Annotated in this window: 105 protein-coding genes, 1 tRNA gene and 1 pseudogene (2 of these 107 cut by a window edge); 72 read left to right on the top strand and 35 right to left on the bottom strand. The window is 40.5% G+C overall.

The features are described from left to right. Window positions 1-1,339, bottom strand: the 5' end (the start) of a protein-coding gene (locus tag DSM08_RS12640; protein WP_149526501.1) for a DUF3320 domain-containing protein. 3,353 nt of this gene lie to the left of the window's left edge; the window shows 1,339 of its 4,692 coding nt (coding positions 1-1,339); its start codon is at window positions 1,337-1,339; the stop codon falls past the left edge of the window. An 81-nt stretch (window positions 1,340-1,420) separates the two neighbouring features. Continuing rightward, on the bottom strand, window positions 1,421-2,305 hold the full coding sequence (locus tag DSM08_RS12635; protein ID WP_149526500.1) for a hypothetical protein: 885 nt from the start codon (window positions 2,303-2,305) through the stop codon (window positions 1,421-1,423). A 437-nt stretch (window positions 2,306-2,742) separates the two neighbouring features. On the opposite strand from DSM08_RS12635, the gene DSM08_RS12630 reads away from it, so the two are divergent. The 4 genes from DSM08_RS12630 (at window position 2,743) to DSM08_RS12615 (ending at window position 7,258) form a co-directional block, all read left to right on the top strand. Then, window positions 2,743-4,194, top strand: a complete 1,452-nt coding sequence (locus DSM08_RS12630) for a recombinase family protein (protein WP_149526499.1) — start codon at window positions 2,743-2,745, stop codon at window positions 4,192-4,194. Between the two features lie 20 nt (window positions 4,195-4,214). Then, window positions 4,215-4,379: a PTS sugar transporter subunit IIBC gene (locus DSM08_RS12625; RefSeq protein ID WP_149526498.1), complete on the top strand. Its 165-nt coding sequence runs from the start codon at window positions 4,215-4,217 to the stop codon at window positions 4,377-4,379. 490 nt (window positions 4,380-4,869) lie between these two features. Continuing rightward, window positions 4,870-6,507, top strand: a complete 1,638-nt coding sequence (locus DSM08_RS12620) for a sensor histidine kinase (protein WP_149526497.1) — start codon at window positions 4,870-4,872, stop codon at window positions 6,505-6,507. Window positions 6,508-6,511: 4 nt separating this feature from the next. Continuing rightward, window positions 6,512-7,258 (top strand): LytR/AlgR family response regulator transcription factor, encoded by a 747-nt coding sequence (locus DSM08_RS12615; protein ID WP_149526496.1) that lies wholly within the window; start codon window positions 6,512-6,514, stop codon window positions 7,256-7,258. Window positions 7,259-7,320: 62 nt separating this feature from the next. On the opposite strand, the gene DSM08_RS12610 is transcribed toward DSM08_RS12615, so the two are convergent. Both DSM08_RS12610 and prmC read right to left on the bottom strand, forming a co-directional pair. After that, window positions 7,321-7,393, bottom strand: a tRNA-Lys gene (locus tag DSM08_RS12610). 245 nt (window positions 7,394-7,638) lie between these two features. Continuing rightward, entirely contained in the window at window positions 7,639-8,493 is an 855-nt protein-coding gene (prmC, locus tag DSM08_RS12605) for a peptide chain release factor N(5)-glutamine methyltransferase (protein WP_149526495.1), read from the bottom strand. 65 nt (window positions 8,494-8,558) lie between these two features. Here prmC and ribD point away from each other — a divergent pair, with 65 nt between their 5' ends. Both ribD and DSM08_RS12595 read left to right on the top strand, forming a co-directional pair. Continuing rightward, complete coding sequence (gene ribD / locus DSM08_RS12600; protein WP_317131775.1) at window positions 8,559-9,611, top strand: bifunctional diaminohydroxyphosphoribosylaminopyrimidine deaminase/5-amino-6-(5-phosphoribosylamino)uracil reductase RibD; 1,053 nt, start codon at window positions 8,559-8,561, stop codon at window positions 9,609-9,611. A 95-nt stretch (window positions 9,612-9,706) separates the two neighbouring features. Beyond that, window positions 9,707-10,942, top strand: a pseudogene (locus DSM08_RS12595) (DUF2851 family protein); the annotation flags it as partial. Here the strand turns inward: DSM08_RS12595 and DSM08_RS12590 are convergent. Then, window positions 10,939-11,589, bottom strand: a complete 651-nt coding sequence (locus DSM08_RS12590; protein WP_149526493.1) for an ankyrin repeat domain-containing protein — start codon at window positions 11,587-11,589, stop codon at window positions 10,939-10,941. The pseudogene DSM08_RS12595 and the gene DSM08_RS12590 overlap by 4 nt on opposite strands. Window positions 11,590-12,270: 681 nt before the next feature. Between DSM08_RS12590 and DSM08_RS12585 the strand changes: the two genes are divergently transcribed. From DSM08_RS12585 to DSM08_RS12535, 11 genes are all read left to right on the top strand, one after another. Beyond that, window positions 12,271-13,338: a substrate-binding domain-containing protein gene (locus DSM08_RS12585; RefSeq protein WP_149526492.1), complete on the top strand. Its 1,068-nt coding sequence runs from the start codon at window positions 12,271-12,273 to the stop codon at window positions 13,336-13,338. A 159-nt stretch (window positions 13,339-13,497) separates the two neighbouring features. Then, window positions 13,498-14,064, top strand: a complete 567-nt coding sequence (locus DSM08_RS12580) for a UbiX family flavin prenyltransferase (RefSeq protein WP_149526491.1) — start codon at window positions 13,498-13,500, stop codon at window positions 14,062-14,064. Window positions 14,065-14,336: 272 nt separating this feature from the next. Further along, entirely contained in the window at window positions 14,337-15,605 is a 1,269-nt protein-coding gene (locus DSM08_RS12575) for a dihydroorotase (RefSeq protein WP_149526490.1), read from the top strand. A 1-nt stretch (window position 15,606) separates the two neighbouring features. Continuing rightward, window positions 15,607-16,275 (top strand): hypothetical protein, encoded by a 669-nt coding sequence (locus DSM08_RS12570; protein WP_149526489.1) that lies wholly within the window; start codon window positions 15,607-15,609, stop codon window positions 16,273-16,275. Next, window positions 16,275-16,895: a DUF4199 domain-containing protein gene (locus DSM08_RS12565; RefSeq protein ID WP_149526488.1), complete on the top strand. Its 621-nt coding sequence runs from the start codon at window positions 16,275-16,277 to the stop codon at window positions 16,893-16,895. The genes DSM08_RS12570 and DSM08_RS12565 overlap by 1 nt, the downstream gene beginning before the upstream one ends. Before the next feature lie 64 nt (window positions 16,896-16,959). Then, window positions 16,960-17,910, top strand: coding sequence for a glycosyltransferase family 2 protein (locus DSM08_RS12560; protein ID WP_149526487.1), 951 nt, complete (start codon window positions 16,960-16,962; stop codon window positions 17,908-17,910). A gap of 1 nt (window position 17,911) precedes the next feature. Beyond that, window positions 17,912-18,928: a glycosyltransferase gene (locus DSM08_RS12555; RefSeq protein WP_149526486.1), complete on the top strand. Its 1,017-nt coding sequence runs from the start codon at window positions 17,912-17,914 to the stop codon at window positions 18,926-18,928. A gap of 31 nt (window positions 18,929-18,959) precedes the next feature. Then, window positions 18,960-19,232 carry a hypothetical protein gene (locus DSM08_RS12550; protein WP_149526485.1) on the top strand — a complete coding sequence of 91 codons (273 nt, stop codon included), beginning with the start codon at window positions 18,960-18,962 and terminating at the stop codon, window positions 19,230-19,232. After that, window positions 19,229-19,999 (top strand): MBL fold metallo-hydrolase, encoded by a 771-nt coding sequence (locus DSM08_RS12545; protein WP_149526484.1) that lies wholly within the window; start codon window positions 19,229-19,231, stop codon window positions 19,997-19,999. The genes DSM08_RS12550 and DSM08_RS12545 overlap by 4 nt, the downstream gene beginning before the upstream one ends. 470 nt (window positions 20,000-20,469) lie before the next feature. Beyond that, on the top strand, window positions 20,470-21,702 hold the full coding sequence (locus DSM08_RS12540) for an IS256 family transposase (protein WP_149526483.1): 1,233 nt from the start codon (window positions 20,470-20,472) through the stop codon (window positions 21,700-21,702). A gap of 382 nt (window positions 21,703-22,084) precedes the next feature. Next, entirely contained in the window at window positions 22,085-22,237 is a 153-nt protein-coding gene (locus DSM08_RS12535; protein ID WP_149526482.1) for a lmo0937 family membrane protein, read from the top strand. A 6-nt stretch (window positions 22,238-22,243) separates the two neighbouring features. On the opposite strand, the gene DSM08_RS12530 is transcribed toward DSM08_RS12535, so the two are convergent. Then, on the bottom strand, window positions 22,244-22,939 hold the full coding sequence (locus DSM08_RS12530) for a 2-C-methyl-D-erythritol 4-phosphate cytidylyltransferase (RefSeq protein ID WP_149526481.1): 696 nt from the start codon (window positions 22,937-22,939) through the stop codon (window positions 22,244-22,246). A 69-nt stretch (window positions 22,940-23,008) separates the two neighbouring features. Beyond that, entirely contained in the window at window positions 23,009-24,058 is a 1,050-nt protein-coding gene (queA, locus tag DSM08_RS12525; protein WP_149526480.1) for a tRNA preQ1(34) S-adenosylmethionine ribosyltransferase-isomerase QueA, read from the bottom strand. Between the two features lie 268 nt (window positions 24,059-24,326). On the opposite strand from queA, the gene DSM08_RS12520 reads away from it, so the two are divergent. Genes DSM08_RS12520 through DSM08_RS12505 form a run of 4 tightly spaced genes read left to right on the top strand, consistent with a single transcriptional unit; the run spans window position 24,327 to window position 31,422 of the window. Then, window positions 24,327-26,786, top strand: coding sequence for a glycoside hydrolase family 31 protein (locus DSM08_RS12520; protein WP_149526479.1), 2,460 nt, complete (start codon window positions 24,327-24,329; stop codon window positions 26,784-26,786). A gap of 30 nt (window positions 26,787-26,816) precedes the next feature. After that, window positions 26,817-28,730, top strand: a complete 1,914-nt coding sequence (gene glgB / locus DSM08_RS12515; RefSeq protein WP_149526478.1) for a 1,4-alpha-glucan branching protein GlgB — start codon at window positions 26,817-26,819, stop codon at window positions 28,728-28,730. 3 nt (window positions 28,731-28,733) lie between these two features. Beyond that, the gene (locus DSM08_RS12510; RefSeq protein WP_187773857.1) at window positions 28,734-30,149 is read left to right on the top strand and encodes a glycogen synthase; all 1,416 of its coding nucleotides are present in this window, start codon (window positions 28,734-28,736) and stop codon (window positions 30,147-30,149) included. Window position 30,150: 1 nt separating this feature from the next. Next, window positions 30,151-31,422 (top strand): glucose-1-phosphate adenylyltransferase, encoded by a 1,272-nt coding sequence (locus DSM08_RS12505; RefSeq protein ID WP_149526476.1) that lies wholly within the window; start codon window positions 30,151-30,153, stop codon window positions 31,420-31,422. 35 nt (window positions 31,423-31,457) lie between these two features. Here the strand turns inward: DSM08_RS12505 and DSM08_RS12500 are convergent, their stop codons facing one another. Then, the gene (locus DSM08_RS12500) at window positions 31,458-32,612 is read right to left on the bottom strand and encodes an EamA family transporter (RefSeq protein ID WP_149526475.1); all 1,155 of its coding nucleotides are present in this window, start codon (window positions 32,610-32,612) and stop codon (window positions 31,458-31,460) included. Between the two features lie 7 nt (window positions 32,613-32,619). Beyond that, the gene (locus DSM08_RS12495) at window positions 32,620-33,099 is read right to left on the bottom strand and encodes an Lrp/AsnC family transcriptional regulator (RefSeq protein ID WP_149526474.1); all 480 of its coding nucleotides are present in this window, start codon (window positions 33,097-33,099) and stop codon (window positions 32,620-32,622) included. Window positions 33,100-33,426: 327 nt separating this feature from the next. On the opposite strand from DSM08_RS12495, the gene DSM08_RS12490 reads away from it, so the two are divergent. From DSM08_RS12490 to DSM08_RS12465, 6 genes are all read left to right on the top strand, one after another. After that, window positions 33,427-36,351 carry an FAD-binding and (Fe-S)-binding domain-containing protein gene (locus DSM08_RS12490; protein WP_246172242.1) on the top strand — a complete coding sequence of 975 codons (2,925 nt, stop codon included), beginning with the start codon at window positions 33,427-33,429 and terminating at the stop codon, window positions 36,349-36,351. Window positions 36,352-36,395: 44 nt separating this feature from the next. Continuing rightward, window positions 36,396-37,049, top strand: coding sequence for a hypothetical protein (locus DSM08_RS12485; RefSeq protein ID WP_149526473.1), 654 nt, complete (start codon window positions 36,396-36,398; stop codon window positions 37,047-37,049). Between the two features lie 371 nt (window positions 37,050-37,420). Then, window positions 37,421-38,302: a hypothetical protein gene (locus tag DSM08_RS12480; RefSeq protein WP_149526472.1), complete on the top strand. Its 882-nt coding sequence runs from the start codon at window positions 37,421-37,423 to the stop codon at window positions 38,300-38,302. Continuing rightward, window positions 38,299-39,123 carry an alpha/beta hydrolase gene (locus tag DSM08_RS12475; protein WP_149526471.1) on the top strand — a complete coding sequence of 275 codons (825 nt, stop codon included), beginning with the start codon at window positions 38,299-38,301 and terminating at the stop codon, window positions 39,121-39,123. The genes DSM08_RS12480 and DSM08_RS12475 overlap by 4 nt, the downstream gene beginning before the upstream one ends. A 130-nt stretch (window positions 39,124-39,253) precedes the next feature. Further along, complete coding sequence (locus DSM08_RS12470) at window positions 39,254-41,584, top strand: TonB-dependent receptor (RefSeq protein ID WP_149526470.1); 2,331 nt, start codon at window positions 39,254-39,256, stop codon at window positions 41,582-41,584. 3 nt (window positions 41,585-41,587) lie between these two features. Beyond that, window positions 41,588-42,406 carry a DUF4249 domain-containing protein gene (locus tag DSM08_RS12465; RefSeq protein WP_149526469.1) on the top strand — a complete coding sequence of 273 codons (819 nt, stop codon included), beginning with the start codon at window positions 41,588-41,590 and terminating at the stop codon, window positions 42,404-42,406. Here DSM08_RS12465 and DSM08_RS12460 read toward each other — a convergent pair. Further along, the gene (locus DSM08_RS12460) at window positions 42,403-43,011 is read right to left on the bottom strand and encodes a polysaccharide deacetylase family protein (RefSeq protein ID WP_149527717.1); all 609 of its coding nucleotides are present in this window, start codon (window positions 43,009-43,011) and stop codon (window positions 42,403-42,405) included. The genes DSM08_RS12465 and DSM08_RS12460 overlap by 4 nt on opposite strands. A 70-nt stretch (window positions 43,012-43,081) precedes the next feature. Between DSM08_RS12460 and DSM08_RS12455 the strand changes: the two genes are divergently transcribed. From DSM08_RS12455 to DSM08_RS12445, 3 genes are read left to right on the top strand one after another with little or no spacing between them, the layout of a single operon-like run. Continuing rightward, window positions 43,082-43,990, top strand: coding sequence for a ComEA family DNA-binding protein (locus tag DSM08_RS12455; protein ID WP_149526468.1), 909 nt, complete (start codon window positions 43,082-43,084; stop codon window positions 43,988-43,990). Continuing rightward, a complete protein-coding gene (locus tag DSM08_RS12450; RefSeq protein WP_149526467.1) occupies window positions 43,987-44,517 on the top strand; it encodes an adenine phosphoribosyltransferase in 531 nt (176 codons plus the stop codon). Before DSM08_RS12455 ends, DSM08_RS12450 begins: the two co-directional genes overlap by 4 nt. A 30-nt stretch (window positions 44,518-44,547) precedes the next feature. After that, the gene (locus DSM08_RS12445) at window positions 44,548-45,321 is read left to right on the top strand and encodes a TerC family protein (protein WP_149526466.1); all 774 of its coding nucleotides are present in this window, start codon (window positions 44,548-44,550) and stop codon (window positions 45,319-45,321) included. Window positions 45,322-45,431: 110 nt separating this feature from the next. On the opposite strand, the gene DSM08_RS12440 is transcribed toward DSM08_RS12445, so the two are convergent. Both DSM08_RS12440 and gpmI read right to left on the bottom strand, forming a co-directional pair. Further along, window positions 45,432-46,010, bottom strand: a complete 579-nt coding sequence (locus DSM08_RS12440) for a hypothetical protein (RefSeq protein ID WP_149526465.1) — start codon at window positions 46,008-46,010, stop codon at window positions 45,432-45,434. Next, complete coding sequence (gene gpmI / locus DSM08_RS12435) at window positions 45,994-47,529, bottom strand: 2,3-bisphosphoglycerate-independent phosphoglycerate mutase (RefSeq protein WP_149526464.1); 1,536 nt, start codon at window positions 47,527-47,529, stop codon at window positions 45,994-45,996. Before gpmI ends, DSM08_RS12440 begins: the two co-directional genes overlap by 17 nt. A 282-nt stretch (window positions 47,530-47,811) precedes the next feature. On the opposite strand from gpmI, the gene DSM08_RS12430 reads away from it, so the two are divergent. The 9 genes from DSM08_RS12430 to DSM08_RS12390 all read left to right on the top strand — a co-directional run bounded on the left by DSM08_RS12430 (window position 47,812) and on the right by DSM08_RS12390 (window position 57,519). Continuing rightward, window positions 47,812-48,111, top strand: coding sequence for a DUF4783 domain-containing protein (locus tag DSM08_RS12430; protein WP_187773856.1), 300 nt, complete (start codon window positions 47,812-47,814; stop codon window positions 48,109-48,111). A gap of 72 nt (window positions 48,112-48,183) precedes the next feature. Then, window positions 48,184-49,041, top strand: a complete 858-nt coding sequence (gene nadC / locus DSM08_RS12425; protein ID WP_149526462.1) for a carboxylating nicotinate-nucleotide diphosphorylase — start codon at window positions 48,184-48,186, stop codon at window positions 49,039-49,041. A gap of 13 nt (window positions 49,042-49,054) precedes the next feature. Further along, window positions 49,055-49,705 (top strand): glycerol-3-phosphate 1-O-acyltransferase PlsY, encoded by a 651-nt coding sequence (gene plsY / locus DSM08_RS12420; protein WP_149526461.1) that lies wholly within the window; start codon window positions 49,055-49,057, stop codon window positions 49,703-49,705. 73 nt (window positions 49,706-49,778) lie between these two features. Next, window positions 49,779-50,579 (top strand): M48 family metallopeptidase, encoded by an 801-nt coding sequence (locus DSM08_RS12415; RefSeq protein WP_149526460.1) that lies wholly within the window; start codon window positions 49,779-49,781, stop codon window positions 50,577-50,579. Window positions 50,580-51,202: 623 nt separating this feature from the next. Then, window positions 51,203-52,087: an ABC transporter ATP-binding protein gene (locus DSM08_RS12410; RefSeq protein WP_149526459.1), complete on the top strand. Its 885-nt coding sequence runs from the start codon at window positions 51,203-51,205 to the stop codon at window positions 52,085-52,087. After that, on the top strand, window positions 52,080-55,736 hold the full coding sequence (locus DSM08_RS12405) for an ABC transporter permease/M1 family aminopeptidase (RefSeq protein WP_149526458.1): 3,657 nt from the start codon (window positions 52,080-52,082) through the stop codon (window positions 55,734-55,736). The genes DSM08_RS12410 and DSM08_RS12405 overlap by 8 nt, the downstream gene beginning before the upstream one ends. Before the next feature lie 50 nt (window positions 55,737-55,786). Further along, complete coding sequence (locus DSM08_RS12400) at window positions 55,787-56,326, top strand: GNAT family N-acetyltransferase (RefSeq protein ID WP_149526457.1); 540 nt, start codon at window positions 55,787-55,789, stop codon at window positions 56,324-56,326. After that, entirely contained in the window at window positions 56,305-56,748 is a 444-nt protein-coding gene (locus DSM08_RS12395; protein ID WP_246172240.1) for a GNAT family N-acetyltransferase, read from the top strand. The genes DSM08_RS12400 and DSM08_RS12395 overlap by 22 nt, the downstream gene beginning before the upstream one ends. A 48-nt stretch (window positions 56,749-56,796) precedes the next feature. Next, window positions 56,797-57,519: an AAA family ATPase gene (locus tag DSM08_RS12390; RefSeq protein WP_149526456.1), complete on the top strand. Its 723-nt coding sequence runs from the start codon at window positions 56,797-56,799 to the stop codon at window positions 57,517-57,519. A gap of 477 nt (window positions 57,520-57,996) precedes the next feature. Here the strand turns inward: DSM08_RS12390 and DSM08_RS12385 are convergent, their stop codons facing one another. Then, window positions 57,997-59,622: an ABC-F family ATP-binding cassette domain-containing protein gene (locus DSM08_RS12385; RefSeq protein WP_149526455.1), complete on the bottom strand. Its 1,626-nt coding sequence runs from the start codon at window positions 59,620-59,622 to the stop codon at window positions 57,997-57,999. Between the two features lie 191 nt (window positions 59,623-59,813). Between DSM08_RS12385 and DSM08_RS12380 the strand changes: the two genes are divergently transcribed. The 8 genes from DSM08_RS12380 to DSM08_RS12345 all read left to right on the top strand — a co-directional run bounded on the left by DSM08_RS12380 (window position 59,814) and on the right by DSM08_RS12345 (window position 68,673). Next, window positions 59,814-60,068: a hypothetical protein gene (locus tag DSM08_RS12380; RefSeq protein WP_149526454.1), complete on the top strand. Its 255-nt coding sequence runs from the start codon at window positions 59,814-59,816 to the stop codon at window positions 60,066-60,068. A 205-nt stretch (window positions 60,069-60,273) separates the two neighbouring features. Next, entirely contained in the window at window positions 60,274-62,844 is a 2,571-nt protein-coding gene (locus DSM08_RS12375; protein ID WP_149526453.1) for a SusC/RagA family TonB-linked outer membrane protein, read from the top strand. Window positions 62,845-62,855: 11 nt separating this feature from the next. After that, the gene (locus DSM08_RS12370; RefSeq protein ID WP_149526452.1) at window positions 62,856-63,641 is read left to right on the top strand and encodes a SusC/RagA family TonB-linked outer membrane protein; all 786 of its coding nucleotides are present in this window, start codon (window positions 62,856-62,858) and stop codon (window positions 63,639-63,641) included. 12 nt (window positions 63,642-63,653) lie between these two features. Next, window positions 63,654-65,132 carry a RagB/SusD family nutrient uptake outer membrane protein gene (locus DSM08_RS12365; protein ID WP_149526451.1) on the top strand — a complete coding sequence of 493 codons (1,479 nt, stop codon included), beginning with the start codon at window positions 63,654-63,656 and terminating at the stop codon, window positions 65,130-65,132. A gap of 2 nt (window positions 65,133-65,134) precedes the next feature. Further along, a complete protein-coding gene (locus DSM08_RS12360; RefSeq protein WP_149526450.1) occupies window positions 65,135-66,001 on the top strand; it encodes a zinc-binding metallopeptidase in 867 nt (288 codons plus the stop codon). Window positions 66,002-66,031: 30 nt separating this feature from the next. Continuing rightward, window positions 66,032-66,232 carry a hypothetical protein gene (locus DSM08_RS12355; protein WP_149526449.1) on the top strand — a complete coding sequence of 67 codons (201 nt, stop codon included), beginning with the start codon at window positions 66,032-66,034 and terminating at the stop codon, window positions 66,230-66,232. A 26-nt stretch (window positions 66,233-66,258) separates the two neighbouring features. Next, window positions 66,259-67,338 (top strand): DUF4302 domain-containing protein, encoded by a 1,080-nt coding sequence (locus DSM08_RS12350; RefSeq protein ID WP_149526448.1) that lies wholly within the window; start codon window positions 66,259-66,261, stop codon window positions 67,336-67,338. A 6-nt stretch (window positions 67,339-67,344) separates the two neighbouring features. Next, complete coding sequence (locus DSM08_RS12345) at window positions 67,345-68,673, top strand: DUF4302 domain-containing protein (RefSeq protein WP_149526447.1); 1,329 nt, start codon at window positions 67,345-67,347, stop codon at window positions 68,671-68,673. A 62-nt stretch (window positions 68,674-68,735) separates the two neighbouring features. Here the strand turns inward: DSM08_RS12345 and DSM08_RS12340 are convergent, their stop codons facing one another. Continuing rightward, the gene (locus DSM08_RS12340) at window positions 68,736-69,308 is read right to left on the bottom strand and encodes an RNA polymerase sigma factor (RefSeq protein WP_149526446.1); all 573 of its coding nucleotides are present in this window, start codon (window positions 69,306-69,308) and stop codon (window positions 68,736-68,738) included. Window positions 69,309-69,649: 341 nt separating this feature from the next. Here DSM08_RS12340 and DSM08_RS12335 point away from each other — a divergent pair, with 341 nt between their 5' ends. After that, window positions 69,650-70,048 carry a PEGA domain-containing protein gene (locus tag DSM08_RS12335; protein WP_149526445.1) on the top strand — a complete coding sequence of 133 codons (399 nt, stop codon included), beginning with the start codon at window positions 69,650-69,652 and terminating at the stop codon, window positions 70,046-70,048. A 2-nt stretch (window positions 70,049-70,050) separates the two neighbouring features. Here the strand turns inward: DSM08_RS12335 and DSM08_RS12330 are convergent, their stop codons facing one another. After that, entirely contained in the window at window positions 70,051-71,004 is a 954-nt protein-coding gene (locus DSM08_RS12330) for a hypothetical protein (protein ID WP_149526444.1), read from the bottom strand. Window positions 71,005-71,197: 193 nt separating this feature from the next. On the opposite strand from DSM08_RS12330, the gene DSM08_RS12325 reads away from it, so the two are divergent. Beyond that, window positions 71,198-72,646, top strand: coding sequence for an alanine/glycine:cation symporter family protein (locus tag DSM08_RS12325; RefSeq protein ID WP_149526443.1), 1,449 nt, complete (start codon window positions 71,198-71,200; stop codon window positions 72,644-72,646). A 166-nt stretch (window positions 72,647-72,812) separates the two neighbouring features. Here the strand turns inward: DSM08_RS12325 and DSM08_RS12320 are convergent, their stop codons facing one another. Continuing rightward, window positions 72,813-74,090 (bottom strand): hypothetical protein, encoded by a 1,278-nt coding sequence (locus tag DSM08_RS12320; RefSeq protein ID WP_149526442.1) that lies wholly within the window; start codon window positions 74,088-74,090, stop codon window positions 72,813-72,815. 513 nt (window positions 74,091-74,603) lie between these two features. On the opposite strand from DSM08_RS12320, the gene DSM08_RS12315 reads away from it, so the two are divergent. Then, a complete protein-coding gene (locus tag DSM08_RS12315) occupies window positions 74,604-75,935 on the top strand; it encodes a Na+/H+ antiporter NhaC family protein (RefSeq protein WP_149526441.1) in 1,332 nt (443 codons plus the stop codon). A gap of 403 nt (window positions 75,936-76,338) precedes the next feature. Here the strand turns inward: DSM08_RS12315 and DSM08_RS12310 are convergent, their stop codons facing one another. Next, complete coding sequence (locus DSM08_RS12310) at window positions 76,339-76,944, bottom strand: NUDIX hydrolase (protein WP_149526440.1); 606 nt, start codon at window positions 76,942-76,944, stop codon at window positions 76,339-76,341. Here DSM08_RS12310 and pyrE point away from each other — a divergent pair. Together pyrE and DSM08_RS12300 are read left to right on the top strand one after the other, a co-directional pair. Further along, window positions 76,943-77,590, top strand: coding sequence for an orotate phosphoribosyltransferase (gene pyrE / locus DSM08_RS12305; protein ID WP_149526439.1), 648 nt, complete (start codon window positions 76,943-76,945; stop codon window positions 77,588-77,590). The genes DSM08_RS12310 and pyrE overlap by 2 nt on opposite strands. Before the next feature lie 4 nt (window positions 77,591-77,594). Continuing rightward, the gene (locus DSM08_RS12300) at window positions 77,595-77,993 is read left to right on the top strand and encodes an SRPBCC family protein (protein WP_149526438.1); all 399 of its coding nucleotides are present in this window, start codon (window positions 77,595-77,597) and stop codon (window positions 77,991-77,993) included. A gap of 76 nt (window positions 77,994-78,069) precedes the next feature. Here DSM08_RS12300 and DSM08_RS12295 read toward each other — a convergent pair whose 3' ends face one another. The 4 genes from DSM08_RS12295 to DSM08_RS12280 form a co-directional block, all read right to left on the bottom strand. Continuing rightward, window positions 78,070-78,999: a transporter family protein gene (locus tag DSM08_RS12295; protein ID WP_149526437.1), complete on the bottom strand. Its 930-nt coding sequence runs from the start codon at window positions 78,997-78,999 to the stop codon at window positions 78,070-78,072. A gap of 1 nt (window position 79,000) precedes the next feature. Next, window positions 79,001-80,026 (bottom strand): cytochrome-c peroxidase, encoded by a 1,026-nt coding sequence (locus DSM08_RS12290; protein WP_149526436.1) that lies wholly within the window; start codon window positions 80,024-80,026, stop codon window positions 79,001-79,003. Beyond that, window positions 80,019-80,828 carry an MbnP family protein gene (locus DSM08_RS12285; protein WP_149526435.1) on the bottom strand — a complete coding sequence of 270 codons (810 nt, stop codon included), beginning with the start codon at window positions 80,826-80,828 and terminating at the stop codon, window positions 80,019-80,021. The genes DSM08_RS12290 and DSM08_RS12285 overlap by 8 nt, the downstream gene beginning before the upstream one ends. 87 nt (window positions 80,829-80,915) lie before the next feature. Next, a complete protein-coding gene (locus tag DSM08_RS12280; RefSeq protein ID WP_149526434.1) occupies window positions 80,916-81,284 on the bottom strand; it encodes a hypothetical protein in 369 nt (122 codons plus the stop codon). Between the two features lie 143 nt (window positions 81,285-81,427). Here DSM08_RS12280 and DSM08_RS12275 point away from each other — a divergent pair, with 143 nt between their 5' ends. Further along, a complete protein-coding gene (locus DSM08_RS12275; protein WP_149526433.1) occupies window positions 81,428-82,357 on the top strand; it encodes a 3'-5' exonuclease in 930 nt (309 codons plus the stop codon). Window positions 82,358-82,375: 18 nt separating this feature from the next. Next, window positions 82,376-83,344, top strand: a complete 969-nt coding sequence (trxB, locus tag DSM08_RS12270; RefSeq protein WP_149526432.1) for a thioredoxin-disulfide reductase — start codon at window positions 82,376-82,378, stop codon at window positions 83,342-83,344. Window positions 83,345-83,523: 179 nt separating this feature from the next. On the opposite strand, the gene DSM08_RS12265 is transcribed toward trxB, so the two are convergent. Then, window positions 83,524-84,312, bottom strand: coding sequence for a Cof-type HAD-IIB family hydrolase (locus tag DSM08_RS12265; RefSeq protein WP_149526431.1), 789 nt, complete (start codon window positions 84,310-84,312; stop codon window positions 83,524-83,526). A 56-nt stretch (window positions 84,313-84,368) separates the two neighbouring features. Between DSM08_RS12265 and DSM08_RS12260 the strand changes: the two genes are divergently transcribed. From DSM08_RS12260 to DSM08_RS12225, 8 genes are all read left to right on the top strand, one after another. Further along, window positions 84,369-85,574 (top strand): class I SAM-dependent methyltransferase, encoded by a 1,206-nt coding sequence (locus tag DSM08_RS12260; protein ID WP_149526430.1) that lies wholly within the window; start codon window positions 84,369-84,371, stop codon window positions 85,572-85,574. A 125-nt stretch (window positions 85,575-85,699) separates the two neighbouring features. Continuing rightward, window positions 85,700-88,093, top strand: a complete 2,394-nt coding sequence (gene pheT, locus DSM08_RS12255; RefSeq protein ID WP_149526429.1) for a phenylalanine--tRNA ligase subunit beta — start codon at window positions 85,700-85,702, stop codon at window positions 88,091-88,093. Window positions 88,094-88,117: 24 nt separating this feature from the next. Beyond that, entirely contained in the window at window positions 88,118-88,426 is a 309-nt protein-coding gene (locus DSM08_RS12250) for a hypothetical protein (RefSeq protein ID WP_149526428.1), read from the top strand. A gap of 48 nt (window positions 88,427-88,474) precedes the next feature. Next, window positions 88,475-88,765 (top strand): cell division protein ZapA, encoded by a 291-nt coding sequence (locus tag DSM08_RS12245; RefSeq protein WP_149526427.1) that lies wholly within the window; start codon window positions 88,475-88,477, stop codon window positions 88,763-88,765. Window positions 88,766-89,025: 260 nt separating this feature from the next. After that, window positions 89,026-90,585: a ribonuclease Y gene (gene rny / locus DSM08_RS12240; protein WP_149526426.1), complete on the top strand. Its 1,560-nt coding sequence runs from the start codon at window positions 89,026-89,028 to the stop codon at window positions 90,583-90,585. Window positions 90,586-90,721: 136 nt separating this feature from the next. Then, complete coding sequence (locus DSM08_RS12235) at window positions 90,722-91,252, top strand: hypothetical protein (protein ID WP_149526425.1); 531 nt, start codon at window positions 90,722-90,724, stop codon at window positions 91,250-91,252. 32 nt (window positions 91,253-91,284) lie between these two features. Then, the gene (locus tag DSM08_RS12230; protein WP_149526424.1) at window positions 91,285-91,878 is read left to right on the top strand and encodes an LURP-one-related/scramblase family protein; all 594 of its coding nucleotides are present in this window, start codon (window positions 91,285-91,287) and stop codon (window positions 91,876-91,878) included. Between the two features lie 130 nt (window positions 91,879-92,008). After that, complete coding sequence (locus DSM08_RS12225) at window positions 92,009-93,457, top strand: IS1182 family transposase (protein ID WP_149527715.1); 1,449 nt, start codon at window positions 92,009-92,011, stop codon at window positions 93,455-93,457. A gap of 232 nt (window positions 93,458-93,689) precedes the next feature. On the opposite strand, the gene DSM08_RS12220 is transcribed toward DSM08_RS12225, so the two are convergent. Genes DSM08_RS12220 through DSM08_RS12210 form a run of 3 tightly spaced genes read right to left on the bottom strand, consistent with a single transcriptional unit; the run spans window position 93,690 to window position 96,248 of the window. Then, on the bottom strand, window positions 93,690-94,199 hold the full coding sequence (locus DSM08_RS12220) for a GNAT family N-acetyltransferase (RefSeq protein ID WP_149526423.1): 510 nt from the start codon (window positions 94,197-94,199) through the stop codon (window positions 93,690-93,692). Between the two features lie 2 nt (window positions 94,200-94,201). Then, window positions 94,202-95,041 carry a prephenate dehydrogenase gene (locus tag DSM08_RS12215; protein ID WP_149526422.1) on the bottom strand — a complete coding sequence of 280 codons (840 nt, stop codon included), beginning with the start codon at window positions 95,039-95,041 and terminating at the stop codon, window positions 94,202-94,204. 40 nt (window positions 95,042-95,081) lie between these two features. Beyond that, a complete protein-coding gene (locus DSM08_RS12210) occupies window positions 95,082-96,248 on the bottom strand; it encodes a pyridoxal phosphate-dependent aminotransferase (protein WP_149526421.1) in 1,167 nt (388 codons plus the stop codon). Between the two features lie 334 nt (window positions 96,249-96,582). On the opposite strand from DSM08_RS12210, the gene DSM08_RS12205 reads away from it, so the two are divergent. From DSM08_RS12205 to DSM08_RS12180, 6 genes are all read left to right on the top strand, one after another. Beyond that, window positions 96,583-97,122 carry a LacI family DNA-binding transcriptional regulator gene (locus DSM08_RS12205; protein WP_149526420.1) on the top strand — a complete coding sequence of 180 codons (540 nt, stop codon included), beginning with the start codon at window positions 96,583-96,585 and terminating at the stop codon, window positions 97,120-97,122. Next, window positions 97,103-97,636: a substrate-binding domain-containing protein gene (locus DSM08_RS12200; RefSeq protein ID WP_149526419.1), complete on the top strand. Its 534-nt coding sequence runs from the start codon at window positions 97,103-97,105 to the stop codon at window positions 97,634-97,636. Before DSM08_RS12205 ends, DSM08_RS12200 begins: the two co-directional genes overlap by 20 nt. Window positions 97,637-97,832: 196 nt before the next feature. Then, window positions 97,833-99,659, top strand: a complete 1,827-nt coding sequence (locus tag DSM08_RS12195; protein ID WP_149526418.1) for an ABC transporter ATP-binding protein — start codon at window positions 97,833-97,835, stop codon at window positions 99,657-99,659. A 62-nt stretch (window positions 99,660-99,721) separates the two neighbouring features. Further along, window positions 99,722-100,918 (top strand): aminofutalosine synthase MqnE, encoded by a 1,197-nt coding sequence (gene mqnE / locus DSM08_RS12190; protein ID WP_149526417.1) that lies wholly within the window; start codon window positions 99,722-99,724, stop codon window positions 100,916-100,918. A gap of 91 nt (window positions 100,919-101,009) precedes the next feature. Then, window positions 101,010-101,642, top strand: a complete 633-nt coding sequence (locus DSM08_RS12185; protein ID WP_149526416.1) for a histidine phosphatase family protein — start codon at window positions 101,010-101,012, stop codon at window positions 101,640-101,642. Next, on the top strand, window positions 101,629-102,351 hold the full coding sequence (locus DSM08_RS12180) for a menaquinone biosynthetic enzyme MqnA/MqnD family protein (RefSeq protein WP_149526415.1): 723 nt from the start codon (window positions 101,629-101,631) through the stop codon (window positions 102,349-102,351). Before DSM08_RS12185 ends, DSM08_RS12180 begins: the two co-directional genes overlap by 14 nt. A gap of 366 nt (window positions 102,352-102,717) precedes the next feature. Here the strand turns inward: DSM08_RS12180 and DSM08_RS12175 are convergent, their stop codons facing one another. The 4 genes from DSM08_RS12175 to DSM08_RS12160 form a co-directional block, all read right to left on the bottom strand. After that, window positions 102,718-104,166, bottom strand: coding sequence for an IS1182 family transposase (locus DSM08_RS12175; protein ID WP_149526414.1), 1,449 nt, complete (start codon window positions 104,164-104,166; stop codon window positions 102,718-102,720). A 218-nt stretch (window positions 104,167-104,384) separates the two neighbouring features. Beyond that, the gene (locus DSM08_RS12170; protein WP_149526413.1) at window positions 104,385-104,759 is read right to left on the bottom strand and encodes a DUF423 domain-containing protein; all 375 of its coding nucleotides are present in this window, start codon (window positions 104,757-104,759) and stop codon (window positions 104,385-104,387) included. Next, a complete protein-coding gene (locus tag DSM08_RS12165; RefSeq protein WP_149526412.1) occupies window positions 104,759-105,460 on the bottom strand; it encodes a thioredoxin domain-containing protein in 702 nt (233 codons plus the stop codon). The genes DSM08_RS12170 and DSM08_RS12165 overlap by 1 nt, the downstream gene beginning before the upstream one ends. A gap of 24 nt (window positions 105,461-105,484) precedes the next feature. Continuing rightward, a complete protein-coding gene (locus tag DSM08_RS12160; RefSeq protein ID WP_246172237.1) occupies window positions 105,485-106,015 on the bottom strand; it encodes a PhnA domain-containing protein in 531 nt (176 codons plus the stop codon). 185 nt (window positions 106,016-106,200) lie between these two features. On the opposite strand from DSM08_RS12160, the gene ypfJ reads away from it, so the two are divergent. Next, window positions 106,201-107,064: a KPN_02809 family neutral zinc metallopeptidase gene (gene ypfJ, locus DSM08_RS12155; RefSeq protein ID WP_149526410.1), complete on the top strand. Its 864-nt coding sequence runs from the start codon at window positions 106,201-106,203 to the stop codon at window positions 107,062-107,064. 1 nt (window position 107,065) lies between these two features. Here ypfJ and DSM08_RS12150 read toward each other — a convergent pair whose 3' ends face one another. The 3 genes from DSM08_RS12150 to fabG all read right to left on the bottom strand — a co-directional run bounded on the left by DSM08_RS12150 (window position 107,066) and on the right by fabG (window position 110,208). After that, a complete protein-coding gene (locus DSM08_RS12150; protein ID WP_149526409.1) occupies window positions 107,066-108,046 on the bottom strand; it encodes a LuxE/PaaK family acyltransferase in 981 nt (326 codons plus the stop codon). Window positions 108,047-108,067: 21 nt separating this feature from the next. Further along, complete coding sequence (locus DSM08_RS12145) at window positions 108,068-108,745, bottom strand: hypothetical protein (RefSeq protein WP_149526408.1); 678 nt, start codon at window positions 108,743-108,745, stop codon at window positions 108,068-108,070. 719 nt (window positions 108,746-109,464) lie between these two features. Then, entirely contained in the window at window positions 109,465-110,208 is a 744-nt protein-coding gene (fabG, locus tag DSM08_RS12140; protein WP_149526407.1) for a 3-oxoacyl-[acyl-carrier-protein] reductase, read from the bottom strand. 238 nt (window positions 110,209-110,446) lie between these two features. Between fabG and DSM08_RS12135 the strand changes: the two genes are divergently transcribed. From DSM08_RS12135 to DSM08_RS12125, 3 genes are all read left to right on the top strand, one after another. Then, window positions 110,447-111,943: a malate:quinone oxidoreductase gene (locus DSM08_RS12135; protein ID WP_149526406.1), complete on the top strand. Its 1,497-nt coding sequence runs from the start codon at window positions 110,447-110,449 to the stop codon at window positions 111,941-111,943. Window positions 111,944-112,105: 162 nt separating this feature from the next. Continuing rightward, a complete protein-coding gene (gene pnuC / locus DSM08_RS12130; RefSeq protein ID WP_223110809.1) occupies window positions 112,106-112,723 on the top strand; it encodes a nicotinamide riboside transporter PnuC in 618 nt (205 codons plus the stop codon). Further along, the gene (locus DSM08_RS12125) at window positions 112,716-113,792 is read left to right on the top strand and encodes an acyl-CoA dehydrogenase family protein (RefSeq protein ID WP_149526405.1); all 1,077 of its coding nucleotides are present in this window, start codon (window positions 112,716-112,718) and stop codon (window positions 113,790-113,792) included. Before pnuC ends, DSM08_RS12125 begins: the two co-directional genes overlap by 8 nt. Before the next feature lie 3 nt (window positions 113,793-113,795). On the opposite strand, the gene DSM08_RS12120 is transcribed toward DSM08_RS12125, so the two are convergent. The 3 genes in view from DSM08_RS12120 to DSM08_RS12110 are tightly spaced (at most 19 nt apart) and all read right to left on the bottom strand, a layout consistent with a single transcriptional unit that may run on beyond the window. Beyond that, window positions 113,796-114,584 carry a hypothetical protein gene (locus DSM08_RS12120; protein ID WP_149526404.1) on the bottom strand — a complete coding sequence of 263 codons (789 nt, stop codon included), beginning with the start codon at window positions 114,582-114,584 and terminating at the stop codon, window positions 113,796-113,798. A gap of 19 nt (window positions 114,585-114,603) precedes the next feature. Beyond that, the gene (locus DSM08_RS12115; RefSeq protein ID WP_149526403.1) at window positions 114,604-115,179 is read right to left on the bottom strand and encodes a hypothetical protein; all 576 of its coding nucleotides are present in this window, start codon (window positions 115,177-115,179) and stop codon (window positions 114,604-114,606) included. Next, window positions 115,154-115,343, bottom strand: the 3' end of a protein-coding gene (locus DSM08_RS12110; RefSeq protein WP_149526402.1) for a formylglycine-generating enzyme family protein. Its footprint extends 539 nt past the window's final position; 190 of the gene's 729 nt are visible here — the last part of the coding sequence; its start codon lies beyond the right edge, outside the window; its stop codon occupies window positions 115,154-115,156. The genes DSM08_RS12115 and DSM08_RS12110 overlap by 26 nt, the downstream gene beginning before the upstream one ends.

The following is a 115,343-nucleotide window of genomic DNA, read 5'->3' as shown; positions in this document are numbered from 1 at the left end:
GAAATTTATAATTGTTACTCTCTTTATTTATCTTTAAAAGGTGCCCCATCACTTCCTGTGCAGAATGCCCACTCTGAGCGATGACCTTATTTACTTCATTACAGTACGCATTTAATTCGTCTATTACCGGCTTAAGGAATTGTATCTCTTCTTCCAAGCGGGTGGTGGTGGGCTTACCTAGCTCCAAAATCCTCTTTAACTCCGTATGGAGTTCCCGTTTGTTTGCCTTATGGCTATGTAATTCGAGACAAGCTTCGCCGAGATTAACGCTATCTAATCTCCGTTTCACAACTTCGAGAGCAGCCATTTTTTCAGCAACAAAAAGTACCTTTTTCCCATTACCGATAGCGTCAGCAATAAGATTTGTAATGGTTTGGGACTTTCCGGTGCCTGGTGGTCCCTGAATTACCATATTCCGTCCTTCATTTACAGCCAGCATCGCAAGTAGCTGTGAACTGTCTGCGTCGACAACCTGTAGCAACTGATCAGCATTTGTTTCCTGATCGAGATGATGTTCTTCGCCGATTGAAGGTTGTTGTTCATTAAAGCCGCCGCCGAAAAGCGATTGTAGAATAGGATGGTCAAACGGTTTTTTGTCATCTGGCCACTTCGAACTGTCCAAGTCATGATAAATCATGAACTTCCCGAATGAGAAAAAGCCAAGCTCTATGGCGTTTGTATCAACTTTCCAATTATCGATATGGTTAATCCTATCCTGTATATCGGTAAAATAAGATTGAAGATTAAACTCTTCCTCTTCTGACAGATCGGGGATGGTGATGTTAAAATCAACCATCATTTTTGCCTGAAGCGATAGGTTAGCACCAATTTCGGCTCCGGTGTACCTCAGACGAAAACGCTCATTAGCACTGGAACGCTCTAACGAAACAGGAATTAATAGGAGCGGGGCTTTACGAAGATCTTCGGTATTTCCTTTCTCATACCAATTTAGCATGCCCAGTGCCAAATAGAGCATGTTGACACCCTGTTCTTCTATACTAGTCCTGGCAAAATAATAAGTGTTTAGAATTTTCGTCTGGAGTTTCTGCTCTGTATCATCAGTTTGCAAGCGCGTATCGTTGTAAGCATCCTGTAATTCACTTTCAGTTATTTCAGGAAACAAAAATAATTCATCGTCATCTTCTTTACCCGGTCGCGCCAAAAAAGTCATGGCCTTGTTTTGGGATACCAAGATATCATATACTGATAGAGATTGTTCCTGAACGATTGTTAAACCACGTGCTTTCGGCTTTTTGTAATTCAGCAACGTATTTCGCATACCGAGATCAAGGAGTTCCTTTCTAGATGCCTCTATTTTGGGAAGTATGTTTTCTGACATGATTGAAACTGTGAGATACTAAAATAGCTAAAAAATATTTAGAAATGAGCTGTAAATCAATCTATTTCTGTGAGTAGCTATCTATTTTGAAGTAGCTTTGAGTTTTTGGGCATTGCTAATCTGAAAAACTGCAGCTTTCAAAACCTGCCAACTAATACCTGCAGTATGTTTGTCAGGATTGAAACCAGAATTCATTTGTTCATAGGGATGTATGTAGTTCCTAAAGTCTCGCAACGAGTGACTGAATTTTTTCACGTCCTGTTTCAAGAAGCCGGTCTCACAGGCTACATCTATCAAATTGTTTAATGACCATGCAGGAAATGGTTTTGGTTTGTTCGACTCATGGTCTTTGGGTGTTGTCACAGCTGTATTAAAAGTTCTGGGATGTTGTATTGCTAGACCGAGCAGGATGCCCTCGAGTGTGCTGCCACACATGAATATTACCGATAACGGACTATTTGCCAGCATACACTTTTTAATTTCTGCTATTCGAAGTTCTAAAACAACAGTAACCGATGCATCCAGTCCGATTGCGGCTATAGAGACCTCATTAAAATCCTTGTTTAAAAAGTCGTCCTCAGAATCTAGGTTTGTTGATTTTGTACTTGTAAAAGTGATTTTATCTGCTGGAGCAAAATTTATTTCTGTACCCTGCCTTACAACTTTCCATTTATCGAAAGCAAGGTATTCATTGAATGCGGAAATGTGTATGTCTAATTCATCGAACCGACCAATAAAGTTGATAGGCGCAAAAAGTTTTTTAATGCACTTATCAATTTCCGGAGTGCCATTTATTTTCGATAACCGGTCATCTGTATATGCCCATCTAGAAGGAAAACCGTCACCATAGGAATCATTAAACCCCAGTTCGTTGAAAAATGAAACCAGTTTTGGACCTTTACGATATTCCGTTTCCTCATTTATAAGCAGTCTGAGTTTCTCTAAAGTTTTTGATTGCAGTATCATTTAAATATTTCATTTGTTTTTGGTTTGACGGTAAAGTTATTTTTTAGGCAAAAAAAATAAGTTCATATTCATAGCGATATTAAGAATATTTAAATTTAAATATTGGTTTTTTTCACTAATTAGTGTTATTATTCATGCAAATATACTAAAAGTTTAAGCCTCTTAGATTACGGAAAACCGTATTTGAAATGTGATTTTCATGGTTATCAATGCATATAATCAACTTCCGGATAATATGCATGTGCCATTTTGAAATAGTAATGTCAACAGCGATCCTCTACATTCATGTAAACACGACGAACAAACTCGAAAAAGCTACCTATGAATAATTTTAAACTTGAGGACTGATTAAATTATTTCATTATTAATTGATTTCCAAATCTTTGAAAGTCTCAAAGAAATAATAATCTTGTGGCTAAATCATAGACATTATCCAAATGAAAACTGCTTACCTATATATCCGTGTCAGTACGGACGAGCAAAAAAGAAAAGGATATTCTTTGCCGGAACAGGAAGATCGACTACTAAAATATTGCCGGTATAACAATATAGAAGTCAAGGGGGTTTATCGTGAAGACTTCTCCGCCAAGAATTTCAACCGACCTGAATGGAAAAAACTATTTTTAACTGTCAAAAGTAAACCAAAAGAGGACCAAAACATATTATTCATCAAATGGGACAGGTTTAGCCGAAATGTTGAATATGCCTATGAGATGATAGGTATGCTTCGAAAATACAGAACGACAGCTATGGCGATTGACCAACCCATAGACTTTTCCGTACCGGAAAGTACGGTCATGCTTGCCGTTTATCTATCTGTACTGGAAGCGGAAAACAGTAGACGGGCAATGAATACGGCAAACGGCATCCGTCGGGCAAAACAGATGGGTAGATATCCGAGCAAAGCTCCTTTGGGCTTTATTAATCTGACAACAGTAGATGGCAAGAAAATCATTACACCAAATCAACCCGAGGCAGGTATCATAAGGTGGGTCTTTCTCCAACTTGCCAAGAATATCCATAGGATTGAGGAAGTTCGAAAGATGGCTGCCGGTAGAGGGTTGAAATGTTCCCGTTCGTACTTTTTCCGCCTTATACGCAATCCTGCATACTGTGGTCTTATCCCAATTAAATCTGAATCAGAGGGAGGGTACATGGTAAAGGGAATCCATGAACCATTGATTTCCGAAGCACTGTTTTATGAGGTTCAGAAGATAATCAACACAAAGAGAAGGATTACTTCCCAAAAGGACGATTTGAAGGCAACGTTTTATCTAAGGGGAATTTTAGAGTGCCCGATCTGTCATAAAAAGCTCAGTGGAAGCTTTTCCCGAGGTTCAACCAAAAGATATCCATATTACCATTGTCAAAAAAGATGCAAGACAAGAATCAATGCACTCTTTCTGAACGAGTGCTATGAACGTAAACTTGGGCAACTGGCACTTTCATCCGGAGCGATGGATTTATTCAAGAGCATCTTGGAAGATTGGAACACAGGTACGATAAAGGCAATGTATTCACAGCATCGAAATATAGTTGTTAGAAAACTGATTGAACAGGAATCGACACTTTCCCAAGCCCGAAAGCTATTTGTAGCTGATGTGCTAAAATCCGATGATTACAATGCGGTAAAAAGAGAATGCCATGTCAATTCCAAATGTCTGAAAAGGGAACTGAACGATATCAATATTAAATTAGAGGGTATCGGTAAACAAAGCCTGTTGGATAACCGTTCCTTTGTCCGTATTCTTAAACGATTTCCGAGCTTAGACACAGCGGACAAAAAGCACCTTGTCAGCCTTATTGCTCCGCTTCATATTAATTTCCAGACAGGAGATATGTCTTTAGAATTGCATGGCGGATTATCAAAAATATTATCGATAAAATGACAATCAAAAAAACAATGAATATGAATTTTACAGATAAAAAGGTTTCAATTAGACGGGCAATTGCGATATTAGCAAAAAATGGTATTCAAGTTGACGATGATGAGGCTACGGTTATAGTAGACTTCCTTTATCTCATGGCAAAAAATCATAAAAAAGACGAGAAAGAAAAGATACCGAAACCTTAAAGAGAAATCGAACTTTAGAAAAAAGGGGATAACCATGTCTTAAAGCAAGTTTTTTAGGGAATCTTCGGATCAGCTTGAAAATTTCAGTCGCGAAAATCGAACTATAATTGACCGGACTATAACGGTTTGGGTTACAGGATTTTATTGGTATAAAAAAAGGAGACAACCCTTACTTGGTGTCTCCTTAAGTGACCCACTGGTACAGAACTCGAACTCTTTTTTGGAAGATTTAAGAAGATTAAACCAACTGAAAGATAGTACATTTCAAAACGATATGCATAGTCAGAAAATAAAAAGGTAATATTAGACATAATCCCATTTACACTCGCCCCCACCATGGACTAGTATCCAACAATAGGATGTTCTCGTTTGCAATATTCAAATACTGCACAAAATACTACATTTACTAATTCAAACATTGCCGTTGCTGTTTTATGGTTTTAGTTTTGCTGTTATTGTGACAAGTTTGATGAAAATTAAACTCAACGCCATGAAAAAGATCATCTTTACATTACTCAGTTTCATTATCACGCTATCAACAGTAGATGCACAGAAAGGAATCAACTTTTATCACAACTACGCTGCGGGAGGAAGACTACTCATGAACGTAGACAGTTCAGCAAAAAATGTCTATTATGCCAATATATTTCCGAACCAACCCAATACCTATTTTAGTTATTTGCCGGAAGTCAACCATGTAAGTGTCCAGATTTATCTTAGACAGACAGATAGCGTACAGCACTATCGGTACACTATCTTGGAGGATAATAAACCGATCGTGGTAAATAAGTCGATCAATCAAGACGAATTAAAAGATGTCGTCAGGAAAGACGATGAATGGCAAGACGAAATATTCCGTTCTACAACACTTGGTGTTTTTCCTATAAAGGACAAAACTTTTACAATATTGGTCTACAGTATCGAAAGACCTCTTATTATCGATAAATCTGTTTTTTATGGGAAGCCTATTCCAAGAGCGAAAATCAAACTTCTTGCAAAACGCTTTGCAACAGACAAAGGTGTTGACTACGCCCGTATACTAGCGCCAAAAGATAGCACAAACCTTACTTTCAATGAAAAAGACGATGAACTGACTATTGTAAAAGACAAATCAGATATTGATTATCTCTACGGTATCTCCATAAAAGACAAGCGAACAAACAGCATAGTTTTCGAATCAACAGCTTGGCAATACGGTGGATATATGGATGATATTGATGGGTATGACGTTCATTTACCTTATGTGAAGATGGATAAAAGTGTTTTCAAAAAATCAGGAGATTATGAAATTACCATTCAGCCATTGATTCGATGGGATAGATACCTTGATTACGATATTTCTCCAAAAGAAATAGAAAATTACGCAACCCGGCATACGCTTTCCATTACCTTGGACAAGCAAAGCTATACATCAGGAGAGTTAGGGAAATACATTGGCATTACTTGCGCCCTATTAGGTACTATAGCAGGCTTGATAATGGTTTACATCAAACGAAGAAGCAAAAAATTATTGGCAGAAAAAGAGGCGCAAAAGAACATCGCAAAGCTTCAACTTAACTCCATTCGTTCCCAATTAAACCCTCACTTTCTGTTTAATGCGCTCTCCGGCATCCAAAATTTGATGAACAAAAACGAAACAGACAATGCGAATAAATACCTTGCTAAATTTGCCCGGTTAACGCGCAACGTGCTTGATAACAAAGAACTGGTTAGTTTGTCACAAGAAAAAACTTTACTGGACGATTACCTGCAAATGGAGCAATTGCGGTTCGGCTTTACCTACGAAATTAATCACTCCGAAGACTTAGATTTAGCTAACATGGAAATACCAAGTATGCTGTTACAGCCTTTTGTAGAAAATGCGGTGAAACACGGCATATCGCAAAAAGCTACTGCTGGAAAAATTATCATTGAATTTATTAAGCAAGCAAATGATCTGGTCTTGACTATTACCGATAATGGAAATGGATTTGACACAGGGAAAAAGAATAATGGTTTAGGTCTTCAATTAAGTGACAGTAGAATAGCGCTATTAAATCGAATTTATAAAGAAAATCGCTTTACCTTAGCTATACAATCAACTACTAACGGGACTAACATAAGCTTAATATTAACCGATTGGCTATAATATAATGAGAGCAGTTTTAATAGATGACGAAATTTCCAACGTAGAAAACCTGTCGACTTTGTTAGAAAAGCACTGTCCGCAGGTAACTATAATCGCAACGGCACGAAATGTAAGTGATGCGGTTGACGCGATTGAAAAATATTTGCCGGATTTAGTGTTTCTGGATATTCAAATGGGCGAGCAAACAGGTTTTGATGTGCTAAAACTACTTCCAACGCGTAATTTCGAAGTTATTTTTGTTACCGCTTACGACCAATACGGAATACAAGCTGTAAAATTTGCCGCTTTAGATTATCTTTTAAAACCTATTGATATTGAGGAATTGGTGAATGCGGTAAATAAAGCCGGATATAAATTGGCAAAACAAATACAAACTTCGCAGCTCGATTTTTTACTGCAACAAATAAAAATACCTGAAACGAACATTAGTAAGATTGCCCTACAAATGCAAAGCGAAATAAGGTATGTTGCTTTATCAGAAATTGTACGTTGCGAAGCAGATAATACGTATACTCACTTTTTCCTTTCGAGCGGTGAAAAAATATTGGTTTCTAAATCACTTAAGGAATATGCCGATTTACTGTGTCCCAGCGGATTTTTAAGAACTCACCAAAGCCATTTAGTCAATCCAAAATACGTAAAAAGCTGGTTAAAAGAGGACGGTGGTATGCTACTTTTAATATCTGGAGAAAAAATACCGATTTCTAAGCCCAACAAGGAGACCGTAAAGCAAGCCTTGCAACAGCTCTAAGTAATAAAACTTAAATTGGAACTAACAAAAAAAGCCCGATCTTTCGATTGAGCTTTTTTCTGTGATCCCGCTGGGATTCGAACCCAGGACCCATACATTAAAAGTGTATTGCTCTACCAGCTGAGCTACGGAATCTTGTACTTTTGTAGTACCCTTCGTTGTTTGAAGTGATGCAAAGGTAGAAAAATCATCCATACACACCAAATCTTTTGTTAAAAAAAGCGACTCTAATTTTTAACTCGTTGTTTTTCAGTTTGAAAAAATAGTCCAATCTTTTGTTGTTTCGAGAGCTTACTGTTTTTTTTCGAATGAAGTTTGATGGAACGAGGCATAATTGAATCGATTTCCATGTATACATTTAAACTCCTTGTACTAAAGCGCTATAAAGCGGCTTTCAACATTCTAGGAACATTGTTTATATCGCTGTAGATTTCTGCCGTGGAGAAGCCTTTTTTTAGCATTAGCGCTTTTGTTTCCTCAGCGAGGTATTGATTAATCTCGAAATAAAGAGTTCCATCAGGTGCGAGGTGGGATAGCGCAAAATCGGCAATATAGTCATAGAAGAGGAGCGGGGCTTCCTCAGGGACAAATAAAGCTGTGTGTGGCTCATGTTGTAAAACATTTTGATGCATATCGCGCATCTCGGACTGCGTGATATAAGGCGGATTGCTGACGATAATGTCGAACTTTCCCTCTCCAAAAGACAATTCCCACTCTAGGATGTCCAAACAACGGAAATCAATCTTTGCTTCCAATCGCTGTGCATTTTCACGTGCAATTTCCAGCGCCTTGCTAGAAACATCGAGTGCAGTCGTTGTAGCGTTGGATAAATGTTTCTGAAGGCTGATGGCTATGCATCCAGTACCCGTTCCGATATCGACAACTTTTAAATTTTTCTGGCCCTCATGGTCGGCAAGAATCATTTCGACTAGTTCCTCCGTTTCCGGTCGGGGGATTAGTGTATGTTGATTGACCTTAAAATCCATATTGTAAAAAGGAGCGTGGCCAAAGATATGTTGTATGGGTTTCCCTGCTTGTAATGTTTGCAGTATGTCATATAATGCATTCAGCACTTCTTTATCGAGGGCAGTTTGAAGTTGTATATTTTGCTGCATTCGATTCCAACCCGTGACTGCTTCGACAGCGATCTGAGACAAGGTTTTAGCTTCTTCTGGGTCATAGATTTCGCCAAGTTTTTCAACAAATTCTTGACGAATTTTCAATAAGGTTACCATTTTACAAACCTACAAAAATCAATAGTAAACTGTGTTTTTAACGATATAATTAATAGTTTTGCGCTATGATGAGTGATCAAGATTACATGCAGCGCTGTTTGGATTTGGCGGTATTAGGAGGAGGGACAACAAGCCCGAATCCTATGGTTGGGGCAGTAATTGTATTTCAAGATCAAATCATCGGTGAGGGTTTCACTTCTCCCTATGGTGGAGCTCATGCGGAAGTAAATGCGGTTAATCAAGCGATTGAGCGGTATGGCGAAACACAGGCGAAGGCGATGTTTAGAGAGGCAACGATTTATGTGAGTTTGGAGCCTTGCGCCCATTTTGGGAAAACACCTCCCTGCGCAGATCTTCTTGTTAATATGGGCTTTCAGAAAGCTGTTATCGCATGTTTAGACCCTTTTGCCAAAGTTAATGGCGCAGGTTTAAAAAAACTTCAAGATGCTGGAATGGAGACCGAGGTTGGACTGCTGGAAAAGCAAGCAAAATGGATAAACCGTCGATTTTTTACAAAATTGGAGAAATCACGTCCTTATATCATTTTAAAATGGGCACAAACGGCTGATGGTTTTTTTGCGCCGCTTGAAGACGCACAGAAATGGATATCGAATATTGCGAGCAAGCAGTTGGTTCACAAATGGCGAGCCGAAGAGGATGCTATCCTGGTTGGTAAGAATACGGCGATTCTTGATAATCCAAGTCTCACAGTCCGTGATTGGAAAGGAACGAATCCCAAGCGAATATTGATAGATAAAAATTTAGCCGTTCCTCAGGATTTTGCTATTTTGAATGATCAGGCGGAGACCATCGTGTTCAATGCCGTAAAGACAGAGTGGCAAGGGCATCTTAAATTTGTGGAGCTCGAGAATTTCGATCTTTATTTGCCTCAACAGATCCTTTACCAATTATATTTGATGGATGTGCAGTCAATCATCATCGAAGGCGGCAAGAAAACCTTAGATATGTTTATAGATGCGGGTTTGTGGGACGAAGCCCGAATTTTCCGATCTGCAGAAACGTGGTCCGATGGTATCCCAGCCCCACATATCGAAGGTGAAGAATGGAACCTGGTAAAAGTAGGTTCCGATAGTTTTCAAACCTTAATTCATTCCTAATAATTTTTTGCATTTAAGTTAATAATTGTTCTTTATGTTCGGATGTGCGCATTTCCGAAGATATCTTGCAATTTATTTGACGTTTTAGATTATTTCGCCAGATACCCTTGTTTACTAAGGCGGGGCTACCAATCCGAATTTTGCATCCCGGAGACTGGAATCAAGATGCAGGTCCCGATTTTCAAAGCGCATTGCTTTTCATAGAGGATATCTATATCTGCGGAAATGTAGAAGTGCATGTGTCTGCAAAGGATTGGATTATTCACGGACATCACCAAAACCCAGCTTATAATTCGGTGGTGTTACACGTGATATGGGAGGGAGAGGAGCCCTGTTATTTAGCAGATGGTTCGCTGCTGCCTAGTTTGAATCTTAGAGAGTTAATCGAGCCGGATATCGTTTGGAAAGCAAATAACTTGTTGCAGAATATAAATCCTATTCCCTGCGCATATGACATTAAGAATGTGCCGATGCATATTAAGGTGCAGGTGCTGCAACGCACTGTTGTAGAGCGCCTAGAAACCCGCTACGAACAAGTCAAAATCCTTCTGAACGAAACTCAAGGCGATTGGGAAAGAGTGACTTTGATTCTGATAGCATCTGCATTTGGGATGAAGGTAAACAAAGAGCAATTTATGGCGCAGAGTAGGATTTTGAACTTAAAGCTGCTGAAAAAATTTGCTCATAAACCTCAACAAATTCATGCATTGTTCTTCGGACAAGCCGGTTTGCTACAAAAGGTGCCAGGTAGAGAAAGCTATGTGCAGGAGCTGCAAAAGGAATACGCATATATTGAAAAGCTCCATGGATTGGATAGTCTATCACCTTATCAATGGAAGTTCATGCGGATGCGCCCTGCAAATTTCCAGACTTTCAAACTTGCGCAGCTTGCTTCTCTTTATACACATCAATCCTCGTGGTTCTCTTGGATAACTACAACCGAATCCTTGGAGGAGATTCGATATTTTGTAGATAATTTAGAGATTCCAGCATTCTGGTCGAATCATTATCATTTTGAAAAGGAATCCGTAGGGCATAGCACAGCAATATCCAAAGATTTCTTCCATCTGCTGGTGATTAATAGCTTTTCTCTGATATTGTTTTCCTATGGGAAATATATGGGCGATGGCTACCTAGCAAATCGTGCGTTAGAATGGTTAGAGCAGGTTCCTGTAGAGATCAATAAACTGGTGCGTCCTTATAAGAGCTTAGGGTTACCTTTGGAATCTGCATTGGATAGTCAGGCGGTGCTGCAGTTGTGGAGTGCCTATTGCGAAAAGAAGCGCTGTTTACACTGCGGCATTGGCGCTTCAATCATTAATCGTATTTAGCTCTTTAATATTTCGGCTATATCATGAAAACCTTTTTCGGCAGCAAGGTCGGATGCGGTTTGACCAAATTCGTTTCTAACGCTGATATCTGCCCCATGTTCAAGCAAAATAATAATCAAATCAATGTTGCCCTGCTGCGCAGCAAGATGCATTGGTGTGATATGTGAAGATTGAACTACATTTACTTCCGCACCTGCTTCAATCAACATCTTTACGATATTATCTTGCTGTGCGCTCAATGCTGCATGAATTGGATAGACTTGATACCCATTCTTAGAAGCCGCGTTTGGGTTCGCGTGGCTACGCAGTAACATCCTGACGATCTCCTCTTGTCCAAAATGAGCTGCTATCCCGATTGGATAGAAACCATGAGAGGAAACTTCGTTGATGACATCTGGTTTTTGTTCCAACATAAATCGCACCTGCTCGCTGAGTCCTGCTGCGCATGCTTCATGTATGGTAATGCTGGATAAGTATTTGAGCATAACCTGAACAATCTGCGTTTTATTATAATAGCAAGCCAAGAGCAAGGGTGATATTTCGTGGCTCGTACTTTCTTTTAATAAATCTGGGTTTTTACTCAACAAAAGATTCAAGTCTTGATGGTTCCCCGTTTCAATATATTCCTCTAAAACTGTCAAACTCATATCGGGCATTTTATATTACGAAATAAATAAAAAAAAGTTAAATTAGCGTTATTAAAGCCATTCTTCTATTACTTTGGTATTTTTCTTAATGTTATTTTTCCTTATTGTATACAAATCTTTTTTAACGTTTACGAACACTATTTAAATTTTGTAGATAAATAGCTACAAGTAGTGTTTTTTATTAAGCAACCCTATATATATTTATCACGAAATAACTACTTTTGTAATGCCCTCCCCAAGGGCATGTTTTTCATAGGTAGATGTAGGGTCGAATATATTCTTTATTCGACCCTTTTTTTATGACTAATGTTGAGTTAATACCGCCTTATCTTAGAATAAAGCAATATTTTAGTAAAGTTTCGATTATCATAAGGATTGCAAAAGAGCATTGTAATTTTCGTTGTAATAAGTGTTTACAGCTAATAATTTGCTAATTCTCGAATATGCTCCGTTTGTAATTCAAGTGAAATTATTTAATCGTTTCGTGTTTTATTGTTAATTATTACGACTGTAACGGGAAATTATGGGAAGATGCGGCGATTTTAAAAGGAATTTTGGACTTAATGCACAAGATGATATATTTGGATAATCAGGTTTCTATAGGTTTCGAATTCTGAAAAGAAAAGTATAGGCGAATTCGTGACTGGAAAACCATTTCAATTTTTAAAAAAATAACTACTCATGGCAGGCGAGCTAAATAAGAAACATTTCGGTATTAAAGATATAGCTAAGTTGGCGAATGTTTCGATTGCGACGGTCGATCGTGTTCTTAATAATCGAAAAGACGTTTCCGAAACAACTCGGCAACGTGTTTTGGCGATTATTAAAGAGCATAACTATCAGCCTAATCTTTTTGCTCGAAGCCTTTCTGTAAAAAATAATATTCACGTTGCGGTTATTATTCCCAAGACTTCATTCCAGACCGGTTATTGGGCGCTTTGCTTAGAGGGGATTAATAAAGGCAAAGAAGAGTTACAGCCTTTTGGAATCATAACAACAATATTTTTATACGATCAAGAGGATGTGACAACTTTTAGAAAAGAAACTGAGGAGCTCCTCTCGGAGAATTTTACGGCCGTTGTTATTGCTCCAATCTTTGTCAAAGAGACGGAAGAGTTTGTGCAGGTCTGCCATCAACGACGAATGCAAACCATTTATATTAACTCCGATATACCGACGAAATCTACACTTGGCTATATTGGTCCGGATCTTTATAGCACAGGACGGTTGGCAGGTAATTTAACTTCTTATTTGGTGAAACCAAAGTCGAGTATCCTAGTGTTAAATGTGGCTAAGGGTATTGAGAACTATCGTTATTTGGATACCAAGATTGATGGTTTTAAAGAGTATCTCCTAAGCTATGATCCTTCAATCAATATCGATATCGTTGATATCCCATATAATGAATACGAAGAAGTAGAATTGGAACTGAAAATCAACATTAAGAAGTATGACCCTGATTTGATTTTCTTTACAAATTCGCGCGTTGCGTTTCTTGGGCGTTTCTACGCTGATCACCCCGATCTGAAAAAGCCACCCATTATCGGATTCGACTTCTTATCGTCAAACGTCGAATATCTCGCGGATGGAATCGTCGATTTCCTGATCTGCCAACGTCCGGATAAGCAGGGGTATTTTGCGCTGAATTACCTTTATCGATACTTTCTAAAGAAGGAAAATTTTGAAGGTTATAAGCCCATGCCTATCGATATTCTCACTAAAGAGAACTATTTGTTCTACGAAAATTAAGTGCAGCTTTTCTCATCGTGTTCAATTAAATCCAGCTTCGATAGATCAATTTACTTCTTGCTTCAAGATAACTGTTGATAGCATTTAGCTCATATCTACACCTTCCAATCTCACCCCACCTCATAAGCAAATCAAGAAAGTTTTTCCTAGCTTTGTGCTATGGCGAAAAAGAAGAAGATTGTCGTTGCAATTACGGGAGCAAGTGGTTCCATCTATGCAAAAGTACTGTTGGATAAATTAGTGGCTCTGCAAGATCAAATCGCCGAAGTCGGCATTGTGATGTCCGACAATGCGAAAGACGTGTGGAAGTTTGAGCTCGACGATCAATCCTTCAATAACTATCCCTTCAAATTCTACCAGAAGAACGATTTCATGGCGCCTTTTGCATCGGGATCTGCCAAGTTCGATAGCATGGTCGTCGTACCTTGTTCCATGGGAACAATGGCTAGAATTGCTCAGGGAACTTCTTCCGATCTAACGACTCGCGCAGCAGACGTTATTCTAAAAGAGCGTCGCAAATTAATCCTAGTCACACGAGAGACGCCATTAAACCTTATACATATCCAGAATATGCAATTGGCAACCCAAGCTGGTGCAATAATCTGTCCGGCATCACCATCGTTCTATAGCCGCCCGGCGACCTTTGAGGAGCTTGCTGCAACGGTAATAGACCGCGTGCTCGATATGATTGGATTAGACCTCGATACCTTTCGCTGGGGCGAATAAAGACGGCTCCACCGAACGACGAATAATCTAATTTTTGCGGGATAAAGGGTAAATTCTTCATGCAATCCCAAAAACTATTACCAATCTATTGGAATGATTTTGTACTTTTGTTTTTTAATGAAACAGCTGTACCCGTCTTCGCTAAACACAGTTTCCTGTATGCAGAAGGTTTTTGAAAATGCTCATTGGAAAAGATCGATCTGTGGGGTTATTGCTTTCATACCTAATAATACTAAACTTACTTCGCAAACTTTAGATTATCAACATACTTCATGGCTACAATATTAATTACTTCTGCAACATTAGTTTCGGCATCTCATCCTTTGCACCTTACATCTGTGGATGTGCTGGTAAAGAATGGAAAGATTGAAAAGATTGCTAAAAGCATCAAAACAGATGATAAGAAACTGCAGGTGATCGATGCTAAGGATAGCTTCTTAGCGGTAGGATTCTTTGACTTGAATGTGAATTTTGGAGAGCCTGGTTATGAAACCAAAGAAGATATACAAACTGGAACTGCAGCATCTGCTGCGGGAGGTTTTACCGCCGTTGCGGTGCATCCGAATACCAATCCGCCTATCCATAGTCGCTCAGAAGTAGCGTTGATCGTTAATTCGGCAAAAGGTAACATCGTAGATGTATATCCGGTAGGAGCGATCAGTAAAAAGAGAGAAGGGAAAGACCTTGCCGAGCTCTATGACATGCAACAAACAGGCGCCGTGGCATTCTCTGATGGAAACCACAGTGTACAACAAGCCGGCCTTATGGGGCGCGCACTTTTATATGCAAAAGGCTTTAATGGATTGATCATGTCGCATCCGGAAGATGATTCTATCGCTGGTGGAAACCAAATGAATGAGGGCGATGTAAGCACTTATCTAGGGATGAAAGGTATTCCGAATTTAGCGGAGTCTATTATGGTGTCGCGCGATCTCTTCTTAGCTGAATACAATGAAGCGCCTATTCATTTCAGCACAATCTCTACGGAAGAATCTGTTGATTTGATCAAAAAAGCTAAAGCAAAAGGCTTGAAGGTAACCTGTGATGTTGCAGCGCATAGCTTAGTGTTTACCGATGAAGAAGTGAAAGGCTTCGATAGCAACTATAAAGTGAGCCCGCCGTTGCGTACAAAAAAAGACGTCAAGGCTTTATTAAAAGGGTTGAAAGATGGAACAATCGATGCGATTGTTTCCCAACATACACCACACGAGATCGAATTTAAGAACGTTGAATTCCAAATTGCTTACAATGGCATCATTGCCTCGCAAACTGTTTTGCCTCTGCTAATTAAAGCTGGACTAAGCGCCGAAACAATCGTTGAGAAACTTTCTGTCGGTCCGCGTGTTATTTTAAATCTAGAGCAACCAAAGGTCGAAGAAGGGGCAGAAGCGAATTTAGTGTTATTCAGCACTAGCGAAAAATGGACGTTTGACGCCAAAACTAATAAGTCGAAATCTGCAAACAGCCCGCTTTTCGGACAAGAGCTAACGGGAAAAGTGCTTGCGGTTATCAACAATAATCAAACCTTAATCAACGATTAATATGGATAAGAAAGTAAAAAAGGCCTTAGAAGCCAGTATCAATTCATACGCTAAGAGCGAAGGATTAGAAGCGAGTAATGTGCTAGCGGCATTGCTGGATGTATTCGAATCAGATGCACCATTTATGGACAAAGTGGCCAATTTGGATACGGTATTTGATGATGAACAACGTTTTGAAGAACTTCGCGAATACGCATTCGATTTGTTAATGATTAATTTCTTTGCTGCTGATGTCGAGAAATTAGAAGAAGATTACTTAGATTCGGAAGAATGGGAAGCCATTGAAGAGGAAACCATCGATAGAGGGTCGGAGATGTTGAACATCTTATTATATCTTCGCGAGTGTGCAGATGATGATATCGAACCTTCCTTAGAAGACTTCCTGAAAGAATTTTTGTTAGTAGAAGAAGATGAGTTTCAAGATGAATATCGTATCTACGAAAAGCTTATCGCGAATCAGATCTTAATCGAAAGTGATTTTGCGGCAGCAGCTCAAGTAGCTAAAACGCTTACTGAAGAAGAGGAATTATTTGAACTATTCTATCCTATTATTGGTTTCTTTAGTGAGCCAAAGCCTTCAGCAGAGCAATTGGCAGACTATGAGGCCAATGCAGCTAACAAGTCTTTAGATACAGCACTCTACCAATTAATTATAAACTTTAATAAATAATGATGAATCAGACCATTGAAAACACGACAGATGTAAGGAAGAAAGCAATTATTCAAGGCGTTGTCCTTGGTGTAATTTCATTTATCCTATCCATCATTTCCTTATACATCACCGTATCGGCTACATCCCTGTTCACCTCTTCTGCGGCAGCAGGTTTCGTAAATTATGTGGTTTTCCTAATCGTTGCTGTCTTCTTCGTGATCTCGCTGAGAAAAGCTGCGGGAGGATATTGGGATTTCTCTACAGCGTTAAAAAACATCTTTATCATGATGGCCATTACTGCAGTAATTGGCACATTGGGGGTAAGTGTTTGGAATATGGTTAACCCGACTTTGCAGCAGGAAGCAATCGACAACACGATTAATATGACCATCGAAACGATGGAAGCTACAGGTGCTAACGATGAAAATATCGATAATACTATTGAAATGTTGGAACAACAGAGAAATGCTTTAGCGGAGATGTCAATTGGCCAAATCCTTAAAGGCTTAGCGGTTTCCATTTTAATGTACTTTGTATTATCGCTAATCTTTGCAGCGATCTTCAAACGTGAAAGACCAATTTTCCAAAGCCCGGCGCCTTCGGGCGACGCTCATCCTTGGCAAAACGAAAAATCTTAATTAAACGTAACCGTTTATATGCTAAAGGTATCATTGGAAAATGATACCTTTGCTTTTTATTATTATGGATATATCAGTAGTTATACCACTATATAACGAGGAAGAATCTCTTCCAGAATTGGTTGCCTGGATCAAACGGGTCATGGACGAGAACAACTTCTCTTATGAGATCATCATGGTTGATGATGGTAGTAAAGATCGTTCTTGGCAGGTGATTAAATCACTTAAGGCCGAAAATGAACATGTTACAGGTATTCGCTTCCGTAGGAATTACGGAAAGTCGGCAGCATTGAACGTTGGGTTTACCGCGGCTGAAGGTAATGTGGTCATTACGATGGATGCCGATCTACAAGACAGTCCTGATGAAATACCGGAACTTTATGATCGCATCATGAACCAAGATGCTGATTTAGTGTCCGGATGGAAGAAGAAACGTTATGATCCATTGACTAAAACTATTCCGACCAAATTATTCAACTCGGTTACACGGAGCATGTCAGGCATTGACAACTTACACGACTTCAACTGTGGCTTAAAAGCCTATAAGAAGGACGTTGTGAAAAGTATCGAGGTCTACGGCGAGATGCACAGATATATTCCGGTCTTAGCAAAATGGGCTGGGTTTAGTAAAATTCAAGAGCAAGTCGTACAGCACTTCCCTAGAAAATACGGAACAACCAAATTCGGTCCCGGACGCTTTGTCAAGGGCTTCCTCGACCTAATGTCTATTTTCTTTGTTGGGAAGTTTGCCAAACGCCCAATGCACTTCTTTGGACCATTAGGTGTAATCAGCTTTTTACTTGGATTTTTTATCACCATCTATCTTATCGCTGACAAGCTGATGAGTATCGCCAATGGTACTGCTTACAGAAATGTAACCGACCAGCCGATGTTCTTCCTGTCGCTTGTAGCGATTATCCTAGGAACGCAACTCTTCCTCACTGGATTTGTCGCCGAATTGGTAGCAAGGAACGGTTCAGACAGAAATAAATACCATATCGACCAAGTCATCTAACATGTTCTTTTCGATTATAATTCCTCTTTACAATCGTCCTGTTGAGATCAAAGAATTATTAGCGTCTTTGACCGAGCTGGAGTATAAGAATTTTGAGGTCATCATCGTTGAAGATGGTTCCTCAAGACCATCAGAGGATATTGTAACGCGATTTGAAGATACACTGGACGTACATTATTTCTATAAAGAAAATGAAGGTCAGGGCTTCGCCAGAAACTACGGCTTCGAGCGCGCCAAAGGTGATTTTTTCATTGTATTCGACTCAGATATTATTGTTCCGACGGATTACTTTAAGAATGTGCTGATCGGCTTGCAACGCGACAATTGGGATGCCTTTGGTGGTCCTGATGCCGCTCATAAATCCTTCACAGCCATCCAGAAAGCAATCTCTTATTCCATGACGAGTCCATTCACAACGGGCGGTATCCGTGGCAATAAAAAGCATGTAGGGCAGTTCCATCCGCGCAGCTTTAACTTGGGTATCTCGCGCGCTGTTTGGGAGAAGACACAAGGTTTCAAACTCTCCAGACGATCAGAAGATATAGAATTCAGTATCCGAATGATCAATGAAGGGTTTAAGGTCGGCTTGATTCCCGAGGCCTTTGTCTATCATAAACGCCGGGCGAATTTCCAACAATTTTATCGGCAAACCTATAATTTCGGAAAGGGTAGGATTGATATTTGGCAACGCTATCCATCGGAATTAAAACCCGTGCATGCGCTGCCTGCGGTCTTTACTATTGGTGTCTTCGGGCTGATCATGATCAATGCGATCAATCTGCTGACTATGAATGAAATGGCTGTCTTTAACTGGTTGGGATGGATCGGCAACACATTCATGTTTTTATACACGTTGATGCTGTTCTTACATGCCTTATTTGTGTGCAAGAGCCTCAAGGTCGCTTTCCTTGCTGTTATCGCTGCCTATACCCAACTAATCGCTTACGGCTTAGGTTTTTTGACCGAATATTCCAACGTTAAGCTATTTAACAAAAGCAAGAAAAAATTGACGGTTTAACACAGCTTTGTTATATTGTCTATATTAATATATGATTCCACTTACACAAACTAGTTTAGATAAGTTAGAGGTTCTTTTTAGTGATTTAGGCTTCAAATTACGTTATGAGAAGGGATCCTTCCGTACGGGAGCTTGTATCTTACAAACCTCTAAGGTGGTGGTTGTTAACAAGTTTTCCAGTGTGGACATGAAAGTACAATCACTTTTACAGATATTACAAGGTATAGAGGTTGACGAATCGCTGATTAGTGAAAAGCTACAGCCCTTTTATACAAATATTAAAAAGACGATAGAGACGATTTGAGAGTAACATTTTTAGGTACCGGTACTTCGCAGGGTGTGCCCGTTATTGCGTGCCATTGCCCTGTATGTCAATCTACAGATAAAAAGGACAATCGCTTGCGGTCGTCTATCCTCATGGAATATAATGAGCATGCTGTAGTCATTGATACAGGTCCCGATTTCCGCTATCAAATGTTGCGTCAGCATGTGGATCGTTTGGATGCAGTTCTGATGACGCATTCCCATAAAGATCATATTGCCGGTTTGGACGACGTGCGCGCCTACAACTACCAACAGCAGCAGTCTATCCCTATCTATTCCAATAAGGCTACACACGACGCTTTAAGAAAGGAATTCTATTACGCTTTTAGCGAATATAAATATCCGGGAGTGCCTCAATTGGAATTGGAGGAAATAGTAGCCGGTCAAGCCTTTGAACTTTACGGCGCATCCATACTTCCAATTGAAGTTATGCACTTCAAAATGCCCGTTCTCGGTTTTCGTCTTGGCGACTTCGCCTACATTACCGATGCGAAAACCATCTCCGACGAATCCTATGCCTTGCTCGCAGGAGTAAAGGTTTTAGTGCTCAATGCCCTGCAGAAAGATCCGCATATTTCCCATCTCACCTTGGACGAAGCCCTCGATGTCGTTAAGCGCATTGCTCCCGAGCAAACCTATTTAACGCATATCAGCCACCGCTTCGGTAAGCATCAAGATATACAAAAAGATCTGCCCGATGGCGTCTTCGTTGCCTATGATGGCTTAGCGATCGATATCGCTGAATAAAGCAATCCTGATCTTCTTTTTTTAAGTTCTCGCCCTGTTCAGGGGCTAGTTATACCTTGTTTTGAACTAAGGCCTTGCATAACCATTGTAGAGCCCTTTCATAGCCCTTCTGGAGCGGGTTTGATTGGGGTTTGTATTGGGTTTACATTGGGTTTGAAAGGGGTTTGACTAGTAGTTGGTAGTTAGTACTATTTTTGAAGAAAGGAAGGATCACTTGTCTTTGAACCAGGAAAGGAAGGATTTAAGGATTGGCAGGATCGGGTATAGTGACATATGAAGGGATGGATTGTATTTTTTATAGGAGACGTTTAGTGAAACGTCTTTACGCATTGGCGTCCAATTGACTTCTATACAATTTTGAACTATAAAGGCGTTAATCATGACGAACCGCGTAGAGACTGTAACCTGAACTGTGTCAGGGGAATAATTAGATGTAATTCATTATATTCAATTATTCAAACGATACGGTCATGAAAGAAAAGACCCCATTTGACTTTGAACGCTTCAAGGAAGAAGCGCTTCAAGGATTATCCGAAGGCAAGAGCCTATCTCCCAATGACGGCGTTCTGGCGCCCCTGATGAAACATTTATTGGAATCGATGCTTTCGGGCGAGATGGACAACCATCTTGAAGAAGAAAAAGCCTCAGGCAATAGTAATCGTAGGAACGGCAAGACCAAAAAGACGGTCCGGGGTCCGCATACGGGCACCTTCGAGTTGGAGACGAGCCGCGATCGATCTGGAACGTTCGAGCCTAAGATTGTCCCCAAACGCCAATTAATCATTACAGAACAGTTAGAAGGTCATGTTTTGAGTATGTATGCCAAAGGTATGAGCATGCGTGCTATCAGCGATTTCATCCGCGAAATGTATGCTATGGAGATTTCCGCGACAGAGATTTCTCGGATTACCGAAAGCGTCATGCCTGCTGTCAATGAATGGCGAAGTCGCCCCTTAGAAGCTGTTTATCCTTTTGTATTTCTGGACTGCATGCACTATAAGGTTCGTCAGAACGGAACGGTAGAATCAAGAGCCATCTACAATATATTGGGTATAGGTATGGATGGTCGTAAAGACCTGATCGGGCTTTATAGTTCAGAACATGAGGGCGCTAAATTTTGGCTTTCGGTTCTTACGGACCTAAAGCAACGCGGTGTTGAGGATATCCTGATTGCCTGTATTGACGGGCTTAAGGGCTTCCCTGAAGCTATAGAGGCCATATTTCCAAAGACCAGGATCCAGCTCTGTGTTGTTCATCAGATCCGTTCGAGCATACGCTATGTGACAGATAAGGACAAAAGGGAAGTAATAGCCGACATGAAACCAATCTACAGAGCGGTCAATGAAGAAATGGGTTATGAGAACCTGCTGTTGTTCGAGGAAAAATGGGGGAAGAAATATCCTCTAGCAGTTAAGTCATGGCTGGAAAATTGGGTAAATCTTTCCACCTTCTTCGAATATGATCAGCAGATACGAAAGATTATATATACGACTAACCCCATCGAGGGGATGCATCGACAGATCAGAAAGATAACCAAGACAAAGGGAGCTTTCAACTCAGAACAGGCGCTCTTAAAACTGATGTATTTGATCATCAAGGATATTTCCAAAAAATGGACTATGCCCGCACATAACTGGGCACTGACGATATCCCAACTCTACATTAAATTTGGTGATAGAATCAGGCTAGATAAGAGCTTTTAGGTTTAGGTTAATTCCCCATTGACACAGTTCATGTTACACAACCACCGCGTAGAGACGTTTCACTAAACGTCTCCTGAAACACACAATTACGATGTAAATGTCATCATCCCATACTTTACCCGATCCTGCCAATCCTTAAATCCTTTCTTTCCTGGTTCAAAACTAAAAACCATACTCTTATATCTGAAATCTTATACCTAACATCTAGTCCCCGCCATAGGTCTAATTACTAACTACTTAATACTAAGTACTGCTCCATTTATTGAGTCGAGACAAATTTTTTTAAAAATTTAACAGCTTGTTGCAAACCTTTTATCATATGAGTTGTTAGAAAGTTGATAATATGTTTAAATAATTTAAAACAAATCAAAACTTTACTACTATGGGAAATATTTTGTATTTAATCGCTGTAATCTTAGTAATTATCTGGGCAATTAGCTTCTTAGGAGGTTATGCTACAGGTGGTATCATCCACATTTTATTGGTAATTGCTGTTATTGTCGTTTTATTAAGAGTTATTCGAGGAAACGCTTAAATGAGCTTAAATAGTATTATTTAAGTAATATTGAGCAATGGCGATATCTTCCTTAAAGGTGATTTTAATATTCTTATGATCACCTGGATAGATGGTTAAGCCGTTGCTCATTTTTTCTATTACTGAGGCATCGTCCGTAAACGTGGTTTCCTCTTTCTGTTTATAAGCCTCTTGGAATAGGCATGCTTCAAATACCTGAGGCGTCTGAACCAACCACACCTGATCTCTATCTACCGCTATATTTTCTTTCAAATTACCTAATCGAACAGAGTTGCTGCTCTGAACGGCAGGGATAATTGCTGGATTTTCCGTACAACAGGTTTGATATAGGTTTTCGATTAATGTCTGAGATACGAGGGGTCTTGCAGCGTCATGTACGCCAATCACATCGCCGGGAGATAGTTGATAGGTATTTTGTATGTAACGTAATCCATTTCTTACACTCTGAAATCTGCTGGCGCCGCCGTAGCATATTTGATGGGGAATTTCGAAACCATATTCCTTGCATTGTTCTTTCCAGAAAGTCTGCATATTTTCTGAAATAACCAGGATGATCTTGGCTTGAATGTTTGCCTCGGCGAACTTCGCTATGGTATGCATGAGGATAGGCTTAGTGGCTAGCAACATATATTGTTTTGGAAGATCGCTAGACATGCGCGAACCGCTACCCGCGGCAACAATGATAACAAAGTTTTGGTTCATAAAGACAAAGATAGTAAATAACAGAAAAGGAGGCCTAGGCCTCCTTTTTATTTTCTTTATGCTATATTCTTAGATAATTAACATCGCATCGCCGTATGAATAGAAACGGTATTTCTCTTTTACAGCAACTTCATAAGCATTCATAGTATTCTCATAACCTGCGAATGCAGCAATCATTACCAATAAGGTAGACTGTGGCGTGTGGAAGTTAGTAATCATTGAGTTTGCGATACTGAAATCGTAAGGAGGGTAGATGAACTTGCTTGTCCAATCGTTCGCTGCTTTCAAGTGTTTGTCAGCAGATACCGAAGACTCGATCGCGCGCATAGATGTTGTACCTACCGCACATATCTTACGTTTATTATCAATACCCTTATTTACCAATTTAGCCGCTTCATCCGTAATGATGAATTGCTCAGAGTCCATTTTATGCTTTGTTAAATCTTCTACCTCCACTGTACGGAAAGTACCAAGACCAACGTGCAATGTTACTTCAGCAAACTCAACCCCTTTAAGCTCTAGGCGCTTCATCAATTCGCGCGAGAAGTGCAAACCAGCTGTCGGAGCTGCTACGGCACCTTCGTTTTTCGCGTAGATCGTCTGGTAGCGGAATTTATCCTCTGGTGTTGCTTTACGTTTGATATATTTAGGAAGAGGTGTTTCCCCTAGGATTTCAATGTTTTTGCGGAATTCTTCGTCTGTACCGTCAAATAAGAAACGGATGGTACGTCCTCTAGATGTCGTATTATCTACTACCTCAGCAACAAGTAAGTCGTCATCGCCGAAGTATAGTTTGTTTCCTACACGGATTTTACGAGCAGGATCTACTAATACATCCCATAAACGAAGTTCTTTGTTCAACTCACGCAATAAGAATACTTCAATTGTAGCACCGGTTTTCTCTTTGTTTCCGTACATACGGGCAGGGAATACCTTGGTGTTATTTAAGATCATTACATCTTTATCATCAAAATAATCTAAAACGTCCTTGAAGATTTTGTGCTCAATTTTTCCACTGTCACGGTGTAAAACCATAAGACGCGATTCGTCTCTTTGTTCAGATGGTTCAGAGGCAAGTAAAGATTCAGGTAAATTAAAGTTGAATTGTGATAATTTCATTTTAAATAATGACAATATTAGACCCTCTAGCCTTACTGGGGCTAGAATTTAATAAGGCTTACAAAGGTAAGCATTTTTATGTATTTAATATGTCATATGTTTCCTTTACAAATTCTTAACGAAATCTTCTTTAGATAGGTAGCTAGAGTTGTACTTTTTTTTGCCATATTCAAAAGATTTCTATCTGCGATAGTGGTTTTTCTAAAATATATCGTAATTTAAATCGAACAAAAATAACTGTTAATATCTCCAAATGAATTAGGAAAAGATGGCTGATACTACCAAAAAAGAAGAGTTTGCAAATGATATCATACCTATCCCTGAAAGTCTAGAAGACGGCATGCAACACGTCAATAACCCTGTACTTGATTTACCACGGATAGAAAAACAATATTTAACCACTGTCAAAGGATTTTCGCAAGACCGGAATGTATTTTATTTCACTGATGGTCGCGCGAAGGTGGAGGTGAAGGTTGTCTCGGAAGAGATTATCCGCGTCAGATTAGCACCTGAGGGTGTTTTTTTAGCTGATTTTTCATACGCTATCAACCATAAACCCGATGAGTATGTCAATTATCAATTAGAAGAATCGGAGACACACTATAAAGTCAAGACCAATGCGGTAACCTGTTTTATCAAGAAGGATAACTTCTTTATCTCTTTCGGGAGCGCGGAGGAGAAAGTATTGAATGCAGACTTTGCGCCTATGCATTGGGAAGAAAATGTGGACTTTGGTGGGTATTATGTGTACTGTACGAAGGAAGCACAGGCCGATGAGGTTTTCTTTGGCTTGGGGGATAAGGCGACGAATTTGAATCTGCGTGGCAAGCGTGTTCGAAACTGGAATTCGGATACCTATTCCTACGCTTTCAATCAGGATCCACTTTACAAAACGGTTCCATTTTATATTGGAGTTACTCAAGGAGATGCCTATGGTATCTTTTTCGATAATACATTCAAGACATTTTTCGACTTCGCAGCAGAACATCATGACCAAACGAGCTTCTGGTCCGAGGGAGGCGAACTGCAATACTATTATATCCATGGTCCGAAAATGATCGATGTGGTGAAGCGGTACCACAGCATTACCGGAACACATTATATGCCACCGCTATGGGGGATAGGGTATCACCAGTGTCGCTGGAGCTACTATCCAGAAGCGAAGGTACGCGATGTAGCCTCAGAGTTTAGAAAACGTGAGATCCCCTGCGATGCCATTTATCTCGACATCGACTATATGGACGGATACCGTTGTTTCACTTGGAATAAGCGTTACTTTCCTGATCCCAAGAAGATGATTGCTGATTTAGCGGCTGATGGCTTTAAGACCGTAGTTATGATCGATCCTGGAATCAAGGTCGATGATCAGTATTGGGTATTTAAGCAGGGTAAGGAGAATAATTACTTCTGCCGACGCGGGGATGATTATTTTATGGAAGGATTTGTATGGCCTGGTCGCTGTCAATTTCCGGACTTCACCAACCCCGAAGTTCGCACTTGGTGGGGAACCTTGTATAAAGGCTTGGTAGAAGATGGAGTAGCTGGCTTTTGGAATGATATGAACGAGCCGGCTGTATTTGGTCGAGGAACTTTCCCAGACGATGTCCGTCATCAATTCGAAGGGCACCGCGGTTCGCATCGCAAAGCCCATAATATCTACGGGATGCAGATGGTTCGAGCGACTTACGAGGGATTGAAGAAATTATACCGTAACAAGCGACCATTTACGATTACACGTGCTGCCTATTCGGGCACACAGCGTTACTCTTCGGTGTGGACAGGGGATAATATTGCTACCTGGGAACATTTGCGCATCGGTACGTTGCAATTGCAGCGGTTATCGGTTTCCGGTATGTCGTTCTGCGGTACGGATATTGGCGGATTCACAGGCGAACCAGATGGCGAACTATATACACGTTGGATGCAGTTTGGTGTTTTCTCACCCTTTATGCGCGTGCACTCAGCAGGAGATACCCGCGATCGTGAGCCGTGGAGCTTCGGTCCGGAGTGGGAGGTTATCTGTAAGAAATTTATTGAATTACGATATAAACTATTGCCATATATCTACAGTGTATTTTGGCAACAACACAAATACGGCGACCCGATATTGAGACCAATTGCGTTATTGGAGCAACATATCGCCAAGAACCTTCAACGCGAAGAAGAATTTATGTTTGGCGATCATTTATTGGTTTCGCCTGTATTGCACCCGGGACAGTTAAATAAAGTTGTCTATCTGCCGGAGGGCACTTGGTATTATTATTTCAATAACCAAACTTATGCCGGAAGTCAGGAACATCAAATCGATACACCATTGGACGAGATGCCATTCTTTGTTCGCGGAGGTGCCATAGTTCCGGAGTTCCCAGTGATGCAATATACGGGAGAGCAAAAGATTGAGTCCTTAAAATTGACCTATTATTTCGCCGAGCAATCCTGCGACTCTTATGTGTATTCGGATCATGGGGACACCTTTGCTTACGAGCAAGACGTCTACATGGATAAGCATTTTATTGCTGAAGGGCAAGCCGCCTCGGTAAGTATTCGTCAAGGCGAGCAAGGCTTATATACGCCGAACTATAGCACGTTCGATCTATATCTTGTAGGCTTACCGTTTACACCGAAGCAATTGGTTGTCGACGGTTTAAAAATTGATTTTAAAACAGATGCAGAAGGACGATCCTATGTACAATTAGACCGTGATTTTAAGAAGATAATCATTCAATAGTAACTCTACTCATAGAAAAACAAGTTAAGCATGACTGAAGCGGTTCAAGTACATAGCTTACTGTCGGATTTTGATGTTTCATTATTTCGGTCAGGAAGGCATTATAAGCTTTATGAAAAATTCGGATCCCATGAGTTAAGGATCGACGCTGTCGACGGGGTCTACTTTGCCGTTTGGGCACCGAATGCGAAAGAGGTTTCCGTTATTGGGAACTTTAATGGTTGGAACCCACATTCGCATCAGCTTCATGTACGTTGGGACAGCAGTGGTATATGGGAAGGTTTTATCCCTAAGCTGCAAAATGGAGAGGTTTATAAATACCATATCTTAACGAATCAGGGGGAGCGCTTGGAGAAGGCAGATCCCTTCGCCCTGCATACGGAGATTCCACCGAGCACAGCTTCTATTGTATCGACGACTTGGTACTCCTGGACGGATTCAGAATGGATGTTTAATCGTCGTGAAACGAACGCATTAGACCGTCCGTATTCCGTATATGAGATGCACTTAGGATCCTGGATGCGAGATCCGAAACATCCGGATCGTTTCTTTAGCTATAAGGAAATCGCCGATCGCTTAATTCCTTACCTATTGGAAATGGGCTTTACCCATGTAGAGTTCATGCCGGTTATGGAGCATCCTTATTATCCATCTTGGGGATATCAGATTACAGGTTATTTTGCTGCCAGCTCGCGCTACGGAAGTCCGCAGGAATTAATGGGGCTTATCGATGCGCTGCATCAGGCCGGTATTGGGGTGCTGCTCGATTGGGTGCCATCACATTTTCCGGGCGATGCTCATGGTCTTTATCGTTTCGATGGGACACATCTTTTTGAGCATGAGGATCCCAAGAAAGGGTTTCACCCAGATTGGCAGTCTTATATCTTCAATTATGGGCGCAATGAGGTAAAGTCATTTTTGATCAGCAATGCCTTCTTCTGGTTGGACCGTTATCACGTTGATGGACTTCGTGTCGATGCGGTTGCATCCATGTTGTATCTCGATTATTCGAGAAAAAAAGATGAATGGATACCGAATGAATTTGGTGGCAATGAAAATTTGGAGGCCGTTGCATTTCTTAAAGAACTGAACGAGGCGGTTTATAAATACTTTCCAAATACACAAACGATAGCAGAGGAATCGACCTCATGGCCGGGCGTTAGTCGGGCAACATTTCAAAACGGCTTAGGCTTCGGGATGAAATGGATGATGGGTTGGATGCACGACACATTGGCTTACTTTAAAGAAGATCCGATCAACAGATCTTACCATCATGATAAGATGACTTTTGCTGGAGTATATGCTTTTACAGAAAATTTTATGCTTCCACTGTCTCACGATGAAGTCGTGTATGGTAAGCAATCTTTAATCTATAAAATGCCTGGTGATGAGTGGCAAAAGTTTGCTAACTTAAGGTCACTTTATCTCTATATGTTCACTTTTAGTGGCAGCAAATTGCTGTTTATGGGAGGTGAATTTGGGCAAACATCGGAATGGAATGTGAACCAGTCTTTGGACTGGCATCTCTTACAATTCAAACCACACTCGGGCATGAAGAAATTCGTGTCCGACCTAAATAAGGTTTATAGAAATTACCCGGCATTGTATGAGAAGGCTTTCAGTCCGGAAGGTTTTGCATGGATTGAGATGGCTGATCATACGAATAGTCTTTTCGTTTACACCCGGAAGGGGCATAATGAAGAAAATGATCTGCTGGTAGTTTTGAACCTGACGCCTGTTGTGCGGCGTAATTTCCGAGTGGGAGCAACGCATGCCGGTACCTGGGAATTAGTACTTAATTCTGACGAGACAAAGTATCATGGCAGTGGCGTTTCCGTGAAAAAGAAAGTTGCCACAGATGCTGTATTTTGGATGAACCAAAAGCAGTCTATTGTATTAGATATTCCGCCATTAGCGGGGTTAATTTTTAAACGCGTTTTATAGATTATGCAAGTTATTCATTTAAGTGTAGAGTGTTTTCCTGTTGCAAAGGTCGGTGGATTAGCGGATGTTGTTGGTTCATTGCCGAAATATCAACGTCAATTGGGTGTTGATGCCGCTGTTATGATGCCTTATTTTGATCGGAAATTTACGCAGGATCATGAATTTGAATCTATTGCGAAAGGAGAGATTTATCAAGGATCGGCTTTACTGAGCTATGAGGTGCTTCGGGAAAGCAAGGATACGCTTGGATTTCCACTTTATCTGATTCGTATTCCGGGGGTGTTGGACCGTGAAGAGGTCTACTGTTATCCGGATGAAGCAGAGCAATGGATTGCTTTTCAGCACGCCGTACTACATTATTTGAAAACAAATGAGCTGAAGCCGGATGTGTTGCATTGTCATGATCATCACGTCGGTCTGATTCCGTTTCTGATACGCTATACGAATGACTACCGATCCTTAGCAGATATTCGCACTGTTTTCACGGTGCATAACGGACAATACCAAGGTTGGATGAATTGGAACAAGGGTATATTACTTCCAGGATTTGACACCTGGAAATGGGGACTCTTGGATTGGGATGGTCTGATCAATCCATTAGCAACCGCTATAAAATGCTGCGATGCTTATACTACAGTATCCGAAGGCTATCTAGAGGAGCTTTATGAGGAGGCAAACGGATTACAAGCCTTGTTTTATGATGAACGTGGGAAATCCCACGGCATTGTCAATGGTATTGATCCTGCTTATTGGGATCCGATCAACGATCAGTTGATTATCGAGAATTATGGAATCGCACAAGTTGACGAGGGCAAATTGGCAAATAAGAAAATCCTTTGTACTCAATATGGCTTGGATCCGGCCTTACCTCTTTTAAGTTTTATAGGCCGTTTTGCAAGCGAAAAGGGTGCTGATATTTTAGCTCCGATTATCGAGGACTTATTGAGTCCGGCGGATGTACAACTCAGCGTCTTTATTTTGGGCTCTGGCGATGCCAATATACAAAATAGTATTGCTGCATTGACGCAACGTTTCAAGGGTAGGTTAGGAGTTTTCTTTGGCTATAACGAAGGCTTGGCGCATCAGGTTTACGCCGCGTCTGACCTCTTGATTATGCCGTCGCGCGTAGAACCATGTGGCTTGAATCAGCTTTATGCATTGAAGTATGGTACTATTCCGATTGTTCGCAAAATTGGAGGACTAAAGGACACGGTTATTGATGTGGAAGATGCAGGCTATGGTTTTGTATTTGCAGATGTCGATGCGGCTCAAGCTGCAGCGACCGTTCGTAGAGCATTGACTTATATTTCCGACGAGAAGCAATTTGATGAGATTCGAGCAAATGCCATGGAACTGGATTTTTCCTGGCATAAGTCTGCTCAAAAATATATTGATTTATATAACCAATTACTTAGATGATATGGCGCACAAAGTTGTTTCAATTGTATTAGGAGGAGGCCGAGGGACACGCCTTTATCCATTGACCGACCAGCGGTCTAAACCTGCGGTTCCTATCGCTGGAAAATACAGATTGGTGGATATTCCCATCTCTAACTGTTTGAACTCAGGTTACAACAAGATATTTGTACTGACACAATTTAACTCTGCGTCGCTGAACAAGCACATCAAGAACTCCTACAACTTTAGTATTTTCAGTAAAGGTTTTGTGGATATTCTTGCTGCTGAGCAGACTAGTGAAGGGGATAGTTGGTTTGAGGGAACTGCAGATGCGGTACGCCGTACGCAGAAGAACTTAGTCAATGTGGATTATGACTACGTACTGATTCTTTCGGGAGACCAATTATATCAGATGGATTATTCCGCGATGGTCGATTTCCACGTGAAGGGCGGCGGCGATATTACTATCGCAACGATTCCTGTTTCGGGAAAAGAGGCTACAGGCTTTGGGATTTTGAAGTCCGACGAAAACGGCGAGGTATCATCTTTTATCGAGAAACCTAGCAAGGATTTGCTTCCAGATTGGACATCGGAGGTTCCGGAAGAATTGGAAAAGCAGGGTAGAAATTATCTGGCTTCGATGGGTATCTATGTTTTCTCAAAGGGTATCATGAAGAAGCTATTAGCGGAGAATAAAGGAATGGATTTTGGGAAGGAAATTATTCCGGATGCCATAGGCAACGTCAAGATATTGAGCTATCAGTATGATAACTATTGGACTGATATCGGTACTATTTCCTCATTTTTTGAAGCTAACATTGGTCTAACGGATGATATTCCAGCATTTAATCTTTTTGGTGAGACGGTATATACACGTGCGCGTATGCTGCCTCCATCGAAGGTGTCGGGGACTACTTTAAATCATGTGATTGTTTCCGACGGCTGTATCATTTTGGCGGATAAGATCCATCGTTCGGTGATGGGGATCCGCTCTCGTGTCGGTGCTGGAACGGTCATTAAAATGACTTACATGATGGGTTCTGATTATTATGAGGAGCTGACCGAGGTTTTGGAAATGACTAATAGCCAAGAGCCGCCACCAATCGGTGTTGGTGAACGTTGTTATATCGAAAATGCCATTCTAGATAAAAATTGCCGTATTGGTAATGATGTTCGCATCAAAGGCGGAAAGCATTTGCCGGATGGTGATTTTGAGCATTATTCTGTAGTCGATGGAATTATAGTCGTCAAGAAAAATGCCGTAATCGATCATAATACCAGTATTGGTTTGTAAAAGAGAAGCGCCTTGTCAAAAACAAGGCGCTTCTTTTATTCTTCTGTTCTTTGTGTTTCTTCAGTTGGCAAATCTTTGATTTCGCTTTCTTTTTTCGGTTTCTTCTTACCAAATTCTACCACTTCAACGATACGTGGAATACTGGATTTCGGAGCCATATGGCGCAGCTTCTTGATCTTTCTTCTTCGTTTGTAGTTTCTCACTAAACTGCTGTCTTGATATAAATTCCAGTTCATCAATAGAACCGAGAATAATACGACCGCTAGTCCGATAATTTGCAGCTTGGTAACCTCGTGGTCGGTAAAGAAGTGCACGAGGATAAGGGCAACGATTGGGTTGACATAAGCATACGTACTTACCTCTGTCGCCGGACGCACTTGCAATAGGAAAATATAACAGCTAAATGCTAAAATAGATCCCATTAGAGCTAGGTAGACCATAGCGCCCCAATATTCTACCGATACAGTTGCCGGATCAAATCGGCTGTATTCCCCATTGAACAATGCCACAGTAGTAAATGCTGTCCCTGCTACGACCATTTGCCAAGCAGTTTTTACCATCACATTCAGATCTTCCTCTTTTGCCGGCGCAAGGGCATCAGCATCAGTCGGTTTTCCTTTTGTTCTTTCTTTGCTATATTTTGACCATAGGGAGCCAACTGTCCAACCGATGGTCCCTAAGGTTAAGACAATCATCGCTGTTAGCTTATTCTCGCTTTCTGCCGATTCTGAGGCAGGGCCGAATATCTGTTCTGCAAACAACATAATGACACCAATAAAGCCCAATATGAGACCAAGGATCGTCGTTACGCTAGAGAAGTTCTCTTTCCACTTTGGTTTATCTAAGATGATGAACCAAATAGCAGTCGCAGCAGAGAGTATCGATACGATGGCACTGGAGATGAACTGTTCAGACCATATAATCGCTGCCATATCAATAAATAGTAGAAGGAAGCCAACAAAGGCAGCATCCTTTACTGCTTTTTTAATATAGATCTTGTATCCTTTTAGATAACAATAACCCATAAGTAGTGTACCCGCAATAATAAAACGGATAGAGCCTAATACAAAAGGAGGGAAGGCATGCAACGCCTTTTCAATAAAGAAGAAAGTGGAACCCCAAACCACATAAACGACAGCATATGCAAAAATGATAGTGCTTGCTGATGGGGTAGTTGTATCTTTTACCATGGTATGCTTATTCCTTTGTAGGAATCACTAATTTGTTGTCTTCTTTTACTGTTTCTAGAACGATAGTCGTACGGGTGGAGATAATCCCCTCGATTTTACTTAATGAATTGCGCATGAGGTCGACTAAACCTGCAGAGTCATTCGTTCTTACTTTAATTAGATAGCCATCTTCACCGGCGATATCATGCACTTCAAGCACGTCTGGAATCTCGGCTAATAAGAGTCCTACTTTTTGCACACCAATGATATCTTGTGTTTTGATAAAGATGAAGGAAAGCATTTTCTGGTCTAATGCTGCAGGATTGATTCGAGCGTTATATTGAAGGATAACATCCTTTTGCTCAAGTTTTTTAACGCGCTCCAGGATAGCAGAAGGTGCCATTCCTAATTCACGCGCGATATCTGCGTTGTTCGTGCGCGCATTGTCTTGCATAATCCTCAGAATTTGAAGATCAATTTGGTCCAATGAATATTCTAATTTTGCCATATCGCGCAAATATCGTCATTTCCGAATAATATTCAAATTAATATGAATTAAAATGAATAAAATTCAGTTTAAAGATGTTAGCACAGGATATTCTTTTTGAGGAGCGTAACGAAATCCGCAGGGACTATACGCTAATATACAGAATATAAAATGAATATCATCTTTATTTACTGATACTGAGTCTGATGTAATTTTGTGGTTTTGCGGTATTTTGCGTGTTTTTAATAAAACAATGCGTAATAAAAGATTTAATTGAGGGTAAAACGGAAAAAATGCAGTTTATTTTATCGAATATTGCGTAATTTAGTGTTTTCAATCTATACAGTCGTGTCGGAAATTTCAAGTTTACTATCCTTATCTGAATCTCTTTCGGGAGATTTATACTTTGATGCCAACAATGTAGAACATCAGACCATGCGCCTTGCGTATTCCACTGATGCATCAGTTTATCAGGAACTGCCCCTTGCGGTTTGTATTCCTCATCATATTGATGATTTGCAAAAATTAATACATTATGCGAAGCGTCATCATACCACCCTAATTCCTCGTACTGCGGGAACCTCTCTTGCGGGGCAGGTTGTTGGAGCGGGGATTGTTGTCGATGTTTCGAGATTCTTCAATCAGATACTGGAGGTTAATGTTGAGGAACAGTGGGCGCGCGTACAACCGGGCGTTATTCGCGACGACTTGAATGCGTATTTGCGTCCATACGGTTTGATGTTTGGACCAGAGACCTCGACAGCAAGCCGGGCGATGATCGGTGGGATGATTGGAAATAATTCATCGGGATTGCACTCTATAGTATGGGGCGATACGCGGGAAAATCTGTTGGCTGCAAAAGTATTACTGGATGACGCAAATCTGGTCGAGTTTAGCGATTTGAGTGAGGCGGAATTCTTTAGTAAGTTAGCCCTGAAGACACGTGAGGGTGAAATCTATCGAGATATTAATGGGATTTTAACGGATAAGTCGAATCGTGACGCTATCGTGGCGGGATATCCAAAGAGTGAAATAACGCGTAGGAATACGGGTTATGCTTTAGATATGTTGTTGGACCATAGCCAGCCATTTAACTTTTGTCGCTTATTAGCGGGTTCGGAAGGAACGATTGGGATAATTACAGAGGCGAAAATTAAACTGATGCCATTGCCACCAAAGGAGATTGGCTTGTTATGTGTTCATTTTAACGATATGGTCGAATGTATGCGTGGAAATGCGCTAGCATTGAAATATCATCCTGAAGCATCTGAGCTTGTTGATAAGTATATTTTAGATTTTACTGTTGGTCATCCGACCTATCAGTATAATAGATTTTTTATAGAAGGCGATCCTCAGGCTTTATTGATTGTCGAGTTCCGTGCTGATACTATTGAAGAAATAGAACAAAAGGCTGCAGCCTTGAAGCTAGCTTTGCAATCGGCTCAATTAGGCTATGCCTATCCGCTGATTATGGGTTCGGAGCAGTGTAATCTAGTGTGGGATGTTCGTAAAGCTGGTTTAGGCTTAATTAGAAATCTACCTGGCGATAATCAACCTGTCAATTTGATTGAGGACTGCGCGGTTTCGCCGGAAGATTTACCGGATTATGTTGCAGATATTCAAAAGTTATTGTCGGAGGAGCAAGTGCATGCCTCCTATTATGCGCATGCCGGCGCCGGAGAGCTTCATATCGAGCCTTTCATTAATTTAAAATCCGCGGAGGGGCGTCGTCAGTTCCGTTCGATCTTAGAGAAGACAACGGATCTGGTATTAAAATATAATGGATCCCTAAGCGGCGAACATGGGGATGGTCGTTTGCGCGGAGAATTTATAGGAAAAGTACTGGGTGAGCAAGTTTATCAACTCTTACTTCAGGTAAAGCAAGCATTCGATCCGAATCATATTTTCAACGCGAGGAAGATTGTTGATACTCCGCCGATGGATACGCATTTGCGCTATGACAACGTTCGCGATGGCAAGGATATCAACACTTATTTTGATTTCACGCAGAACGAGAGCATTTTACGCTTAGCGGAGAAATGTTCAGGTTCGGGCGATTGTCGAAAAACGGAAATTACGGGAGGGACCATGTGTCCGTCATTTATGGCTACACGCGATGAGAAAGATACAACGCGCGCGAGAGCCAATATGTTGCGTCAGTTCTTGACGAACTCCAATAAGCAAAATCGTTTCGACCATGAGGAGTTGAAGGAGGTGATGGATCTTTGTTTGAGTTGTAAGGGCTGTAAAACGGAATGCCCGTCTAGTGTGGATATTGCGAAGATGAAAGCGGAGTTTCTGCAGCATTATTACGATGCGAATGGTAGCAGTTTCCGTTCCAAGTTGATTGCGAATTTTACGCAATCGCAGAAACTAGGATCTTATGTTGCGCCGATATATAATTTCTTTGCAACGAACCAGATTACTTCTGGAATTATCAAATCCGTTGTAGGATTTGCCCCTAATCGTTCCTTGCCGAAAGTGCATGGTACCACGCTAAGTGCTTGGGTTAAGAAGCAGGAAACAGCGAAACAAAAAAGGAAAGTTTACTTGTTCAGTGATGAGTTTACGGAATATAACGATACGGAGATTGGTATCACCGCTTATAAATTATTGACGGCCTTAGGTTATGAGGTTGTTGTTCCAAAACATCTGGAAAGTGGTCGAACTTTTCTTTCGAAAGGATTTGTAAAGAAGGCGAAGGAGCTTGCGAACAAGAATGTGAATATGTTAGCAGATCTGATCAGCGAGGAAACACCCTTATTGGGAATAGAGCCCTCGGCGATTATCACCTTCCGCGACGAATATGTTGACTTAGTGGATTCGGAAAATAAAATCAAAGCAGTAAACTTGGCGAAGCATGCATTGATGGTTGATGAGTTTCTAGTGCAAGAGATAAAGGCAGGTAGAATACATGCAGAACAGTTCACGGCCGACAAGCAGAAAATCAAGCTACATGGTCACTGTTATCAAAAGGCGTTTAAATTGGTAGATTACACAAAGCAGCTATTGTCATTGCCAACAAACTTTGAAGTGGAGGTGATCCCATCCGGCTGTTGCGGAATGGCTGGGTCCTTTGGTTATGAGAAAGAGCATTTTGAGGTTTCCCAAAAGGTTGCTGAGTTGGTGCTGTTCCCAACGCTGCGTAAGACAGGAGCAGAGTATATCATTGCAGCAGCTGGTACCTCATGTAGGCATCAAATTAAGGATGGTGTTCAGCGTAAGTCTTTCCATCCGGTGGAAATTATGTACGATGCGCTAATCCAGAAATAAGAAACTTTTTGTAAATTAAGCTGTTGTATTAAAAAAGAGAGATTATGAAAAAAATATTAAGCTATTGCTTATTAGCGTCTACAGTTGTAGGTTTTGCCGCTTGTGGAAATGCAAATAAATCAGGAGGCTCATCAACAGACTCTACAGGTTCTTCCGTTAGTGCTTCTGCTAGCACGCTAAATCAATTGACGAATGATCCCAAAGGGTCGCCTTTACATTTCTATTTCAATATGAATGAGGTAGGGCAGACCGATTCTTCGGTTGTGTATGATGCAAAATCGCTTTATAACAATGATACAGTTGGATTTAAATTGGAAGTGCTAAAAAATATCGAGGCGGGAATTACGGCACAGAATACTCCGGATAACGATAAAGGATTTAGAGTAGGATCGCTACGTATTTCGAGCTTAGGATTAGTTTCGGACAATTTCCTAAAGGCGGTTGGCGATCTTTACGGTATGCAGGCTGGCGGTCCGATGACGGATAGGGCGATATCGCCGATGGTGTTTTCATCTAATAATGAGACCGTAGATCTAAGCAAATCGAAATCATATAATTTCAAACTATTCTTCGATCAAGCGAATGGGGAGCCGGCAGAGTTTTTTGCGGTAGTCGATAACTATAAGAAATCGTTTGAACTGACCGAGAAAGATTCTACCTTCCGTAACGCATTTTTTAATGCATTGACTGGAAAGTAGTTGAAAATGATATAAAGAATAGAAAGCACCCTGTGGGGTGCTTTTTTTGTGTCGCGATTCGAAAGCATCAACAAGTTTATTCTCCATTTTATAAAAAACTATGGTACACATTGGGATGAAATATGCATTTGAGAGACATTATGTTTATTTAATATTCTTGATAGGAAAATTGTTGTAGTTTTGGGTTATAAAATATAGTTCATTTGAAAGTTATTGCTGTTATAACAGATGTCTTAGGTCGTTCCGTGAGGACTCGGCAAAAGGAGTTCTTTGACATGATTATAGGAGAGCCACTCTGGACCTTTGGATCGAATGAATGGTCGAAGGTATTTCGTAGTATATCTATAATTGGTTTTATTAACTTTACCAGAATGAGAAATTCGTTTACTTCCATATTGCTGTTTACCGTATTCATTTTTTCGGTTTTGACTATTTCTGCACAGGAAATGGGTACCGTTAGGACAGCCTTAGGGAAAGCGGATCATCCTGCTCTGGGCGAGATTTCGGGTATAGTTTCTTCGCGAACATATCCTGGCAAGTATTGGGTCCATAATGATAGTGGGGATACCGGTAGGATCTTTTTGATCGATAGTGTTGCGAAGATGTCTTGTGAATTTCATCTCGAGGGAGTGGATGCGAAGGACGTTGAAGACATTGCATGGGTTAGGGATAAAGGAAAAAATTATATCTTACTCGCTGATATTGGAGACAATTTAGCAAAGCGCGAAGAGATAAAGCTCTACTATTTTGAAGAGCCGATGATGAAAACTGGAGTGAGTAAGGATACGATTGCTTCTACTGCGATTCGAACGATCGTTTTAAATTATCCGGACAAAGCTCGCGATGCGGAAGCAATTTTTGTTGATCCGGTGGATCAGCGTTTTTATCTGATCAGTAAACGCGATTTCTATTCAACGCTGTACAGTGCTGATATTTTCAAATTTAAAAAGGATCGCTACATTTTGCGTAAGGAAATGGAGTTTCCTTTTACCTTTGTGACTGCGGCAGATATTGCTGAGAATGGCGATGTTATTATAGTCAAGAATTTAACGCAGGTGTTTTATTGGGACAGGAAAACTGAGGAATCTATCATCAGCAGTTTACGCAAGCCCTTTCAGAAAGTAAGTTATTCTGTTGAGCCCCAAGGCGAAGCGATAGCATTCGACCATTTCCCTTTCACATTTGTCACGATCAGTGAGCGTCCTTTTGGTTTAGATGCTTATCTTTATCAGTACAAATACACTAAACCATGAAAATAAATTTTACGATTCTATTCTTTCTTCTTGGATTCTCATTAAGCTTTGCTGCAAAAGTAGATACTTTATCGGTGCCTAGCGCAGCGATGGGTAAGAGCATCAAAACAGTTGTTATTACTCCAGAAAAAGGGGGCAATAATATGCCAGTGTTGTATCTTCTGCATGGCTATTCTGGCGATTACGGTAATTGGGTGAATAAGGTGCCTGCCTTGAAGGCTTTGGTCGATCAGTATGGATATATGGTTGTTTGTCCAGATGGAGGCTATGGTTCTTGGTATTGGGATATCGCCGGGAATAAAGATTATCAGTATGAAACCTTTGTCAGCAAGGAGTTAGTCAATCATATTGATGGCAAATACAATACTTCGAAAGAGCGTACGAAGCGTGGCATTACAGGGTTGAGTATGGGTGGGCATGGTGCCTTGTATTTGGCAATACGCCATCAGGATGTGTTTTCGGCGGCTGGCAGCACCGCGGGAGGCGTTGATATCCGTCCATTTCCGAATAATTGGGAGATGGCTTCGCGCTTAGGCAGCTATGCCGATAACCCTGAGAAATGGAATCAGCATACTGTTATGGAGATGACGCATTTAATTAAGCCTAAATCGTTAGAGATCTTCATCGACTGCGGCGTGGAAGACTTCTTCTACGGCGTGAATGAGAAGTTGCATGAGAAGCTACAGTATATGAATATTCCGCACCGTTATTTGACGATGCCGGGTGCACATAACTGGGACTATTGGAGCAAATCTATTCATTATCAGATGGCTTTCTTCCATGAGGTATTTCATAAACCTACGGAGCCCGCTAAAAAGTAACAGTCGGATAAAGCATCTTATTTTTTCAGGAAAATAGAATATTAATAAGGAATTTAAAGTTGCATTAGCGATTTTGAATAACAAGTTGGCTTTTCTATTTTAGTTGCAGATTTTAAAGCTGCCGCTATATATGCTGATCAACTGTAAAAAGTGCTCATTTCTCTTATTATGCCTACTTAGTGTTTTATTCACTTTTGGGCAAGAGAAAATTACCTTAAGTGGAATTATCAAAGACGTCAATTCGGGCGAAACATTAATTGGAGCTTTAATTCGCGTTCAAGACGCAAATGTTAGCGGATATTCAAATAATTACGGATTCTATTCCATTACGCTGCCTGCTGGGGAACATCTTGTTGAGGTGTCTTATGTAGGCTATAACCGCATTTCCCAATCAATCAATCTTACGGAGAATAGAAAGCTTGATTTTGAGCTGAACGATAATTCGACGACGATCGAAGAAGTCGTTGTTTCTGGAAAGCGTCAGAATGAGAATGTAGCGAGTCCGCAGATGGGAAATTTAAAGTTTACAATGGAGGAACTGAAGAATGTTCCAATACTCTTTGGTGAGAAAGATATTTTAAAAACCATCCAATTAATGCCTGGGGTAGCTTCGGGTGGAGAGGGAAGTTCTAGCTTCTATGTCCGTGGTGGTGCAGGCGATCAGAATCTTATTTTACTCGATGAGGCGACGGTTTATAACGCGTCGCATTTGCTCGGTTTTTTCTCGACATTCAACTCCGATGCTATAAAGGATGTCAATCTTTACAAAGGTGGAATTCCGGCACAATACGGGGGGAGAATTTCATCGGTGATGGATATTTCCATGCTGGATGGAAACAATAAAAAGTTTGCAGCGGAAGGGGGGATTGGTTTAATCGCGTCACGATTAAAACTTGAGGGACCGATCGTTAAAGATAAGAGTTCCTTTATGTTAAGTGGGCGAAGGACGTATGCAGATATGTTTTTGAAGGCATCAAAAGATGAAACGGTAAAGAACAGCCGTTTGTATTTCTATGATCTGAATGCTAAGATGAACTATAAGCTCAATGACCGCAATACAGTTTATTTATCAGGTTATTTTGGAAAGGATGAGTTAGGCTATGGTGATCTCTTTGGTTTCGACTGGGGTAATGCAACAGCTACGGTCCGCTGGAATCATATCTTTAATGAAAAGCTATTCAGCAATACCACACTGATCTATAGTGATTTCACCTATAATGTGAAAGTCAATAACGATGATTCGGATTTTAAAATAGCTTCGAAGATTAGAAATTGGAACTTGAAACAGGATTTCTCTTATTATTCTTCGAACAACAATACCTTGAAGTTTGGGCTGAATGTTTTACGTCAGCAAGTTTTGCCGGCAAGTTTGAATGCCAGCAGTGAATCGGCTGTTAATTCGATTAATATCGAAAAACGTCAAGGCATCGAGGCGGCTGCCTATATTTCCCATGAGTGGAAGCCTTTAGAGCAGCTATCATTTATTTATGGACTCCGTTTGAATGATTTCATGGTGATGGGACCAGGCACTTTCTATTCTTTTGATCAAGATGGGGAGCCGACAGATGAAGCTGTTTATGGCAGCTCGATTATTAAGCATCATTTCAATCTGGAGCCACGAGCTTCCATGGCATACATTCTAAACCCGCAGAACAGTATCAAAGCAAGCTACAATCGTATTGCACAGAACTTACATCAACTGACCAACACGACGTCGAGTCTTCCGACTGATCAATATGTTTTGAGTAGCTTGAATATCAAGCCACAAATTGCAGATCAAGTAGCTTTAGGGTATTTCCGTAACTTGAATAATGATGCCTATGAACTATCAGTAGAGACCTATTATAAGTTCATGGACAATCAGATAGATTTTAGAAATGGTGCAGATTTACAGGCAAATAAGTACCTAGAAGGGGAGCTGTTGTTTGGAATCGGAAGATCTTATGGGGTTGAGTTCCTTGTTCGCAAGAACAAAGGGAAGCTTAATGGTTGGATTTCATACACCTTGGGTCGTAGCGAACGACAGTTTGACGGCATCAACGATGGAAACTGGTTTGCAGCGAGACAGGATAGAACACACGACATCGCTGTAGTAGGAATGTATCAGTTGTCTAAAAGTTGGAACTTGGGAGCGACTTTTGTATTCAATACCGGAAATGCTATTACTTTCCCAAGTGGGAAATATCAAATCGATGGCACGACGATGTTCTACTATACGGAGCGAAATGGTTACAGGATGCCGAATTATCATCGTTTGGATTTGTCAGCCAATTATGAGCCAAACAAGGAAAACAAACGTTTCAATTCAAGCTGGTCTTTCGGTATTTACAATGCGTACAACCGCAAGAACGCTTATATCATTGATTTCAGAGAAAATGAACAAAACCCTAATGTGACCGAAGCTTACAAGATTGCTTTATTTGGTATCATACCTTCAGTTACATGGAACTTTAAATTTTAAAAGATGCGCAGCATACAGATATACTTATTAGGAATCTTTGTTTTACTAGGATTTGCTTCCTGCGAAGAGAAGATTGACGTTGATTTAAATACTGCGAATGCGAAGGTTGTGATTGAAGCGGATTTGAATAACTTGGATCGAAATCAGGAGATTATGGTTTCAAGAACAGTCGCATTTGATGAAAGCAGAGCGTTTGAGCCGGTTGATAATGCTGTGGTCAGCGTAGTGACGGGTTCGGGTAGTACATTTAATTTCGAATCAATCGGCGGTGGCCGATATTCGCATAGTAATATGGGTATCATCGCTCAGCAGGAATACACATTAAATGTGTCTGTTGATGGACAGACTTACAGTTCGACAACTCGTATGCCTAATTATGTCGAAGTGGACTCTGTAGGGGTAACCAAGGAGAACATCTTTAATGAAGATTATTATTTCGTCAACTTGAGCTTTGACGATCCGGAGGGCGTCGAGAATTACTATAAGTATAACGTCGAGATTATAGGTGTCGGTGATAATGCTACTGCTATGCAATTCAACTCTGTTTATTCGGATAAGTTCAATGACGGTTTACATGTCACGCATCAAATTGGCGGTAGAAATGCCGAGATAGCTAATGGTGATAACGTCCGCGTCCGTCGCTATTGTATTGCGAAAGACGTTTACAAATATTGGTCAGAATATCAGTCAACAAATCCGGGAAGCGCATCACCTGCCAACCCCACTTCCAATATCAGCAATGGCGCGCTAGGCTATTTCTCAGTGGCTGGAGTGAAAGAATTTGTTGTAGAGATTAATGACTCCTTTAGTTTAGAAGATTAAAGGCTAGCGAAGTTATAACCTTTGGCGAGTAATTGATCGATTGCTCTAGGAAGAGCATACTGAACATTCTCAATCGCCTTTATATTGTCGTGGAATACGATAATGCTACCACTCCTTGTGTAATTAACCGCATTCTGAAGGCATTGATCCGGACTGATTCGCTTGTCGTAGTCGCCTGTGAGGACATCCCACATAATGACCCGATACTTTTTTGACACTTCTCTCAGTTGTGACTTCTTGATTCTACCATAGGGTGGACGAAAGAGCGGACTGTTGATGAGTTGATCGGCTTTTTCTACATTAGCCAAATAGATGGAATCATCCGTATTCCAACCTTTCAGGTGGTTGTAAGTATGATTGCCAACTTGATGTCCTTCTGCTAAGATACGTTGAAAGATATCCGGATGCTTCCGGACATTATCCGCCACACAGAAAAAGCAAGCTTTTACATTTCTCTCTTTAAGGCAATCAAGAATCCAGGGGGTAATCTCGGGGATTGGACCGTCGTCAAAGGTTAAGAATATATTATTTTTTTCCTCTTTTAGCCTCCAAATTGCATTTGAGTAAAGATATGGAAGAATAAAAAGCGGACGGACGATATGCATATTGATAGAGTACTTTAATATTGGCAAATTTATCAAGATTTAGCTATCCATCCAATTATTCGATAAGAAGATGAACAGATTATTCGCTTACTTCCGAATGCGAAGGGAAGAACAAATTGGTTTTTCCATACTTGCTGTATTGATTGTAATCCTCTTGTTCTGCACTTTTCTATACGATCGAGTGCCTAAAAAGAAGATGTTATCAACCGAAGTTCGCGCATTGGCTGAAGATCTTGTTTCTAGTCCTGACGTTCGATATGAGAATTCTCGAGTTAGTAAGCTCGGAGAAACTACCAAGTCTAAACCGGCCATATCTTATTTCTTTTTCGACCCCAATGGGCTATCTGTAGATGAATGGAAGCGATTAGGTCTATCAGAGAGAAAAATTCGCGTGATTCACAACTATGAGGCAAAAGGGGGACACTTTCGAAAGCCGGAGGATGTTGCGAAACTTTACAGTTTAACGGATGAGGATGTTGCACGCCTCTTACCCTACGTTCGTATTGCAGAAAAGGAATTTAAGCGAACAAACTTTGAAAGACCGATTGCAAAGAAGGCTTTTACTGCGCCTTATGAATCGCTACGCATTAACCTCAATACAGCAGATAGTGCTGAACTAACTCAGCTTCGTGGTATCGGGCCAGCATTTTCGAGACGGATTGTCAGATTTAGAGAGTTACTCGGTGGATTCTATTCGACGGAGCAATTAAGCGAAGTTTATGGTTTACCGGAAGAAACCTTTCTTCACATTAAGCAGCATCTACAGGTAGATGAAGCATCGATTGTTAAATTGAAGATAAACGATTTGGATGCCAATGCATTATCAAGACATCCTTACATATCGTATAAGCAAGCTAGAACGATTGTAAACTATAGAGAACATCACGGTGCTTTTTCTTCTATGGACGATTTAAAGAAGATTCTTTCCCTCGATGAGGCTTTTTTTCGTAAAATTGAAATTTATTTAGATTTCAAATGATAGAAGATCAACTTAAAGCCGTGATACGAGATATTCCGGATTTCCCTAAACCAGGTATTGTATTCAAAGACATCACACCCTTGCTTCAACACTCGGAGCTTGTTGAATTGGCAGTTCAAGAGTTTGCTCGTCGATTGGAAAACATAGAGTTTGATGTTATTGCGGGCATTGAAAGTAGAGGCTTTCTTTTCGGCTTTTTATTAGCGCAGTATATGAAAAAACCTTTTATTCCCATTCGCAAACAAGGGAAGCTTCCTTATCATACCGTATCTGAGTCTTATAAGTTAGAATACGGACAAGCTACTATCGAGATGCATGAGGATGCATTTCCTAAGGGGACTAAAGTCCTATTACATGATGACCTTTTGGCCACTGGCGGAACGGTAGTAGCAGCTAGTAAATTGATTGAAAAAGTTGGAGGAAGTGTGGCAGGCTATACATTTGTTATCAGTTTGGATTTTCTACAAAGTGCAGGGCGATTAACACGTTTTAATGAAAATATTATATCTTTAGTGGGTTATCAATAACACTAACATTAAAACAACTAAACATTATCTATGGAATGGCTGCTGGATCCAAACATTTGGATATCTTTTCTAACATTAACAATTCTGGAAATCGTATTGGGTATCGATAATATTGTCTTTATCTCGATTCAAAGTGCAAAATTACCTGTAGAGCAACAGAAGAAGGCTCGACAGATAGGTTTGTTATTGGCGCTAGTTATGCGCGTAGGGCTATTATTCTCGATCAAATGGATTATGGGGCTAACGGAGCCTTTCTTAAATCTAGCTGATACTTTAGGGATAGAAGATCCACAATGGCACCGCTACTTGACATTATCCGGAAGAGATCTCATCTTGTTCATAGGTGGATTATTCTTGATTTATAAGGCAACTACGGAGATTCACCATAAGGTTGAAGGTCATATCGAGGCGAGTTCTGGTAGAAGCAAAACCGTTACTTTTTCCAGTGTGATTATTCAGATCATTATTCTCGATCTAGTGTTCTCATTAGACTCAGTTATTACCGCTGTTGGTATGGTGGATCAGATTGGAGTAATGATTGCTGCGGTGATTGTTGCTGTGGGTATCATGTTGTTATCTGCGGAAAGTATTTCCAAGTTTGTAAATGATTACCCATCTGTTAAGATGCTAGCATTAGCATTCTTACTTCTAATCGGGGTGTCGCTTACTGCAGAGGCGTTCGATCAGCATATACCGAAAGGTTACATCTATTTCGCTATGGCTTTCTCAGTCCTTGTGGAATTTCTAAATATCCGTGCGGAGAAGAAAGCATTGGAGCAATTGGAAAAAGAGAAAAACAATTAAATAAAAAAAGGACTATCCAATCTTGTTGGATAGTCCTTTTTTTTTGTGCCCATTTTTGAGAACTCCTCAGGAGGCAAAATATAGTTCGTAGCAGATTCTCTTTTACTTTCTTAGAGAGCCTTATCGGATTTCAAGTTTCCTTGAACTTTATAATAGTTTTCACCCATCACTCGCACTTTCTGATTCTTTTCAACGATATAAAAATTGCCTTTCTCATAGACTAAGAACTCAGATGTTTGATATAAGGTGTTTTTTACATGCTTATCCACGCTCAGCATCTTTACCTTTCCTTGCTCATCAAACGCTATTCTAACGCAAGCAAGATCTAAATCTGGATTAGTAAAGTTATACTCTACAACCGAGTCTACGGTGTCTAATTCGATAAAGCCAGCATAAGCGGGTTTGTTTAGATCTATCGATTTAAAACTTGAGAATTCATTATCCCAGTCTTTAATCTTCAAATCCTTAGTTTCCTCCTCTTTATCCTTAGTTACTGTTTTATTTACGCTCGGATTAGCTTGTTTCAGTGAGTCTATCTCGTTTTGGATAAAACTAGGAATATCAAAATACACCTCTGCCTTTTGATCTGCCTTTTGCTCAGATTCAGGGGAGGAACAAGCATGCAAAGCGAATGCTAGGCCTGTCGCCAATGCTAATTTTTTTGATAAGTTCTTAGTAAACCAATACATCACCATTCATTTCTAATGGAATTTCCAAGTTCATCATTTTGAGAACTGTAGGAGCGACATCTCCCAGTTTTCCATTCTTTATATGCTTGTACTCGTTGTCGATTAAAATGCAAGGTACTAAGTTCGTCGTATGTGCAGTATTAACAGAGCCATCCTCATTCAACATAAATTCAGAGTTTCCATGGTCAGCAAGGATAATAAAAGAATATCCTTCTTTTAGCCCCTGATCTACCACTTGCTTCGTCACACTGTCTACCTTCTCCACAGCTTTCACTACCGCTTCGAATACACCTGTATGGCCAACCATATCTGGATTAGCAAAATTTAGACAGATGAAATCAGGGTGATTTACCTGCATATCTTCACAAATAGCATCAGCGATTCCCTGCGCGCTCATTTCCGGTTGCAAGTCGTAGGTGGCTACCTTAGGCGAAGGAATCAAGATACGAGACTCCCCTTCAAACTGCTCTTCGCGTCCACCGGAGAAAAAGAATGTTACATGTGGATATTTTTCGGTTTCGGCGATGCGAACCTGTGTTTTGTGCTGAGCGGATAAAGTTTCTCCTAAAGTTTTTGTTAAGTTATCTTTCTGGAAGATCACTTTAACACCTTTGAACGTATCATCATATGATGTCATCGTCACATAATATAAGTCCAAAGGATGCATATTATATTCAGGAAATTCCTGTTGTGTTAATGCGATCGTGATTTCGCGGCCGCGGTCTGTTCTAAAGTTATAGCAAATCACCACATCACCATTTTCTATCGTTGCGATAGGGGTGCCGTCTGGTTTCACCATAACGATAGGCTTTACGAACTCATCAGTTACTTCATTGGCATAGGAAGCTTCAATCGACGCAACCATATCTGTAGAGGGAGTACCCAATCCTTTTGTAAGTAAGTCATAAGCTTCTTTCACTCGCTCCCAACGATTATCGCGGTCCATCGCATAATACCGTCCTATGGCGGAAGCCACGGTACCCACCGAAGACACTAAATGCTGATTTAACTCTCTCATATAGCCAACACCGCCATTAGGGTCTGTATCACGTCCATCTAAGAAAGCATGTATGAAAACCTGATCATTTCCTAGTTCAGCATTCTTTGCAGCATCACATAGCGCTTTTAAGTGTAAGATATGTGAGTGCACCCCTCCATCAGATAGCAATCCGATGAAATGTACCTTTTTATTATTTTCCTTAGCGTAGTCAAACGCTTTTTCTAATGTTAAATCTGAATTGAATATCCCTTCGTTTGCAGCTTTATTAATGCGGCCCAACTCTTGGTAAACAGTGCGTCCTGCACCAAGATTCATATGTCCAACCTCCGAGTTACCCATCTGTCCTGCGGGTAAACCTACGGCTTCACCAGAGGCTTCCAGTTTAGAATTTGGATAAGTTGCTAGTAAGTAGTCTAGGTATGGAGTTTTTGCAGCTAATACAGCGTTTGAATTGTCATCTTTTCCGTAGCCTAATCCATCCAGGATTAATAATGCTACTCTTTTTTGCTCAGAACTCATTACACAAATATAATATTAATGCGGTGAAAACTATAATTATGATGGTTAAGCTTATACTTTGTTGAAAATAATTATGATTGGCATAATTTTGGTTGTAAAATTTGGAATTTTAAAGCGATATACTTTTATATATTTAGAGAAGTTCCAATCAATGGAGTTTTTAGAGTCATGATACATCATTTAAAAATAAGCTGCAGACCATTATTATATATATGCTATGCCCTTCTTATTTTGCCATTACTGTCCTTTACCATTAGTTATAATGATGTTGGAAACGAGATAATGGAAGCTTTTAAATCGAACAATGCGAAAGCGATTTCGAACTATTTTGGTTCGAATGTTTCTTTGTCGATTAAGAGTGATGGTGGCTATTACTCAAAATTTCAGGCCGAGATGCTATTAAGCGATTTTTTTCAAAGCAATAAGACTTCGGAGATTAAGCAAGTGCAACGGACTTCGCGAACGAATAACAGTTTTTATATCGTTTACCAATTAAAAACATCGTCCGGTACATACCGGGTTTTTACAAAGTTTAGCCAAATCTCGGGAGAGACTCAAATCGCTGAACTTAGAATTGAATAACATACATTTTATTGGATTTATCTTTTATTTAAAGTAATTTTTATTCATCTTCGCTTAATTTTACATTAATAAATGGAGAAAGAATTTAAAGAAAAGCTATTGCAATTTGTTGAAGACGCAATAAGAGAGGATGTTGGGCCTGGAGACTATACCACTCTTTCTACTATTGATGAAACAAAGCAAGGTGAAGCTCAGCTATTAGTTAAGGAATCGGGGATTATTGCCGGTATTGAAGTAGCTAAGGAAATATTTTTAGCCATTGATCCTAACTTACATTTCGAAATATTTTTAAAGGATGGCGACGCGGTGAAATACGGAGATATCGCATTTCGCTTAAAAGGAGCTATCCATACCATACTCAAAGGAGAACGTTTAGTTCTCAATGTCATGCAACGTATGTCTGGTATTGCAACACAAACCGCAAAGTATGTGGCTGCAATCGCGGGTACCAAAGCTCGCGTTCTAGACACGCGCAAAACAACGCCCTTATTGCGTTTCTTAGAAAAGAAAGCCGTTGAATTAGGGGGAGGAGTAAACCATCGTTTTGCGTTGTATGATATGATCCTCATAAAAGATAATCATGTCGACTACGCTGGCGGCATTACTGCTGCTGTTAACTCGGCTTTATCGTATAAAAGCGAGCATAACTTAGATATTCCTATCGAAGTAGAGGTTCGCAACTTTGAGGAGTTGAAGGAAGTTATTGCGATCGGAAAAGTCGATCGCGTTATGTTCGATAACTTCAGACCAGCACAAGTGAAGGAAGCGGTTGATCTAGTAAACGGTCAATTGGTAACTGAAGCTTCTGGTGGAATCACCCTCGATACGATTGCAGAATACGCAAAACAAGGGGTAGATTTCATCTCTGTTGGAGCTCTTACGCATTCGGTTAAAAGTCTGGATTTGAGCTTAAAAGCGAAACTTATTTAGTAAATTGCTGTATATGATTTCAATCTATCTCGTAGGAATAGTCATATTAGCATATTTATTCGGATCAATCCCTACGGCGGTTTGGTTTGGACAAGCGTTCTATGGTGTTGATGTTAGAGAGTATGGTAGTGGGAATGCTGGAGCAACCAATACATTTCGTGTTCTCGGAAAAAAAGCAGGCTCGGTCGTGATGTTTGTCGACATCTTGAAGGGCTGGACTGCAACCAATTTACCTTATTTGTTAGATAGCAGCGTGGTTGGAAATCACGATGCCCCACAATTTGTCAATTTTCAGTTGGCACTTGGCGTTATTGCGGTATTAGGACACTTGTTCCCGATATTTGCGGGGTTCCGTGGAGGAAAGGGCGTAGCAACATTATTTGGGATGGTTTTGGCAATACATTGGCCGGCCGCCTTATGCTGTGTCACTGTCTTCCTTTTAGTATTATTTATATTCCATTACGTTTCGCTAGGTTCCATTCTAGCAGGATTTACCTTTCCATTTAGTATTGCCTTTATTTTCAAGACCACGGTGCCTTCGGTTTTGTTGTACGGCATTGCTATCTGTGCCTTGATTTTAGTGACTCATCAAAAGAACATCGAACGCCTACTCAAAGGCAAAGAGTCTAAAATATATTTATTCAAGAAAAAATCATCTGGTTAAACTTTTTGGGTACAAGTTTTGTTTAATCTTTGTAAAACATTATTTGTATTGAGTAAACTTAATAACAACGTTTATGAAAAGAATTTTTAAATATACGGCCATGTTAATGTTGGGGGCGTCGATTGCAGGATGTGCAACATCAGCAATCACTGGTCGTAAATACCTGAAATTGGTAGATTCTCAACAGATTAATGATCAAGCTGCACTTGCCTATAAAGACTTTTTAAGCAAAAACAACTCGAAAGTAGTTACTGGTACTGCTGCAGCAACCCAGGTAAAACGCGTTGGTAGTAATATCGCCGTGGCTGCAAACCAGTACTTAAAACAATTAGGACTTGCAGATAAATTTAACTTCAACTGGGAGTTTAACTTGATCGAGAGCCCGGATGTGAATGCATGGTGTATGCCAGGCGGTAAAGTAGCGGTTTATACCGGTATCCTTCCGGTAGCGAAGAATGATGCTGGACTAGCAACGGTAATGGGCCATGAAATTGCGCATGCAATTGAAGAACACTCCGTTTCTCAGTATTCAAATGCCATGGCTGCACAATACGGAGCACAGATTTTAGGTGCCGCAGGTGCTATGTCTAACAGCAAATACATCGGTATCTTCAACCAATTGTATGGTATTGGCTATCAAGTAGGTTCATTAAGATTCTCCAGAAACGACGAATTAGCAGCAGATAAAGCAGGTCTTATTCTTATGGCGATGGCAGGTTATGATCCAAATGAGTCTATCAAATTCTGGGAAAGAATGGCACAAGGTAAGTCAGGAAACCCACCAGAGTGGTTAAGTACTCACCCTAGCGATGCTCGTCGTATTGCACAGTTGCAAGCGATGATTCCAGAAGTGATGAAATATTATAAGAAATAAACTTATAAACAGAAAAAGGAGCTCCCTAAGGAGCTCCTTTTTCTGTTTATAGTAGTTAGTATTTAGTAGTTAGTATTTAGACCTATGGCGTAATATCTTGTTTCCTTTCCTGCTTCGGACAAGATGTTAGACATTAGACAATAGAGTTTAGACCCGATCCTGCTTCTGCTTTCATCCTTCCTTTCTTGGTTCGGATTAGATGTTAGACATTAGACAATAGATTTTAGAGCCGATCCTGCCAATCCTTTCATCCTCCCTTTCCTGGTTCAAAGACGATCCTGCTTCTCCTTTCCTCCTTCCTTTCCTAGTTCAAAGACAAAACATCCTGTCAATCCTAACTTGAACGCCCTAGGTCTTAATACTAACTACTAACTACTAACTACTAGATACTATTCTAACCCAATTCAAACCCAATGTTTAACCCTTTCATAACCCTTCTGAAAGGGCTATGAAAGGGTTTTGATTAGGTATTATAAAGGCTTTGACCTGAGGAAGGTAAGTACGATTTATATTCTTCGGTTTATTGATCAAACTATTTGATGCTGGTAGAAAATTATTTATTTTAATTTTTATTGTTACATTTTTGCTTTTAAGGCGACTAACCTAATATAACGACTAACAACATGAACTTAACGATTAGTAATTTAAACAAGACTTATAGTAATGGCGTGAAGGCGCTAGATAATGTTAATTTGACGATAGGGCCGGGGATGTTTGGTTTATTGGGGCCAAATGGTGCTGGGAAATCATCTCTAATGCGTACTATCGCGACTTTGCAGACACCGGATTCGGGCGATATTACCTTTGGAGATATCGATATATTGAGCGATAAGAATGCGCTTCGTCGCGTATTGGGTTATTTGCCACAGGAATTTGGGGTGTATCCGAACTTATCTGCTGAGGAGCTATTGAACTATTTTGCTAATCTGAAAGGAATCAGTGCTAAAGCCGACCGCCAAAAGATTGTTACGGAAGTATTGCAGGTGACAAATCTTTACGATGTACGTAAGAAAAGCGTGAGCGGATATTCTGGTGGTATGAAGCAACGTTTCGGTATTGCGCAGATGTTGCTGAATAATCCGAAATTAATTATCGTTGATGAGCCGACGGCTGGATTAGACCCAGCGGAGCGCCATCGCTTCTTAAATGTTCTTCGTGAGATCGGAGCACAGCATACCGTTATTTTCTCAACACACATTGTGGATGATGTTCGTGAATTATGCCATGAATTGGCGATCATGAATGGTGGCCGTGTGCTGTTCCGTGGTTCGTCAGAAGAAGGGGAGAAGCAGTTGAATGGTAAGATCTGGACGAAGCGCGTTGAACGCAGCGAGTTTGATGCAGCAAATGCGACACATAATATTATCTCTTCGAACTATAATCAGGACAATACGCTCAACATTCGCGTAATGAGCGATGTGCAGCCTGACGAGTCTTTTCGCTCGGTAAGCCCTATACTAGAAGACGTTTATTTTGTAGCCCTTAAAAACGATAGCATCAATGTTTAGTACCATCTTTACTTTCGAAGTAACACGCTGGTTTAAACAGCCTGTTTTCTATGTCTATTGTGTTATTTATTTTGCCTTAGCTTACTTTACGACGATTGCTGCGTTGGGTGCATTCGATGCCGTTTCTGCGACGACATCGACTCCTGTATATGTCAATTCGCCACTAAATATCGCGGGGTTCTTCAATAGTTTTTCTACGTTGATTTACTTCCTATTGCCGACTATTATTGGCGCGGCAGTATATAGGGATTATCTCTATCACGTACATAATCTATTATTTTCTTATCCGCTAGATAAGTTAAGTTACCTGTCGGCGAAATTTCTCAGTGCATTGCTGGTTGTCAGTTTTGTAGCCATCCTTACCATATTGGGTTATTATATGGCTCAATTTCATCCAGGAATCGATAAGAGTATGTTGGGGCCAAATCGTATAGAGGCATATTTCAGTGGATTTCTATTGGTTGTTTTGCCGAACTTTCTTTTGTTCGGAAGTATCATTTTTGCGTTAGTAACCTTCAGCCGAAATATCTACGTTGGATTTGTGTTCGTGCTGATCTTATTGTTATTGCAATCGGTGCTTGATATTGCTACGCAGGATGCGGATAATCGTTATTTGGTTGCTCTGTTAGACCCATTTGGATTCCAGCCTATTACCTATTATACAAAATACTGGAGCGTTGAAGAGCAGAACAATAACCTATTACCCATGTCGGGCGTTATGCTTTACAACCGACTTATTTGGACGGGGCTGGCAGTGCTGATCTTAGGCTTGGTTTATTATAAGTTCTCATTCTCACAATTGGGGATCAGCTTCACACGTTCGAAGTCTTCTGAACGGGTTACGAAAAATAACTTTGGTAGCATAATCAAGATTGATCTGCCAAAGGTCGGCATATCGCATTCTTTTTTCAGCAATTTGAAGTTGAGCTGGCGACTGAGCCACATCGATTTCAAGTATGTGGTTAAGAATTGGACGTTCATTATTCTGTTGCTGATAGCGGCATTATTCGTATTGGCGGTGATGTCTGTCGGAGGTATGCTGTATGGTACGGTTACTTATCCCGTTACATGGCAAGTCTTGCAGACCATGGGTGGAATATACAGTTTTTTCCTCGTGATCATGATCTTGTTGTTCGCCGGAATGCTCATACAGCGGGATCAACAAAGCAATATGAAATTGCTTATTGACTCGACGTCTGTTCCGAACTGGGTGTTATTGACTTCCAAGTATATCGCTTTGATGAAGATGACCATCGTTGTCCTCATCATTAGTATGCTGACCGGTATTATCTATCAAACTTATAATGGTTATTTCAAATTCGAGATTGGACATTATTTATACGAATTGTTTATCCTCGATTACTTGAAATATCTGGTATTGATAGGTTTTGCGTTATTTATCCATGGGTTCTTCCGCAATTATTTTGTAGGGTTTATCGTGTGCTTAATCATTGTCTTAGGCATCCCATTCCTGTCTAGAATTGGTATCGAGCAGGCAATCTATAAATTCAATAACGGCGCTAGCTATCACTATTCAGATATGAATGGTTATGCAGATATCCGTCATTATTTATATTATCGATTATATTGGTTGTTGTTTACAGGTGTATTATTTGCCTTGACATTATTGTTCTGGCGCCGCGGTATCATCTCCAACGTGAAGGATAGATTGCAACAATTTGCACTGCGTTTTAAAGCGCCAATTGTAATCCCGGCGCTGTTGTCGTTGATTGCTTTTGTTGGTTTAGGTTATGCGATTTACTATGTAAATAACGTTGTTTCGACTCGCTATTCCAACAAAGAGAAGGAATTGCAGCAGGTAGATTATGAGAAAAAGTACCGACATTTCCAAGATCTGCCTATGCCGCGCTTGGTTAGTGTATTCGCAAAGGTCGATATAACACCAAAAGACCGACATCTTAAGGCGGAGGGCAATTTTGTTTATGTGAATAAGACGGAGCAGCCTATTGACTCGATGTTTATGCGATTTAATGGATCTGTGAAGACTGAGGTTAAATTGGATCGTCAGATTAAAAATACGGTTAAGGATAGTATTTTGGAAGTCAACATCTATCATTTGCAGGAACCTTTGATGCCTGGTGATTCTTTGAAAATTAAGTATCAACTTACTAGTCTTTCGAATACCTTCTTAATGGATCGCTCGTTGATTTTAGAAAATGGAACATTTTTTAATAACTCCGTTTTTCCATCTTTAGCATATGAAGATGGGGTAGAGCTTGTGGATAACAGAGTCCGTGAGAAGTATAAATTGGCACCACGCGATCGTATGGCAGATCCTCGCGACAGTAGCAAATTGAGGAATACCTACATCTCGAAAGATGCAGATTGGATAGACTTTGAAGCGATCGTTAGTACAAGTCCGGACCAGATTGCGATTGCGCCAGGATACTTGCAGAAGGAGTGGGAAGAGAATGGCAAGAAGTACTTCCATTATAAAATGGATAGTCCGATCCTTAACTTTTATTCGTTTATTTCGGCGAAGTATGAGGTAAAGAAAGAGAAGGTGAATGGCAAGAATATGGAGATTTACTATCACAAAGGACATGATTATAATCTAGACCGTATGATGGCTTCGATCAAAAAATCTTTGGGCTATTACGAGTCGAATTTCAGCCCATATCAGTTCAATCAATTACGTATTATTGAGTTTCCTAGTACGCACGGTACGTTTGCACAAGCCTTTGCGAATACAGTTCCATTTTCCGAGAGCATTGGTTTTATTGCTAAAGTAGACGATGAAAATCCGAATGCAGTAGATTATCCGTACTCGGTTGTGGCGCATGAGTTTGCGCATCAATGGTGGGCGCATCAGGTAATCGGGGCGAATGTGAAGGGTGCTACCATGATGTCAGAGTCTTTATCAGAATATAGTTCTCTAAAAGTGTTGGAGCATACCTATGGTAAGGGGCAGATGCGTAAGTTTTTGAAGGATGCCTTAGACCAATATTTAATGGGGCGCGCGAGCGAACAGTTGAAAGAGAACCCGTTGATGTTGAATGAAAATCAACAATACATTCATTATAACAAGGGATCGTTGGTGATGTATGCCATGAGCGATTATTTAGGGGAAAACGCGTTCAGCAGCATGCTCAAGGAATATATTGCGAAGACAGCGTTTCAAAACCCACCTTATACGACTTCAATCGAGTTTGTGGATGTACTAAGAAAGCACACGCCGGATTCGCTGCAATACTTGATCAAAGATATGTACGAGACAGTAACGCTTTACGATAATGCCATCGAAAATGCTAGCATTAAGCCACTCAAGGATGGTAAATATGAGGTGAGCATGGACTTTAAGGTGTCGAAATATCGCACGGATGAGAAGGGAAAGCGCAGTTATGAAGATGTGAAGGGAACGAAGCTTTCGGAGAAGATGAAAGATAGTGATAAGCGTTCCGTGGAATCATTGCCTTTGCGCGATTACGTTGATGTCGCGATTTTTGGATCGCCGAAGAAGCAGGGGAAGTATGAGCACGAACATGCGCTTTTAGAAAAGCGGGTTAAAGTGGATCGTATCAAAAATCGATTGACCTTTGTTGTAAATGAGAAGCCCATCGCGGTAGGTGTTGACCCATATAACAAATTGATTGATACAGATTCTAATGATAATCGTCATACATTTTAAATGATTGTTCTTTAACTTTGGTAAACACCAAATACCAGAGAGCAATGGAAATGAATGTTAACCTACAGCCTGTGCTAGAGCATGAGCAATATTTGCTGCTCCCATTACAAGCGGATGATTTCGAAGAACTATATGCAGTTGCTTCGGACCCTAAAGTTTGGGAGCAGCATCCTAATAAAGACCGTTGGCGTCGTGACGTATTCACGAATTTCTTTGAAGGCGCTTTAAATAGTGGAGGCGCGTTCAAAGTTATTGATAAAGATAGCATGGCGGTAATAGGCTGTACTCGATTTTACGACCGAGAACCACTGGATGATAGCATTCATATAGGCTACACATTCTACGCAACGAATTATTGGGGTTCGGGAGCCAATCATGCGGTCAAGCGCATGATGCTAGCTTACATCTTTCCTTATGTTTCGAAGGTACTTTTTCATATCGGTGCGGAAAACTTACGCTCGCAGATATCTATCGAGCGCTTGGGCGCAATTAAGATTGATGAGAAGGAAGTAGCCTATTACGGCGAGGGTATTAAAAAGAACTTCGTTTACTTAATTGAAAAAAGCAATTGGCAGAAATTAGAGGGGTAATTGAGCGCTACGAGTCTCAGGATTATAGGATATTGGTTGATATTTGGGAATCTGCTGTAAAAGCTACCCATCATTTTTTGAAGGAAGAAGACTTTTTGTTTTTTAAAGACGCGATACCAAACGAATATCTGCCTCACTTAGAAGTTTATGTATTTAAAGAGGAGTCTATTCTCGGATTCATGGCTGTAAATGAACATCATTTGGAGATGCTATTCGTTGATGATGCTTTCCGCGGCCGCGGTATAGGCAAGCAATTGTTGAACTATGCTGTCGAGGAACTTGGCGTAAAGTCTGTAGATGTTAATGAGCAGAACGAACAGGCTGTTGTCTTCTATCAAAGGCATGGCTTTAAAGTATCATCGCGTACTGAGCAGGATTCCTTGGGAAAAGATTATCCGGTGCTTCTCTTAGTTATCGAGTAAGTATTTCGTATTTTTGGGCTTTATAGAAGTTTGACTCCCCCGTAACGCATGAATATTCAAGACCTTATTATTAAGGATAAAGAACCAGTTAATTTAAATGATGTTTTCCTGAGCGAGGAAAACCGATTGCAGATCCAGCAATTGATTAAAGAACAATTATATGTTGATGACCTTCAACAATATGGCCTTCCGGTAAACAATAAGGTTTTGCTTTTCGGCAGCTCCGGCTGTGGGAAAACGACAACAGCTAAGGCTATAGCAAATGCTGTGGAAAGACCGTTGATCGTATTGAACCTAAGCAACATCATCAATTCTAGAATTGGGGAAACGTCCCAAAATATTAAGCAGGTATTCGATCGGGCGATTCGCGATAAAGCGGTATTATTTCTGGATGAATTTGATCAGATTGGAAAAGCTCGAGGCGAGGATGAGAACGATGTGGGTGAGATGCGCCGCTTGGTGAATACAATGATTCAGCTGATTGACTACTTGCCCGAGCAAGTGATGCTCATCTGTGCAACGAACCATATCGATATCATAGACTTTGCGCTGATCCGCCGTTTTCAATTGAAGATTAGTTTTGAAATGCCATCCAACGAAGTGTTAGATGCGTATTACGATAAGTTATTGGTTCGTTTTCCTAACGAGTTGCAACAAATAGAACGCCGGTATAACATCTCTTTTGCAGAAGCCAAAGATTACACCTATACGCTTGTAAAAGCGAAGTTAATTGCGGCGCTGGAGGGAAGGCATCAGAAAATTGTTGATTAGATATTAGATATGAGATATTAGATATGAGATTTTAGACATTAGAGTGTTGTTTGAAAGGAAGCGCGAGATGTGTGTTGTCTTTGAACCGGGGAAGGAAAAGAAAATTTGTCTGAACCAGGAAAGGAAGGATAAAAGGATAAGCAGGATTATTTGTCTTTGAACCAGGAAAGAAAGGATGTAAGGATTAGCAGGATTATTTGTCTTTGAACCAGGAAAGGAAGGATGTAAGGATTAGCAGGATTATTTGTCTTTGAACCAGGAAAGGAAGGATGTAAGGATTAGCAGGATCCTGTTAATCTTTTAATCCTTTCTTTCCTGGTTCAGACAAATTTCCCTTCTTTTCTTCAAGACAAATTTCCCTTCCTTTCTTGGATACATACCTTTCTTTCAAAAGCCGAAATGCAGTGTCTGATATCTAATGTCTAATATCTAAAATCTAAATAACAAAAAAGGCGATTCTTCGAATCGCCTTTTTTGTTATTTATACATTTGCTCGCGTTGTGCTTTTACAGCGTCGGAGTTTATGTATTCATCGTATGACATGAGTTTGTCGATGATTCCGTTTGGAGTAAGTTCGATGATGCGGTTTGCCACAGTTTGTGTTAATTCGTGGTCACGTGATGTGAATAGCATCGATCCTTTGAAATCGTTCATTCCGTTGTTTAAGGCGGTAATGGATTCCAAGTCTAAGTGGTTGGTTGGTTCGTCGAAGATCAAGAAGTTTGCTCCTTGTAACATCATACGAGAGAACATACAACGCATTTTCTCACCTCCGGATAGTACTGAGCACTTCTTCAATACTTCTTCACCAGAGAATAACATCTTACCTAAGAATCCGCGGATGAATTGCTCATCAGCATCAGGTTTCGTTGTGTAATCTCTCAACCAGTCGACAAGGTTCTCATCTTTTCCGTCAAAGAAGGCTGCGTTATCAATTGGCATATCTGCCGGCGTAATTGTTACGCCCCATTTGAATTCACCTTTATAGTCTTGATCACGCCCTGTCAGGATATCGTAGAATGCTGAGGTCACTAAGTTGTTTTCAGCTAGAACAGCAATCTTATCACCCTTATTCATCATAAAAGTGATGTCTTTGAAGTAAACTTCACCGTTTTTGGTTTTGCTTAATCCTTCGACATTCAGGATTTGATCTCCAGGCTCTCTATCCATCATGTTGAACATGATAGCAGGGTATTTTCTGTTTGAAGGCTTGATCTCATCGATATTGATCTTATCCAAAGCTTTCTTACGAGAAGTTGCTTGCTTAGATTTGGAAGCATTGGCCGAGAAACGACGGATAAACTCCTGAAGTTCTTTAACCTTATCTTCCATTTTCTTGTTCTGATCAGCACGCTGTTTCAATGCTAATTGAGAAGACTCGTACCAGAAGGTGTAGTTACCAGAGTAGATTGACATCTTGCTGAAGTCAATGTCCACAATGTGCGTACATACAGCATCTAGGAAGTGACGGTCGTGAGATACGACCAATACGATTGCTTCATAAGACGCAAGGAAATCTTCTAACCATGCAATGGTGTTAATATCCAAGTCGTTGGTAGGCTCATCCAGAATCAGGATATCTGGGTTACCGAAAAGTGCTTGTGCTAATAACACGCGAACTTTTTCATTACCATCTAATTCTTTGACTTGTTTATAGTGAAGATCTTCTTTAATTCCTAAGTTGCTCAATAGGGTTGCTGCATTGCTTTCTGCGTTCCAGCCATCCATTTCAGCAAATAAACTCTCTAACTCACCCGCACGCTCTCCGTCGGCATCAGTAAAAGGATCTTTCATATAGATTTCATCCTTTTCTTTCATGACTTTGAATAGTTCCTGATTACCCATCATGACAGTTTGGATTACAGGGAATTCATCGAATGCATAGTGGTTCTGGTTAAGAACTGACATGCGCTCGCCTGGTGTAAAGGAAACTGATCCAGTGCTTGGATCTACTTCTCCTGATATGATTTTTAGGAATGTAGATTTACCAGCACCATTGGCACCAATAATACCGTAACAATTTCCGGGAGTAAACTTTAGGTTGACATCTTCGAATAGAACACGTTTTCCATAGCGAAGAGATAAATTTGATACATTAATCATGGTGCAAAGATACGCTTTTCGATTGGATTAGTGTACGGTCAAGTCGCTAATTATTAGGTGCTGATTAGAAGTCGATTGGATAGGATGAAAATATTTTTTTGAAGTGGATAGTACGGTGCCTAAAAAATACTGTTTATCATATTGAACGGCCTTCAAAGTTTCGCGTCGTTTGAAAATTATAACCACCAATTATGACGGAAAGAATTACAGAATTCTTGTTGGAGAATTATTTATCCGATGGTTGTTCCAAAGCCGAAATGAAGCGCGTTGAGGAGTATGTGAATTCAGTAGAGGGTAAGCTGCATTTGGATGAGTATTTAGATAAGGTTTGGGAGGCAGCGTCGAAGGAGCGAGTCGATGAGGATGTGTTGGATGAGTGTAGAGGCTTGTTTTTAATGGAGGTGGCAAAGGAAAACCACTTTGAGGAACGTAATGGTAGGAAGTAGCATGGACATGGAGATCCCTCCAACAAATTGACTGAAAGATTAAGATTCATCATAAACATTAATAAACAACATTGGCAATCAATTTAGGGCATTAGAAGGAAATGCCGAACGTGGCGGCACCATTCGAAAGATCTTTTTTAAATAAGCTTTAACCAAAATACACGCTAAGTTTTGATAGATTTTTTATGACTAATTACTTAACTATATGGATTTATTTTTAATTTTTAACAAAGCGAAGTCGTTATGGATAACAACATTTTCTTCCATGTTGATTTTATTCCTACTATCTAGCGCTGAGGCGAATAGCGTGGGTTCCATAGACTTCCAACGAACCATTAAAGGGGAAGTGCGCGATCAGGGCGGTAAACCATTATCGGGAGCTTCAGTGATAATCAAAGGCACTTCACAGGGGGTGTCAACCGATTCCGAGGGGAAGTTTACACTACAGGTTCCTGCGGGCGCAGTTCTTCAGATTCGATTATTAGGCTACGAAGGACAGGATATCACCGTTGGTGCACGTGATTTTATTAGCGTCAATATGAAGGCTACAAGTACGGTTCTTGATGATGTTGTAGTTACGGGCTATCAGGTGGTAAGTAAGCGACAATTCACTGGCGCTTCTACGAAGATTAACACCGAGGATGTCCGTCGCGACGGTATTGCCGATGTCAGCCGGATGTTAGAAGGACAAGTTGCAGGTGTTTCGGTTCAGAATGTATCGGGGACATTCGGAGCTGCTCCTAAAATAAGGGTTCGGGGTGCGACTTCCATCAGCGGGGACAACAAGCCTTTATGGGTTGTAGATGGGATGATCCTGGAGGATATTGTCAATATTTCTAACGAGCAGTTGTCAACGGGCGACCCGGCGACCCTAATCGGATCGTCTGTAGCAGGATTAAATCCTGACGATATTGAGAGCTTCGAAATATTAAAAGATGCCGCTGCGACATCTCTATATGGCGCTCGTGCAATGAACGGGGTTATCGTCATTACGACCAAAAAAGGTAGGGTTGGAACACCTTTAGTTTCCTATACTGGAAATTTCTCAACCTATCTCAAACCTTCTTACAGTCAGTTTAATATTATGAATTCCCACGATCAGATGTCGATGTATGCGGAAATGCAACGTAAAGGATGGCTGAATTATGGGCAAACGTCTCGATTTGCCAATGGTGGTGTATTCATTAAGATGGCAGATCTGATCAATCAATATAACGAGTCGAACGGGCAATTTGGGTTGAAGAATGATCCAGCAAGTAGACGTGCTTTTCTAGAGCGCTATGCGAACGCTAATACGGATTGGTTCGACGTGTTGTTCGATAATTCGCTAATGCAAGAGCATGCATTAAGCGTGTCTATGGGTACAGAAAAAGGCCAGTTGTATGTCTCTACAAGTTATTTGAACGATAATGGCTGGAGTAAAGCAGACGCGGTACAACGTTATACGGGGAATGTGCGGGCGACTTTTACACCAAGCAAGCGCCTTAACTTTGGAATTATCGCGCAGGGATCGATTCGTGATCAAAATGCACCGGGAACCTTAGGACGGACAAGTAACCAGGTTACTGGAAGCTTTGATCGTGATTTTGATATTAATCCCTTCAGCTATGCCCTAAATACCAGCAGGGTGCTTACAGCCTATGATGAAAAGGGAAACCTCGAGTATTTTAGACGGAATTTCGCACCCTTCAATATTCTCAATGAATTGGAATACAATAATATCAAACTGAATTTTATTGATTTCAAAATGCAGGGTGATTTGCGATATAATATTCTAAACAACCTTAAGTTTTCTTTTGAAGGAGCATATCGATATGCGGTTACCAATCAGGAGCATAACATCCACGAAAACTCGAATATCCCAAATGCATATCGAGCAGATGCGGATGCGACAATTCGAGAATCGAACAGGTTTCTTTATCGTGATCCTGATAATCCGGAAGCTGAACCTATTGTTATTCTCCCTTACGGAGGATTCTATAATACAGACGATGTTAATATGGTTAGTTACAATCTTCGGAATTCCTTGGATTACAATGTAAAACTCGCGGAGGATCATAAGCTGAATTCTTATGCATTTATGGAGCTCCGTTCTGCTGATAGAAAGTTTAAGGTTTTCAACGGATATGGCTATCAATTTGATAAGGGCGGTGTACCGTATGTGGATCCTAAATTTCTGAAAATGATGGTTGAAGCGAATGCGAATTATTTTGAAATGTCCAAGCGTAAGGAGCGTTTTCTAGCCTACGGTTTGAATTCTCGGTATACTTTTAAAGATCGATACAACGTGGCGGGAACTGTTCGCTATGATGGTTCCAACTTAATGGGGCGCACGAATACAGCGCGTTGGTTACCGACTTGGAACCTGAGTGCTTCCTGGAACATCGATGGTGAGGAGTTTTTCCAAAGGCAAAGCTTTATCAATACGGCGACCCTTCGGGCGAGTTATGGATTGACAGCTAGTAGCGGACCTGCTACTAATTCGAGCGTTGTATTGCGTAATCGAGCAGCCAATAGACCTTACTTAACCGAAAGAGAGTCTGTTATCGGGATAGCTAATGTCGAGAACTCAGAGTTGACTTGGGAGAAGATGTACAAGGCTAATATCGGGTTTGATATGGCCATGTGGAATAATAGACTGACACTAACGATGGACTATTATGACCACGATAGCTACGATCTGATTGGACGTATTCGGACCGGCGGTATTGATGGGGAAGCTTTGAAGTTAGCAAACTATGCTGACATGGAAGCCTATGGTGTTGAAGGTCCTTAGGTGTCAAGTTATTGAATAAATCGGATTGGAAATGGGATACACAATTTAATTTCGGATATAATAAAGCGAAAATTACGAACCTACGTAATGAGCCCAATATTTGGTCACTCGTAAATACAGACGGTGGCGCCATGGTGGGGTATCCGCAGCGAGGCTTGTTTTCATTAGATTATAGAGGACTTGATCAAAAACAGGGGATGCCTAAATTCATCAATGAAAAGGGAGAGGAGTCTCCAGAGGTCTTTTTACAAGATCTAAATACTTCACATCTCGTTTATGGAGGTTCTATCGATCCACTGCTAACCGGTGGTTTCTTCAACGGATTCCAATATAAGAATATTCGGCTTACAGCATTAGTGACCTTCAGTACAGGGAATGTTGTGCGTCTTAGACCAGCGTTCAGAAGCTCATATACAGAGTTGGATGCGACGCCCGACGAGTTCTTGAATCGATGGCTAATGTATGGTGATGACGCGGAACCTTCCATACTCGACCGACGTGAGAACTCCGATATCATCGGTTCTTATCCGTATAATAACTACAATTATTCCACCCGTCGGGTTGCTAAGGGTGACTTTATTCGCTTGAAGCAAGTGATGCTCTCATACAATTTGCCGCAGAATTTACTCAAAACATCGACATTGAAATCAGCGTCGTTGAGCTTGGTCGCAAATAATCTTTGGTTGATTTACTCGGATAAAGATTTGAATGGACAGGATCCTGAGTTCTTTGGCTCTGGCGGTGTGGCAATGCCTATCCCTCGTCAATTTACGCTATCACTTAAACTAGGAATTTAGAACCAAACGATTATGAAAACTATAAATAAGATTATTATCCCATCTGCGATTTTATTCCTAGGTCTTTTACCGTCATGTAATAAGTTCCTAGATGTAAATCCTGATATGCGAACCGAAATTAATTCGGTGGAAAAAGTCGCTGAACTTCTGGCGACAGCATATCCGCAAGCAAACTATATCAGTTTTACGGAGGGGATGTCGGATAATGCAGGCGATAAAGGAGCAGGAACAGTGGAAATCGTAAATTCAGCGCCTTATCGATTTGAAGATGTCGCGGATATCAATATGGATTCGCCAACTTATTATTGGAATGCAGCTTATGCTGCTATTGCTGCCGCAAATCATGCGTTAGAGGCTATTCAAAAAGCGGGTGATGATCCTGCATATATACCCTACAAGGGTGAGGCTTTAGTCGCTAGAGCTTATGCGCACTTTATGTTGGTCAATTTCTTTGCACAACCATACGACGCAACAAATGCTGCAGCCAATCCGGGGATACCCTATGTTACGGAAGTGGGCAAAGTGGTCATTGGCAAATATGAACGTAGCACTGTCGCTGAAACCTACAATAAGATCGAAAAAGATCTGTTAGAAGGGTTGCCGCTATTAGATAATGCCGCTTATAAGAAAGCTCCAAAATATCATTTTACCGTTGCGGCTGCACATGCTTTTGCTACGCGTTTTTACTTGTTTAAAAAAGACTATCAGAAGACTATTGAGCATGCAAACCAAGTCTTCGTGGGGGGCGATATAGCATCCAGTCTTCGTGCTATCAATTCGGAAGCTTACCGTTCATTTCAATACTATGAGCTACAAGCTCAATATACACGAGCAGACAATCCAGCGAATTTATTGATGGCAGAAGCCCCTTCTATTTGGGGAAGGTTTTATCCCGTATATCGTTATAGCCTGACGACTGATATCATGAATGAGCTTTTCACGACGTCCAATGTCACTGACGGTTCGTGGGCATATAATATCTACGGAAGAGAAACGAGCCTAAATATCCCTAAGTTTAGGGAACACTTCGTTCGCCAGACGTTGAACGCTGAAATCGGAACGCCATACAATATTATTCCATTGTTTACTGCAGAGGAGGTGTTGTTCAATAGAGCGGAGGCATATGCCGAATTAGCAAAATATGATAATGCCATACAAGACTTAAATGATTTCGCGTCCAAGCGCATTATACATAGTCCTTCGATTCCGATATATGTTCCAGAATTGCACAGTATTACAGACCGGAACCTGTTGGAATTTTACAAAACGGCAGATTTGAAGCGTGCGATCGTACAGTGTGTGTTAGATTTCAAACGCGTAGATTTTATTTTTGAAGGACAACGCTGGTTTGATATTATTCGTCACAAATTACCGGTTACCCATAGGACTACGGACAATGAGATACTCATCTTGGGAGTTAATGATCCGATGCGCGTGTTCCAGATTCCGCAGGAAGCACAAAGTTCTGGTTTAGCCTTAAATCCTCGCTAATTATGAAAAGAAATAACATCACTCAATATTTAATACCTCTTTTATTGTTGCTTTTGGCCGCTTGTGGCAAAGAAGAAAAGATAAAGGACACTCCAATACTAGGTCTAGGAGGGGATACCTGGGTTAGTGGTCCAATTGATGATTGGTTGAAGAAGGAATTTCTTGATCCTTACAACATCGAAGTAAAGTATCGCTGGGATCCATATGAGTTGAATTATGTAAAGAGTATCGTCCCTATTCGGGAAGAGAAGATTCAACCCTCTATGTCGTCCGTTCGCGAAATATGGATTAAGCCCTATGTCAAAGTAGCGGGAGAATCTTTCATCAAGAAATATGCACCGAAGCAGTTCGTACTAGCTGGCAGTGCGGAATGGAACAATGATGGAACAATCGTGTTAGGTCAAGCTGAAGGCGGCAGGAAGATCGTCTTGCTCCTTTTAAACAAATTTGATCCTAAGGACAGACCGCAAGTTGAGCGTATGCTGCATACTATGCATCATGAATTTGCTCATATCCTACATCAAACAAAGTTGTATCCGTTAGAATGGAAGGCCCTGAATCCGGAATGGTATACAGCGACATGGTTTAATAATACGGATGAAATTGCGCATCAACAAGGCCTGATATCCGCTTATGCGAAGGCGAATGCTGACGAGGATTTTGTTGAAACTGTCTCGTTTTTATTGGTATACGGACAAGCTCACTTTGATTCGGTGGTCAATAAAGAGAATGTTCCGGCAAAAGCCAAAGCGATTCTTAGAAAGAAGGAGTCGATGGTTGTCGATTATTTCACTAAGCAATATCAAATTGACTTTAGGGCATTACAGCGAGAGACACAATCAGCATTGGCAGCCTTTCTTGCAGAGTAACCATTATTCATCATTTCAAAATTAAACAGCATGAAAAAATATATAGCTTGGATAATTTTAAGTCTTCTTGTTCTAACTTACTCCTGTAAGAAGAATGAATTTGAAGGCGAACGTCCGGACAAAAAGCTGGGGGAAGCCATGGTTTCATTTGAAAAAGCATTGGTTTCAGCGGAGCATGGTTGGAAAGCGCATTTGTACCCCGATAGAGGGCGAGGCTTTGGTTTTTATTAAAGTTTAACGATAAAAACCGGGTAACCATGTATTCAGATATCAATAATACAACAGGAACAGAATCCAAAGAAAGTTCTTTTAGATTAAAGGCTGTCACAACGCCGGCGCTTTATTTCGATACCTATTCGTACATGCATCTGCTGGCAGATCCAGATCCATCCATACTGAACGGGGTGCCTGGTTGGGGAATGTTTGCAGATTTCGAGTTCAATTTCAAAAAGGTCAGCGCGGATACCATAGAGTTAGTCGGCAGTTTATCGCAGAGTAAACTTGTCCTTGTGAAAGCGAATGCGGAGGAAGCAACAGCCTACAGTAACGGCAATTTGAACAATTTACGAACTGTCGCCGAAAAATATAATCAAACTGCGCGTTTCCCATTTCTCAACACCAAGTCGGGCGTTCGCGTCAGCACGGCATTGAACCTGATCACCAAAGAAGTTTCTTTCGTTTATCTGAAAGATTCCAAATTGGAGACGAAGAGTCTAGGATTCGCCTTTTCCGGAATCAATGAAATCGTATTAAAGGAAGCATTTGAATTTGATGACTTGCATATTGAAAAGTTTATCCTCGGTTTAGAGGACAATAGTGTTCACGCAATAAATGCAGGACAGAACGTGCCGATTCAATCTGCAAGCGAGCCTATTCTGCCGCTCAACAAAATCCTAGGCGTGCAATATATGTCTATTGTCGTCCCAATGGAACAGGCAGTTGTAGGTAGCGGAGCTGAATTTAATACACGAAGAAATGCGTTTTTGACGGCAGGGAAGGCTCGCTTAGCTGCCGGCACTACATTTCCGCAGATGAATTTAGTTTTTGATATCAATGAACAATTATTGATAGTAAACCAGATTATTCGACAGGGATTGAATAGTTTCTCCGCCCTTTATATTTTCACCTACCGCATGGATGGGGACCATTTTGTGCTCAACTATGAGCAACCTCTCTATGGAAATGCCGAAGTGCTCGAGAATGCCTTTGAGCCAATCATTGAAGGCCTTCATCAAGGGAAGTTTGAATTTGAATATGAATTGACGGCCTCCCAGGTTAGAGCCAGTGGCGATAATAAGAACTTAGCAGGATTTAAATTCATTGGCGACTTAAATTAGAAAATTATGAAAAAGTTAATAACGATTATACTAGTTGCTTTCTCAATAATGTCCTGTACTAAGGATAAATCTTCCGCTTATGATGTGGAAGAAGTCTTCCCGAGTTCAGAAGAAATGCTCGCCCAGTTTCAGAAAGCGCTAGATGCAGGATCTTCACATTGGGAAGCAATATTAAATCCAAATGCTGGAAAAACCTACAATCTATATTTTCAGTTGGCGAAGGATGGGAAAGTTCCATCATTAGCGGACTTAACGGTGAAGAGTGCAAAAGATACGAAGGCTGCGACCTATCGATTAGAAGGCAAAGCAACCCATGCAAGCCTTATTTTTTCTGCTGGAACCTATCTGGATGATATCTTACATAAAGAAGGATTTAGAAATGTCGGTGCCGATACGTCCTATGCATTCGAAAGTATGAAAGGTGATACCTTAATTCTCAGAGGCAACAGATTCGGCGATGAGCTTAAATTGATCAGTCTGAAGGCGGAGGATGTCAGCAAATATGAAACCGGCATGCTGAGGAATACCTTTGGCTACTTATCGGAATTCTTTGAAAGTCGACGATTCTTTTATTTCATCGCAGAAGGTAATATTCCGGTTCAATTTATTATAGATCCAGAAACTCGTAGTATTCGCGTATTGTATGTTGAAAACAAACAGCTCAAGTTTAGTACTACGGATTACGCCTATGGAATTGAAAAAATTCGCTTAAAAACACCACTTCGGATTGGAAGCCAGATTATCAGTGATTTAAATTTTGATACCCAGAAAAAGACTTTCTATTTGCAGAAGAACCAAGCATCGCGCTATGATTTATTAGGCGCAAGCTTACCTGTAATCCCATTACACATTATGTTGGGTGAAGAAGTGTCGCCCATTTTGTCTATGCCTTCACCGATATTTATTGAAGAGTTGCCGGGCTGGTCTACTTCATTTCGGGATGTTTGGATGGAAGCAACAAACAAACTATTCAGCGAACGGAGCTTTTATTTATTAGTAATGGCCTTTGAGTTGAATACCAAGGCTAATATCTTAGATTTAAAGCTGTATTTTCAACGAGGCAGCAGCATCTTTTTAGGAACCTTTCCTTTCTCATTTGAGAAAACCGATGCCGGCGTCTATACCTTAAAACGACTTCCGTTTGAAGCAGGTAGTATTCCACATGCCAATGCTGAGTTTATCGAACCTTCCGTTGCTGGACTTATTGGACTATTTCCGGATAAACAATATACTATTGATTATTATGACGCTGGGGATAACGTCATCGGACAGTTTAAAAGCGTAGACCAAGCTGAGCTCTATTTTACAGGCGAGTTTGGAAGTTACTTTGAATAAACGCAACAATACTCTTATCCTAGTCTTTTATACTATAGACTAGGATAAGAGTTTCTAAAAAATTATTGATTTCTGTAGTCGTTTAACTTGCCCTTCACATAGGCTATTGAAGCGCTTATTTGATTGCGAACGGTATGTACGGATATATTCAATTTCTTTGCTATCTCGGCATAGGTCATGTCGTCCTCTCTACTTAAACAAAATACGAGTCGCCGTTGTTCTGGAAGGTCCGCGACAATCCTACTGACTCTGTTTTCTAACTCTTTGAGGTTTAGCTCTGCATCGGCAGTGCCGTCATACGCCAGAGCACTCGAAAGCTGCGGGTTTGAAATAGATTCTGTGATAAGCTTTTTGCTTTTATGGAAATTGATAACTGCATTTTTAGCAGCTTTGACCATATAGGGGCGGAGGGATTGATCGCCATCAATCCGTATAAGGTCTCTTTTCTGCCACATCTTAAGCATAACATCCATAGCGATTTCTTTCGCTATATCGCTGTTCTTTATTAATCGGTTTGCAAAGGAGAAAATTTGGAAGAAGTACTTATCGAATATAATCGATAACGCCATTTCATTGCCATGGCTTCCAAGTTTCAATAATTCGGCATCGGATAATTTAAGTAATCGGTTCTTCATGATAAGCTATAAGTTTGTAACTAACTATAAAATACAATCCGTAAAAACCGCTTTTTAATTAAGTAGTAGGGAAAACTATTAATCAATTGGTTAATGTAATATACAAATAAAACTAAACTAATCCAATATTAATTTATTATTAAATATACTAGGTTGTTTGGTTTAGTTATTTTCAAGGGAAGAGTCTGTGGAAAAGATACCTGTGGAATGTAATAAATAACGTTTTAGCGTTGTGTTAGGGAATTGGGGTTGAATAATCAACTTGTTAATTTCAATTAAAATGATAATTTTGGTTACAATTAGATCACTAGAGAATAAAAATATTAATTTAATATAAACTTATGATGAATTATACATTGCGCTCATTACTACTTGGAAGCGTCTTATTCTTTACTTCTTGTGCTACGGTATTTACAGGCACAAAACAAAACGTCATGATCAGGTCCAATCCGGAGGGCGCTACGATTGAAGTCGATGGTTTTGAGCGAGGTGTCACGCCTATGCCGGTAAAACTTAGAAAGGGATTCCGTGGACAAACTGTAACCTTGAAAAAAGAAGGATATGTTCCGTTTGAGTTCCGCCCTAACACCTTTTTTAATTTCGCAGCCATCGGAAACCTAATCAATATATTCGGATGGGGGATTGACGCGGCGACTGGCGCCTTCATGAAATATGATCCCGCAGTTTACGACATCAAGATGAAAGAGGTTGTAGATAAAAACGAAAAGGCTAATAAGTAATCTTAAAATTTATCCAATTCCAAAGCGAGCGCTTTCAAATCTTGTTTCATCAGATTGATATTCGACTCCAATTGATCATACATGTCAGCTCGGTTGTTTAGCTGCTCGCTTGAATATTTTCCGCCTTCACCAAAATACAATTTAACAAGCTCATCGCTCGAGTCTTTATCGATTTGCCCTAAGTGAGTCCACTTTTCGATAATCTGTTCGCGGAAAGAGGAAGTTACATTATAATCCGGGTTAGCGTAATTTAGATAATACCAAACAGCGGGAGGGAAGATCGCCGAGGTCTTGCTGCCGAACCAAATGTCTTTCAGCGCATTTCGTTTATGTTGGAACTCAATCGATGCTTTATCAAAAAACATCAAAAAACCGAAGGTAGCTTCTGCAATACCCGTCGAGATGCCGGTCGCATTGGCAGCAGTTTCATTTTTAATAACTCCACCGGTCAATATCGCCCCGACGGCACCAACCACAATTGCTGCAATTGTCAACTTCGACTCGCGCTCGTCCGCAATACCCGAGAGATAATTCGCAACCTGGCTAGTACGTTCTTCTTCGCAATCCATCTCCGAAGATATTGCTGAAATCTCCAAGGAGGAAAGATTGATCTTATGATCTATATCCTGTTTTAATTCCAATAGTTCAATCCGCTGCTCAGTGTTGGGATTTCCTTGATTCAATTTTAAGCTCGTGTAACGCTCAAGCGTCGGTATCAGTCCTATCGCATTGGCGATGTTCAGGCTGTTGTGGCTGAGTTTCTTGCTGAGTGCCGGTGATATTTGCTGAAGATGAAGCGGGGTCGCGATATCTGACTCCGTATAATCATATACGTTTCGTTGATTACAATTGCTGTGCTGTAACAAGTTTCGGATCTCCGCATTCTTAATTGTGGCACAGGACGACACGAAAAACAACAGTAAACCGAAACCGGCAAATTTTATCAAGGCTCTCATGGGTGATAATTTGAAAGTAAATAAAGTGATTATCAGCGATATTTTCCAAGCTATAGCGTAATATTTTTTCTCGTCGCCGGATATTCAGATATCCCTTTCTTGAAAACCAAATCAAAATAAAATTTCTATAATTAGCGAAAAAAGTAGTTTCTTTACGCATATTTCACTTTTAATAAACAATTAAACCAAATTAATGGACCATATTGTATCCAGTATTTCATCTCTTGTATGGAGTGATATTTTTATTTATTTATGTCTATGTACGGGCCTTTACTTTTCTATCCGTACGGGTTTTCTACAGATTACCTATTTAAGAGATATGCTTCGGCTTCTTTTCGCGAAAAAGCAGGGCGATGAGGGTATTTCATCGTTTCAAGCGTTCGCACTGGCCATCTCAGGGCGCGTTGGAACCGGAAACATTATTGGTGTGGCGACTGCAATCTTTTACGGCGGACCAGGTGCAATCTTCTGGATGTGGGTAATTGCGTTTCTAGGCTCTGCCTCTGCATTTGTGGAAGCCATGCTAGGACAGGTATATAAACAAAAAGACGGTTCGGAGTTCCGCGGTGGTCCCGCTTATTATATCGAGAAAGGATTAGGTGTTAAGTGGTATGCTATATTATTCGCTGTACTGACCATCATCAGTGCAGGGATTTTATTACCTGGTGTGCAAAGTAATGCGATTGCATCTTCGGTAAACAATGCATTCGCGATCCCAACTTCTTATACAGGTATTGCTGTTGTCGTTTTATTGGTGTTGATCATCTTTGGCGGCGTAAAGCGTCTGGGCACTGTAGCAGAGTTCGTAGTGCCTTTTATGGCGGGAGGATATATCTTGATGACGCTTGTTATCATTGCAATGAATTATCAACAGATCCCTGAAGTCTTTGGACTGATATTTAGTAGTGCGTTTAGTCTGGATGCCACTTTCGGCGGAATTATTGGTATGGCAATCGCATGGGGAGTGAAACGTGGTATCTATTCGAATGAAGCAGGACAAGGTACGGCTCCGCATGCCGCTGCCGCAGCAGACGTAAACCATCCAGCTCAACAAGGATTGGTTCAGGCTTTCTCCGTTTATGTAGATACCCTTTTCGTATGTACTGCTACCGCTCTGATGATTTTATTTACAGGGATGTATAATGTAACGAATACGGATGCGGCAGGAAAGGCAACAACTTTATTGCAAGAAAATCTTCCAGGTGTAGATTACAATGGGTTTACGCAGGCCGCCGTTTCACATCATTTCCCGGGATTCGGAGGTAGCTTTGTCGCCATCGCTTTATTCTTTTTCGCCTTCACAACAATTATGGCGTATTACTATTACGCCGATACCAACATCGTCTATCTGATAAAGAACAATAAAGTACGCGCAATCGTTGGGCGTATTTTCCAAGTGGCATTCTTAATAGCTGTTTATTATGGAACGATAAGAACAGCCGATACCGCATGGGCGATCGGCGATATTGGAGTTGGACTGATGGCTTGGGTTAATATTATAGCGATCCTTCTTATGAGCAAAATTGCCATGAAGGTATGGAAGGATTATAAAATAAAGCGGAAGCAAGGAATCGAAAACCCGGACTTCGATCCAAAGGAAATTGGAATCAAGAATGCCGATTACTGGGAGAAGCGAGACTAGGAAGTAGATTTTAGATATTAGATGTGAGACATTAGAGTAGGATAGCTCTTGCATGTTTTCCATGTTTATTACTAGAATCGACGATATAAAAGATAGAGGCTGCTTCTTACGAAGCAGCCTCTTACTATTTTATTGTTTTCGTAGGTAAATTATTAAGGGTATTGAACTATTTCTTTATTAAATTATAGGTCAGCCCAATGAATGGGCCAGGTCTATAGCGCTCCAAGTATTTTATCTCTTTATCGGAGGTGCTGAATCTTAGGTTTTCATCGAGATTGCTCGTGTCCAATCGTTTGACATTGACGAAAGAAACGCCTGCCGTTAATACCAATTGATTCTTTTGTAAAAAGGCTGCGGATGCACCCAAGAAAAAGTTGATCTTCTTATTGTTGTTATAACTCAAACCAGTGGATAGCCCATATTCTACGGGCGTTCCGAAATCATACAAAGCATGTACTAGCGTACCAATGGAATGGGATAACAATTCTTTCTCTAACTGTTTGACACCAACAGGCTCTTGGTTTTCGTGCAGTTCAGCATAATCATGATCTGCAACAAAAGAAAGTAAATATCCCGCACTAACATTCACTCGCAATTTATGCGTAGTCTTAACGGAAAATTCGGGGAATCTATGTAACACGGTATCCTCTTTGCAGCATTTTAATACCGGTTTAATAAGAATTTCGTCACCCAATGCTTGATGACTTTCTCCAACATAAGTATAACTTGAATTCTCAGCAATCTGATGAATCTTAAAAGCTTCGCGTCCATCCTTGTATATTTTATCCCTATGGGAATCACTTAATAACTCTTCATATATCTTCTCTGCCTCTTGCCAATTGGAGCCATAGTAATCTTTTGTTTCGCTGTTAGAATTGACCAGTGGGGCATAAGTAGATTGCAGTAGGAGGAAGTTTTCTTTTATTGCATCGATACTAAGAAGATTCGCGTAGCGTTCGATTTCTTTTTTAAACTGTGGTACGTCGGCTATAAACGGTTCCTTATTAATGTATGCCTCTAGTTCCTTGCGGAGCGTTGCGGTCTCTTTGACTTTCTCGGCTGCCGCTTCGAACCGGAAAAAATTATCGGGAAATTCGTTGTCTATTACCGCGATCGGTGTCACAACGTTTTCATTCGTATCGGTCGATGTAATCATTGCGCTGCTCACGGTGGGTAGGAGCGGTTTTAGAAATTCTAGTATCTGTTGGAAGCCAATCTCAAATTCGTAAGTCGTAGGAACGTAAGTAGCTTCGCCCTTCGCTAAAAAGGGATTGATATTTACTATTTCTACTTTAAAGGTTGATTTATATCGTACGCTAGCATTCTTCGGGAATTTTCCTGGGTTGAATTTGTCGATGCGTATAATCTGCTCATCGCCCACTTGCGCCGTAAGGCTAAATGACAATCCCAAAAGGAGAAAAACTGTGAGTAGTATCGATTTCATCTTCTTCAATATTTAGGGTTAATAGAAGCGTTCTTTCGATATTCGGGAAGATCATAAAAGGTAGATTTCTTTCAAATATCAGCCGTAAGGTAGCCATATAGAAAAACTGTGGAAATACCTAGTGCTAGGGATTTTTTAGGCTGCGAAGGATGGGAATAGCTTTAAAACACAAAGAGAAACAAACCTTTGTTCCTCTTTGTGTTTTCTGCTTTTAATGGATTCCGAAGCAAGTCGTAGCGAATAGTAATACGACTGCGACAAAAAGTAAAAGGAACAGGTTCGTCAATGGTGTCCTTTTCATGTTTATTTAATATTGCGTTCAAATTGGTGATTAACATTAAAGTTACGCTTTTTTTTGAGCTATAGAAATATTTCTACAAAGTACATGTCTTTAATTTATTGTTATTTATAAATGAACATAGAAAATACCCTACTTGTTTTGTAGTTTTTTTATTGAAGTGTCTGTTCTAGGATAATTATAGTACTTTTGTACGTTTTATCAATACTAATCGTATGAAGAGAGGCAATTTCTGGGCCTTACTGCCATTAATATTTTTTGTTGTCGTTTACTTCACCGGGTCGTATATATTGGGTGACTTTTATGCGCTGCCCGTTCTTGTTATCTTCGTTTTAGCGCTGTTCGTTGCGTTTTTTCAATTTCCAAAGGTGCCTTTCGCCGAAAAATTAAAGCATTTTTCGAAGGGCTCTGGCGATGAGAATATTTTGATTATGATCCTCATATTCTTATTGGCGGGCGCATTCGGAGAGCTATCTAAGAATGTGGGAGCGATATCTTCAACCATTAATTTTGCGTTGACTTATGTATCACCGCAGTTTATTATTGCAGGACTTTTCCTCGTCGCTTGTTTTATATCAACCTCCTTGGGTACATCAGTCGGTACAATCGTCGCTTTGGCACCCATTGCCGTAGGCTTGGAAGAAAATATCTCAGGCATTATGCCAATAGCCTTAGCCGCAGTGATAGGAGGAGCCATGTTTGGCGATAATCTCTCCTTCATTTCCGATACCACTATTGCTGCCACCCGTACGCAAGGCGTAGCAATGCGTGATAAATTTAAGGTCAACTTTAAGATGGTCCTGCCTGTTGCCGTTCTGGTATTTATCATCTATGCATTCCAAGGACAAGATCTAGTGAAAAATCTACAGCAGATACCAGTGGGCGAGTATGAAGTTGTCAAAATCGTTCCCTACCTGGTTGTATTCATCCTTGCGCTGCTAGGACTCCATGTTATTTTCACGCTAGGAATCGGTATTCTTGTTGCCGCAGGTATCGGGTTAGCAAGTAATACTGTTGACTTCCTAACGATATTGAAATCTATTAACGATGGTTTCGCAGGCATGTTCGAATTGAGTATCCTTTGTCTGATCATCGGTGGCGTTGTAGGCATCATCCGACTAAACGGCGGAATAGAATTCTTATTGAACGCTGTAACCAAGCGAATCGATTCCAAGAAAAGAGCCGAGCTCGGTATCGCTTTCTTAACAAGCTTAGTTAATTTGGCAATCGCTAATAATACCATCACCATCGTAATCGTTGGCCCGATCGCTAAAGAAATATCCGATAAAAACGGCTTGGACGGAAAACGCGTCGCCAGTATTTTAGATACCATATCCTGTTTCATTCAAGGATTAGTTCCTTATGGTGCCCAAATCCTTGCAGCGCTGGCAGCCGCCAATATGATACTTTCCGACCGACAATTGCCGCTACTTTCGCCAATAGATATTATGCAGTATTTGTATTACCCTATTTTATTAGGGATTATCACCCTGCTGTTTATCATCTTCCGAAAAGAAAAGCCTGTTGCTACAGAAGCGAAATCCTAAGATAACCTTATTAGAGTCGTTGTTTGGCAAGGTTATAACAACTTCAGCTCAATAGCATATTTAAGTCCTTACAAACCCCAATTAAACCCGCCCACGAGCGGGTTTGATTGGGGTTTGTATTGGGTTTGAATTGGGTTTGAATAGTATTTAGTATTTAGTAGTTAGTATAAAGACCTAGGGTGAGCGTAAGCTTCTCTCGATGACGTTTGTTTTGAACCAAGAAAGGAAGGATGAAAAAGATTAGCAGGATCCTGTCAATCCTTGCATCCTTCCTTTCCTGGTTCAAGACAAATTTCCCTTCCTTTTCTGTATCAGAAAAACGTCTAACGTCTAATATCTCACATCTAATATCTAGTCTAGCCCGCCATAGGTCTAAATACTAACTACTAAATACTAACTACTCCTATATTCCCTGTATCACATCCAAAATCAATGGATAGGTATCATTTTTAATTTTGTCGAGGTTTGCTTTTTTGACCCAGATTGCTTGGTCGATATCTTCTTCGAGTTGAGGGGTTAGTTTAGGGATTTTGTTGACGCCCATTTCGTACCATTTTGTTTGTTTCAGTACGAATTTGCCGCGCATGGTGTAGCAATGGTAGGTTGTTTCAATTTTTTTGCCTAGGTAGTTTATTTTGATGCCGCATTCCTCTTCCACTTCGCGGAGTGCAGCCTCTTTCATTTTTTCATCTTCTTCGACTTTTCCTTTCGGCAGGTCCCATTTGCCGAGTCTATGGATAAAAAGGTATTGGCCTTCGCCATTTTTTACAAGTCCTCCTGCAGCTTTGATGATTCGAATATTGGCAATAAACGATTTAAATACTTTTTCAATATTGGGCTGTATGTGTAGATAGATGTTTTTTTCAGCCTTGTTTAGCGATTGGTTAAAAAGTTTTTCTAAATCAATGTCTTGTAAACCAATCGTTTGAATGTTGCCTTTGATTTTTGGAGCAAAATCTGCAAAAATTAACAGAGATTGGTTCATATAAATTTTATAAATTTGTGCCATGAATTATTTAAATGAGGTTGAACAAAAAGTTGCAGAATCCTTATTGCAAATTAAAGCAATAAAATTACAACCTAAAAGTCCTTTTACATGGGCATCGGGATGGAAGTCTCCAATTTATTGTGATAACCGTGTAGCTTTATCACATCCATCGATTCGTACGTACATTCGTCAAAAGCTATCACAATTGATTCAAGAAGAATTTGGATCAGTGGATATGATTTCGGGTGTAGCGACGGCAGGTATTCCTCAAGGGGTATTGGTTGCACAAGATTTAGGTTTACCTTTCTCTTACGTGCGTAGCAGTGCTAAGGATCATGGTCGTCAGAACATGATTGAAGGAGAAGTGATCAGCGGACAACGTGTTGTCGTAATCGAAGATTTAGTTTCTACGGGTAAGAGTAGCTTAATCGCCGTTAAAGCATTGCGTGAAGCAGGTTGCAACGTCGTTGGTTTAGTTTCTATTTTTACTTATGGCTTTGATGAAGCTCGCAAGAACTTTGAAGAAGCAAAATGTACATTCCATAGCTTATGTAATTATGATGCCTTAGTACGTGTAGCTGCATCAAATAGTTACATTATGGAGTCTGATATCGAATTATTAGAAAAATGGCGACAAGATCCAGCAAACTGGAGCCCTGAAGTTTAAGCTTATGACAGTTATACAGAATTCTACACTTATTGGTAAACCTGTCGAGGAGGTTTATAATTTCCTTGCAGATTTAAATAATCATGAGCAATTGATGCCCGAGAATATTTATAATTGGGAGTCAACTGCAGACGAGGCTAGATTTACCATCAAGAACATGGCAAAATTAGCTTTGCGCATCAGCCAACGTATCGAAAATAAAGAGTTGGTAAGTGTTCCTTCTGAGGAAGCGCCATTTGCTATTACTTTGCGTTGGAAGGTAGAGCCAGCATCAGAAACAACGACAACTGCGACCTTCGTTATTGAAGCGGAGTTGAATATGATGATGAAAATGATGGCATCAGGTCCTTTACAGAAATTAGTGGATCACCAAGTAAGTAAATTAAAAGAAGTTTTAGGTTAGTTCTTAAAATATTCATGATACGGAAAAAGCAGCTCAACGAGCTGCTTTTTTTTTGGAATTTAAATTACATCCTTCCTTAGAATGAAAATGACACGTGAGTTAGCAGTCGATTTCCTGCGTCAATTCTTCCTCTGCCGAGTTCTTGCTGAATCGGTGTTTGGAAGGATGCTCCAACGGATATCCTATTGAAATTTGCCTCTAACCCCATAGAAGCGTTCAGGATATGTCCGCCAGTTTCTTCCACCTTAAAACCCATTGCATGGTCTTTTTGTTGGCTTTCGAATGATATACCTGCATAGGGAGCGAGTCGGCTATTCGCGCCCAAGGCTATTTTATAATATGCGGATGCATTTGCTGCGATTTTATTCCCATAGCGGTAATCATCCTTATTCTCTGTATTTATTTTGTAACTAGCATTCGCATTGATGCCGAAGTCCTGAATGCGGACATCATACATCAGACTAGGTATAAAATCTAGACTCCCTGTTCCCAGTTGGAACATATTGGGATTTGTCGCCGTTGCATTTTGCTGTTCGGCGACGTCGTACGCTCCGGTTGGGAGTTTCACACCCATCCCAACCCAAAGCGATTGTACGACTAATTTATTATTCGCCGTCGGATTCGATTGATCGAATAGTTTGTAGTATCCGTTTAGCGTGATATCACCAATTCCATTCTTTTTTCTTAATAGATCGCTGCCTTCGGTGTATTTTTCGTTGAAATTATAGGGTACAAGGGCGAGCACGCGCCATTTCTGTCCAATGTTCCAAGCGCCCCACAGTTCCATCGTTTGGTACTTCTCATCGGTAGAAAGTGCAGTTCGATTTCCGTTGATATCCAATTGTGTCGTGAGTCTATTGAATTGATAGCGCAGTCCGACAAAGCGTTTGGTAAAGTCGGGGAGGAGTCCTATATAGTTTCCGCCGACACCACAGCCACAGATATCGCAAGCCTGGCTAGATTGGAAGGCTATAATTAAGCTAAGTGTTATTAAGAGTTTCTTCATTTTATTCTTGGAATAATGGGTTTTTAACAAAAGTTTCATCGTTGAGCGTATTTAGGAATGCCAGCAGTTGCACCACTTCGGTGTCGCTCAAGTCAATACCTCCAGTATTTTTCAGTATCGGATCAAGATTGGGTGTTTGTTGCACCTCGCGTCTGTAATGGTTGATGACCGCCTGTAGATTCCTGAATCTTCCGTCGTGCATATAGGGTTCGGTGTAAGCTAGATTTCGGAGGCTTGGCACCTTAAACTTCAGCTTATCGTTTTCCAACTGCGATATTTCGAAACGCCCTTGGTCTTTAGCAGGGTTGATTCCAATTCCATTATCGCGGTATGATCCATCGGTAAATAGCGGTTCGGTATGGCAGGAATTGCATTTAGATTTGAAGATCATGTAGCCTGCCTGTTCTTCAGCGGTAAACAGCGCCTCCTTGCGTATTGCTTTGTCGTATTTAGATTGATCCGATACAAGCATCAGCATAAATTGCGATAGCGCCTTCAGCATATTGCCGCTGCTGATCTCGGGGCTGCCGAAAGCTTTTTCGAAAAGACCGCGATACTCCGCAGAATTGTTCAATTTCTTTAAAACATTGGGCAGCTTTTCATCCATCTCGACCACATTTTCTATCGGCGCCACGGAAAATAGATCCAAATCAAATACTCCTCCATCCCAAAAGAATGATTTGGACCAGGCCAAATTGACTATGGACATACTGTTCCTAATCCCCAGTCTATCGTCAATCCCGTGGCTGACGTCGTGACCATGATGGGTGAAAGCATTAGCAGGGATATGACAACTACCACAAGAAATAGTATTATCCCTAGATAAGATGGGGTCATAAAATAGTTTTTTGCCGAGTTCAAACTTCTCTTTACTGATTGGATTCCCGGGGAAATTGTAAACAGGTTCTGGGAAATGCGCAGGCTTAACGAATGCAATGATGGTTTCGTCAATAAGATCATCCGCCTTTTGACAGGCGAGGATGATCGATAGAATAAATCCCATAACCAGCAGACTGGTCTTATTCATTACTTAATTTCTGAAAGTTGTGCGTATGATCGTGTGTAAACATCGTAGCGTAGTTTGCCGCGATCAGATCGTTAGGCCCTGCTACCATCACGGTGCTGTTCTGAGCAATGCTAATTTTGTTGTCGGCGTCGAATACTTTTCCCAAGTCGACCATTAAGTGTATATCCGAGCTTAAGTTTTCTTTGACTTCTGCGGCGCCGGCCTTTGTCAGATCGATTTTAATTGTCTTTATATTGTTCTTGGTAGGCTTGTCATAGCCACCAAAAAGACCGATATGGTAGCGGAATTTTTTGTCGGTGCTGGTTGATGCTGGCGATGTGCCCTCCATTTTAAAGAAGATATACCCGCTGTTCCAACTCCAAAACATGCCATGTTTAGCGATATCCAACGCGCCGGTACGTTCTTCAACGGGTAGAGTATTGGTGATGCTATCGACACCTAGAACGAACTCCAGCTTCGTGTATTTGCCTTCTGGAATATTGAATTTTGGAAATAGGGATGCTTTATCGGCTGCGTCGATTAAGAAATACGATTCTTTTTTAGGCAAAGCGTACTCTTCACCTTTCTCATTGGTCAGTTTAATATTGCTGACATAATATTTGAGCAATTCGACATTAAACTGTTCATTGCTGTTGTTGCTATAAGTGTAATCGTTCAACACAAGGGACTTTCCACCGACGATATGGTCGAATTTAAGCTTTACCTGACCGTTTTTGTTGTTTTCGAAATTGATGTCATCTTTAGAGCAAGAGAATAAACTGGCAACAAGCAATAGGCTAGCCAATAGGAATTTAATATTCATGGTACTGTTTAACTGAATGTAAATGATAAAATAATAAGGGCAATAGTTTTTTTAACTATGGCCAAAGGGATGTTATTGAGGTTTCAGTTAAACGAGGGGTGGGCGCAATAGATTTGTTGAGATATCTTTTGGATTCATGTTAGACTGAAATAATGCATAGTCTAATTGGATGAATTTCGGATATACCGGAGATTGGAACGAGAATACAAAGTCTTGTTGGGTAAAGGCTTCGTGGAAATTCAATTTAAAGTTTTGTTGTTCCTGTTCCTGCTGTGCTTTTAGTTTTTTGGCAAGATAACATTGTCCATGACAGGAATTGTCTTCCATATTGCGTTGTATACAGAGATACTTTTCAATATAGTTTTGGTTGTAGTAGAAGGATGCTGATATCAAGAGTGTCATATTGCTTTGCAAAAGCATTATGGGAATCATCAGATATAGCAGCAGCCTCTTCATTTTGCTTGCAAATCTAATTGTTAAGTTTCGTAAGTAAAAATTTTACATTGAATTAATTTAGTAAAATGAAACGATTCGAAATCTAATAGAATAGTTTTTGTACTTTTGTACAGTTTGCAAAAAATCATAAATCTACAAAGAACATGGAATTGAACCTAAAGCGCCCGTTGGCCTTTTTTGATTTAGAAACAACGGGAGTCAATGTTTCATCGGATAAAATTGTTGAGGTGTCTATTTTGAAGGTGTCACCGGGAGGTCAGGAAGAAACTTTAACATTACGTATAAATCCGGAAATGCCGATTCCAGCGGAGTCTTCTATGTTTCATGGAATTTATGACGAGGATGTAAAAGACCTAGCTCCGTTTCGCGAGCGTGCTGCAGAGATTGCGGCATTTATTGGCGACGCCGATTTGGCGGGATATAATTCTAATAAATTCGATGTACCGATGTTGATGGAGGAATTCCTGCGTGCAGGTATTCCCTTTACGTTGACAGGCCGCGCATTTGTGGATGTGCAGAATATTTTCCATCAAATGGAGCAGCGTACATTGAAGGCTGCGTATAAATTCTACTGCGGTGAGACCTTAGAAAATGCTCATAATGCTGAGGCAGATGTTCGTGCGACCTATGATGTATTAAAGGCACAATTAGCGAAATACGAAGGCGCTGATTTTGAAGATAAACATGGCAATGTAAGCAAGCCCGTTGTTAATGATGTGCAGGCTTTACATGCTTTCACTAATTTGAGCAAGCCGGTAGACTTTGCCGGACGTATCGTATATGATGAGGATGGCGACCCGTCGATCAATTTCGGGAAACACAAAGGCAAGAAGGTTACTGATGTTTTTGAAGTGGAGCCAAGTTACTATGCGTGGATGCAAAATGGTGATTTTCCATTGTACACGAAACAAGTTTTAGAAGAAATCTGGACCAATTATAAAAATACAAAGAAGGCTGCGAAGCCTGCTGTTTCCACGGAGAAGGGGGAGTTCAAACGCCCCGTGAAGCGTGAAGAGCCCAAACCAATTACGTCGGATATGCTGGCGCAATTGCAAGGGAAATTTAAGAAGTAGAAGATATAAATAAAGATTATGAATAATACAGAACAAGAAGTAGAACACGTAGGCTGCCTGATTATTGGTTCAGGTCCTGCAGGTTATACTGCAGCAATTTACGCTGCACGCGCGGATTTAAAACCTGTAGTTTACACAGGAATGGTACCGGGTGGACAATTAACACAAACAACTGAAGTTGATAACTTCCCAGGTTACCCAAAAGGAATTACCGGGCCGGTTATGATGGAGGATTTACGTGCGCAAGCGGAGCGTTTCGGTACGTCAGTACGTTTTGGCTATGCGACAAAAGTAGACTTTTCTATCGATGGCGGTATTCATACCGTAGAGATCGATGGAATCAAAACACTTACTGCTGATACTGTGATTATCGCTACTGGTGCAACAGCGAAATGGTTAGGCTTAGATTCGGAGCAAAAATATAATGGTTTTGGTGTATCTGCATGTGCGGTATGTGATGGATTTTTCTTCAAGAATCAAGATGTCGCTATCGTAGGTGCTGGCGATACTGCTGCTGAGGAGGCAACTTACCTAGCAAAACTTTGTAATAAAGTTTATATGTTGGTGCGCAGAGATGAGTTCCGTGCTTCTAAAGCAATGGTTCATCGTGTCATGAATACGCCAAATATCGAAGTGTTATACAATACAGAAGCGCAAGAAGTTTTAGGTGACGGACAGGTAGTAACTGGATTACGCGTGATCAATAACCAAACGAAAGCACTTACTGATTTAGATATTACGGGATTTTTCGTAGCGATCGGTCATAAACCGAATACGGAATTGTTCCAAGGAATATTGGATATGGACGAGACAGGTTACTTGATCACAAAACCTGATAGCACAGCAACGAATATCCCTGGGGTATTTGCTTGTGGAGATGTGCAGGATCATATCTTCCGCCAAGCGATTACTGCTGCCGGAACCGGCTGTATGGCTGCTCTGGAGGCAGAACGTTATCTTGTTGCTAAAGAAGATATCGTAGTATAAAAAAACTCACATTTTGAGAAAAAAACTAAAGGGGCTGATTCACATCGGCCCCTTTTCAGTAAAAGTAATCCAAACTATAGATATAATCTAAGTTCTTCTATTCAAAAATATGGTATCAGCGGCGAACTCTATATACCTAGCAAAAGGTATATTTGAGGTCGTTTTAACCGATTTTAATACTAAATCACGCCAAATTTCTTTAATGCATTCCAAATGCCGTTGTCATCGACTTCATCGGTCGTATAATCGGCAATTGCCTTAACCTCCGGATTTGCATTTCCCATCGCAACGCCAACTTTCACATGCTGGAGCATGCTGATATCATTTCCACCATCACCAAAAGCCATAGTATGTTCGATATCAATTCCGAAATGCTTACAGAAAATATCAATTCCGACTTTCTTACTCAATCCTTTCGGATTTACGTCGGCAAAAAGCGGTGTCCATCGGGAAGCTAAAGAGTTCGGCATGACTGAGTTCATGAATTCTTCTTCCTCATCTGGTCCTAAAAATATGTTGGTTTGCAAAATACTGCTGGTATCTACTAAATCCATATCCACCAGTTTGGGAACTGGAAGATTCAAGTGAGCATACATCCCCGCGATCTCGGGTGTCACGTCGTGAATGGTTATTTCTTGCTCCGACATGAAAGAAAAGCTCAGTGGCTTCTGCTTTGCATAGTCCATCACCGATTGGATATCTTCCTTGTCGATTGCTTTCCGGAATAAGACTTCATTTGTGTTGGTCAAGCAATATCCGCCGTTGAACGTGATAAATCCATCAAAATCTAGAAATTTCACATGGTCGATGCTATTGATCGATCTGCCGGTAGAAAGAATTGTTTTAATGCCTTTGCTTTGTAGTTCCTTAATTGCTTCAACCGTAGATTCTGGGACTTTGTGTGTTTTAAAGCTGATTAATGTACCGTCGATATCAAAGAAGACGGCTTTAACAATTGGGTTTTGCATATACAAAGGTACGTTTTAGGCTGATGATTCCTATCTTTGTTTCAAATTCTTAAGACATGGCAATATACCAAGATTTCATCGAGCTATTAAAACGAAGTATAAAAGATAAAACATTAGTTAAGCTTACGTTGAGTAACTATAAGGGGCAAGAAGCTGGTTTGAAGAATCTGTATGTCAAGCTTGTAGAAATTAAACGTGAGTTGAAAATGTCCTTTGTCTATCGTTATCAGACTCGTGATATCACAAAGAATTATAGCCTTCGCGATGGCTTTGACGCATTGGTCGAGGCTGTGCATTTTAAGGGATTCCGTTCGGTGGTCTTGCAGACTATTGACGAGCAGTTGGACATGCAGATGAATAAGAAAGCGGAATGGACGGGTTTTAGAAGAGCGTCTTCTAATGCTGTTGAGGTAGATTTAAAACACGATAAACAAAAGGAGCGCAGACTTCAAGATTCATCGAAATCCTATTTGCAGGATTTGAAGCTTACTGATGCTAATGGTCAGGTATATAAAAATGCGCAGGATAAATGGAAGCAGATTAACCATTATATAGAGATATTGAGTGGTTCGCTGGCCAACCTTCCAAAAGAGCGTAACTTACGCATCGTAGATATGGGTGCTGGAAAGGGTTATTTGACCTTTGCCCTATATGATTACCTGCACTCGGAACTGAAACGTGATGTTTCGGTGGTGGGTGTAGAGTTTAGGCAGGATCTGGTTGAGCTGTGCAATACAATTGCAGAGCGCGCAGGGTTCAGCCAATTGCACTTTGAGGAAGGAACCATCGAGAATTATACTTCCGACAAGAATATCGATGTTCTCATAGCCCTACATGCTTGTGATACGGCAACAGACGATGCGATCTATAAAGGGATTAAAGACGAGGCTTCGCTGATTGTTGTGGCACCTTGTTGCCACAAGCAGGTACGCCGTTCTTTGGAGCGCATTAAAGCCAAGAATGATTTGGACTTTATGACCCAATACGGGATTTTCATGGAGCGCCATGCGGAAATGCTTACGGATAGTATTCGCGCATTGATCCTGAACTATTTTGGTTATGACACCAAGGTTATGCAATTTGTTTCAGATCAGCATACGCCTAAGAATGTGATGATTGTTGCAGAGAAGAAGGCTATTTCTGTTGATCGACAACAGGAAATACTGGCGAAATTAGCAAGCTTAAAAAGCTATTATGGACTGGACTACCAGCATTTAGAGCGCTTATGCGAATTAGATATTTTGGCGAGTAAGGCCGTCTGATTTTTATTGACTCCGATTAATCTATAAAAACAACAATAAACGGCTATTTCGCTACAAGATTGTAGTGATTTTAGCCCTTGTTTTCGGCACAAAGTCCTATCTTTGTGCTTTGCAAAAACGATACGATGAGAATTTCATATAATTGGTTAAAGAATTTTATACAAATCGATAAAACCCCTGAAGAATTATCGTTAATCCTGACAGACATTGGGTTAGAGGTTGAATCTTTAGAGGTAGAACAAAGTATTCCAGGTGGCTTAGAAGGTTTAGTAGTGGGCGAGGTGTTGACATGTGAACAACATCCGAACGCTGACAAACTTAAAGTTACAACGGTTACTATCGGTTCTGGCGAGCCTTTGCATATTGTTTGTGGTGCTCCGAATGTTAGAACAGGGTTGAAAGTTATTGTCGCTCCGGTAGGAACGACTTGTCACCCTACTAACGGTGAACCTTTTAAAATTACGAAATCGAAGATTCGTGGTGAAGTTTCTGAAGGGATGCTTTGTGGCGAGGATGAAATTGGCTTAGGCAGTTCACATGCGGGTATCGTTGAGTTAGCGGAGGATGCGGTTGTAGGTTCTTTGGTTAAATCATACTTCAACATGGAAGATGATTTTGCTTATGAAATAGGGTTGACTCCAAACCGTGCGGATGCTGCTTCGCATTTAGGTGTCGCTCGTGATCTTGCTGCTTATTTCAAGATTCCGGTAAATGCGGTGGAGGTAGATGACGTTGTTGCCGGATCGGTTGCAGGTACTTCAGTGCGTGTTGACTCATATGCGGATGCTCCACGTTATGCTGGTGTTAATATCACTGGTATTAAAGTCGCTGAATCACCGGAATGGTTAAAGAATAAATTAAATGCAATTGGCGTTCGTTCGATCAATAATATTGTCGACGTAACGAATTATATTTTACATGATTTAGGTCAACCTTTACATGCGTTTGATGCGGATAAGATTGCTGGTAATCAGGTTATTGTTCGTAAGGCTTTTGAAGGTGAGGTCTTTGTTACTTTGGATGCTGTTGAGCGTAAGCTTTCAGCGGACGATTTAGTAATTGCCGATGCTGAAAAGCCGATGTGTATCGCGGGTGTCTTTGGTGGCGCGGAGTCTGGAGTGAAGGAGGAAACGACTTCTATTTTCTTAGAATCGGCGTATTTTAATCCGGTAAGCGTTCGTAAGACTTCGAAGCGTCACAGCTTAAAGACAGATTCATCCTTCCGTTTTGAACGTGGTGTGAATCCGGATATCACTGTTTTAGCATTGAAAAAAGCAGCGAAATTAATCGCTGAGGTTGCTGGCGGGCAGATTTCTTCGACTATCGTCGATCTTTATCCGGAGCCGATTCAACCATTTGAATTTCCTGTTACTTATAAAAATATCCAAAGGGTAATTGGGAAGGCGATTCCCGCGGAAACCATTCGTGACATCATTGTCAATTTAGGTATAGGAATCAAGAATGAAACAACAGAAGGCTTTGATGTTGTCGTGCCGCCTTATAAGGTGGATGTGACAAGAGAGGTAGATGTTGTTGAGGAAGTGTTGCGTATTTACGGATATAACAATATCGAGTTGAATACACAAATTAAGGCTTCACTTAATACTTCAGAAAAGCCTGATAGAGAGGTTGTTTTAAATCAGATTGCTGATTTGTTAATTAGCAATGGATACCGTGAGATCCTTTCGAACTCATTGACCAAGTCTGAGTATATGGAGAACCCGGAAACGGCGGTTAAGTTGTTGAATCCATTGAGCAGTGACTTAGACTGTATGCGTCAGAATCTGTTGTTTTCATCGTTGACAGCCATTGGTTATAACCAAAAGCGTAAGAATGGCGACCTCAAGTTATTCGAGCTTGGCAAGTCGTATAATACCGATGGCGATTGGTATGCAGAGAAGCAATTGTTGTCTTTGGCGATCGCTGGTAAGAACGAGCCTGAGCAGTGGAATACGAAATCGGATGCCGTGAGTTTTTACAACATCAAATCGGCTGTAGATGCGATTATCAAGCGTTTAAAGATTGAGGGCATCCGCGTTGAAGATTACGAAGGAACGTATTTTGATTTTGGATTGACTTATCGCAAAGGGGAGAAGGCTTTGGTTTCCTTTGGTGCCGTAGCGAAAGCGAACCTTAAAAAGGCAGACGTTGATGGTGCTGTTTTCTTTGCTCAGTTCGATTGGGACTTGTTGTTGAAGGTGATCAAGAAGAACAAAATTACATACAAAGAGGTTTCAAAATTCCCTTCTGTGCGTCGCGATTTAGCTCTATTATTGGATGAGGCTGTAAGTTTTGAGCAGTTGCGTTTAATCGCAAATAGAACGGAAAAAAAGCTCTTAAAAGAGGTTGGTATTTTTGATGTTTACAAAGGTGATAAGTTGCCTGAAGGCAAGAAATCCTATGCTTTAAGCTTTGTTTTGCAGGACGAGGATAAAACTTTGACCGATAAACAAATTGATGGCATAATTCAAAAATTAATTATTAACTTTGAGAAAGAGGTTGGCGCATCGGTGCGCTAATTCACATTAAATTGCGAAATATATATGGCGTCATTATCTTCCCAAATGAATATTATCGTTGAGAAAACGAAAAATCTAATTCAATTGTGTGAAGCCTTGCAAGAAGAAAACGACTTATTGAAATTAGAAGTTCAATCTTTGCAAGTGGCGTTCGATACGAGTTCTGATAAGGTTAAACAGCTGGAAGAGAAAGTGAAAGCTTTAGCTGTAGCTAAAACATTGGATGATTCATCGGTCGATAAAGAAGCCATAAATGAAAAAATACTTGACACAAAACAAAAAATTAACGATTTTGTGCGAGAAATAGACAAATGTATAAGTCTTTTGAAGTAGAGGAAGAGGTTTAGGTTAGGACTTGTTACGTTTTTAAGCTCAAGAAACATGGGAGAAATTTCCATAAAAATAAATATCGCTGATCGAGTATATCCACTTCGCGTTGAAACGGAAGAGGAGGAAGTTATTCGTTATGCAGCGAAGTTAATAAACGAAAAAATAAAAGAATTGCAAGATAATTATGCAGTTCGTGATAAGCAGGATTTATTGTCTATGTGTGTATTGCAATATGCTACAGGGATGATTAAAGCTGAGAAAAATGCACAGAGCCAAGACTCTGGTATTGAAAATGCGGTTCATGAATTGGATGATATGTTGACAAGTTTCTTTTCAAAATAAAACGTTTCCGTTCTTACATTTAGAGCTTATAACGACGAATTTGCCGCAATTAAATTCGGGTTGTCACTATTTTAAACTTAACGCTTCAATATCACGAGCAATATACAGATGAAGGCCATTTTGCGAAAGCCACCTAGGTCATGATCAAACGCTCAAATCATGTGTAATCGAAGTTTAATAATATTAGATACCTGATAATTTAATTGCGGTTTTTTTTTGGAAAAAATCGCTATTACATTAACATATATAAATCATAAAAAATGGAGATATCAACCACTATATCAATAATAATATCACTTGTTGTGGGTGTGTTTATTGGACGATATTTGTTGCAGATGCTTTTCAAAAAACAGGAGCAAACTGCTCATGAAAAGGCAGCACAAATTATCAAAGATGCAGAACAACAAGCTGAGCATAACAAAAAGCAACGTCAGCTAGAAGCAAAAGAGAAGTTTTTGCAATTGAAGGCTGAGCATGAGAAAGAAGTAAGCCAGCGTAATAATACAGTCGCTCAGAAAGAGAATACGATTCGCCAAAAGGAACAGTCATTGAACCAGAAATTGGAGAATTTGAACCGTGAGAAGCAGGATTTAGATAATAAATCAAAGAAGCTTGATCAGTTGGTTGAATTGAACGAAAAGAAAAAAGAAGAAGTTGAGCAATTAAAAGGTCAACACATTAAGCAATTGGAAAGTATTGCTGGTCTTTCTGCTGACGAAGCGAAAGAGCAGTTGGTTAACTCTTTACGCGAGGAAGCACGTTCGCAAGCGATTATCCAGATCAAGGATATTGTGGATGAGGCTAAATTAACCGCTTCTAAAGAAGCAAAGAAGGTAGTAATCCAAACTATCCAGCGTACAGCGACAGAAGCTGCAATCGAGAATACAGTATCTATTTTCAATATTGAGAACGACGAGATCAAAGGTCGTATCATTGGTCGCGAAGGACGTAACATCCGCGCGCTAGAGGCTGCTACCGGTGTGGAGATTATCGTTGATGATACACCTGAGGCTATTATCTTATCTGGCTTCGACCCGGTACGTCGTGAAATTGCTCGTTTATCATTACATAGATTAGTAACGGATGGTCGTATCCACCCCGCACGTATTGAAGAGGTAGTGGCGAAGACTCGTACGCAGATTGAAGATGAGATTGTGGAAATCGGGGAGCGTACAGTGATTGACTTGGGTATTCACGGCTTACATCCGGAATTAATCCGTATGGTAGGTAGAATGCGCTATCGTTCGTCTTATGGACAGAACCTATTACAGCACTCTCGTGAGGTTGCTAACTTCGCAGCTACTATGGCATCTGAGTTAGGATTGAATGTTAAACATGCTAAACGTGCTGGCTTATTGCACGATATCGGTAAAGTGCCCGATGATAATCCGGAATTGCCTCACGCGATTTTAGGTATGCAATTGGCTGAGAAATATAAAGAGCATCCTGATGTGTGTAATGCTATTGGTGCTCACCACGACGAGATCGAGATGACATCGATGATTTCTCCGATTGTACAGGCGTGTGATGCTATTTCAGGTGCTCGTCCTGGAGCTCGCCGCGAAGTGGTGGAAAGTTACATCAAAAGATTGAAAGAGCTAGAAGATTTAGCACTTTCTTATCCGGGTGTTGAGAAAACATTTGCTATTCAAGCAGGACGTGAGCTTCGCGTTGTGGTTGAGAGTGAGAAAGTTTCTGATGCACAAGCTGAGATTTTAGCTGCGGATATTTCAAACAGAATTCAGACCGAGATGACTTATCCTGGTCAGATTAAAGTAACTGTTATTCGTGAGACACGTTCTGTGTCTTATGCAAAATAGATTTTTATTTGAATTTTTGAGAGGGCTGTCAGTTTTAATGACGGCCCTTTTTTGTGTTCTACAGCTTTCTGTTCAATAAATAGTCATAATTTGACCTTCGGTGAATTATGTTTATTTTAATCCTTATTTTTGCCGCATGAAAAAGCAGGCCAAACAAGCGAACAAAGCACCACAGTTTAACCGTCCGGTAGAGAAATATTTTTATGAGCTCGACCAATCCTATGGAAATTCGAATATAACAGCGCTCAGCATAGGTCTTACTCTAGCGTTCTTTGGTATCATGGGATTAATCTGGATGATACCGTTTCCACAGTTTGATTTTCTAGTTAAGATGAATGCTCATACCTTTTTGAATTGGGGATCCTTTTTTATTGCTATCGTTGTGTACTGCTATTTGAAATTAGCTCCTACTTTGTCCTACGCGGTCTTATTCTGCATTGGGATTATGAGTTTTTTCATTGTGCAACTGGAGTATGTTGAACGCGATGGCGGTCCTTCAGTTGTATTGGTTTGTTCGATCATCGCGGTAATAGGACTGTTGATTATGTTCTTGGCGGGCAATAAGAATAAGGATAATAAGTACGCTAGTTCGTTTATTAAGTTATTGGCAATAGGACCGGTTTGGTTATGGTCTAAATTGTTTGACAAATTGAAATGGAAATACTAGGATTATTTCTATTTTAGGGTATAAATTTACATATGAGGGACCTCAAATACCCAATACACTTTAAGTTTCGAGTTACGACACTGTCGAACGACTTTGAAGCGACGGACGGCGATGGCAACACTATCTACTACGTTCGGGAGAAGATTTTCAAATGGCGTGACCATATTACGGTCTATCGTGATCGGTCGAAGAGCGAGATGTTGTATGAGTTTATCTCCAATAAGCTCATAGATTTTCAGCAGACATTTACGATCTATGATCACGACAAACGCGTGATAGGTAAAGTGCGGAGAAAGACTATCAAATCGCTGTGGCGTTCCACCTTTAATTTAATCGATGAAGCCGATAAACACGATCATACGATTACGGAAAAGAATCCATGGACAAAGTTTTGGGACGGTCTGTTTGGTGAACTTCCTATCATAGGAATGTTATCGGGATATGTTTTCAATCCTTCTTATATTCTTAAGAACGAAATTGGGGAGCCGATGTTCGAGATTCGTAAGGAGCCTTCCTTTTTCGGAAGGAAATTTACAGTTTATAAGCAGACTACTAAAGATATTGATGACGAGCGGTTTGTGTTGAGCCTGATGTTGATGGTGATGACAGAACGTACTAACGGATAAAAAAAGAGGCTGATTTTTTCGAGGGCACTGAAAAAGTCCCCTTAGAAAAAAAGGTTAAAAAAGGGAGTCGAAAACTACAGTTTTCTGCTCCCTTTTTCGTATTTTAAGGTAGGCTTTAATGGACATTAGGATGCTCTCTACCCAACAAAAAATACAGTTCAGTTCCTATTCAGGATTGTACGATATTATCGTACCAAAAGATAATCTACTTCGAAAAATCAACGATCTTATCGATTTCAGTTTTATCTATGACGAGCTTTTGGCTAAGTATTGCCAGACGAATGGCCGTACAGCGGAGAGCCCTATCAAGATGTTCAAATACCTTCTGTTAAAAACGATCTACACCGTTTCGGATGTAGATGTCGTTGAACGTTCCAGATATGATATGTCCTTCAAATATTTTCTTGAAATGGCACCAGAGGAGGATGTGATCAATTCAAGTTCGCTTACCAAATTCCGCAAACTACGATTAAAAGATATGGATCTGTTGAACCTGTTGATCAATAGGACCGTAACGATTGCTCTTGAAAAAGGCATTATAAAATCAAAGTCTATTATCGTAGACGCGACCCATACCGTTTCCAGATCGAATCCGCACACAGCATTGGCAGTACTCAGGGAACGCTCCAAGCTATTAAGAAAAGCGATATATCAGATTGATGGGGAATACAAGAGGAATCTACCACAAAAGAATGAATCCAACGACCTGGATCAAGAGCTTGCTTATTGCAGGGAATTACAGAGGGTCCTTGATGAAGATCAATCTATCAGTGAAATACCCGCTGTGAAAGAAAAGCTGAATCTGTTGAAGGAAACCATTGAAGACACAAAAGAATACTATCTGCTCTCTAAGGATGATGAGGCCAGACTTGGACACAAGTCAGTGGACAGCAGTTTCTTTGGATATAAAACACATCTGGCGATGACTGAGGAACGCATCATTACAGCAGCGGTCGTTACTACAGGCGAAAAAGGTGATGGCCCTGAACTACCTAGGTTATTAGAGATCAGCCAGCAGAATGGAATGCAAGTGGATACAATAATAGGTGATGCCGCGTATTCGGGAAAAGAAAATCTTCAGTTGGCAAAAGAACAAAACATTGATATCATCGCTAAATTAAATCCATCCATTACCCAAGGCTTTAGGAAAGATAAAGACAAGTTTGACTATAATAAAGATGCGGATATGTTTGTTTGTCCCGCAGGACATTTGGCCATCCGCAAGGCGCGTCAGGGAAAGAAGGAACAAGGTACAAATCAAACGGAGACCTATTACTTTGATGTGGAGAAATGTAAGGTCTGTCCTCTTAGGGAAGGATGTTACAAGCAAGGGGCCAGAACCAAATCCAATTCAGTCTCCATAAAATCCGAACTCCATAGGGAGCAGATGGCTTTCCAGCAAACCGATTATTATCGAAGCAAGTCTAAGCAAAGGTATAAGATCGAGGCCAAGAACAGTGAGCTCAAGAATGTCCATGGCTATGGCAGAGCTGATGCTTATGGAATCCACAATATGGAAATGCAGGGCGCAATGGCCATCTTCACCGTAAACCTGAAAAGAATCCTGAAATTGATCTAAAAAGGTGAGATATTGCCTCAAAAAAGCCTAGATGGGATGCTAAAAACTCAAATAGCAAGTCCTAGTCGCTTACACCTTCAATAAGCTCATAAAAAACAAACTTCCAGAAACCCTTTGAACAAAAATGACCGAGTAGGGGAAAACCTATACTCAGTCATTTCTTTAAGTCTCATTAGAAAGTTGAGGCTTTTTCAGTGCCCTCGATTTTTTCAGCCTCTTTTCTTTTTGATTACTAGTAATCTTCTTTGAAGATGCAATATTGAACCTGAACCCCTGTGCCGTCTTCGGCTGGGTATTCGAACTCTTCCGTAGCACCGATCTTTGAAAGTGCTGCTTGCGAGCGTAAATTGCCTTTCCTGACATGGAAAATCACCTTATCGACTTGCTCGAATGCGAAGTCCATCATCAATTTCTTTATCGATTTATTATACTCTCCGCCCCAATATTCTGTTTTCAAGAAACTATAACCAATGGCGGTCGACTTTTCCTCCTCATTAAATTGATAGAAAGAAGTCGCACCGATTACCTGTTCGGTTTTCTGATCGATAATTAGATAGGGGATATCGGTCGCTATGAGCTTTTGGAAGTATTTTGTAAATCCTATAGGCGAGTAGCGGCGAGTATCCGGATGCTGTTCCCATATCTTAGGGTCGGATGCCGCTGCATAAACCCATTCATAGTCTTCTTTGATCATCGGTATAAGCTTTACGAGCTCATTGCTGAGTGTTTTCTTTTCCAACATGACTATTTGATTATGCGTTTGATTTTATTTGATTTTTTAATCCATTTATGTACGGCGTCGTAATCCTCTTTCTCGATCTTGTCGTAAATGTGCTGGAGTTGCTTGATATGTTCTTCCAATACTTCCAATACGTTGGCTCGATTCTGTTTGAAGATAGGAGTCCACATATCCGGCGACGATTTAGCCAAACGTACGGTAGATTGGAATCCGGATCCTGCAAGTTCAAAGATGCGTCCCTGCGACTTTTCTTTCTCAAGAACAGTTAAAGCCAATGCGAAAGAAGTTAAGTGCGAAATATGAGAAACATAAGCAGTGTGCATATCATGCTCTTCAGCATTCATAAAGGAGGTCTGCATTTCCAATTGATCCGTTATACTATCTGCGATTTCGAAGGCGTCCTCATCCGATTTGAATGCTTCTACATAAACCATCATTTTATCTTTAAATAGGTTTGGAATAGCAGCTTCAGGACCCGAATATTCAGTTCCCGCCATGGGGTGAGCAGCTACATAGCGACCTCTGTTTGGATGATCTTGAATCAAATGCAGGATATTTGACTTCGTTGATCCCATGTCGATAATAACCTGATCGGTCACCTTGTCCAACATACCGGGGAGTATCCCCATAATAGCATCGACCGGCACTGTCAATATCAATACTTTGCAGCTTTCTAATGCGTCCTCTAATGATTGGATTTCATCAACCAATCCTAATTGTAATGCTTTTTTCTGATTGGTTTCATTTCTTTCAACACCTACCAGTTTTTCGCAAAACTTCGTTTCTTTAAGTCGAATGCCGATAGATCCACCTATCAAACCAACTCCGACAATTGCTATATTCATTTTATTCAGAATAATAAAAACATATTACGCTAGTGTAGGCTTATTTGCCTAACCTAGCTTTTAATCTTTCCATCGCTTGATCCAATACTTCTGGTTTAGCACAAAGGCTAATCCGAATGTACTGTTCGCCAGCAGAGCCAAAAATACCGCCAGGGGTAATAAATACCTGTGCGTTATATAATATATCGTCGCTTAATGCATACGAGTCTGCGTAATTGGTCGGGACCTTTGCCCAAACAAATAAGCCAACCTGATTCTTATCGTATTCACAGCCTAAAAAGTCCATGATCTGGTAGACTTTTTCACGACGTTCTTTATAGCTCTCGTTCAGTTGGGTGTACCATGACTTATCCAGTTGCAATGCTTTTGCTGCGGCAAGTTGAGTAGCGAGGAACATACCAGAGTCCATATTGCTTTTAAAGCGTAATATCTCGTCTATGCGCTGTTGTTTTGCAGACAGCATACCAATACGCCATCCCGCCATATTCGATGATTTGCTAAGCGAATTCAGCTCAATAGCAATATCTAATGCACCGTCTACTGAAAGGATGCTTTGCGGCTGATCATTTAGTATAAAACTATATGGATTGTCGTGGCAGATCAATATGTTGTGTTTTTTTCCGAATGCAATTACTTTCTCAAAGAAACCTGCAGTGGCTAAAGCACCCGTCGGCATGTGCGGATAGTTAATCCACATCAGTTTTACTTTGGACAGATCGGTTTTTTCTAAAGTGTCCAAATCTGGTGTCCAATTCTCCTCGGCCTTTAGTTCGTAAGGGATAGTTTCAGCGCCGGCAATGCGAACCGCGCTTGCATAGGCAGGGTATCCCGGGTTTGGAATTAAAGCCTGGTCGCCCTCTTGAAGGTAGGTCATACAAATATGAACGATACCCTCTTTTGAGCCCATTAAAGGGAGGATTTCCGTATTAGGATTCAGCGAAACGCGATAATATCGATTATACCAATCTGCCATGGCTTGTCGTAGTGCCGGAGCACCTTTATAACTTTGATAACCATGCGTGTTGGACAATGCTGCCTGCTCCTGTAATACTTGGATTACTTCAGGATGAGGCGGCAAATCAGGACTTCCGATACCCAGGTTGATAACCTGCGCACCGTTCTTGTTCATCTCGTCGATCTCTCGCAGCTTTTTAGAAAAGTAATACTCTTCCGTATGCTGGAGACGTTTCGCAACTTCTATTTCCATTTTTACGCTAATTTGGCGTTAAAATTAGGAAATCTTACTGTCAATAAATCATTTCTATTAAATAATTACAGCATTTTTGCCCTATTTATTTCAAAATTCTATTTAAAACCTTTCTCCATTCTTCAAATACTAATTTAGAGCAAGTTATTATGCTAATTGTTTCTATTGTTAGTTTCTTGTTAATTCCAGTTAAAGTAGTCGGTTGGTTAGTAATATTAGTGTTAAATAATATAATATAATTAACTAAAGTGTAATTCGTGTAGGGTTAAATTGCTTAAAAATTATTATTTTGGTTAAAAATAAATTTCAAAAGCATAAAAATTAATTAAAAACTATGAAAGCTACGGAATTATCTGGCGTCAAAGAAATTGCTCGGAGGGCTAACGTATCTATCGCCACAGTTGATCGTGTATTGCATAATAGAGTTGGTGTTGCGCTCAAGACGAAAGAAAAAATCGAATCGATCATAAAAGACATGGATTACAAACCGAATATTCTAGCGAAGCGACTAGCATCGAAGCGAGTTCATCGTTTTGCGGTTCTTATGCCTAGAGAGTGTGTCGAAACTGATTATTGGCGGGCTCCGCTGCTAGGGATACAATCGGCATTGAACGAGTTAGGAGACTTTGGCGTAGAACTTACTTACTTCCTGTTCGACCGGCAAGACCGAGAGCATTTCAAGGAGATGTCCGAATCGGTTCTTGAGAACACCTTAGATGCTGTCATCGTAGCACCAATCTTTCTATCCGAGGCAGAACGCTTCGTTAAGCGTTGTGAGGAGCGGAGGATAAATATCTATTTATTAATAATGACCTGCCGTCGTCACAACCACTCAGCTTTATCGGTCCCGATCAATGGCAAACAGGACGCCTAGCGGCAAACTTGTGTCAATACATTATAAAAAGGGAGATCGAATTCTCGTGTTAAATATACAGCGGGAATTCAGCAATATCGATCATAGTACCAATCGTCTTGCAGGATTTGAAAGCTTTTTCGCCGAAAGTGAGGCGGGATGGAACATCCTTAAACTCGAAGTCAGTGCCGATAGTTACGATATTTTCCAAGCCTATTTTGGTCAGTATCTGCAGCAGAATGAGTTGGACGTTGTTTTCGTAACGAATGCTTGGGTTTATTGGGTAGCACGCTATTTTGAAGAACATTCCATTAACGATATCATTCTTATCGGCTATGACTATACCAGCAAAAACATAGATTATGTCGAAAGGGGAGGTATCGACTTCCTGATTTGTCAAAAACCGCTTGAACTTGGATATAAAGCTTTAGCTACATTATTTGAACATTTTATTTCCAAACGCCCTATATCACGCATACAATACATGCCTATTGATATTGTGACGAAGGAAAACTCCAACCTATATGAACATTGATTTACAGCAAACGAACATGGTTCATTCCATTCGTAAATCCCTATTTTTAAGTTAAATCTCTTTGTTGCAAGTTTATGTCAATTGAATGCCCGACCGTGGAATATTATGACATAGGTTTGCAACAATTTTACCCTATCAAATTCAAAAAACGCCTAAGGTTGCAAAATTTCTTACATTTGTAGTCTTAGTATTTTGCATGAAGACATACTTTAGATTAATTTCATTCGCGAAGCCTATTGAGAAATACGCCATACCATACCTCCTCTGTACGGTTTTTATGGTGGTGTTCAGTACCCTCAATCTAGCATTGCTGGCTCCGTTACTCCATACCCTTTTTAATGCCCAAGATGCTGTTGTTGAGGTGGTTGAAAAACCAACGGGTACATTCGACTTGATGGGTTATTTCAATTACTTCGCCTACGACCTGAACAATAGACTAGGTCCGTACGAAGCATTGAAATACATCTGTGTGGTAATCGTCGCATCGGTATTTATCTCTAATTTATTCCGATACCTTTCTCAAAGGGTAATGGAAAACTTAAGAATCCATACCTTATTGAATCTTAGAAAGTCGGTTTTCAACAATGTAATGAATCTACATTTAGGATTCTTTTCGAATCAGCGTAAAGGGGATATTATTTCTAAGATCGCATCGGACGTACAGGTGGTGCAGTTCTCGGTTACCAGTACTTTGCAGGTTGCCTTTAAAGAACCACTGCAATTGATCGCCTATGTGGTCATGCTGTTTATTATCTCTGCAAAGCTGACTTTATTTTCCCTATTGGTTATTCCTTTTTCAGCATTTATAATCTCACGAATCGTTAAAACGTTGAAAGCGCAGGCGCAGGAAGGTCAGAAGACCTACGCAAATATGATTACCTATTTGGAAGAAGCGCTAAGCGGGGTGAAGATTATCAAATCTTTCAATGCGATAGAGTATGTAAAGGCGAAGTTCAATGGAGAAAATGATCGTTATGCTACGATTATGCGCCGTATGGTTCGTAGACAGCAAATGGGATCTCCAGTATCCGAATTATTAGGTGTTGTGATGGTTGCAATCATCCTATTATATGGCGGTCATCTTGTGCTTACTGGAAATGGGGACTTATCTGCATCGGAGTTCATCGCCTATATTGCGATTTTCTCACAAGTGATGCGTCCAGCGAAGGCATTGACCGATGCTTTCAGTAATATCCATAACGGTATTGCTGCAGGAGAACGCGTATTGCAGTTAATTGACGAGAAGAACCTAGTAGAAGACAAACCGAACGCCAAAGTGGTTACTTCCTTCAGCGACAAAATCGAATTTGATCAAGTTTCATTCTCCTACGAAGAGAAAGAAGTATTACGCGACATCAATCTCAGCATCCAAAAGGGAGAGACTGTTGCGCTCGTTGGTCCTTCCGGTGGCGGGAAATCAACCTTGGTAGATCTTATTCCGCGTTTCATGGACGTAAGTTCCGGAAGCATCAAGATGGATGGCACAGATTTGCGAGACCTGAACCAGGATTCATTAAGGCATCTAATTGGCGTAGTCAATCAAGAATCTATACTTTTCAACGATACGATCTTCAACAATATCGCATTTGCAAACACTTCCGCTACGGAAGAGGAAGTGATTAAGGCTGCAAAGATTGCGAATGCGCATGAGTTTATCATGGCAACAGAGCAAGGCTATCAAACGAATATCGGCGACAGAGGCTCCAAGCTATCTGGTGGTCAGAGACAGCGTATCTGTATTGCGCGTGCGGTTCTTAAGAATCCACCGATTATGCTGTTAGATGAGGCGACGTCAGCCTTAGATACCGAATCAGAACGCTTAGTACAGGACTCCCTGTACAAGCTTATGGAAAACAGAACAACGGTAGTTATTGCGCATCGATTGAGCACCATTCAAAATGCAGACAAAATTATCGTATTAGAAGGTGGAAGAATTGCAGAAACTGGCTCTCATTTTGAGCTTATTGCGCAGAATGGATTATATAAACGACTGATTGATATGCAGCAATTTGCTGAGGCTTAATGGCTTAGGTCAATCGCTTTTTAGGGTAGCTTTTGCTACATTTGTATTGTAAGGACTGCGAAATGGAATCAACACAGAAGCTATCGTTTTTATTGAACGATAAAAATTTATCAGAAGAACTAAAAAGTATTGCGCAAAAGGTTTTAAACGACCAGCGTATTACATTTGATGAGGGAGTTTATCTTTACGAACATGCGGAATTAGGATACCTTGGTGTATTAGCTAATTATATCCGAGAGAAAAAGCATGGCGACATCACCTATTTCAATCGTAATTTTCATATTGAACCAACAAACGTATGTGTCTACGACTGTAAGTTCTGTTCTTATTCAAGATTGATTAAGAATAGAGACGAAGGTTGGGAAATGGATGTTGACGGTATGATGGACATTGTTCGTAAATACGACAATGAGCCAGTAACGGAAGTACATATCACTGGTGGCGTTGTTCCAAAACAAAACCTGGAGTTCTATGCTGAGTTTTTTAAACGCTGCAAAGAACATCGTCCTGATCTACATATCAAAGGTCTTACACCGGTCGAATATTATTATATCTTCAAGAAAGCAAAGCTTAGTCATTATGATGGCATGAAATACCTGCAGTCTTGCGGATTAGATTCTATGCCAGGCGGTGGTGCAGAAATCTTCCACCCGGAAGTGCGTGAGAAGATTGCTCATGATAAATGTACCGCGGAGCAATGGTTAGATATTCATGAACAAGCGCATAAGTTGGGTATGCATACAAATGCGACCATGCTGTACGGACATATTGAAGAGTTCTGGCATCGTGTTGATCATATGGAGCGCTTAAGAAGTCTGCAAGATAAAACCGGCGGATTCCAAACGTTCATTCCATTGAAATTCAGAAATAAAGATAACCAAATGGAGAATGTTCCGGAGGTATCGGTTGTTGAGGATTTACGCAATTATGCAATTGCACGAATTTACATGGATAACTTCCCACATATCAAAGCGTATTGGGCGATGATCTCTAGAAATACGGCTCAGCTTTCATTAGCATTCGGTGTGGATGATATCGACGGAACGTTAGACGATACAACAAAGATCTATAGTATGGCTGGTGCTGAAGAGCAGAACCCTGCCATGTCCACCAAAGAATTGGTTGAATTGATCAAACATGTTGGACGTCATCCGATAGAGCGTGACACTTTATACAATGTCGTTACCGACTACAATGAAGTTCAGTTTGAAGAGGAAAATCCTAAAAAGCAGTATTATTCTTTACCAGTAGTCAATTAAGAGAAATTCATATTTCCATCGAAACGGCCACAAGAATGAAAGTTCTTGATGGCGATTGAATACAGAAACTTTCAGTAAAAAAGGGGTAGGATTGAAAAAGACCATATATTTCATACGACACGGGCAAACAGATCTAAATTTAAAGGGAATAGTGCAGGGCAGAGGTGTTAATTCGCCACTCAATGAAAATGGCGTATTGCAAGCCCAAGCTTTCTTCGAAGCTTATAAGCATATCCCTTTCGATAAAATATACGCATCCACTTTATTGAGAACCCATCAAACTGTCGCACCTTTTGTTGCGCAGGGAGTGCCAATGGAAGAGCTGGAGGGGCTGGACGAGATTTCATGGGGTATTTATGAAGGGCAGGAACAGACCGAAGATATCCTAAAAGGCTTCGAAGAGGTTGTAGGATCATGGCGCAATAACGACTTAGATCTTGCTATCGTTGATGGCGAATCGCCGAACACCTTAGTTCAGCGTCAAAAAGAAGCAATCGCACATATCCTGGCGAATAAGGAAGAAGAAACGGTGTTAGTCTGCATGCACGGCCGTGCTATGCGGATCATGCTGTGCCATCTAACGAATGTTCCAGTTTGCAATATGGATGACTTCCCGCATACGAATACGGCTCTTTATGTTCTTGAATATGAGGATGATGAGTTCAGTATTGTAGACTACTACAACACCAAGCATTTAGAAAATTTAATTAATGAAAAAAATTAGAGTATCTGCCGTTTCCTATACCAACACGTTGCCATTTCTGCAAGGTATCAGGAACTCAGATGTTATTAATGATATTGATCTTTCTGTTGACTATCCGAGCGAATGTGCTCGAAAAGTTATGGAAGATGAAGCGGATATGGGTATCATACCTGTAGCAGCGCTCGCAAATATGCCAAACTATTATATTATTGGCGACTACTGTATCGGTACTAAAGATTACGTTGATTCCGTTTTTATTTTCTCCAATAAACCCATCGAAGAGATCAAAACCCTCTTGTTGGACAAGCAATCTAAGACATCAAACGGATTAGCGCGTATCTTACTACAACGATATTGGAAGCGAAACGATGTTGAAATCTTAACCGAAGGCGAAGCCGACGCTTATGTATTAATTGGCGATCGTACCTTCGGCAAAAAAGAAGAAGTTCCTTACGTCTACGACCTAGGGCATTACTGGTATGAATTGACCGGACTGCCATTCGCATTTGCCGTATGGGTATCCAACAAAGAATTGCCAGAATCCTTTTGCCAGAAATTCAATGCCGCATTAGCCGACGGCGTCTCCAGACCCGACGACGTTATCGATGGCTTACCTGCCTATCCCAACTTCGATTACCATGTCTACCTCAATGAAAACCTCGATTTTCATCTAGACGCCGGTAAAAGAAAAGCTTTGGAGCTTTATTTGGAGTGGTACGGTAGTATCTAGTAGTTAGTATTTAGTAGTTAGTATTTAGACCTATGACGGACTATTAGTTGGTGGATAATAGGCAAGATAATAGAGTTTTAATACATAATCTTAGGGAATTAAAGTAGAACTACTTACAAAATAAACTCTTAAAAAACTCAAAAAAAAGGCTAGGATCAATTCGAGGGCACTGAAAAAGCTTCAACTTTCTAATGAGATTTAAAGAAATGACTGAGTATAGGTTTTCCCTTACTCGGTCATTTTTGTTTAAAGGATTTCTGGAAGTTTATTTTTTAATGGTCTTGTTGAAGGTGTAAGCGACTAGGACTTGCTATTTGAGTTTTTAGCATCCCATATAGGCTTTTTTTGAGGCAATATCCCGCCTTTTTAGATCAATTTCAGGATTCTTTTCAAGTTTACGGTGAAGATGGCCATTGCGCCCTGCATTTCCATATTATGGATTCCATAAGCATCAGCTCTGCCATAGCCATGGACATTCTTGAGCTCACTGTTCTTGGCCTCGATCTTATACCTTTGCTTAGACTTGCTTCGATAATAATCGGTTTGCTGGAAAGCCATCTGATCCCTATGGAGTTCGGATTTTATGGAGACTGAATAGGATTTGGTTCTGGCCCCTTGCTTGTAACATCCTTCCCTAAGAGGACAGACCTTACATTTCTCCACATCAAAGTAATAGGTCTCCGTTTGATTTGTACCTTGTTCCTTCTTTCCCTGACGCGCCTTGCGGATGGCCAAATGTCCTGCGGGACAAACAAACATATCCGCATCTTTATTATAGTCAAACTTGTCTTTATCTTTCCTAAAGCCTTGGGTAATGGATGGATTTAATTTAGCGATGATATCAATGTTTTGTTCTTTTGCCAACTGAAGATTTTCTTTTCCCGAATACGCGGCATCACCTATTATTGTATCCACTTGCATTCCATTCTGCTGGCTGATCTCTAATAACCTAGGTAGTTCAGGGCCATCACCTTTTTCGCCTGTAGTAACGACCGCTGCTGTAATGATGCGTTCCTCAGTCATCGCCAGATGTGTTTTATAGCCAAAGAAACTGCCGTCCACTGACTTGTGTCCAAGTCTGGCCTCATCATCCTTAGAGAGCAGATAGTATTCTTTTGTGTCTTCAATGGTTTCCTTCAACAGATTCAGCTTTTCTTTCACAGCCGGTATTTCACTGATAGATTGATCTTCATCAAGGACCCTCTGTAATTCCCTGCAATAAGCAAGCTCTTGATCCAGGTCGTTGGATTCATTCTTTTGTGGTAGATTCCTCTTGTATTCCCCATCAATCTGATATATCGCTTTTCTTAATAGTTTGGAGCGTTCCCTGAGTACTGCCAATGCTGTGTGCGGATTCGATCTGGAAACGGTATGGGTCGCGTCTACGATAATAGACTTTGATTTTATAATGCCTTTTTCAAGAGCAATCGTTACGGTCCTATTGATCAACAGGTTCAACAGATCCATATCTTTTAATCGTAGTTTGCGGAATTTGGTAAGCGAACTTGAATTGATCACATCCTCCTCTGGTGCCATTTCAAGAAAATATTTGAAGGACATATCATATCTGGAACGTTCAACGACATCTACATCCGAAACGGTGTAGATCGTTTTTAACAGAAGGTATTTGAACATCTTGATAGGGCTCTCCGCTGTACGGCCATTCGTCTGGCAATACTTAGCCAAAAGCTCGTCATAGATAAAACTGAAATCGATAAGATCGTTGATTTTTCGAAGTAGATTATCTTTTGGTACGATAATATCGTACAATCCTGAATAGGAACTGAACTGTATTTTTTGTTGGGTAGAGAGCATCCTGATGTCCGTTAAAGCCTTCCTTAAAATACGAAAAAGGGAGCAGAAAACTGTAGTTTTCGACTCCCTTTTTTAACCTTTTTTTCTAAGGGGACTTTTTCAGTGCCCTCGATCAATTCCTAGCCTTTTTTATCTAATAGTTACTGAATAAAATGAATCAAAGCTTTTATATCTCAATCCAATATCCAGCCAAAGGTCTTAATACTAAATACTAACTACTAAATACTATTTAAAAGAATCATAACCCACCCAACAATCATAAACAATCCGCCGATAGGGGTGATAGGGCCTAGAAATCTTAGATTCACTTTCCAGATGTCTTTGAAGTTCAGTAAATAAATGCTTCCGGAGAATAGGATACACCCGGATAGAATTCCGAAAACGGCCCAGTTGTCGCTGGTACTGGAGAAATCCATGTTGTAGCCGATAATCAATAGCGTAATTGCGGCATACATCTGATAGCGTACGCCGACTTCGAAAGAGCTTAATCTTTCTTCGGATAATATCTTCTTAAAAGCGTGTGCTCCGAATGCTCCTAGTATGATAGCAAGGATACCTAGTATCGAGCCAGCGACTAATGCAAGTTGATTCACTAGTTATTTGCCTTTTTAACCTGCGCTACAATCTCCGATTCTGTTGCCACACCCGTTTTATCCCAAACTAACTTTCCATCCTTGTAAAGCTTTATTTGCGGTATTGCGGAAACCTTTAATGTTTTGGCTAATTCTCTGTTCTTGTCAGCATCGATTCTAACCAACTTCACTTGGTTGCTGTGTTTTTTCTCAACATCAAGCAGGATTGGCTTTAATTGCTGACATGGGCCACACCAAACCGCTGAAAAATTAACAAGAACCACTTTAGAAGAATTGACTACATGATCATAATCGGCTTTCGACATTCCTGCAGGCTCCTTCGCATTATTCGTTTTTATCTCAGGTTTATCCGCTTTTCGCCAATCCATCATGCCACCAGAATAATCATAAACTGTGTATCCTTCTTTCGTTAGAAATTCAGATGCCTGTTTACTGCGACCACCACCTAAACAATAAATATAAACCGGTTGATCTTTTTTTAGATTAGCCAATTGCTTCTTAAAGTTCTCTTGATCCTTCCAATCCACATTTATTGCGTTAGGAATATGTCCCTCCGAAAATTCCTGAGGCGTGCGAACGTCCCATAATTGCGTCTGTGGTTTAGCAATTACCTTCTCCATTTCTTCCGCACTGACTTTTGTCTGTGCCATTCCGAAATGTGCTGATGCTAATAAACCAATGATGAACAATGCTTTTTTCATATTTTCTTTATTTTTCAGGATATATTATCCCTTTCTTAAGTACTTTGTAAGTATAACGATGGTTTGCCCCTCAATCTTGCCTTCAATCTGCTCTGTATTGTCAGGAACAAGTCTAATGTTCTTCACTACCGTACCTAATTTAGCCGAAATACTAGAACCTTTTACATCTAAAGTCTTTACCAATACCACAGTGTCACCTTCAAAGAGGCGTGTTCCGTTAGCGTCTTGGTGAAATTCAACATTCGCTTCTGCTTCATGGTCGCCAGTTTTCTTCGCCCATGCGATAGCATCATCATCAAGGTATAAAATATCTAAATTGTTAGCTGCCCAGGCTTCGTTACGCAAACGGCTCAGCATACGCCAAGCGACCACCTGTACTGGTAAATAAGGAGACCACATGGTATCGCCTAGGACTTTCCAGTGCTCAGGATCAATCTGTTCCGTTTTTTCAATCTGTCCTTTGCAAACAGAACATACTAAAATGCTGTTATCTTGATTAGGGATTTCCACCGGCGGGACTTCATAAACGGAGAGTTCTTGAGTAGAGTTGCACAATTCACACTTGTTTTCACTTCTACTTTTTAATTCATCTAATAACATAAAATTGGGTAATAAGTATTTGTTTCAAAGATAAGCATTTTAAATGAGGGGAATGTATATTACCTTAGTGTAGTGAATTGGGTTGTGGCAGAGAATTTGTATAGGAAGAAAAACAAACTGTAAAAAATAAATTTATACTTATGAAATGGCAAGGCGGCCGCAATAGCGGAAATGTAGAAGATCGCAGGGGAATGTCCGGTGGACAAAAATTAACCCTAGGCGGAATTGGCGGGGTAATCGTATTGATTATCGGATTTCTAATGGGTGGCGATCCTACAGAGTTATTAAATCAAGCGCAACAACAAGGTGGTGTAGCCACAGAACAAGGCGAATTTCAGTCGACCCCCGAAGAGGATCGATTGGTGGAGTTTGCAGGCGTTGTTCTAACCAGTACGGAGGATGTATGGAGTGCTATTTTTCGCGAAAGTGGAAAATCATACCCGGTGACTAAATTAACTATCTATCGTGAAGCTTACGAAACAGGCGGTTGTGGAGTGGGACGTTCGGAATTCGGACCTTTCTATTGCCCGGGCGATCAAAAGATCTATTTGGATCTAAGCTTTAACAAAGAGTTGAATAATCGATTCGGCGCCAAAGGCGAGTTTGCCCTTGCATATGTTATTGCCCATGAGGTAGGTCACCACATCCAAAATATCTTTGGTGTATTAAACCAAACGAATGCTATGCGTGCGAAAATGAGCGAGCGCGATTACAATAAGATTTCCGTAATGACGGAATTACAGGCGGACTTTTATGCGGGCGTTTGGGCGCATCATGCAACCAAGAAATCCGATGTACAGTTAACTTATGATGATATTGTAGAGGGTATGCGTGCTGCCGCTGCGGTAGGTGATGACCATATACAAGAGCAGGCTACAGGAAGCTCGCATCCGGAATCATTTACGCATGGTACTTCGGAGCAACGTGCTTATTGGTTCAAGAAAGGATATGAAACGGGTGATGTGAACCAAGGGAATACCTTCGAGGACCCTAGCTTACAATAAGCTATTGCACCAGCAAGTTGCAGCCGCGAATATCAGAATTATCAAAACGTCCTAGGATCTCGAACGAACCATCTTGATGGAACTTCCCTAAATCCTGGGTTGCGATAAACGAACAGGAGTAATAATTGGCTAAATCAATGACATTTATTGCTCCTGTTTTTTTATTGTCCAAAAGCGTCAAAGGGTCATTGGTGTCGCGGATCAGAATCTTCATCCAATTAGGTGTTTTGAACAATCCTTCGCCATTAGAATACCCTTGTGATAATAACTCCGTCATCCCATATTCTGAATGAATTGCCGGTACACCAAATCCAGCTTTCAGGATCGAGTGCAGCTCCTCTCTGATCATCTCCTTACGTTTGCCTTTCATGCCTCCGGTTTCCATAATAATAAGCTCTGGAAAATCAATGCTATATTGTTCTACAAAATCGAGAAGAGCATAAGTAACTCCAAAAAGCACCGTCTTGGTACCTTTTTCTTTTAGCTTCTGTAGAACCTCATAAAGTTCTTGATGATTGTATAGGAAATAATTGCTTTCTTCCTGTTCCGAATGCTTGATCAAATCGTCTACCATGTAAATCAATGAAGATCCCGAACGTTCTAAATAGGATGGGAGCAAGGCAACAATCGCCAAATCCTTAACATCGCCATAAAACTGTTCGAAAGCTAATCTAAAACTTCGTTCGTACAAGCTTACATCAGCAACCAGATGCTTGCTTGTAATCATTCCGGTAGTGCCTGAACTGCTAAAAACAACTTCAGTTTCTGATCCCGCGTTGATAATCTCCTGTGATTTGAAAAATTGAATCGGCATAAACGGAATCTTGGAATAATGGTCAACATCTTTCGGCTCCACACCCAATATCTGTAGATATTGTTTGTAGATTAAATTATGCTCCGCCTGATGCTGAAACACAGCCAATGCGCAGGCGTTAAAATCTTCGTCCGATTGGATGTTAAAAATTTGATCCAGTATTTCCATTGACGCAAATATAGGGATTCCCTACCTTTTCTTAATCAATTCCTTATTGCGGAATGGATTATCTTTCACATCCATTTTCTTTACTTTCAACGTCTGCTGTAGCTGCTCTTGAAGCTCCTTCTCGTAGCTTGGCGATGCCTGCGTCGCAATGCTATATAGAGCCAATTGCTTTCTAATGTCTTTGAACTTTTCTACTTCGTAGTTTACTTTAAAAGCTTCAATACTAGGTTTATAAATTAGACGAGCAACTTGGTCTGCAGCTAGAGCGGTTGCGACGGTTGCAGTTCCCAACAAAGCTTGACCCGCAGCATCGGTTAAAGTTCGCTCGTCTTCCGGGTTATCATATATAGGTGCTCCAAGTTCACCTCGACGGATATTTGAGCGGTCATCGTCCAAAGAGGTAGCGATCATCTCGACTCCCGTATCAGACATCCCCTCTAAAACTTGTATGTGACGGTTTTTATCGAATTTTATCTTAATTTCTTTAATAGAAGCGGCAGAGACAGAACGAGCTCCACGCGAAGTAATCACATCGATAGTCTCATCATTAACTTGCTGCAGAAGCCCCTTTACTGAACCTTTTTTGGTTTTAATGGTAACCTGATATTCTTTTATCTCCCGTGCGCTGGATGATTGAGCGTAGATATTTGTAGTAATTAGGAGAAATAGGAGAGATAGGGTTAAACGAAAATTTGCCATTCGGTTAATATTGTCTATTAATTTTCTGTAAAGTTAAGATTTTGGGGATTGGCGGGGTGTTAAAAATTATTAAATGTTGGGAAGGGAAGCGGGCTTGGGTGGGGTTTAGGAAGGGAGTTTTTCTTTCCGGATTTTTTTGAAAGGATGTAATGTTTGTCTGAACCAGGAAAGGAAGGATGCAAGGATGGTCAGGATCGAGTCTAATATCTAATGTCTGATGTCTAATATCTAGTTTGACCAGGAAATGTAGGATGAAAAGGATAGACAGGATCGGGCAATTTGCTGTTCTTTTCGAGCATGATTCTAACTTTCCTTCATTCTTTTTTAATTAAGCAGGTAGTCTGACAATGTTCAGATTTGCCCCATATGATAACCAATCTAAACCCAATTCAAACCCGCTCACGAGCGGCTTTGATACGCTTATGAAAGGGCTTTGAAAGGGTTATGTAAGGGGTTAGAGTCGAATCGCTCTCAACCATTTATTGTACTTGTTAGAATACTTAATACTTAAACCTGATCCTGTCCATCCTTGTATCCTTCCTTTCCTGGTTCAAGACCAACACGACCTTCCCTTCCTGCTTCAAGACAAAACGTCCCCCACATCCTTACTCCAAGAAAGCCCACCTATCTTCTTCAAATCAACATTTTCCACAAAAAGCCCATAAAAAAAGCCCCGAACTTCGGGGCTTTATATCATTTTATTTGTAAAACTCTATTTCTTACAACATTCCGCCATCCACTGGAATCACTTGTCCAGTTACGTATGCGGATAGGTCAGATGCTAAGAACACACAAGCGTTTGCTACATCTTCGGGTTCTCCGGCACGTTTCAATGGGACGTTAGCTTCCCATCCTTCCACTACCTTAGGATCTAATACATCTGTCATTTCTGTGCGGATAAATCCTGGCGCAATAACATTTGTACGGATATTTCTTGAACCTAATTCTTTAGCCAGAGATTTTGAGAATCCGATGATACCTGCTTTGGAAGCGGCGTAGTTTGCTTGTCCCGCATTCCCTTGAACACCTACTACCGAACTCATATTGATGATACTACCTTTGCGGGCCTTCATCATCACTTTTGAAGCTGCTTTCGATACGTTGAATACAGATTTTAGGTTGATGTTGATTACATCATCCCAGTTTTCTTCTGTCATACGCATTAATAAGCCGTCTTTTGTGATACCAGCGTTGTTTACAACGATATCCAGACCACCGAAATCAGCAACGATATCATTAATTAATTTCTCGGCTTCGTCAAATTTCGAGGCATCCGAGCGATAGCCTTTTACTTGGGTTCCAGAAGCTTGAAGCTCTTGTTCCAGGGCTTGTCCTTTTTCAACAGATGATAAATAAGTGAAGGCAACATTTGCGCCATGCTGAGCAAATACTTCAGCGATTTTTCTTCCTATTCCTTTTGATGCACCCGTTACCAAGGCTGTTTTTCCGGCTAACAATTTCATATGTATTTCTTATTAAATGCTTACTTAATGAACCACAAAAGTGGAAAATAAACTGCATAATACAAAAAATGTTGATGAATAGGAAGGTGTTGATTTATTTTTTGAGGTCAAAAATGTGCATATCGCTAATGGTAATTGGGTATTTTTGATAAAATCACAAATATCTGATATGTTTCTGACAAAATTATTCGCTTATATATAATGCGAATATTAATTTTGTAACTCATTTAAAAATCACATGGGTAAGAAAACTAAGAAAACGGAAGTAGACGTCGTTTTGATTGGTGCTGGTATTATGAGTGCTACGCTGGGCACCTTGATAAACGAGTTGAGTCCGGATATTAATATCGAGATCTTGGAACGTCTTGATGTTGTTGCCGCAGAGAGCTCCGACGCATGGAATAACGCCGGAACTGGACACTCCGCACTTTGTGAGTTAAACTATACTCCGGAGCAAGCAGATGGTTCTGTTAAGATTGACAAAGCGATCAGTATCGCTGAGCAATACGAGGTTTCCAAGCAGTTTTGGTCTTACCTAGTTGAAAAAGGAATAATTAAGAACCCAAGTCATTTTATACGCCAAGTGCCACATATGTCGGCGGTTTTTGGAGAAAAGGATGTTCGTTTCTTGAGAACGAGATTTGAAACATTGACTCAACATAACCTTTTCAAAGGTATGGAGTATACCGAAGACAAACAGCAGTTGCAAGACTGGGTACCGTTGATGATGAACGGTAGAGATGGCAATGAACAAGTTGCAGCGACAAAGATGGACATCGGTACCGATGTTAATTTTGGCGCTTTGACGAGAGATTTGGTTTCTTACTTAGATGGAAAAGATAACATCAAGCTTTCATTGAATCAAGAAGTGAAAGATATTGATCGTGAGGATGATGGTCGTTGGGAAGTTGAGGTGAAAGATTTGGCAACGGGTGAGAAGCGTGAGATTCTTGCGAAGTTTGTTTTCATCGGTGCTGGCGGTCACTCCTTATTATTATTAGAAAAATCGGGTATACCTGAAGCCAAAGGCTATGGTGGTTTCCCAGTAGGCGGACAATGGTTGAGATGTACAAATGAGGACATCATTAAAGCGCATCATGCAAAAGTTTACGGTAAAGCTTCGGTAGGTGCTCCTCCGATGTCTGTACCGCACTTAGATACACGTTATATAGACGGAAAACAAGCCTTACTATTCGGTCCTTATGCTGGTTTCTCCACTAAGTTCTTGAAAAAAGGTTCGTACTTCGATTTACCTGCATCGATTAAATTATCGAACATTCGTCCGATGTTATCTGCAGGCCTAGATAACTTGCCGTTAACAAAATATTTGATCACGGAAGTGATGAAAAAGCCACAGGATAAATTGGACGCGTTGAAGCAATTTATGCCAACTGCGAAGATGGAGGATTGGGCGATTGAAAAGGCTGGTCAGCGTGTTCAGGTAATCAAGAAAGATCCTAAGCATGGCGGAATCTTAGAATTCGGAACGGAAGTAGTTTCCAGTGCCGACGGTTCTATCGCTGCGCTATTGGGAGCTTCTCCGGGTGCTTCTACTTCAGTTGCTATCATGATCAACTTGTTGAAGAGATGTTTCCCTGATCGTGCGAAATCAGATTCTTATCGTAAGAAATTGCGTGAGATGATCCCGACTTGGGGTAAAAAACTTAACGATGATGCAGCGCTATGTCAATCGACACGCGAGCGTACGCACCGTTTGTTGAATTTAGATAAATAGATTTTATTAAACTTATGGGGTGCTTCTCCTGGTTATTCTAGGATAGGCTGAGATTATACCCAATACCATAATTGGTAAAACCTGATCCAGGTAATGCTGGCGTAGGGATAAAGGATCTTGTTGCAATATAACATCCATAAGTTTTGTTTTAGGACATAATTTATGGGTGTTTTTTTTATGGATTTATGGAACGCTTTATTGCAAACGACTCCGCTGGAGCGATTCTCGGTTGTCTGCAGTATCATTCAGGTTCTTCTTTCGAGGAACAATAAAGTATCTAACTATTTTTTCGGCATACTCGGGATATTGACTGGGATGTATGTGCTTTTCGGTGCGAACCTTTATGCAGAGATCGCTTTAAACATGTATTATCTGGTGATGAGCGTCTATGGATGGTGGTATTGGGTGACGAATAAGGAGGCGCGAGAGCAGCCTATCACGCGCTGCGATAAGCAAGATTGGGGGATTGTTTTAGGTATCGTGTTTATCGGTTTTATTATTCTTTACTCGGTATTGAATCATTTTACCAACTCCGATGTTCCCATTTGGGATGCCTGGGTATCCTCAACTGCGTGGGCCGGAATGTGGCTCTTAGCGAAACGAAAGATAGAGAACTGGATATTGTTGAACATCAGCAACGCTTTTGCTATCCCATTGCTCATTCATAAAGATTTATATCTATTTGCGGCACTGACCTCCTTTTTATTTATTGTTGCTATCTTCGGCTACCTGAAGTGGCAGTCTATTATGCGAAATCAAGAAAAACTTTATCATGCTTAATCCAGAACAAATCTTAATCATTAAAGAGTGGCAGGCTGAGGCCATAAAGGCAAAATCATTAGTACCTGCTACTTTAAATCTTGCCTATGAAAATCGATGGTTCAACTTGTGGGTTCCGAAGGTATATGGAGGATTAGAGGCTGGTCTGGTTGACGGTTTGAAGTTATTGGAAGAGTTGGCTTATGTAGACGGAGGGTATGCTTGGACAATCACGCTTTGCTCTGGCGCGAATATGTTTGCCGGCTTCTTGGAGCCTGTCTTAGCGAAGGATATTTTCAGTAAGCCTAAGGTTTGTTGGGGTGGGAGTGGCCGCGCTGCAGGTACTGCCAATTGGGATGGAGAGCATTATGTCTTAACGGGTGAATGGCAATATGCAACGGGTTCTCCGCATTTAACACATTTTACATTGAATGCGAAGTTATTGGATCATGGTGTGCCGGTGCTTAATGAGGATGGAGAGCAAGCGGTTTCTTCCTTTTTCGTGCCACGAGATCAGGTGCTGATCCATTATGATTGGACCTCATTTGGATTGGAATGCACAGCGAGCCATAGTTTCTCGATGCAAAATATTAAGGTTGCTAAGGATCATGCGTTCTTGCTGGATCCCGCGGCAAAGAAATCGGATTCGCCTTTGTTTGACATCCCGTTCATGCCATTCGCCGAGATTACCTTATTAGTCAATTACGTCGGTATGTTTCGTCGATTTTTAGATTTAGTGGAGAAGTATTTTTTCGAAAAGTCAAAAGATCCGAATTGGGCAAGTCAATATAGCAAGGATAGATTCAGAATGCTAGATGCCATTCAGACTGATTTTCTTGCGCGGAGAGAACACGTTTTTGAGCTGGCGAATACAATCTGGTCGAATATCCTCGTGAGTGATTTCGATAGCAATAACGATCCTTATCAGGAGTTAGCAAACTTCTCCCGCGAATTTGTTAAAGATATGCGATTGCAAGTAGTCGACTTGTTTCCGCTATTGGGTATTGGTGCTTCGCAAGCAGAGCATGAGATTAACATTGTTTTTCGAAATATCTTTACCGCAAGTCAACATAGTTTATTGAACGGATGATAATTAGCAATCGAATTGCCTGTTTCCTTCAAAGGCATAGGGCGAATTGGAAAGATTGATGATTACGCGCTCTTCTTCATAGTCCCGCGGGCTCGAAAATAAAAAGTCTGGTTTTCCATCCTTATCGAAGTCTCCGATTAGCTGTATTTCCGTATGTGTATCGTTATACTGATCTTGTTGGAGGATTACGCGAGCAAATCGATCGTCTTCAAACAGCTCAAGCTTATAGACGCCGACGCCATTCTTATCGCGATCATCAAAAGCTCGACCTGAGGCTTTAATGCTATACTTTTTACCATTGAAAGAAAAGCAGGAACTTTCATTCGGATTCAAAACGGGTTTTTCGATCGAGATGCTATCGATCGCTCCAGCTTTCATTTCTCGCAGATTGAAGAAAGCATATGTTTGGTGTTCTGGTACGATGGTTTCAGTTGGCAGGCCAGAGCAGGGTTCTTCTGCTGCATGTTCGATCTGATAGTTAATCTTGCCGATAAAGTATTGATCTCCATTTTTATAAAGTGCTAGCCAGGTGCTATCGATTATCCTGCTGATGGCTTCCGATGGTTTCCATATGCGATAGCTTGCTGGTAATAGAATATGGCCGTCAACAAGGCTGTCGAGCTGGTTTTCTACGTTCGTACTTGGGTTTTCCATTGATGAGAGGGAATCAATAGGTTGCGCGGTGGAGTCTGAGTATGAGTCAGAACCGTTTATTGTGGAATTACTCGTGGAGTTGCATTGTGTGAAAGCTAATATTATAGCGAATGAAACTAGTGTCGATAGTTTTTGCATAGTTGTTAGAAATTACGAATTAATTGGATAGATCCTCAATACATTCTTCTCTAATGGCCCATATTTCTTTTGCTGAATATTTTAAGTCGGAATTGTCCTTGACCCAATTATTCAAGTAGGTTTGGTGAATTCTTATTTTTTCTTCACCAATCTCGTTTGGCTCAATTTCCACCTCAAAAAGAAGGTCGTCTATAAAGTCTTTTGCGGAAGATCCTGTTCTCGTAAAATCAAAATACTGTCCCCTGTATTTGAGGTAGGTATGTGCTTCGGGAATAAAATCGATATCATATTTTAATAATCGATCCTTAATTTTCGGTGTATTTGTAGCATTCATTCTGAATATTCCTATAGTCAGCTGTATACCATAGAAACCATTTTCGACTGCTAAAGTTTTCAGGAGGGCATGTTTGCTGCTGCAGGTTCCTCTATTTTCTGTAAAAATTGTTTTAAGGTCGGTTTTATCCGCATTTCGCCCATAATCCAAATTTTGTATGAATTTTGCAGCATCTCGAAAAGAAAATATCTCCCTTTTTAAAAACTGGGCAGAAATTTCATTGTTCGATTCTATCTTAAAATCTAACAGTTCCGCTTTCATGAAAAATTCTTTCTATATTTTGATTGATCGCTATCCTAAAACCTAAATCATCGATTTGAAATTTTAACGGGTGACTTCGCCGCCTCGTGGTCGGCATAACGCTTCGCGCTTCATCGCACCAGCCTCCGCCTCGAAAAATGCGGTAGGAGCCATAAATTTCCGTA

The sequence above is a fragment of the Sphingobacterium hotanense genome, assembly GCF_008274825.1.
GTDB classification, from domain to species: domain Bacteria; phylum Bacteroidota; class Bacteroidia; order Sphingobacteriales; family Sphingobacteriaceae; genus Sphingobacterium; species Sphingobacterium hotanense.
This window is presented reverse-complemented; position numbering and strand designations above follow the sequence as displayed.

Excerpts from the sequence above, each read along its gene's own strand:
- DSM08_RS12635 (WP_149526500.1), bottom strand. The coding sequence starts at position 2,305 with ATGATACTGCAATCAAAAACTTTAGAGAAACTCAGACTGCTTATAAAT.
- DSM08_RS12630 (WP_149526499.1), top strand. The coding sequence starts at position 2,743 with ATGAAAACTGCTTACCTATATATCCGTGTCAGTACGGACGAGCAAAAA.
- DSM08_RS12625 (WP_149526498.1), top strand. The coding sequence starts at position 4,215 with ATGAATTTTACAGATAAAAAGGTTTCAATTAGACGGGCAATTGCGATA.
- DSM08_RS12620 (WP_149526497.1), top strand. The coding sequence starts at position 4,870 with ATGAAAAAGATCATCTTTACATTACTCAGTTTCATTATCACGCTATCA.
- DSM08_RS12615 (WP_149526496.1), top strand. The coding sequence starts at position 6,512 with ATGAGAGCAGTTTTAATAGATGACGAAATTTCCAACGTAGAAAACCTG.
- prmC (WP_149526495.1), bottom strand. The coding sequence starts at position 8,493 with ATGGTAACCTTATTGAAAATTCGTCAAGAATTTGTTGAAAAACTTGGC.
- ribD (WP_317131775.1), top strand. The coding sequence starts at position 8,559 with ATGATGAGTGATCAAGATTACATGCAGCGCTGTTTGGATTTGGCGGTA.
- DSM08_RS12590 (WP_149526493.1), bottom strand. The coding sequence starts at position 11,589 with ATGAGTTTGACAGTTTTAGAGGAATATATTGAAACGGGGAACCATCAA.
- DSM08_RS12585 (WP_149526492.1), top strand. The coding sequence starts at position 12,271 with ATGGCAGGCGAGCTAAATAAGAAACATTTCGGTATTAAAGATATAGCT.
- DSM08_RS12580 (WP_149526491.1), top strand. The coding sequence starts at position 13,498 with ATGGCGAAAAAGAAGAAGATTGTCGTTGCAATTACGGGAGCAAGTGGT.
- DSM08_RS12575 (WP_149526490.1), top strand. The coding sequence starts at position 14,337 with ATGGCTACAATATTAATTACTTCTGCAACATTAGTTTCGGCATCTCAT.
- DSM08_RS12570 (WP_149526489.1), top strand. The coding sequence starts at position 15,607 with ATGGATAAGAAAGTAAAAAAGGCCTTAGAAGCCAGTATCAATTCATAC.
- DSM08_RS12565 (WP_149526488.1), top strand. The coding sequence starts at position 16,275 with ATGATGAATCAGACCATTGAAAACACGACAGATGTAAGGAAGAAAGCA.
- DSM08_RS12560 (WP_149526487.1), top strand. The coding sequence starts at position 16,960 with ATGGATATATCAGTAGTTATACCACTATATAACGAGGAAGAATCTCTT.
- DSM08_RS12555 (WP_149526486.1), top strand. The coding sequence starts at position 17,912 with ATGTTCTTTTCGATTATAATTCCTCTTTACAATCGTCCTGTTGAGATC.
- DSM08_RS12550 (WP_149526485.1), top strand. The coding sequence starts at position 18,960 with ATGATTCCACTTACACAAACTAGTTTAGATAAGTTAGAGGTTCTTTTT.
- DSM08_RS12540 (WP_149526483.1), top strand. The coding sequence starts at position 20,470 with ATGAAAGAAAAGACCCCATTTGACTTTGAACGCTTCAAGGAAGAAGCG.
- DSM08_RS12535 (WP_149526482.1), top strand. The coding sequence starts at position 22,085 with ATGGGAAATATTTTGTATTTAATCGCTGTAATCTTAGTAATTATCTGG.
- DSM08_RS12530 (WP_149526481.1), bottom strand. The coding sequence starts at position 22,939 with ATGAACCAAAACTTTGTTATCATTGTTGCCGCGGGTAGCGGTTCGCGC.
- queA (WP_149526480.1), bottom strand. The coding sequence starts at position 24,058 with ATGAAATTATCACAATTCAACTTTAATTTACCTGAATCTTTACTTGCC.
- DSM08_RS12520 (WP_149526479.1), top strand. The coding sequence starts at position 24,327 with ATGGCTGATACTACCAAAAAAGAAGAGTTTGCAAATGATATCATACCT.
- glgB (WP_149526478.1), top strand. The coding sequence starts at position 26,817 with ATGACTGAAGCGGTTCAAGTACATAGCTTACTGTCGGATTTTGATGTT.
- DSM08_RS12510 (WP_187773857.1), top strand. The coding sequence starts at position 28,734 with ATGCAAGTTATTCATTTAAGTGTAGAGTGTTTTCCTGTTGCAAAGGTC.
- DSM08_RS12505 (WP_149526476.1), top strand. The coding sequence starts at position 30,151 with ATGGCGCACAAAGTTGTTTCAATTGTATTAGGAGGAGGCCGAGGGACA.
- DSM08_RS12500 (WP_149526475.1), bottom strand. The coding sequence starts at position 32,612 with ATGGTAAAAGATACAACTACCCCATCAGCAAGCACTATCATTTTTGCA.
- DSM08_RS12495 (WP_149526474.1), bottom strand. The coding sequence starts at position 33,099 with ATGGCAAAATTAGAATATTCATTGGACCAAATTGATCTTCAAATTCTG.
- DSM08_RS12485 (WP_149526473.1), top strand. The coding sequence starts at position 36,396 with ATGAAAAAAATATTAAGCTATTGCTTATTAGCGTCTACAGTTGTAGGT.
- DSM08_RS12480 (WP_149526472.1), top strand. The coding sequence starts at position 37,421 with ATGAGAAATTCGTTTACTTCCATATTGCTGTTTACCGTATTCATTTTT.
- DSM08_RS12475 (WP_149526471.1), top strand. The coding sequence starts at position 38,299 with ATGAAAATAAATTTTACGATTCTATTCTTTCTTCTTGGATTCTCATTA.
- DSM08_RS12470 (WP_149526470.1), top strand. The coding sequence starts at position 39,254 with ATGCTGATCAACTGTAAAAAGTGCTCATTTCTCTTATTATGCCTACTT.
- DSM08_RS12465 (WP_149526469.1), top strand. The coding sequence starts at position 41,588 with ATGCGCAGCATACAGATATACTTATTAGGAATCTTTGTTTTACTAGGA.
- DSM08_RS12460 (WP_149527717.1), bottom strand. The coding sequence starts at position 43,011 with ATGCATATCGTCCGTCCGCTTTTTATTCTTCCATATCTTTACTCAAAT.
- DSM08_RS12455 (WP_149526468.1), top strand. The coding sequence starts at position 43,082 with ATGAACAGATTATTCGCTTACTTCCGAATGCGAAGGGAAGAACAAATT.
- DSM08_RS12450 (WP_149526467.1), top strand. The coding sequence starts at position 43,987 with ATGATAGAAGATCAACTTAAAGCCGTGATACGAGATATTCCGGATTTC.
- DSM08_RS12445 (WP_149526466.1), top strand. The coding sequence starts at position 44,548 with ATGGAATGGCTGCTGGATCCAAACATTTGGATATCTTTTCTAACATTA.
- DSM08_RS12440 (WP_149526465.1), bottom strand. The coding sequence starts at position 46,010 with ATGTATTGGTTTACTAAGAACTTATCAAAAAAATTAGCATTGGCGACA.
- gpmI (WP_149526464.1), bottom strand. The coding sequence starts at position 47,529 with ATGAGTTCTGAGCAAAAAAGAGTAGCATTATTAATCCTGGATGGATTA.
- DSM08_RS12430 (WP_187773856.1), top strand. The coding sequence starts at position 47,812 with ATGGAAGCTTTTAAATCGAACAATGCGAAAGCGATTTCGAACTATTTT.
- nadC (WP_149526462.1), top strand. The coding sequence starts at position 48,184 with ATGGAGAAAGAATTTAAAGAAAAGCTATTGCAATTTGTTGAAGACGCA.
- plsY (WP_149526461.1), top strand. The coding sequence starts at position 49,055 with ATGATTTCAATCTATCTCGTAGGAATAGTCATATTAGCATATTTATTC.
- DSM08_RS12415 (WP_149526460.1), top strand. The coding sequence starts at position 49,779 with ATGAAAAGAATTTTTAAATATACGGCCATGTTAATGTTGGGGGCGTCG.
- DSM08_RS12410 (WP_149526459.1), top strand. The coding sequence starts at position 51,203 with ATGAACTTAACGATTAGTAATTTAAACAAGACTTATAGTAATGGCGTG.
- DSM08_RS12405 (WP_149526458.1), top strand. The coding sequence starts at position 52,080 with ATGTTTAGTACCATCTTTACTTTCGAAGTAACACGCTGGTTTAAACAG.
- DSM08_RS12400 (WP_149526457.1), top strand. The coding sequence starts at position 55,787 with ATGAATGTTAACCTACAGCCTGTGCTAGAGCATGAGCAATATTTGCTG.
- DSM08_RS12390 (WP_149526456.1), top strand. The coding sequence starts at position 56,797 with ATGAATATTCAAGACCTTATTATTAAGGATAAAGAACCAGTTAATTTA.
- DSM08_RS12385 (WP_149526455.1), bottom strand. The coding sequence starts at position 59,622 with ATGATTAATGTATCAAATTTATCTCTTCGCTATGGAAAACGTGTTCTA.
- DSM08_RS12380 (WP_149526454.1), top strand. The coding sequence starts at position 59,814 with ATGACGGAAAGAATTACAGAATTCTTGTTGGAGAATTATTTATCCGAT.
- DSM08_RS12375 (WP_149526453.1), top strand. The coding sequence starts at position 60,274 with ATGGATTTATTTTTAATTTTTAACAAAGCGAAGTCGTTATGGATAACA.
- DSM08_RS12365 (WP_149526451.1), top strand. The coding sequence starts at position 63,654 with ATGAAAACTATAAATAAGATTATTATCCCATCTGCGATTTTATTCCTA.
- DSM08_RS12360 (WP_149526450.1), top strand. The coding sequence starts at position 65,135 with ATGAAAAGAAATAACATCACTCAATATTTAATACCTCTTTTATTGTTG.
- DSM08_RS12355 (WP_149526449.1), top strand. The coding sequence starts at position 66,032 with ATGAAAAAATATATAGCTTGGATAATTTTAAGTCTTCTTGTTCTAACT.
- DSM08_RS12350 (WP_149526448.1), top strand. The coding sequence starts at position 66,259 with ATGTATTCAGATATCAATAATACAACAGGAACAGAATCCAAAGAAAGT.
- DSM08_RS12345 (WP_149526447.1), top strand. The coding sequence starts at position 67,345 with ATGAAAAAGTTAATAACGATTATACTAGTTGCTTTCTCAATAATGTCC.
- DSM08_RS12340 (WP_149526446.1), bottom strand. The coding sequence starts at position 69,308 with ATGAAGAACCGATTACTTAAATTATCCGATGCCGAATTATTGAAACTT.
- DSM08_RS12335 (WP_149526445.1), top strand. The coding sequence starts at position 69,650 with ATGATGAATTATACATTGCGCTCATTACTACTTGGAAGCGTCTTATTC.
- DSM08_RS12330 (WP_149526444.1), bottom strand. The coding sequence starts at position 71,004 with ATGAGAGCCTTGATAAAATTTGCCGGTTTCGGTTTACTGTTGTTTTTC.
- DSM08_RS12325 (WP_149526443.1), top strand. The coding sequence starts at position 71,198 with ATGGACCATATTGTATCCAGTATTTCATCTCTTGTATGGAGTGATATT.
- DSM08_RS12320 (WP_149526442.1), bottom strand. The coding sequence starts at position 74,090 with ATGAAATCGATACTACTCACAGTTTTTCTCCTTTTGGGATTGTCATTT.
- DSM08_RS12315 (WP_149526441.1), top strand. The coding sequence starts at position 74,604 with ATGAAGAGAGGCAATTTCTGGGCCTTACTGCCATTAATATTTTTTGTT.
- pyrE (WP_149526439.1), top strand. The coding sequence starts at position 76,943 with ATGAATTATTTAAATGAGGTTGAACAAAAAGTTGCAGAATCCTTATTG.
- DSM08_RS12310 (WP_149526440.1), bottom strand. The coding sequence starts at position 76,944 with ATGGCACAAATTTATAAAATTTATATGAACCAATCTCTGTTAATTTTT.
- DSM08_RS12300 (WP_149526438.1), top strand. The coding sequence starts at position 77,595 with ATGACAGTTATACAGAATTCTACACTTATTGGTAAACCTGTCGAGGAG.
- DSM08_RS12295 (WP_149526437.1), bottom strand. The coding sequence starts at position 78,999 with ATGAAGAAACTCTTAATAACACTTAGCTTAATTATAGCCTTCCAATCT.
- DSM08_RS12290 (WP_149526436.1), bottom strand. The coding sequence starts at position 80,026 with ATGAATAAGACCAGTCTGCTGGTTATGGGATTTATTCTATCGATCATC.
- DSM08_RS12285 (WP_149526435.1), bottom strand. The coding sequence starts at position 80,828 with ATGAATATTAAATTCCTATTGGCTAGCCTATTGCTTGTTGCCAGTTTA.
- DSM08_RS12280 (WP_149526434.1), bottom strand. The coding sequence starts at position 81,284 with ATGAAGAGGCTGCTGCTATATCTGATGATTCCCATAATGCTTTTGCAA.
- DSM08_RS12275 (WP_149526433.1), top strand. The coding sequence starts at position 81,428 with ATGGAATTGAACCTAAAGCGCCCGTTGGCCTTTTTTGATTTAGAAACA.
- trxB (WP_149526432.1), top strand. The coding sequence starts at position 82,376 with ATGAATAATACAGAACAAGAAGTAGAACACGTAGGCTGCCTGATTATT.
- DSM08_RS12265 (WP_149526431.1), bottom strand. The coding sequence starts at position 84,312 with ATGCAAAACCCAATTGTTAAAGCCGTCTTCTTTGATATCGACGGTACA.
- DSM08_RS12260 (WP_149526430.1), top strand. The coding sequence starts at position 84,369 with ATGGCAATATACCAAGATTTCATCGAGCTATTAAAACGAAGTATAAAA.
- pheT (WP_149526429.1), top strand. The coding sequence starts at position 85,700 with ATGAGAATTTCATATAATTGGTTAAAGAATTTTATACAAATCGATAAA.
- DSM08_RS12250 (WP_149526428.1), top strand. The coding sequence starts at position 88,118 with ATGGCGTCATTATCTTCCCAAATGAATATTATCGTTGAGAAAACGAAA.
- DSM08_RS12245 (WP_149526427.1), top strand. The coding sequence starts at position 88,475 with ATGGGAGAAATTTCCATAAAAATAAATATCGCTGATCGAGTATATCCA.
- rny (WP_149526426.1), top strand. The coding sequence starts at position 89,026 with ATGGAGATATCAACCACTATATCAATAATAATATCACTTGTTGTGGGT.
- DSM08_RS12235 (WP_149526425.1), top strand. The coding sequence starts at position 90,722 with ATGAAAAAGCAGGCCAAACAAGCGAACAAAGCACCACAGTTTAACCGT.
- DSM08_RS12230 (WP_149526424.1), top strand. The coding sequence starts at position 91,285 with ATGAGGGACCTCAAATACCCAATACACTTTAAGTTTCGAGTTACGACA.
- DSM08_RS12225 (WP_149527715.1), top strand. The coding sequence starts at position 92,009 with ATGCTCTCTACCCAACAAAAAATACAGTTCAGTTCCTATTCAGGATTG.
- DSM08_RS12220 (WP_149526423.1), bottom strand. The coding sequence starts at position 94,199 with ATGTTGGAAAAGAAAACACTCAGCAATGAGCTCGTAAAGCTTATACCG.
- DSM08_RS12215 (WP_149526422.1), bottom strand. The coding sequence starts at position 95,041 with ATGAATATAGCAATTGTCGGAGTTGGTTTGATAGGTGGATCTATCGGC.
- DSM08_RS12210 (WP_149526421.1), bottom strand. The coding sequence starts at position 96,248 with ATGGAAATAGAAGTTGCGAAACGTCTCCAGCATACGGAAGAGTATTAC.
- DSM08_RS12205 (WP_149526420.1), top strand. The coding sequence starts at position 96,583 with ATGAAAGCTACGGAATTATCTGGCGTCAAAGAAATTGCTCGGAGGGCT.
- DSM08_RS12200 (WP_149526419.1), top strand. The coding sequence starts at position 97,103 with ATGGCAAACAGGACGCCTAGCGGCAAACTTGTGTCAATACATTATAAA.
- DSM08_RS12195 (WP_149526418.1), top strand. The coding sequence starts at position 97,833 with ATGAAGACATACTTTAGATTAATTTCATTCGCGAAGCCTATTGAGAAA.
- mqnE (WP_149526417.1), top strand. The coding sequence starts at position 99,722 with ATGGAATCAACACAGAAGCTATCGTTTTTATTGAACGATAAAAATTTA.
- DSM08_RS12180 (WP_149526415.1), top strand. The coding sequence starts at position 101,629 with ATGAAAAAAATTAGAGTATCTGCCGTTTCCTATACCAACACGTTGCCA.
- DSM08_RS12175 (WP_149526414.1), bottom strand. The coding sequence starts at position 104,166 with ATGCTCTCTACCCAACAAAAAATACAGTTCAGTTCCTATTCAGGATTG.
- DSM08_RS12165 (WP_149526412.1), bottom strand. The coding sequence starts at position 105,460 with ATGAAAAAAGCATTGTTCATCATTGGTTTATTAGCATCAGCACATTTC.
- ypfJ (WP_149526410.1), top strand. The coding sequence starts at position 106,201 with ATGAAATGGCAAGGCGGCCGCAATAGCGGAAATGTAGAAGATCGCAGG.
- DSM08_RS12150 (WP_149526409.1), bottom strand. The coding sequence starts at position 108,046 with ATGGAAATACTGGATCAAATTTTTAACATCCAATCGGACGAAGATTTT.
- DSM08_RS12145 (WP_149526408.1), bottom strand. The coding sequence starts at position 108,745 with ATGGCAAATTTTCGTTTAACCCTATCTCTCCTATTTCTCCTAATTACT.
- fabG (WP_149526407.1), bottom strand. The coding sequence starts at position 110,208 with ATGAAATTGTTAGCCGGAAAAACAGCCTTGGTAACGGGTGCATCAAAA.
- DSM08_RS12135 (WP_149526406.1), top strand. The coding sequence starts at position 110,447 with ATGGGTAAGAAAACTAAGAAAACGGAAGTAGACGTCGTTTTGATTGGT.
- pnuC (WP_223110809.1), top strand. The coding sequence starts at position 112,106 with ATGGGTGTTTTTTTTATGGATTTATGGAACGCTTTATTGCAAACGACT.
- DSM08_RS12125 (WP_149526405.1), top strand. The coding sequence starts at position 112,716 with ATGCTTAATCCAGAACAAATCTTAATCATTAAAGAGTGGCAGGCTGAG.
- DSM08_RS12120 (WP_149526404.1), bottom strand. The coding sequence starts at position 114,584 with ATGCAAAAACTATCGACACTAGTTTCATTCGCTATAATATTAGCTTTC.
- DSM08_RS12115 (WP_149526403.1), bottom strand. The coding sequence starts at position 115,179 with ATGAAAGCGGAACTGTTAGATTTTAAGATAGAATCGAACAATGAAATT.